This is a genomic window from Microbulbifer elongatus (assembly GCF_021165935.1).
Classification (GTDB): domain Bacteria; phylum Pseudomonadota; class Gammaproteobacteria; order Pseudomonadales; family Cellvibrionaceae; genus Microbulbifer; species Microbulbifer elongatus.
Map to the genome: position 1 here is coordinate 918,519 of NZ_CP088953.1, position 115,343 is coordinate 1,033,861.

Sequence of the window (115,343 nt, forward strand, 5' to 3'; positions counted from 1 at the left end):
TCTCGGACCTATTTTTGTGAAGTTCGGCCAGCTGCTGTCGACGCGCCCGGATCTGATGCCTCCGGATATCGTGCAGGAGCTGAATCAGCTGCAGGACAACGTACCCCCCTACCCTGCAGACCAGTGTATCGCGCGTATCGAAGCTTCGCTGGGGGCGCCGGTGGCGGAGCTGTTTGCCGAGTTCGAACGTGAGCCGCTGGCATCTGCGTCCGTAGCCCAGGTGCACGGGGCGCGCCTGAAAGGGGAGAATGGCGAGCCCGGTGCGTCGGTGGTGGTCAAGGTGCTGCGCCCGGGTATCGACAAGATCATCCAGCAGGACCTGGAGTTGCTGGGGGTGATTGCCCGCTGGATCCAGCGCTACCTGCCCGACGGTCGCCGCATGCGCCCGGTAGAGGTGGTGGAGGATTATCGCCATACCATCGAGGGGGAGCTGGATCTGGTGCGCGAGGCGTCCAACGGCTCGGAGCTGAAGCGCAATTTCGCCAATTCGCCACTGCTGTATGTTCCAGAGGTCTACTGGGACTACACGCGCGAAAATGTACTGGTGCTGGAGCGCATTAACGGTATTCCGGTCACGGATCTGCGGCAGCTGCGCGCCCAGAATACCGACATGGCGCTGTTGGCAGAGCGCGGTGTGGAAATTTTCTTCAAGCAGGTGTTTGAGCACAATTTTTTCCACGCAGACATGCACCCGGGGAATATCTTTGTGTCCCGAGAGCACCCGCAACGTCCCAAGTACATCGCCATCGACACCGCCATCGTCGGCAGCCTGACCCGCGAGGATCAGTACTATCTGGCGCGCAATTTGCTGGCTATGTTCCGACGGGATTACCGCATGGTGGCGGAGCTGCATGTGCAGAGTGGCTGGGTGCGCCGGGATACGCCGATCAATGCGTTTGAGTCGTCCATTCGCGCCGTGTGCGAGCCGATTTTCGAAAAGCCTCTGGGGGAAATTTCCTTTGCCCGGGTGCTTATCAGCCTGTTCCAGACCGCCCGACGGTTTGATATGGAAGTACAGCCTCAACTAGTACTTTTGCAGAAAACTTTACTCAATATAGAAGGATTAGGGCGACAGCTGTATCCTCAACTGGATCTGTGGAAAACTGCGCACCCATTCCTGGAGCGCTGGATGCGGGAACGAATTCACCCCAAGACCCTCGCCGGGGAAATTCGTCGATATGGGCCAGAATGGCTGGAAAAGTTCCCGCAAATGCCGCAAATGGCATTTGCCGCACTGGAGCAGGGGCAGGAGCTCGGGCCAAAGCTGCAGCAACTGAGCGAACAACTGGCCGGCAGCCGGAAACGGGGCCGCACGCGCTATGCGCGGATGATTGTGGGTGGGCTTCTCGCACTGGGCGCTGCTCTGGTGGCGTCCCCGGGACTGCTCGCGCAGGTACCGGTTGCCAGCTGGGCGCTGGGGGCGGCGGCGCTGGCACTGTTGCTCTGGCCCTGAGTGGGGTTGTGCCGCTCCGCCTTGAGGGAGCCTGCCCTGTGGGGCCAGGATAGGAGGCAGAAAGCGCCCGGTGCCCAACCGGCTCATCAGCCTACAATAACCAATGCAGTAAGGACGCACACCGTGAGCGAAACCGATTTTACCCAGGCAGTCAGCTGGAACAGCGACGGCCTGGTGCCTGCCATCGCCCAGGACTTCAAGACCGGCCGGGTATTGATGATGGCGTGGATGAATGCCGAGTCCCTGCGCCTGACGGTGGAGGAAGGTCGCGCTGTCTACTGGTCGCGCTCCCGTGGCAAGCTATGGCGCAAGGGGGAGTCCTCTGGACATGTGCAGCAGGTGCGGGAAATTCGCCTCGACTGCGATGGCGACACCATCGTGTTGATGGTGGAGCAGCTGGGCGGCATCGCCTGCCATACCGGTCGTACCAGCTGCTTTTATCAGGTGTTGGAAGAGGGGCAGTGGCAGGTCCGCCAGCCAGTGATTACCGACCCCAAAGAGATCTATTCAGGGGAGAAATAGACCGCGTCATGAGTAATATGCTGACACAACTGGACCGGGTGCTACGGATGCGCATGCAGGAGGGGGACGCGGAGTCCTCCTACGTGGCCAGCCTGCACCGCAAGGGCCTCAACAAGATTCTTGAGAAGGTGGGCGAAGAAGCCACCGAACTGGTGCTCGCCGCCAAGGACGCCGAAGGCAAACCGGCAGAGAGCGAAGAGTACCGTGCAATGATTTCGGAAACGGCGGACCTGTGGTTCCACTCATTGGTGATGCTCAATCACCTGGGGGCGGACTCCCGCGAAGTCCTGGATGAACTGGGACGCCGGTTTGGGCTTTCCGGGCTGGATGAAAAGGCGTCCCGGGGCCAGGACTGAGCACCGGGGACGGTAGTAGCCGACGCAATACGAGCGTCAGGTAACGGATTCAAGAATTTAATCAGGAGCAATTCTCATGGGTATTAGCTGGCAACAATTACTGATCCTGCTGGTCATCGTCCTGCTGATCTTCGGCACCAAACGTCTGCGCAATCTGGGCGGCGACCTTGGGGGGGCCATCAAAGGCTTCAAGAAAGCGATGAAAGAAGAAGATAAAAAGGACGAGGATTCGGAAGACAAAGAACCGGAGCTGCTGGAAAAAGACGAAACCAGCAAGCCACAACAGAAAACGTCCAGCGAAGAAAAGCAGTCCCAGGATAAATAAACCCGGCAGGCCGTTTTGGTTTCACCCGTGGTTAACTGAGCGAGTTGCCCGTGTTTGATATCGGATTTTTTGAACTGCTGTTGATCGGTGTCGTGGGCCTGGTGGTCATCGGCCCCGAGCGCCTGCCCGATGCAGTGCGGACTACCGTGCGCTGGTGGACACAGATCAAGCAGACCCTCGGCAGTGCCAAGGAAGAGCTGGAGCGGGAAGTCGGTGCCGACGATATCCGTCGCGAGCTGCACAACGAGCGTGTACTGAAAGAGCTGCGTGAGAGCCAGCAGGCCATGGAGCGCACTTTCAGTGAGGCTGAGCGCAAGTTTGAGCAGGATCTGAAAGCGGTGGAGGCACAGGCGCAGGCGTTGAAAGTCGATGGGGACGCGACCCCGGAGCCGGAACCCTCAGAGCCGGATCCCGAGGCGGATCAGCGCCGTCGCGCTGCGGACTATCTTCCTGAGGAGGACCGCAACGCGCCCACCGATGAAAAGCCCGAAGAAGATTATCTGCCGGAAGAAGACGAGGACGACGAGGATCAGGAAGACCCGGAATACCCCGAGCATTTACACGATCACGGCGACCCAGAATACAACCCACACCACCCGGATCACTTCAAGCACGAAGAAGATGAAGCCTGGGCGGAGGTCGATCGCCTGGACCCGGCAGATCCAGAATCGGCCGGCCCGGAAGCAGAGGACGCCGAGCCCGCCAAGGCGTCGCACAATGACCGTTCCACCGATCCGGAAAACAAACGTCAATGAGTGAAAAAGACCAGCCGTTTATCGAACACCTGATCGAAATGCGGGACCGCCTGCTGAAAACCCTGCTGGTGGTGGTGGCGATCTTTGCCTGTATGGTGCCCTTCGCCAACGATATCTACAATTTTGTAGCCGACCCGCTGCAGGCACGGTTGACCGAAGGCGCCGGCATGATTGCCACCGAGGTCACCTCCCCCTTCCTGACGCCATTTAAAACGTCATTTGTATTGGCATTTTTTATCGCGATTCCGTTTGTCCTGTACCAGTTCTGGGCGTTTATCGCCCCGGGGCTGTACAAGCATGAGAAGCGCCTGATTGCTCCGCTGATGATTTCCAGTATTTTTCTGTTCTATGCGGGAATGGCGTTTGCGTACTTTGTGGTGTTCCCACTGATCTTTGAGTTTTTCATCAGCTCGGCGCACGCGGACATCAAGGTTTTACCGGATATTCGTAGCTATCTGGATCTCGCGCTGAAACTGTTTTTTGCCTTTGGCTTTGCCTTCGAAATTCCCATCGCCACCCTGTTGCTGATCTGGAGTGGTGCGGTCACCGCGAAAGACCTGGCCAAGAAGCGCCCCTACGTGATCGTAGCGTGCTTCGCGATGGGAATGTTGCTGACGCCCCCGGATGTGATTTCCCAGACCCTGCTGGCGGTGCCCATGTGGATATTGTTCGAGATCGGTATTTTCTTCGGGCGCTGGGTAAAACGCGGCAAAACCGAAGAGGCTGAGGTGCAGTAGCAATCCGAATGCCCAGTGCCGGCGTATGCTGTCAATAAGGTTATCCCGTTTATTGGCCGACGCGAGGGGCATTGTGCCGTGGGTAAACAAAGCAGTCCGAGCCGTTATCCGACACCTGGTCGCGCCATCTGTGCGCTGATCGCACTGACACTGCTCATCCCGGGGCAGGCGGTCTACGCAAATAGTGCGGATCAACCGGGCGAGCCCTGCGCGATTCTGATCCACGGAATTACCAAAGATTCGCGCTCAATGGCGTCGATTGCCGCAGCCCTGAGTGAAGCCGGTTTCCACACGGTCAATCTCGACTATCCGTCCCGGCAACACCCGATCGAAACCCTTGCCGAGATGGCCATTCCCGTAGGTCTGAACGCCTGCAGGCAGGCAAACGCCGCACCGCTCTACTTTGTCACCCACTCCATGGGCGCACTGTTATTACGGCAGTACTATGAGCATCGAAAAACTTCCGATATTGCCCGCGTGGTCATGCTGGGGCCGCCGAACCAGGGCAGCCGCCTGGGAAACTTTCTCTCCTGTATTCCGATCATCAAGGATGTCAATGGACCGGCGGGAAAACAGATGGGAGTGGATGAGCGGAGTTTGCCCAGCCGATTGGGCCCGGTAAAGTTTCCACTGGGCGTCATTGCCGGCACGCGTTCATTCAATCCATTTTTTTCAGCGATTATCAGTGGTGATGACGATGGGGTCGTGGGACTTGCGAGTACCTATGTGGAGGGCATCTGTGCACGCGTGGCGTATCCGTTGACGCACAATGGGTTAGCCGGCAGTGCGCAGGTCATTGCTCAAGTGGTCGCGTTTTTGAAGTCCGGGAAATTTAGTGGCCCAGAAGTGGAAAATTACGCATGTGATAAAAATATCGATTAGAGGATGGGTTGTGTAGCGAAAACAAGAAGCGCCCTGCAGGGCGCTTCAAAGTATAATCTCGTGCCTCAGGGGGTGGGAGTGAAACGATCGATGTAACTAGAAATAAACACCTCTTCTCCCTCACCTGTACCTCGCTGCTTCGAGTAATCTATCTCCTGGTAGATACGAACAAAGTATTCACTACCCAACTGTGCCAGTGGCTCAATTTCCCGGTATCGATACTCCACGCAATCCGGGTCATCCTCAGCGCAACTGGAAGGATAGGGATCGGAATTGTCGTTGCGGTGATGAAAGTAGCGCATGTCAAGATATCCCGTGTCTTCCGACCACTGATAACCTGAAATGGCGCGTCGGTAAGTACCATTGGAGCGATACAGCTGCGAGCCAGTGCCGTCTGCAAAAAACTCAAAACCAAAACCGCTTGCACTGTACTTGGATGCTTCGTCAAGCAGTGCAAACTGCTGATCTTTAATAACCAGTGATCCCGGAACCGGTAGTCTCAACCCTTTTGTGACGGGCACAAGGTAGTCGCCGCCCACAGAGGCGATAGAACCATCGGCACGCCTGACGACCCCCAGAACCTTGAGCCCGTCCCCTTTCGTTCCTAGTGCAACATACTCCACCGTGATACCACGGTTCATCGCAAGCACAAGTCGCCCGTTTTCGTCGAGCGACATGACCCCGGTATCGGTATAGTCATTTTTGAAATCAAACCGCTGGGTGATTGTGCCGTTTGCGTTCGGTGATACGAGCACCGCTTGCCAATGGTAAGGGCCCTGATAAATCGTCTCGTCTTTATCGAGATAGCTACCGATAGCAAAAGTGCTTTGTGTGGCAGCGGAAAAATCGCCAAACTGGGCGTTGTTTAGCTGGAGGAAGTTGGGGGCTGTGGTAAAAATGGCTTTGCTTTCGTCACAACGGTACTGAGTCGTTTGTTGATAGGTTGAAAATACAGTGGTATCCAGTACCTTGCTCAATACAGTTTTGATCGGTGTGGCCGTGTAGCTGATTACTTCAGGCGCAGTACACTCTTCTCGGCCATCATAAAAATAAACAGAATCCAGCACTCCGTCCACATCAATTGAGATCGTATTGCCTGCAACACGAACTTTAACGCGATTGTCCTGATCGCTCTTTGTCGAGTGGGTCGCGTAATATCCGTATTCCGAATCCGCGGCCGGCAACTGAACATTGATTCCCGTCGCACGGGTAGCGCTAAGGTCGCCCAGATCGATAAACAGGAACTCCTGCTCCGGTGCTGTTTCAAGCGCCTTGATTTGCTTTGAGTTGCTGAGGATTTGGCTGCGATAGGTCGTGTATTTTTCAGGGTTACTCGCTTCTAACTGCTCAGCGAGAGTCACGGCTTTTGGATGATCTATCAAAAAGTCGTAGGTGTTGAGCTGAGTGAATTCACTCCATTGGTCCCCTGCTAATAGGGATTTGAGGGCAATGGCACTTTCCATCACCAATATTTGCGGCAAAGTTTGTGCGGAATTTGTCAGGACATCGAATGAATGAATTTCACCTCCCGCCACCATTTCCATATAGGCGCTTGCGCTGGTCCCTGCGGCAGAGAGATATAGGGTTGGCACGGTTTCCTCAGTGACGATGCCATCATTTGCCTGGGACTTCAGGAAGCCTAAAGTACCTAAATATGACTTCAGTGTTATCCCTTTATTAATGTCCGTATTTTGGTGTTCCGACTGGACGGCGACCAACGCACTGTCATCTTCTACAGGGAGCTCCAGCTGGAACCGGCGGCCATCGAGCTTTGCCTGGTATTCCCTGGTGCCCACGGTAACCGTGACGGTACCAATACCGCTGACTGACTCCCCGATAGTCCCGGAGAGGGTCAGCAACGAGTCAATGTTGATACTGACGGTAGCCTGCGATTCATCGGTGCCATCGCTTATGGTGTAGGAAAACCTGTCCGTACCGCGGACGTCATTTTTGAGGGTGTAGCGAATCTTATCGCCTTCAATCGTGGGATCAGTTCCGAATTCCGATGACTCGACCGCAGTCAGAGTCAGCGCGTCACCGTCGGCATCGGAGTCATTAGCCAGCACATCAATCACGATTGACGTTTCCCGGGGGGAGACGGAGACACTGTCATTGTTTGCTATCGGGGCGGTATTGGTTGGTGATGTCCCACCTGGACCGGATGGTGCATCGCTCCCGCCACCACCGCCGCCACAGGCTGCAACGGAAAGACAAAGAGTCAGAAAAAAGAGTGGTTTGAGTGTGCTAACTAGCATGCCCGAATCAGGCCTGTACATCCGATTTCCCCCTTAAGATGTGGATTGTTCAATTATTAGTCGGTTTGCCACATCCCTTGGCGCAAAATTCAACGCCGAAAAATACCCCAAAGAATTGCCGAAATACAGGTTTTCCTGTGGTTGCAGCCGGACCGTTGGTCAAAAAATTCTGTTGGTGAATGGCCGACCTCGCGTGCCTTGTTGCAGGTAGTCCAGGATTAGTCAGGGAGAGCGACTATGCTGGAAAGCAGTAAGATCGCCACAGACAATAGAGCCAGTTGTCTCCTATGCTCAGAGTTTGCGAGTAGCAGAAGCAGGGGAAGAGGTGGGAAAATCAGCGCAGAGATACCCATTACGGTAGAAACACCAAAAGAAAGCCGTATCAGATAAATCCACAACACGGCACTGAGCACCAGCACAAACACCAGTGAAACAGCGGCAACGGGCGGCATGGACGACTCCCTGATCAAATCTTTCCTCTATAGAATAAAATTAGCTGTTCGACCTTGGCACATCACCCTTCCGGAGGCGCGAAGGCGCCTCCTGCTGCGCCTTTCCGCACTGGTGGTGGCGGTGGCGATCAGTGGGTGCGAAACCGTACATTTCTATTCGCAAGCTGCCACTGGCCAGCTCAAGATTCTGGCGGGTCGCAAACCCATTGATCGCCTGGTCGCGGATGAACAGACGGACCCGAAACTGCGACGACAGTTGGCGTGGGTTCAATCGATTCGCGCCTACGCAGCCGGGGAACTACATCTACCGGTAGGGACGGCCTACAGTGACTTTACCCAGCTCGAAGACGAGTATGTTCTGTACAACGTTGTGGCGGCGCCGGAGTTCTCGCTGTCGCCCAAACACTGGTGTTACCCCATTGCCGGCTGTGCCAGTTACCGCGGTTACTTTGACAAACGGGACGCACGGGCCCAGGCGGGGCAGCTGCGGGCCCAGGGGTACGATGTGTATCTCGGGCCGGTGCCCGCCTATAGCACCCTCGGCTGGTTTGACGATCCGGTGCTGTCGAGCTTTGTGGACTGGACGCCGGACCGGCTCGCCAGCCTGCTGTTTCACGAACTTGCACATCGGCGGCTGTATATTGCCGGTGACACGCAGTTTAACGAGAGTTTTGCCACCGCGGTCTCCCGGATCGCACTGCCGGACTGGCGGCGGCGCAACGGTATCGCCGCACCGAAAGTGGCGAACGTGGAGCAGGCGCGGCGGGTCAACAGCCTGATGGTCAGTGCGCGCAGGCAGCTGCAGGCGCTGTATCAGTCCGATCTGAGCGATGATGAAAAGCGCGCGCGCAAGAACAATACACTGCGGCGGTTGCGCTACTGCTATCGCAAGGCGTCTGAGGGCTGGTCCGAAGATGAAAAATTTGCCCGGATGATCGAGAAAACCAACAACGCTACCCTGGCGCTGGTGAGCGAGTATCAGTCGCAGGTGCCCGCGTTTGTGCAGCTATACAAAGACAGTGGACGGAACTGGGAAGCCTTTTACCTGGCGGTGGAACAGCTGGGGGCACAGCCAAAAGAAGCGCGCAAGGCGCGGTTGGATGCCCTCAACAAACGGGCGCAGGCCTCCATCGAGGCTCAGGCCTCCAGCAAGAAAGTCACTGGCCCGTCATTGCAGAGCGAAACCTGCATGTCTGCGGCAAACTGACCGCCCGCCACCGGGCAGCCGTGAGCAATGTTGCTTTGCGCCTGGGTCAGAAAATATTCGTACAGGGCATTGGCATGCTGAGGGGTGGCCCCGCGGCTGAAACTGGGGCGCAACCCCCTGGCGGTATCCGCAACCAGGGTGAACTGACTGACCACCAGTAGTCCGCCACCGGCCTGCTGCACATTCAGGTTCATCTTGCCCTGGTCATCGCTAAAAATTCGATAATGTAGAACCTTGTGCAGAAGTTTGTCGGCGGTCTCTTCCGTATCGGTGGCCTCGACACCGAGCAGCAGCATGATTCCGTGCTCAATGGCACCGACGGATTCACTGCCCACTTCCACTTTTGCGTGTTTTACCCGCTGAATCAGGCCTTTCATCGATAACCTCTTCTAAAATTCTGGTGCCCGCTGGATGCTTGGCGGCGAATTTTCTAGATTAGCCCACTGATCGCCAATAAAAAACCGGAAGTCTCCATGAACAAGACCGCTTTGACCCTCATCGCCGGAGCTGCCATCCCTGTGCTGGCCGCTGTAGCGGCCATCGCCGCGCACAGCGACAAGCCCGCGCTGGAATACCCTGACACCGCGACTGTCGAGCAGAAAGACGACTACTTTGGCACCAGCGTCAGTGATCCCTACCGCTGGCTGGAGGAACAGGAGTCCGGGCCGGTCAAAGCGTGGGTAGCGGCTCAGAATGACTTCTCGTTGCCCAGACTGAAAGCGCTGCCGGGGTGGGACAGGATCAATAAGCGCCTGACAGAACTGTGGCAGTACGAACGCTACGGTGTGCCCTATAAAAAGGCCGGCCAGGTATTCTATGAATACAATGACGGCACCTGGGACCAGAACGTGTTTTACAGCACCCGGGATATCCACAAGGACGGTGTTGTAGTGCTCGACCCCCGTGCGCTGAGTGAAGATGGTACGGTTGCCGCCAAGCGCTATTCGGTGAGCCCGAATGGCCGCTATCTCGCCTACGGCACCTCCGACGGCGGTACCGACTGGACCGATTATCATGTGCGCGACCTCAAAACCCGCCGCCTGCTGCCGGATCACCTCAAGGGGATAAAATTCAGCGGTGCCAGCTGGGCCAAGGACGAGTCCGGCTTCTACTACAGCCGGTATCCATTCGACAAGGATGGCAGTGCCGACGACAGCAAACAGGTCTCTGTCTATTTTCATAAAATTGGTGAGCCGCAAAGCAAGGACCAGCTGGTTTATCAGATCACCGATCACCCAACCCGCAACCCCGGTGCAGAAGTCAGTGACGACGGCAAGTACCTGATTCTGGGTATTTTTGACGGCTACGACAGCAACGGCATTTACTACAAGGATCTCACCGACCCCAACGCAAAGGTGGTGAAGCTGCTGGACGACTGGGATGCTCTGTACACCTTTCTCGGTAATGATGGAAAAACCTTCTTTTTCGAGACCAATGCGGATGCCACCAATGGCCGCATTGTCGCGATTGATCTCGACAAACCGGAAAAAGCAAACTGGAAAACCCTGGTGCCGGAGCAGCAAAATGCCCTGCAGAGCGCCAGTCTGATTGGTGGGCACTTTGTGCTGCACTACCTCGAAGATGCCAAATCCAAGGTGCTGGTGACGGACCTGAATGGCAAGCAGCAGTACGAACTGAAGCTACCGGGTATGGGGACCGTGGAAGGTTTCTACGGTGACCCGGATGACAGAGAAACCTATTACGCGTTCAGCAATTTTCTGACGCCGCCCAGTATTTACAAGCTGGACGTAGCCAGTGGCGAAAGTGAAAAAGTCAAAGCGCCGGAGTATCCCGCAGACTTTTCCGACTACACGGTTAGCCAGCATTTCTTTACCAGCAAAGATGGCACCCGCGTGCCCCTGTTCCTGGTCAGTAAAAAAGGCCTGAAAAAAGACGGCAAAAATCCGACGCTGCTGTACGGTTACGGCGGCTTCAATGCCGCGCAGCTGCCGCGCTTCTACACACGCTTTGCCGGCTGGCTGGATATGGGCGGTACCTTTGCCATGGTGAGTCTGCGCGGTGGCAGTGAATACGGGGGTGACTGGCACAAAGCCGGCACCAAACTGCAGAAACAGAATGTATTCGATGACTTTATCGGTGCTGCGGAATGGCTGGTTGACGAACAAATCACTTCCCCGGAAAAGCTCGGCATCATGGGGCGCTCCAACGGCGGCCTTCTGGTGGGCGCCGTGGAAGTGCAGCGCCCGGAGCTGTTCAAGGTGGCCCTGCCCATCGTCGGGGTGTTGGATATGCTGCGCTATCACACTGCGTCGGCCAATGCCCGCCAGTGGTCCAGTGACTACGGTCTGTCGGAAAACAAAGACGAGTTTAAAGCGCTCTACGCCTACTCCCCGGTGCACAACACCAAAGAAGGCGCCTGCTACCCGGCCACCCTGATCACTACCGCCGACCGCGATGACCGCGTGGTCCCCTGGCACAGCTACAAATTCGCCGCCGCACTGCAGCGGGATCAGGGCTGTGACAACCCCATCTTCCTCGCGGTGGAAACCCGTGCGGGCCACGGCGCCGGCAAGCCGGTGTGGATGCAGGTGGAAGACTTTACCAATCAGTATGCGTTTCTTGCCCATGAATTGGGGCTGGAGATCAAGTAGTCTCGAGGCTGTGGGGGAGCCGCCGGCGCCCCGAAGGCGGAAGACAATATGCGCGCATTCGTAACCGGTGGCACCGGCTTTCTCGGTGCCAACCTGATTGAACAATTGGTCGATGCGGGGTGGGAGGTTACTGCCATGCACCGTCCGGGTTCTGATATCCGGCGGCTGCAGGCTGTTGGCGCCAAACCGGTACAGGCCTCGCTCGCCAGCCCCGATTCCCTGCGTGCAGCACTACCTGACCAGCTGGATGCTGTCTTTCATCTGGCGGGCAATACCAGTATGTGGCGTGGCGGGAATGCGCAGCAGTGGCAGGACAATGTGGTCGGCGCGGGCAATCTGGCCCGGGTAGCGCGACAGCACTTCGCCAGGCAGAACAGGGCCGGGCGTATGATCGTCACCAGTTCGATCTCGGCCTACGGTTACCACAATGGCGTCATCAGCGAAGCCAGCTGCAAACTCGCCACCACCCCCCGCGATCATTACCACTATTCCAAAATGCATGGGGAATTATCCGTGCAGGAAGAGATCGCGCGCGGACTCGATGCGGTCTTTCTCAACCCCTGCGCGATTGTGGGAAAATACGACGTATCGAGCTGGGCTCAGACCTTCTTTCTGCTGGCCGAAAACCGCCTGCCGGGGGTGCCGCCGGGCGCGGGTTCTTTCTGCCATGCGGGCGCGGTTGCGCGGGCCCACATTGATGCATTTTCCCGCGGCCGAACTGGCGAGAACTATATTCTTGCCGGAACCGATGCCAGCTTCCTGGAGTTTTTCCGTATTATTGCAGAGCTCGTGGGCGTACCCGCCCCGCGACGTACCACGCCGGCATTTGCGATCCATACGGTTGCCGCCTTCTCCGACCTACTCTCCCGCTTCAGCGGTCGCGAACCGGCAGTTACGCCCCAGAAAGCACGACTACTCACCAGTCGCGCGCTGGCGGACTCCACCCGTGCAGAGCGTGAACTGGGTTACCGCAACCCCTTGGCGCTTGCGGATATGCTGGCAGAATCCCGGGACTGGCTGGTGGCACAGGGCCTGCTTCAGCTGCCCTGCGCCCCGCTCCGCTGAGTACAAAACTTTCACAACGGTTATGAATCGACAAAATATTATTTTTATTCTGGTGCTGACGCTGCTGGTGTTGCAGCTGATACAGCACTATTTCTTTTCCGGGGCAGCGTAGCCCTCGAGGCACCCCCTGGCCTATGCTTCGCATTGAATTTTGAATCAGGAGGTTACTCTGTGGATGGACTGAAAGCGCAAATGGACGAGCTCTGGCCGGTACTGATCGACGTGGGCCTGAATATTTTGTGGGCGCTGCTGGCGCTACTGGTGACCTGGATCGCGGCGAAGATCGTGTCCAGAGCGGTAAACCGGCTCAGTGAGCGCGGTATCGATGAGACCCTGGTACCCGTGCTGGAAACGCTGGCGGTCTGGGGCACCTACGTGGTGGGTGGCCTGGTGGTGCTGGATATTTTCGGTGCAAATACCACATCTCTGGTTGCCCTGCTGGGTGCCGCGGGCCTGGCCATTGGCCTTGCACTGAAAGATACCCTGCAGAGCATCGCCGCGGGTTTTGTCCTGTTGGGCCTGCGCCCGTTCCGGGTGGGGGAAACCATTCAGTTTGGCGGCACCATCGGCACCGTGCGCAAGGTTGGCCTGTTCACCACCGAGTTGGACACCCCCGACGGGCTGCGTATTTCTGCGCCCAATGACAAGGTCTGGGGTGAGACTCTGACTAACTTCACCCGCAATTCCAGCCGGCGCATCGAGATTATTGCCAGTATCGCCTACGGGGATGATATCGAGACCGGCATGCGCGTACTGCGTGATCTCGTGGCCCAGGAGCCCCGCATTCTGGCGGACCCGGAGCCGGCCTATGCGGTACGTGCGCTGGCGGACAGCTCGGTGAATCTGCACCTGCGCGCCTGGGCCAAGACCGATGACTACTGGGATGTGTATTGGGACCTGATGAAGAAGCTCAAGCCGGCGCTGGAAGCGGAGGGGCTGACCATTCCGTTCCCGCAGCGGGAGCTGCACATCGTCAACAGCGATGAGAAGAAAGTGCCCAAAATCGGCTGAATTTTTGCAGTAAATCGGTATGGTTACACGCGATATCCTACCCCCGATATTGCATGTGGATTGAAGTAATTCTTAAAAAACGCTTTTACAAGAGGCTAAATTATGCGCAAAGCGCTCCTGAGTCTGGTGATTGCAGCGGCCGTGGCCGGCTGTCAGCAGAGTGAAGAACCGAAAAAACCGTCTGAGCAGGTAAACCCCGCTCAATCCGGTGAGCAGGCGACTCAACTACCGGCGAACCCGGAAGACCAGCAGCAAGACGAGACCAAGCGTCTCACCCAGTGGTTCGATGCCAAGTTCGAAGAAGAGCTGCAGTTCAGCCCGATTCAGCTCAGCTACCTGGGTCGCAAGGAGCAGTACGACAAGATCGACGATATGACCAAGGCCGCAGACGAGCGCGAACTCGCCTGGAAGAAAGCCACCGTCGAGGAAATGAAGCAGCAGTTCGATTACGACAAGCTCACCGCCGAAGGCAAAGAGTCTTACGATCTGTGGATTCAGCAGTACGAGCAGGACAAAGCCAACCAGTCCTTCGCCGACCACAGCTACTTCGCCAGTGAGCTGGGTGGACCGGAAGCCCAGTTGCCCACTTTTATGATCAACCAGCACAAGGTGGAAACCGAGCAGGATATGCGCGATTACATCGCCCGTATCGGCGGCATCAGCACCGCCCTCGGTCAACTGCTTGAGCGCGCTCAGGGCTCCGCCAAAAAAGGCATTCGTCCGCCCCAGTTTGCCTATGACCTGGCTATCGAGCGGGCAGAAAAAGTCACCACCGGCCAACCGTTCAGCGATGGTGAAGACGCGCCGCTGATGGCCGATGCAAAGAAAAAGATCGCCGCTCTGAAAGAGGCCGGCACGATCGACGATGCCACCGCGAAAGAATTGCAGACGCAGGCAGCAGAGGCGCTGACCAGCGAGATGAAACCGGCTTACGATGCGTACATTGCCTGGCTGAAAGAAGATCGGGGGAATGCCGATGAGGAGCCGAGGGGCGTTTCCAATCTGCCCGACGGCGATAACTACTACGCCAACCGTCTGGCCAATTACACCACCCTGCCGATGACGGCGGATGAGGTGCACCAGCTTGGCCTCGACGAAGTGGCGCGTATTCGTAAGGAGATGGAAGCCATCAAGGATCAGGTGGGCTTCGACGGTGACCTGCAGGAATTTTTCACTTATATCCGCACCGATGACAAGTTCTACTATCCGAACACCGATGAAGGTCGCAAGGAATACCTTGAAGAGGTCGAGGGTTACCTGGCCGATATCGAAGCCAAATTGCCGGAGTACTTCGGTATCCTGCCCAAGGCCGACCTGGTGGTGAAACGTGTCGAGCCCTTCCGTGAAGTACCCGGTGGTGCGCAGCACTACTCGTCTGCAACCCCGGACGGATCGCGCCCAGGCACCTACTATGTGCACATGTCTGATATGAGTGCACTATCCAAGGCGGATATGGAAACGGTGACCTACCACGAAGGGAACCCGGGCCACCATCTGCAGATCTCTATTGCTCAGGAACTGGACGATATCCCACAATTCCGTACCCAGGCACACTTCACACCCTACATCGAAGGTTGGGCGCTCTACTCGGAAAAACTCTCCAAGGAGATGGGACAGTTTAAAGATCCGTACCGGGATTTCGGCCGCCTGACCGCAGAAATGTGGCGTGCGATTCGCCTGGTAGTGGATACCGGTATGCACTCAAAAGGCTGGAGCCAGGATCAGGCGGTGGAGTACTTCCTGGAGAACTCTGCGATTCCGGAGGGCGCGGTACGCTCCGAGGTTCGTCGTTACCTGACTTACCCCGGACAGGCGACTTCCTACAAAATCGGTATGCTGAAAATTGAAGAGCTGCGCGCGAACGCAGAAAAAGAATTGGGCGATCAATTCGATATTCGCGCCTTCCACGACACGGTACTGGGTGGTGGTGCGCTGCCGTTGCCGCTACTGGAAAGACGTGTCAATGACTGGGTTGAAAGTGTAAAAAACTGATCTATCCGACATGCGAAAAATAGCGGGCCTGGTGCCCGCTATTTTTTTGCCTGTGAATCAGAATGCCACGCGACGGTAGCGGCGATAATTGGGCGACCAGAAATTCTTTTCGATATTCTTTTCCAGTTTTTCCGGGGTGATACCCGGAGCCACGCCGTCTTCCTGTGCCTGTAGCCCCACCGCCATGGCGATGGCTTTGCCCACTTCGCGGATATCCGATAGCGATGGCAGCAGCGCGCCACTGCCCTTCTGCACCACCGGCGCATTTTCTGCCAGCGCGTTGGATGCCGCCATCAGCATATTTTCGGTTACCCGGTTGGCGTTGGCCGCGATGACTCCGAGGCCGATACCGGGGAAGATATACACGTTGTTGCACTGGGCAATCGGATACTTCTTGCCGTTGAGCTCAACCGGCTCGAACGGGCTGCCAGTGGCCACCATTGCCGCGCCATCGGTCCATTGCAGAACCTCCTGGGGCGTCGCTTCTGCACGGGAAGTGGGGTTGGACAGGGGCATGACCAGCGGGCGCTTGCAGCCCTTGTGCAGTGCTTCGATCACCGGTTGGGTGAACAGTCCGCCCTGCCCGGAAACGCCGATCAGAATGGTCGGTTTCACCTGCTCGATCAGGGTCTGCAGATCCCACTCCGGTGCCTGTGGGTACTTGTCCGGACTCTGCGCCAGCTTCTCCTGGAAATCGTGCAGGCCCTTCATATCACTGGTGACCAGCCCGTAGCGGTCGAACATAAACAGGTGCTCGCGGGCCTTGGCGTCGCTCAGACCATCATTCACCATCGCCGCCACAACCTGTTCGGCGATGCCACAGCCGGCAGACCCGGCACCCACCACCAGCACTTTCTGTTTGGAGAGCTTCTCGTCTTTCGCCTTGCACGCCGCCAGCATGGTGCCGAGCGCGACGGAAGCGGTGCCCTGAATGCCGTCATTGAAACAGCACACCTGGTCGCGGTAGCGGTTCAGTATGGGCATGGCGTTGGTCTGGGCGAAATCCTCAAACTGGATCAGCACCTTGGGCCAGCGGCGTTTTACTGCAGCGATAAATTCATCGACAAATTCGTCGTATTCTTCCTGGGAAATACGTTCGTTGCGCCAGCCCATATACATGGGGTCATTCAGCAGGGTCCGGTTGTTGGTGCCCACATCCAGGGTGACCGGCAGTGTATAGGCCGGGCTGATGCCGCCACAGGCGGTGTACAGGGACAGTTTGCCGATGGGGATGCCCATACCGCCGATGCCCTGATCGCCGAGACCGAGGATTCTTTCGCCGTCGGTGACCACGATGACTTTCACGTTCTGCTTGGTCGCGCTGCGCAGAATATCGTCCATATGTTTGCGGTCCGGGTAGGACACAAACAGCCCGCGGTGGTTGCGGTAGATATTGGAAAATTCCTCACAGGCGGCGCCTACGGTGGGGGTATAGATGATGGGCAGCATCTCTTCGATATGCTGCTCGATCAGGCGAAAGAACAGAGTCTCATTATCGTCCTGGATTGCGCGCAGGTAGATATGGCGCTCAAGATCGGTATTGCACTGCTGGTACTGGCGGTAGGCGCGGCGCACCTGTTCACTGATGGTTTCCACGTTGGTGGGTAACAGACCGATCAGGTTGAACTCGATGCGCTCCTGCAGGGTAAACGCGCTGCCCTTGTTGAGCAGGGGAATTTCCAGCAGGGAGGGGCCGGCGTGGGGAATATACAGGGGGCGTTTGTCTTTCTGGCTCATATACGGCAGGCGGATCGCTATCAGTAGAATTCAAAGAGTAGTGGATTGTGGCCGGGGAGTTTACCGTCCATTGACGGTGTCTGCCTTAATCACTGGCGAATAATTCCAGTGGGGCGCCAGGTCGGTGGAAAATGCGGTAGGCTGCGTAAAAACCGGATAAAACTTTGCGAGGATTTGGATGTTCACAATTGAGTTGGAGCCACGATTCAGCGAAACCGATGCCCTGGGGCATATCAACAACACCGTGGTGCCAGTGTGGTTCGAGCAGGGGCGCACGCCCATTTTCGAGCTGTTTAACCCCGAGCTGAGCCTGGATAAGTGGAACCTGATCCTGAAAAAAATGGAAGTGGATTTTGTCGCGCAGATTTACCTCTACGCTCCGGTCGAGATCCGTACCAGCCTGAGCGCGGTGGGCAATACGTCCATGACCATTCACCAGGAAGTGTGGCAGAAGGGCCAGCTGGTGGCGCAGGGAGACTGTGTGATGGTGCACTTTGACTATGTGCAACAGGCGAAAGCGCCGATTCCCCAGGGGGTGAAGGAGAAGCTGTTGCAGCATCTCGCCTGACGATCGGCGGGAACCGGTGATCCAGCCCTGGGCAATATCAGGTGCTGATCACCTGGTTCCGCCCGGCATCCTTGGCCCGGTACAGTCGGGAATCCGCTTCCGCCAGCAGCTGACTCTGTCCACTGGTGAGTGCGGCACCGGCGCCACCTTCGGCGACGCTGAAGCTGATGGAGATATTCACCTCTTCCTCGTACCGGGCGCTCAGAGCCTCCACCTTGTGGCGCAGCTTTTCCGCCAGGATACCGCCGCCCTGTACATCGGTGTTGGGTAGCAGGATCAGGAATTCCTCGCCGCCCCAGCGAGCGACAATGTCGTCGGCGCGGGTGTTGCGACGCAGCACGTCCGCCACATCCTGCAACACCCGGTCGCCAAAGCCGTGGCCGTAGGTATCGTTAATCGCCTTGAAGCTGTCCAGGTCGCCAATCAAGACGGTGTAGCGTCCGGCCAGGTCGCGGTTGCGGCGTTCCAGCTCGTCAATGGCACGGTAGGCTTCGCGGCGGTTGGCCAGGCCGGTCAGGGCATCGGTACTGGCATGGCTCTCAAGCTCCGCGGTGAGCTTGTGCAGCATCTGCTGGGTCTGGTGACGGCTGCTGTCGAGGATGGCGGTAAGGGCGGTCAGCGCGCCGAATACGGCAATAAAGCGCGCCCGGTGGGCCGTGTCGTAACTCGCCAGCAGGCCGGGAAAGTCCGGGTAGAACAGGATGAGTGCGGTGGCGCCGCCGATACCGGCGAGAGTCACCGTTCCCCATCTGTAGCCGTAAAGGTTGATAAACCCGGGCACCAGCATCACCGCCCACATCAACCCGGTGTTATTCACCCCACCGGACAGCAGCAGATAGAAATACAGCACCAGCAGCAGTGCGCCCACCAGTACCGGTGTTTTGCGGCTGGGGCCGGCAATATTTACCCCGATATAGGACACCAGAATGATTCCGGCGACCGCAAACAGCGTTGCGGAGAGAATCAGGTCGGCCGCCATCAGCGCAATTACGCCCATGGCACCGGTTATGGCGAGGGCAAAAATCAGCATATAGCCGGAAGCCTGGATGCGCCGGCGCAGTTCCAGAGTGCGAGCTTGGCTGACCGGGTCTGTACTCCCGGTCGAGATTTGTGGTGTGGTGATATCCATGGAATTGTCGTTTTTCTAGGTGGCCTGGTCCTTCAGCCCTTTGTCCCGCCGGCAGCGGGGGTCAAGCGGGCTATATTAATGGCGAATGCCTTAGGCGCGGAGAGGCCCATGGGAAAGCTGCAACTAATTTGTGATGATGTTCTCACTCTGGAGGCGGATGCGCTGGTGTGCCCGGCGCATAAACACCTGACTCGAGGGCGGGGGCTGTCGGAACAGGTCTTCGAGCGGGCCGGTGAGGCGCTGGTGAGTGAGTGCTCGCAGCTGCCGGAGTGCCCGGTGGGAGAGGCCCGGATCACCATCGCCCCGGGTCTATTGGTGAACCATTTGATTCACACGGTCACGCCCCAGTGGAGCAGCGGTGACCAGTGGGGAGCCGAGGCACTGGTGCAGCTGCGCCGGTGTTACGAGAGTGTGCTGGGACTCGCCCGTGAACACGGACTGCAGCGTCTGTTGTTTCCGGCTCTGGGTGCGGGCACCAATCGCTTCCCTCATGAAATCGCTGCTCACCAGGGGCTGGATGTGCTGAACAAAGCGCGGGGGGATTTCGAATTGCTGACCGTGTGCCTGCACAGCCAAAGCGCGCTCGGTACCTGGCAGCAGGTGCGGGAGCGTTTTAGCTAACTGCATGGCGAAGTCAGGCTGGTATTCAGTCGCGGCCCAAGTTATCGCGGACTTCCAGCGCGTCGTAACTCTCGATAGCTTCCTCGCTCCCGCTGGTGCCCGCCGGTCGCACCCCGCGACCCATGCGAATTTCCAGGCTGGCCTCGGTGCTGGTGCGATGGCTGGGCTGCGCATGGCTTCCGCTGTGCAGGCTGGCGGCGTAGCTTGTGGAGGTCGGGCGTGTGCGGCTGGTGCACGTGAGCAGCCCACATTCGCGGGTAGTCACGTAGGCGGGGCCACTGCGATAGCTGGTGCTGGCACCAAATCCTCCGTGGGCACTGGGATCCATATCGCCCCGGTCCACCTGGGTATCCTCGCGCACCACCACAAACCAGTCGTAACCCTCGAGCAGTGTCAGTTCGGCGGCGCGCAGCATGGCGTAGTCCCGGGCATCGCCGCGCTTGTTGCCACGGCCCTTGTAACTCACCCGGTAACGGTCTTCGGCGATCTTGCGCTCCTGGTAGCCGTAGCCCGCGCCCTTGGCCGCCCGGTAATCCGGAGACTCTCCGGAAGACGCGCAGCCGGTGCTCAGTGACAGTGCGACCAGGATGGCGGCAACGGTGGCGACGGTTTTAGTAGTGACGAATGTTTTACGGATACTGGTCATGGTTGTTTTCCCTTTCCTTGCCGAAGCGTGAGCGTGTCATTTACCGGGTTGACGGCTCGGCTCCGGTTTTATTCCAGCCTTTTCCAATTATTTTTTGTTCCTGTGCCGGCGCCAGGGTTTCTGCGGCCATCGCATCCAGTGCGCTGTCCAGCAGCGAGCCGCCGGTGGCGGTCTGGTAACTGCCGGGGGCCTGCACCGCATCCAGCTGTACCGAGGCCGTCAGCTGCCACTGGCCGCCGTCGTTGCGACAGGCAATATTCTCCGAGCCTCCGTTTGCTTCGCGCAGCTGGAACTGGCGGCAGTAGTCCCCCTGCTGATTGCGGAAGGTCAGGCGCGGGGTGATGGCGCGGCCGTCCGGCAGTGTCAGGCTGGCGCCGCTGGGAGCCTGTTCCAGGCCGGCAGCGACGGCCTGCCACTGCCCTTCGTTGTTGGCGGTAGTCGGCAGCAGCCAGCCAGCACCGAGGCCGATGGCCAGGGCAATGGCGGCGGCCATACCCGCGTGGCGTTGCAGTTGCTGGTGTATCTGTCGCTGGGCCCGCCGCCACAGGGGAAAAGCGATGACCTGCGCGCTGCCGGCTCGCTCTTTTTCCAGCAAGCTGGTGATCCCATCGGGCATGGGTCGCTGGTCGATGGCGGAGTAGGTCTGGCGCACGGTCTGGTCTACCGCCGCCAGTTGCGCCAGGCGATCCGCGAGGGATTCGTGCTCGAGCAAAAGCGCGCGGATCTCGTCCATCTGCGGTTCCGGCAGCTCTCCATCGAGAAAGGCACTCAGCTGTTCATCGGTGACCGCCGGTGGTTGTGTTTGTCTGTGCTCGTTCATCGGGTGGTCCTCAGTGGGCGGTTCTTGCCTGTTTGTGTGGCGGCGTGTTCAGGGCATCGCAGAGGGCGGCGCGGGCCCGCGCCAGACGACTCATTACGGTGCCGATGGGTATCTCCAGGGTGGCGGCCACATCCTTGTAGGACAGCCCCTGCAGCGCCACCAGAGACAGAATCGAGCGCTGCTCATCCGGCAGCTGGTGCATGGCGCGGTTGACCCGCTCCAGTTCCATTTCCCCGGCCACCGCGCGCTCGCCGTCCACAATCTGGCCCTCACTCAGCTCCGGCTGCTCTGCTGCCTGTTGGCGCACCTTGCGCGCCCGGTATTCATCGATCCACAGGTTGCGGCATACCCGGAAGGCCCATTTCGCCAGCGCCACATCCTCCGGAACCCTGCGGTCCAGCAACCGCTCTACGGTGCTCTGCAGCAGGTCGTCGGCATCCGCCATGGATCCGGTGAGGGAAAACGCAAAGCGCCTGAGCCCGGGGAGTAGCTCTGGCAGCTGTGACGTCAACTCGTCTTGCATGATCATTATCTCGTTCCCGTTTCTCCAGTAACGGCCCGGTGCCCAGTTTATTCCCGGAAAATCGAAATAGTTTCGGGCGGCGGGAATTTTACCGCCGTTGGGCCGTGATACCGGTATGCGCCGCGCATTTTCCCAGGCGGCGGGCTAATGCGAGAATGCCACCCATGAAAACGCCACTGAAGAAACCCACCACACATCCACTGCGCACCGGTATGACTGCGCTGGCACTGCTGCTTGCCCTGCCGATGGCGGCGAGCGCGCAGCTCGTCAATCTGGATCCGGTGGTGGACGCCGTGGGACCGGCCATCTCTGACGGCATCAGCGAAAGCGAGCGGCTGACCCGGGACCTGGAGCGTCGTGCAGCGCAAGCGGCGCGGCGGGCCGAGCGCCGGGCACAACAGCAGGCTCGGCAGTTATCGGACGCCGCGCAACAGGTTACCGGCGCAGCCACAGATACCCTGCGCCGGATCCCGGTGCTGAATGGCGGAGGTGCCGTGGCGCTGGTGGAGGTCGAGGTGGCGCCGGGGGAGTGGGCGGTGGAGCGCCAGTGGCTGGCGATGCTGGATACTGGGGAACTGGCCCTGCTGCAGAAGCTGGATATCGAGATTCTGGAGCAGACCGATTACACCCGGCTGGGTCTCAGCCTGCTGCGCTTTCGCGTGCCGGCGGCCATGGACTCCCGGGGCGCCCTGTCCAGGCACCTGCCGGCGTCTCTGGTGGAGCGCTTCGACCGCAACCATATTTTCCGGCCGCAGAAGGCCCCTGAGTCCTCCGTTGGGAGTGACGTACCGGCGGCGGTTTCCAGCATCTGCGACGCGCCCGTGTCTATCGGTATGGTGGATACCGCGATTCAACTGGATCACCCTGCGTTTCGCGACCACCGTATCGAGCAACGGTCGTTTGTGGATCCCTCTTTGCCACAACCGGATGCCCACGGCACCGCAGTGGCCGGTGTACTGATCGGCGCCGCACCAGCGGGCCTGTCGCGGCTGCCCAAAGCGACCCTGTACAACGCTTCGGTATTCTACCCGCGGGACCAGTTCGCCCAGGGCGCCACCATGATGCATTTGGTCGGCGCACTCGACTGGTTGCTGTCGGTGGATGTACAGGTCATCAATATGAGCCTGAGCGGTCCCAGCAACCGGGTACTGGAAACGGCACTGAAGCGGGTACTGGCGCAGGGGAAAATCGTGGTGGCCGCCGCGGGCAATGGCGGCCCGGCGGCGCCACCGCTGTATCCCGCGGCCTACCCGGGAGTGATTTCCGCCACGGCGGTGGATGAGCAGATGAATGTATACCGCTGGGCCAACCGCGGGGACTATGTGGACTTTGCCGCGCACGGCGTGCAGGTAATGACCGCGCGCAGCGGCAGCCGCTTTGGTCGCGAGAGTGGCACTTCCATTGCCGCACCGATCGTGTCCGCCTTTGCCGCCTGTGAACAGGCGGCCAACCCGGGCCTCGCAATCGACCAGAAGGCAGCGACAAAAACAAGCAGTGCAGTAATGGAAAAGCTGGCCGCACGGGCCAGCGATCTGGGGGAGCCGGGCCGCGACCCGGTGTTTGGTTACGGCTTTCTCGATTAAAAACGCAGGTTGAGCATCAGCGAGGCAAGCGTCTCGTCGTAATCTGCACCGGCAAGTGGTGAGCTGTGATTGCCGTGGCTGAGCTTGCCGGTGACAGAGAGCGCTTCGTTAAAGGCCAGTTCCCAGCTGGCATCCAGGGTGCGGCGCAGGTCCCGGCGCGTTTCCTCATCCGTGGGCGTCACCGCCGGCTCCTGCCAGGGCAGGTTGGGGGAATCCAGCGGTGTATCCATCAGAGAAAATTCCGATACGTATTCCCGTTCGCTCAACCGACCTCCCAGCTGCAGGGTGTTTTCGGTACCGGCGAGCGCGAACTTGTGGGAGAGGCGTGCGCGCAGACTGCGCCCGTTGAAATCGAGACTTTCGGAGGCCGCGTCTTCGCGCTCCCAACCGGCACCGAGCGAGAAGTAGCTTTGCGCTCCGGCGAAAAACACAAACATATCGCCATCGAAAATATCGGCTTTTGCGTCGCGCAATGGATTGTCGGAGAAATTTCTGTCCCGCTGGCCCAGGGCGCCGCGCAGGTATACCCGGCCGCCAATCAGTTTGCCCGCGTACACACTACTCTGTACAAGCGTAAGGAATGGCTCGCTATCCAGCGCGGCATCGGCGCGGTGCGCGCTGGCACCGAGGGTCAATGCGGTGAAATCGTAGCGGGCATCCACCGACCAGGTGCCGGTGCGCTGATCGAACTCCTCGAAAGTCTGATAGTTCTTCCACTGGTGACGATAGCCGCCTTTAACGGTAAATGCTTCGTCAACGGTTATCTTCCCCTGCAGGTCGGTGTTCAGTAGAAAAGCGCTGTCCCCCGTATTCTGTGCCCGGTCCAGCTCCTGGATGGAAAGGTTGCTATCGTGTTCCATGCCTGCGCCCGCTTCAAAAGAAAAATCGGTTTTTACTTCCGCAGCCGATGCGCCGGAGAACAAGGCGCAGGAAAGTGCGAGCATGCCCGGATAAAAAATCCCGCAGTTTTTCTGAAATTTTTTTGTCGTGTTCATTTTCTGGATTCCATGTGATCTGTTGCGACTTCCCTGCGCGAGGCCGGAGCCGCATGTGCGGCCCGGCATTGGCATTATTTGAAAAGTCTGGAAAAGATGACTGCGGTTTACAGGTCGCCCAGTACCGAGGTGTCCAGTGCCTGCGCCACACTCGCCTCGACGGATTCCTCGACGGCCGCGGCGATTTCACCGTTCACCGCTGAGGCGACCTGCCCGACGATTTCTGCATCCAGGGCACTTTGCGCAGTCGCAGCCACGGTAGAGGAGATCGTCTGATCCACACTGCTGGCTACCGCCCCGGTGAAATTGGCAGTGGCTTCGGCATCCAGTTTTTCTGCGGCGTTTGCAGCGACTTGGGTTGAAAGGCTGTTGGCGGTACCGGCAGCAATATTGGTTGCGGCACCCGCGGCCACCGCAGTCGCAGCCTCCAGGCTACTGCCGGCGGTCTCGATCGATGAATCCGCACGTTGCTCGGCAGTTTGCGCCGCACCCTGCCAGTCCCCTGCTTCGGTAACGGCTGCGGTCTGCCCGGATTTACGGCTGTGAATACTGGCGCTGGTGGATGTCTGCATACCGACCTGCGCCTGTGCGCCGGCGTTGGCATTGGTGTTGATGTTGGTGTTGATGTTGGCGTTGCTGTGCATATCTGCCGATACGCTGTGCTGGGATTGGGCGTGGGCGCTGGCCACCAGTAGCAGGCTGGCTGCAGTAATCAGCTGGGTTTTAACAAACGAGCGGGAAATGGCTTTGAAATTTGGCATCGGGTTGTCCTCTTGGTGAGCCTCGGGGTTTTCGGTGCAATCTGTTGACTTGCACAGGGACAACGGCTGGGAAGGTGACTTATTCCCGAATGAAGTGAAAATTTTTAATGTGCTTTCCTGATCGACGATCGGAAATATTCATTTGCAGGGTGCGGAGCTTTTCGAGATCATCCCTGAATCAATCACGCTCACCCGAACACCGTGAAATCAAAGAAAAGGAACACCCGGAGATGAAACTATTTGGCAGCCTGACTTCCCCCTTCGTGCGCCACTGCCGCCTGGCACTGATGCAATCCGGCCTGGACTGGGAAATGGTGGAGCTGGATATCCACAGCAGCCAAAACCCGGATACCCCCACCATGCGCGTCCCCTTTCTGGAAGACGGCGAGGTAAAACTGACGGATTCCACCTCTATCGTTCAATACGTGCGTGAGAAATCCGGAGGGGCCTTTATTTCAAGTGCACAGGATATGGACCGCTACTGCCTTGCCAACACGCTATTGGATACGGCAATCAACCTGTTCCTACTTGAGCGCAGTGGACTGGATATTTCGGAGAACGTTTACACGTGCCGCCAGAAGAAACGGGTAGAGCGGATTCTGAGTGAGCTGGATTCAGCGGCACTGCCAGGGGCGGGGAAAATGAGCGATGCGGATTATCGCGTGGCCGTGGGCGTGGCCTGGGGTGTGTTCCGACAGCGTTTCTCCATAGAAAACTGTAAGAATCTGCAGCAGCTACTGACCATTGCCGGTGACGATGCTGCCTTTGTCAAGACCGCTCCCCCTGCCGCCTGAGGGGGACGGGAGATTCAGCCGTTATGTCCCAGCCACAGGGCCATTAGTGCTGCACGGCTTGTGACATTGAATTTGCGGTAGATATTCATTACGTGCTTGTGGGTGGTGTCTGGCTTCAGGTTGAGTCTGGAGGAAATCTCTTTTTCCGTCAGGTCGGTAAGGAGCCAGTGCAGCACTTTCTTTTCCGAGGGAGTCAGGGGGTTTTCTGCTACCAACAGGCCGTGGGCCAGGAGTAGCTTGCGATGGAACCAGCCGAGGGGGCGCAGTACTTCCATCGCCAGGAGCAAGTCCGCCCTGGCAAAAGGTGGCTCGCCATCCATGCGGTTGAAACAGTAATAGGATTCCGCATCCCCGCCAGAAGGCGCCACCACAAACAGCGTATCGGCCACTCGCTTGTCCCGATAAAATTCGTGGTAGTGTGCGGTGTCGTAGAAGGCTGCAGATACGTGATCACGCATCAGTGTGCCGCGAAACTGACCCGCCTGGCGAATGTGATTGAGGGTACTCTCATCCACTTCATATTTCCCCGATGTCACCTCTCTGGTGTAGTGCTTGTGCAGCTGGCGATCAGAGGGGAGCTCCCGATAGAAATACGCCGGACCCGGCCGCCAGCCGAGCATATAGTCCCGCTCGGGATTGAGATGTTCGAGGCATACGGCGCTAAGCCAATAACCGTGGTCGGCACGGATCATCTGGCTGATCGATTCCAGCAGAAACTGCAGACCATCACTGGCCAATCTCGCTGCAGGTAAAGCGGCGAGGTGATCCCAGATCCTGGATGCGTGGCCGTGGCTCTGTGGCGAAACGTGCGAGGGCAAAATGTCGACCCCTGTGGTAATGGCCCGATGAAAGCGCCTAATTTACCACAGGGACAGGTGCTGGCTTAGTGATACATGCCGTCCAGTATGCGGAAGGCGGCGTTGATGATTTCCGCACGCACCTCTTCACTGTGCTCTCCACCGGTAAATTCGCTGAGATCCTCAAAGCGTGCGTTATTGTCCTGAATAAATGCGTTATACGCCGCTTCATTTTCTCCCGCCTCAATCAGATTGGATACCGAGACCACGGTACACACAATACCGACCGTGACCAGCACCGCTGGAAGCGCGGCGACACTGGCACTGCCCGAGATAAAGGCAGACACCGTCACCCCCGCTTTGGCCGCGGTAGCCGCGGTATGCACCATGGCGGTGGAAAGCACCACACTGGAGGTCAGGGTGAAATAGGTTCCCACCCCACCGGCTACGGCGACACCGCCGAGGGCGCCCGCGGCGATCAGGTCCGCGTCGGTACTGGCGATGGCGTCTGAAAGAACCTGGGGGAACCCTTTGGATACGTAGACGCAGTGCAGGCCGAAACAATCACTTTTTTCGGCGAAATAGGCATCTACACGATCCTCTGCGTTGGTTACCAGAAGTTCGCGGCGATCATTGATGTGCGCCATGGCAATAGTCAGCAGCCAGACTTCGTCGTTGCTCAGTTCGCTTTGCTCTTTCGCGGTCAGCGACAGCAGCAGTTCATTCAGCGCGGCAAAAAGCGAGGCTCCGGCTTCCTGGTTGCCGTTGCCAGCATCCTCGACAAACGTTTCCATAATGTCGCTGACCGGTGCGCCGGAATCCACCAGCGCCAATACATAGTCGCGCCAGGGTACAACCGTGGAGTCCTCGCTGGCATCTTCAATCAGCGATGTGCGCAGGGTCTCGAGAAAATCCCCGAGAATCTGCTGGCTGGCATCGCTGCGCACAGCATCCCGAAACAGCTGCCGGCTCAGGTCGACACCATAGGCCGGGGTGGTGGGTACTTCCACCACTATCCCCGGCGTGTTGAATTCGATCTCGATGGGATCGGTCACTGGGATGGTGTCCCCCGGATCGATATCCGGGGGGTCGGAAAGTTTAATCCGCGTGCACAGATGCGGTGACGGGCAGATTTCATGGGAAAACTCACCGGTCGATACCTGGAACGCCTGGCAGCGCATGACATTTTCAAAGTAGTCGCCGTCGCGGTAGTCGCACTCGTACTTCAAATCCACCGAAGGTGCCGAGTTTACGGCGATACAGCGCTCGTCGTCGCAACCGATCTCCCAGCCGGATTCCCAGTTACACAGGTTGTAAGGTACCAGCTCAGGGTGGGGGTAATCCTCGCAATAGTGTGCGAGCCGGTTTTGCTCGGAAGTACTACTGCCCGTCAGTTCAAAATACACCGGTGCGGCCTCATCGGTATTTGCGCGAATACGCACATACAGTGTTTCGTCCCGGTGATTGGCGGCCTCGAAATAGGCTCCGTCACTGGCGGTAACCTGTGTCAGGGGGGAGCCGGAAAAATCCGCAGTGGTGAACACGTCGAAGGTGTAGTGACTTGATTGGGGCGAGCGCGTGTTTTGCATGGCGAGGAGGTAACGGACATCCTGCAGAATATCCGTATTGCCGGGCACGCTGACTTTCAGGTAGCCCTCGACCTTATCGTCGTCGCTGGTATCGTCTTCGAGCAACAGGGGCAGTGGCGCCTCCGGACTCAGCTGACTGAGGGAAACCGGCGTAGGTGCTGCCGGATTTGGGCTTACCGTTGGCGCCACGCCAATACGCACCGTGGCGGTTTGTGACGTTTTGGTGCCGTCGCTTACGGTAAACGTGAAGCTGTCTTCGCCGATAAAGTCTTCGTCGAGGATGTACTGTAGATCGGGTGCGTCGCCCTGGAGATCCCCATGTTGTGGCTCTGAGGCCAGTGTGAAGATGAGGCTGTCGCCGTCGGGGTCTTCACCGGTGAGCGTGATATCCAGTTTTTTTCGCCCCAGAAGCGGTGCAAGTGCCATGTGCTCCGGGGCAACACCAAAGTGTTGTGGTATCGCGGTCGGAGACTGATTACCACTTACCAGGCGCAGATTCAGCCCCTCGAAGGGTTCCCGCAGCACTGCCTCGCCACTGGAGAAATCCATCGCCAACGCGTACCGCCGGTCACCACCATTGGCGCTCCAGTAGGGCACACCGGCGCCACCGTTAAGGCCGGGGAAATGGCTCGCGGCAATGTGGTAAGCGCTGGCCTCAGATTCCTCGGCGACCAGAGTGATGAGCTCTTCGATACTGGGGACCCGCCAGTTGCTCAGGCCGCACAGGTTGGCGGTGCGCACGCGCTCGACGAATGCCTGTGTATTGCATGGGGCGCCGCTGGTTGGCCCTTCCTCCAGTTGGCACTGCCCAAGACCGTTGGCCTTGTTCAGTGTGGTACTGAGTGGATCGTGCCAGCTATAGCGGTTTCCCGCGTAGTGAATACCTGCCAGTGTGGGGCGTTTTACCTCCCAAATGAGTCCGCTCTCGATGTCGAGAACGCAGGACCACTGATTGCTTACCGTTTCGCTGCCCGAGTCACTCCAGGCGAGGTTCTGTACTGCCAGCGATAAACCGTCGGCGCCAAGCTTCACCAGGTGTGCCGGTCCCGGAGCTGTGGGTTCTTCTGGGTCGACGGGATCGAGGTCCTGCGGGTCTTCAGGAGGGATCAGGCAGTCATAGGGAGCCGGGCATATCTCATACAGAAATTCACCGGAGGAAGCCCGGTAGGCGCGGCAGCGCATAACCGGGCCGAGTTCTGGCGAGTCTCGATAGGCGCACTCGAACTTGAGATCTACCGACGCCGAGTAATTGACCGCGCTGCAGGACGCGTCGTCGCAACTGATTTCCCACGCCGCATCCCCATTGCACAGTACATCGGGCAAAAGCTCAGGGTGCTCGAATTCCTCGCAGTATTGTTGCAGGGTGTTTTCCTGGGGCGCCTGATCAGAACTGACCAGCCGCAGGTTCAATGCGGTGGATGGGGGTGTCGCCACGGCCTCGCCACTGGTGAAGTCCAGCGCCCAGGCGGTCTGTGCGTCGGCGCCGTCGGCGCTCCAATAGGGCGTGCCCCCTTTGGCCTCAATACTGGGGAATACCCCATTACCTGTGTGGCGGTATTGCTCTGCAGCATGCTGCTCCACCAGCGTGTGCAGTTCATCCGCACTGGGAACCCGCCAGTTACTGCGGCCACACAGACCCTCCGCGCGAACGCGATCTGCGAATGCGCGGCTGTTGCAGTCGGCACCACTGGTAAGCGCCCCGTCGAGGTAGCACTGTCCCTGGCCGTTGGCACTGCTGGTTGTATCACTTTCCGGTTCGAACCAGCTGAAACTGCTGTCGGCGGAATGCGGATGGCCGGAACCCGGGCGCTTTACCTCCCACACCAGCCCGCTTTCGCGGTCTTCAATGCAGGACCACTGGGAGCCTTCCTCTTCACTGCCGGTATCACTCCAGGTTTCGGTCTGGATTTGTAAGGGCGCGCCACTCGCCGCGAGCTTGATCAGGTTCGCAGGCTGGGAAGGCGGGGTATCCTCCTCGATCGGATCCTCTTTCTGATCTTCTCCTGGGTTTTCTTGCTGATCGCCGTCTTCGCTCTGTTCGTCTTCGTCTTCTTCACCATCGTCTGGTGTTTCCGGAGAGGAGTCGGATGTCGGTGGAGGCAGGTACCGGCGGCTATCGAGGTTCAGCCCGCGATCGCAGGCAGTGAGCGTCAGAACCAGCAGGAGTAGAACAAGGCAATTGCGAATGAACATGCGTTCCCCAAATTAGTATATCCAGCGATATTTTTCGGCGGGAAACTATCAGATGGTCGCGAAGTGTCCATTCCCTATTCAGGTACTGCGTGGGGAATTCAGTGGGATTGTGGTGATAAAAATACATTGGCGGCCAATAAAAAACGGGGCCAGTTGGCCCCGTTTTCAATCGCTTGCGCGAATTACTTCTTCGCGCGCTTGCGCATATTTTCCTGCAGGATTTTCTTGCGCAGACGAATATGGTTGGGAGTGACCTCCACCAGTTCGTCGTCTTCGATAAACTCCAGGGCCTGCTCCAGGGTGTGGCGCACCGGCGGGGTCAGGGTCAGGGCTTCGTCGGTACCGGCGGCGCGCACGTTGGTGAGCTGCTTGGCCTTGGTGGGGTTTACCACCAGGTCGTTGTCGCGGGAGTGGAGACCGACGATCTGGCCTTCGTAGATTTCTTCACCGTGGCCCAGGAACAGGCGGCCGCGGTCCTGCAGTGCATAGAGGGCGTAGGCCAGGGTTTTCCCCTTCACCATGCTCACAAGCACCCCGTTGATGCGGCTGGTGACATCGCCTTCCTTCACCGGACCGTAATGGTCGAAGATACTGGTCATGATGCCGGAACCGCTGGTCAGGGTCAGGAACTGGTTGCGGAAGCCGATCATACCGCGGGACGGCACCACGAAGGTCAGGCGCACGCGGCCCTTGCCGTCCGGTTCCATATTGGTGAGTTCGGCCTTGCGTAGGCCCAGCTCTTCCATGATGGAACCCTGGTGCTGATCTTCCACGTCGATCACCACCTGCTCGTAAGGTTCCTGGATTTCTCCGTCCACCTCTTTCTGTACCACTTCCGGGCGGGAAACACCCAGTTCGAAGCCTTCGCGACGCATGGTTTCAATCAGAACCGACAGGTGCAGTTCACCGCGGCCGGATACCTTGAATTTGTCCGGGGAATCGCCCTGCTCCACACGCAGCGCCACGTTGTGGATCAGCTCCTGATCCAGGCGCTCCTTGATATTGCGGCTGGTGACGAACTTGCCGTCCTGGCCGGCAAACGGGGAGTCGTTCACCTGAAAGGTCATGCTCACGGTGGGTTCGTCGACGGTCAGTGCCGGCAGCGTCTCGGGGTGTTCCGGGTGACACAGGGTGTCGGAAATATTCAGTTCGCCCACACCGGTAATGCATACGATGTCACCGGCGCTGGCCTGGTCCACCTCGACCCGCTCGAGACCCAGGTAACCCATGACCTGCAGCACCTTGGCCTTGCGGGAGTTACCTTCCCGGTCCAGTACCACCACCTGCTGGTTCGGTTTCAGGGTGCCGCGCTTGATGCGGCCTACGCCGATAACACCGACGTAGCTGTTGTAGTCCAGTGCGGAGATCTGCATCTGGAAGGGGCCGTCCTGGTCCACCTTGGGGGGCTCAACCTTGTCGACGATCATCTGGAACAGCGGGGTCATGTCGTCCGCCATATCGGTCTCGTCGAGACCGGCGATGCCGTTCAGGGCGGAGGCGTAGATCACCGGGAAGTCCAGCTGCTCTTCGGTGGCACCGAGGCTGTCGAACAGGTCAAATACCTGGTCCATTACCCAGTCGGGACGGGCGCCCGGGCGGTCGATCTTGTTGATCACCACGATCGGGTTCAGGCCCTGCTCGAAGGCCTTGGAGGTCACAAAGCGGGTCTGCGGCATGGGGCCGTCCACCGCGTCGACCAACAGCAGTACCGAGTCCACCATGGACAGTACCCGCTCTACCTCGCCGCCGAAGTCGGCGTGCCCGGGGGTATCCACGATGTTGATGCGGTAGTCGTTCCAGTTGATCGCCGTGTTCTTGGCGAGGATGGTGATACCGCGCTCTTTCTCCTGGTCGTTGGAGTCCATCACGCGCTCGGAGTCGGCGCTGCGGCGGTCGAGGGTGCCGGACTGCTGCAGCAGCTTGTCCACCAGGGTGGTCTTGCCGTGGTCAACGTGGGCGATGATCGCGATATTGCGAAGATTGTCTATCACTGGGGGCCTCTGGGCGTAATGCGTGATTGGGTGGGACACTGTCTGGTAGAGAGCGGTCACACCGGAAAATTGGGTAGGCGGGGAATGGGCTGAGGTTTGAAACAGCGGCTATCCGGCCAAAGCGCGCGCATTATAGAGGTGAAGTGTGGCAATTGGGAGTCGGATTGGCGGAAATTTGTGCGGATTACAGGGGGCCGGACCGTGGCCCGGCGCTGAAAGGGCGCAAAAACTCCGGGGTTTTATCCAGAACCGGCTTATAGGCGGTGCATGGCGCAGATTTTGTTGCCCGCCGGGTCACGCAGATAGGCCAGGTACAGCTTGAGATCGCCGCGCTCGCGTACCCCGGGAGGGTCTTCACATTCGGTGCCGCCATTGGCAAGACCCGTCGCGTGCCAGCGATCGCCCTGCTCCGGGCTCTCCACGGTAAAGCCGATGGTACTGCCATTGCCACAGGAGGCCGGCTCGCCGTTGATGGGTTTGGTGAGCGCGAATACCCCAGTATCAGTGAAATAAAAACAGCGGCCCTTTTGATCGATCACCCCGGGTTTGTAACCCAGCGCACCGAGAATCGCATCGTAGAACGCTTTCGACTCCTGAATGTCGTTTGCGCCGAGCATAACGTGGCTAAACATGAAATTGTCTCCGGACGTTTGAATAGTTAGGAGAGTGTATAGGGTTTTGAAGATGCTGCCGCGAACAAATTGATTCACACACCATGTACCGGCTGAGCTTTATCAGGAGACAGCGGAACAGACGAATAAGCGCTGGAAAACGCCAAGTTTGTACAGCAGTACAAAGCAGAAATGTTGATACATCACAAAACGTTCAGTGTCGTCAGACACCACATAAAACCGGGTGACAGTTAACTGTTAGCAATACTCGAGGGGTCTAGAGTCGCGGCTCTCTCTGCCCACCTGCGTACGCGGAGAGGTTTAACTCGCTGAACCAGCGAAAATTAATCTGAAACAACGGAGCCGCCATTATGCGTTCACTAACGTTTCGATCCTTGATCAGTATCGCTTCCGCGGTCTTTGCGCTCTCTGCGTTTGCGCAGGACCAGTGTGATTACACCGCTCAATGCAAAGCCCAGTATGGGAATCAGGCAACAGACTGTGCCAACAGCCGCTCACTGTTTAGTGTGTGTATGTGTGGTTCGGTTCCCTGTGAAGAGAGTGAGGACCCCGAACAGCCGGATGAAAACCTGATGATGGTGCCCGGTTATATTCAGGCGGAAGACTATCACCGCTACTGGGATACGACCGCGGATAACCTCGGGGGCGCTTATCGCGAAGATGGTGTGGATATCCAGAACACCAGCGACAACGGTGGGCAATACAACGTGGGCTGGACAGCAACCAATGAGTGGCTGGAATTTGACATTGATGTGGCGCAGGCCGGCGCCTATCGCGCCAACCTGCGTGTCGCATCCGCACCTGGCGGCGGCCAGTACACTGTGGAAATTGACGGGCAGACCCGTGGCACTGCAATGCCGGTGCCGGCAACCGGTGGCTGGCAGCAATGGGTAACCCAGAGTCTGGATCTTGGACAGCTGGCCCAGGGGCAGCACACCCTGCGCTTGCAGATTCAGGCGGGCAATTTCAATATCAACTGGCTTGAACTGCGTCTTCTGGGTGATACCGGAAATGGCGAAATGATTGGTCGCTTCGATACCGGAAAAGATCTGTTTCTGGCGAATTTCGACAGTAAACCGGACCCGGATGACATTCATTCAGTGGCCGCAGTCGCAACCGTTCTGAAAGATGCCCGTTTCAATAACGTGAATTACTTTGCCGTGGCCGGTGCCTATGGGGATCAGGGTGGCGATTTTATTGAAGCGGATTATCTATTTGATCTCGCATTTGGCACCAATGGTTGGACCAATGCGCACGTAAATTATAACGGCGCACTAAACACGGTATTTAATAAAGTGAAGTCCGCGCTCAACGCCGGCGGCGATATCTGGATTGCGGAAGCCGGACAGTCAGACTTCAGTGCGGATCTGGTGCGTCGGGTGAAGTCGCAGTTGCCCTCGGTCAACACCAATGGTCGGATCCATATTATCCAGCACAGCAACTGGAATCAGGATCATACCACCCCCGGCGATCTGAGTTACGTGCGCAATAACACCGACTACCAGAAAATAAGCGATGGCAACTCTACAGGGAATGGTACCCCCGGGTTCAACAACAAAAATACCAGCCACTGGAATCGCGTGCTCAATCACAACGAGGTGGGTGCTATCTGGACTGAAGCCAAGCGCGTTGCCGATCACAGCATCGACAACCACGTAGGGTGGAAAAACCCATCCATTGCCGCAGGAGGCATGGACTTTTCCGACACGGTGGAAACCACCTGGATCTTCGGATTCAATTCGGTGGGGAATATCGGCGGCTTCTTTGATGAGTTTTTGTAACTGATGGCGCGGGCCGGTAACTGCCGGCCCGCTTTGTATCCTCGCCGGCTCTTGCCCTTCCAGTTTCGTGCCTTTTATTGCACCGTCTTGGGCCGGTTCATGTGGGATCAGCAGTGAGCCCGGACTCGCAGTCTATTGAGGCTTTTTGTTTTCCGGCCGAAATACCCCCACATTGCGGTACCCCTCATCCAGCAGATGCGATGCATGCAGCTGGCTCATAACCCCACGTGCGCAATACAGTAAATACTGTTTTTCCTTGTCCAGTTTCTGGAAGGCGGTACTGAGGCGGTAGAAGGGAATGGTTTCCACTTCCGCTCCGTCCAGTTCCAGCGGGTTGACCTCTTCCTCCGTCGGGTGACGAATATCGATAACAATGGCGTCGCCAGGTTCGGTGACGATATCCACCGGTGGTGCGCCTTCGCCGAGGTCGTCCATCACCTGGTCGATATTCTGCATTACCCGGTTGCCCACCGCGCGGTCGAGAACGGTGAAGTCAAAGCGGGATTCCTCGTGCTCCACTTTCTCCATTTTTGCGCGGGTGGTGGGTTTTACCGAGATCACGCCGCAGTATTCCGGCATATTTGCGGCAAATTCCTCGGTGCCGATCTCGCGCGCGGTACGGATGATGTCGGTCTTGTCCGAGGTGATTAGCGGGCGAAGTACCAGGGTATCGGTGACGCTGTCGATCACCGACAGGTTTTTCAGGGTCTGGCTGGATACCTGGGCGATGGCTTCGCCGGTGACCAGCGCATCCACTTCCAGCTCCTTGGCAATGATGGAGCCCGCGCGCAACATCATGCGCTTGAGCGTCACACCCATATAGGAGTCGTCCACTTTCTCCAGTATTTCCGCGACCACTTCGTCAAACGGCACGGTGACAAAGCGCACCCGGTGGGAGGAACCGTATTTGTCCCACAGGTAGAAGGCCACTTCCTTTACCCCGAGCTCGTGCTGGCGCCCGCCCAGGTTGAAGAACAGAAAGTGGGTGCGGATGCCGCGCTTGATGGTGAGGTAGCTGGCCACGGTGGAGTCAAAGCCACCGGACACCAGAGAGATCACCGGGTCCTGGGTGCCCAGGGGGAAACCGCCGAGGCCCTGGTGCAGTTGTTCGATCACATTGAGCTTGTCGTGGCGGATCTCCAGCTTTACGGTGATATCCGGGTTTTTCAGTTTGACGCCGGCGGCGTCGGTGTTCTGGTTCAGGCCGCCGCCCACGTACTGCTCTACGTCGAGGGACTGGAAGTCGTGCTTGCCGGTGCGCTTTACCCGCACGCAGAAGGTTTTACCCGCGAGCTGTGGTCCCCAGATGGCCAGTGTCTTCTGGTAGATATCGTCCAGATCACCGAGGGGAAACTGTTGTACCCGGGCAAAGTTGGCGATGCCCGGGGTGTGCGCCAGTACCTCTTCGATACGGTCGGAAAGGTGGGATACTGCATCTGGCGCGATCACATCGATTTTCTCCCAGTCTTTCTGCACCTTGATACGGTCATCCAGCTGGCGCATCAGCTTGCGCAGGTTATCGGCGAGCTGGCGCGACATGCGCTTGCGCACCGGGTTGCTCTTGATGGTGATCTCTGGGAAAAACTTGACGACGAAGTGCATAGACGTGTGCCGGAACCGCGGTTGAATTGGAGGCCGGGAGCCCGTTTGTCGGCTTCCCGGAAAAGGTGGCGAATTATAAACTCGCTATCGGGAATTTGCTTGTGGCACCAAGTTGGTGCTTACTGTGACTTTTCGGCCCCAAAATAGTGCAAATAGAGGTTTGAGAGCACCAATATTGGGACTATCGTGATCCGAGAGGGAGTGCTGGCGCTCAAAAAGCCGTGGGGTTTGGTTGTTTTGCACCCGATTGCTCCCCCGGGTGGCCATTTCTTACGACCCGAATCACTTTGTTACCGGTTTGCCCCAATTTGGCACACTCTTTGCTTTTACTGTTGCCACAAGATAAAGCGAATCGGCGCGAACATAACTTTTCATTCTTGGAGGACTGTAATGTCAAAGACGCTCGACCTGATCAAAGAGAGCGAAGCCAAATGGGTAGACCTGCGCTTCACCGATACCAAAGGTAAGGAACAACACGTTTCCATTCCCGCCAAAGAAGTTGACGGCGAGTTCTTCGAAGAAGGCAAGATGTTCGATGGTTCTTCCATCGCTGGCTGGAAGGGCATCAATGAGTCCGACATGATCCTGATGCCGGACGACGAGACCTCCTTCCTGGATCCGTTCACCGACGAAGCCACCGTGATCATCCGCTGTAATATCGTTGATCCGATCACTGGCCAGGGCTACGAGCGCGACCCGCGTTCCATCGCACTGCGCGCCGAGGAATACCTGAAGTCCACCGGTTTCGGTGACACCGCACTGTTCGGTCCGGAGCCCGAGTTCTTCGTATTCGACGACATCACCTGGGGTGCCGAAATGGGCGGCGCCTTCTACAAAATCAATTCCGAAGAAGCGGCCTGGTCTTCCGGCGCCTCCTTCGCGGAAGGCAACATGGGCCACCGCCCGGGCGTTAAGGGCGGTTACTTCCCGGTTCCGCCGGTCGACTCCCTGCACGACGTTCGTGCCGCCATGTGTTCCGCTATGGAAGCCATGGGCCTGGATATCGAAGTACACCACCACGAAGTGGGTACCGCTGGCCAGTGTGAGATCGGCGTTGGCGCCAACACCCTGACCAAAAAGGCGGACGAAGTTCAGATCCTGAAGTACGCGGTACACAACGTTGCCCATGCTTACGGCAAGACCGCCACCTTCATGCCCAAGCCGCTGGTAGGTGATAACGGTTCTGGCATGCATATCCACATGTCCTTCAGCAAAGACGGCACCAACCAGTTCGCAGGCGACGCCTACGCTGGCCTGTCTGAAACTGCTCTGTACTATGTTGGCGGTATCATCAAGCACGCGCGCGCTCTGAACGCGTTTGCCAATGCTTCCACTAACTCTTACAAGCGTCTGGTTCCGGGCTTCGAAGCGCCGGTTATCTTGGCCTACTCTGCGCGTAACCGCTCTGCGTCCATCCGTATCCCGTTCGTGCCGAGCCCGAAGGGCAAGCGTATCGAAGCGCGCTTCCCGGATCCCACTGCCAACCCGTACCTGGTATTCGCCGCAATGCTGATGGCTGGCCTCGACGGTGTGAAGGACAAGATCCACCCGGGCGATGCTGCCGACAAAGACCTGTACGACCTGCCGGCGGAAGAGTTGGCCGAGTACCCGACCGTTGCCTCCAGCCTGGAACAGGCCCTGGACGCACTGGATCAGGACCGCGCCTTCCTGACCGAAGGTGGCGTATTCACCGACGACGCTATCGACGCTTACATCGAGCTGAAGCAAGAAGAAGTACAGCGCGTGAACATGACCACTCACCCGGTTGAGTTCGACCTTTACTACTCTTGCTAATGTAAGTCCTGCCAAATAGCAGGTATCATCTCTACGCCCCGCCGGCTTCTTCCCTGGGAAGGGCCGTTGAGAAGGTGCAAAGATGACGAGAAAGCCCGCATCGCAAGGTGTGGGCTTTTTTTGTGGCCGGGTTTTACGCAATCAGGCGCTTCAGGAGTACACTAGCCTTATATGGACAGGTAAGTTGAGAAGAGGATTGCGGGAGTGCCCATGATCAGTCTGACCACCCGGTTATTCACAGGTTTGCCCTTGCTGCTCGCTCTGCTGACGGCGCCGGCGACCGCTCAGCAGGATGAGGATGCATCCAGCGCGCGACAGGGGGATTCCTCCGGCGGCGCTGTGTACAAGATTGTCGGTCCGGACGGACGTGTGACTTTCAGCGATAACCCCCCCGCTGGGGAAAAGGCGGAGAAGGTGGAAATCGGCCCGATCAACGTCCAGCCGATTGCCCCCAAGGGGGCGCTGCCCACCCGCAAACTTTCGCCCCGCAGCGAGGAAGATCGCGGGGAGCTGGGCCCGGTGAATTTCGCAATTGTAAGTCCTGCCAACGATGCCACCATCCCCCCGGGGCAGCGCTTTATCGTACTGGAGGTCGCCATTAACCCTCTGCCGCGAGACGGCCATCAGTTTTTTGCGGTCATCGATGGGCAGCGCTGGTCCGGTACCTCTTCGGGCACCAGCCTGGATATATCGGCGCTGGAGCGCGGCACTCATACGGTTCAGGCGGTATTGCTCAGTGCCAGTGGTAAGCCGCTTGCGCAGTCCCAGACCATTCAGGTGCACGTCAAACGACCCGGCGGCCAGGTCCCGGACTTCCCCGCCGAGCAGGCCCCACAAATGCCACAGATGCCCCAGGCGCCCGGTGTGGCCAAGCCGGTCAAACCCCAGCCTCGCTGAATCGCGAACACCGTGTCCGCACCTCTTTGCGGGGTTCCACGACTGATCTGAAGTGGAGCCCCGGCTTCCCCCACCACGCACTCTGCGCCCCACTGACTCATCCCGCTGCCACCGTGCCCCGTAATGCGCGCCCGTGCTGGCTATTTTTTGCTCTGCGCACAATAATGGTGCGCCCGCTGGCAGTTATGGTCGGTGGTGGCCGGTATTTCTTCCAATCCCCCGGATTTTTTGCGCCATTTTGGTTTGCTTCTTGCACTGCCATTAGGCGAACCGGACATGTGAATTACTTCGGAACCGTGAATGCTAAATGACCGCCAGTTACGCCTGCTGTTGGACAACCTCACTTCGGCCGTTTTGGTGCTCGATGAAAACCTGTCCCTCTGCTATCTGAATTCCGCCGCTGAAGACCTGGTCGCGGTTTCCAGTGCCCGCGCCAGCGGCCAGCCACTGGAAGAGGTCGTGCGGGAGAACCCCGCTGCACTGCAGGCGCTGCGCTCTGCCCTTGCCAGTGGAGAGAAGTACACGGTGCGTCGCGCGCTGTGGCTGTTGCACAACCTGGAAGAGTGCACCGTGGACTACTCGGTAACGCCCCTGACCGAGCTTGGGCTGCTGTTGCTGGAAGTACAGTCCATGGACCGCCTGTTGCGCATCGCCCGTGAAGACGCATTGATCTCCGCGCAGGAAACCACCCGCAACCTGGTGCGCGGTATGGCGCACGAGGTGAAAAACCCCCTCGGCGGCATTCGCGGAGCGGCACAGTTACTGCAACGGGAGCTGAGTGAGCTGGATGATGACGGGTTGGGGGAATATACCCAGATCATCATTGAAGAGGCGGACCGCCTGCGCAACCTGGTGGACCGCATGCTCGGGCCGCGGGTTCCGGTAAAGCTGCAACCGGTGAATGTGCACACGATCACCGAGCGAGTGGCGCAGCTGGTGGAAGCGGAATGCAGTGGTGAGCTGATTATCCAGAGGGATTACGACCCGTCGATCCCGGATATTCCCGCCGACAGTGAGCAGCTGATTCAGGCGGTACTGAACATCGCGCGCAACGCCATGCAGGCGATCGAAGAAAATATTGGTTTTGCTGACGGCAGCCTGATTATCCGCACACGGGTGCAGCGGCAGTTCACCATCGGGCGCCGTCACTGTTCGCTGGTCTGCCGAATCGACATTGTGGATAACGGCCCGGGGATTCCGGAAGACATTCGTGAACGTATTTTTTATCCGATGATTTCCGGGCGCGCAGAAGGCTCTGGACTGGGGCTTTCGATTTCCCAGCACATCATCAATCAGCACCGGGGGCTGATCAAATGTGAAAGCCAGCCGGGGCAGACCGAGTTCCAGATTTATCTGCCGCTGGCAATGGATTCGCCGTGATGCTCAGGTTGAGCAGCAGCAGGAAAAGATCCGAAAAAAACAGTTAAATCAAAAAACGCAGGCCGGAAAACGACTATGAACAATCGCGTTTGGATTATTGATGACGACCGCTCTATCCGCTGGGTACTGGAGCGCGCACTTTCCCGCGCCGGGATTGAAACTACCTGTTACGAAAATGGCGATCGCGCACTGGATGATTTTTACAGTGAATCGCCGGATGTGGTGATCAGCGATATTCGCATGCCCGGCTCAGACGGCTTCAAGCTGCTGCAGCGGTTCCAGGCGGAGCGTCCGTCCCTGCCGATTATCATCATGACGGCACACTCGGATCTGGACAGCGCCGTCGCCGCCTACCAGGGCGGTGCCTTCGAATACCTGCCCAAGCCGTTTGATGTGGATGAAGCCGTTGCGGTTACCCGCCGCGCCCTGGCACTGGCCAACGAGCAGCAGCCGGAAGAACCGGTGGTGATCGAGAACGGCACCGGTAACAAGGAAATCATCGGCGAAGCACCGGCGATGCAGGAGGTGTTCCGCGCGATCGGCCGCCTGTCCCATTCCAATATCACCGTGCTGATCAACGGCGAATCCGGTACCGGTAAAGAGCTGGTGGCGGCGGCGCTGCACAACCACAGCCCGCGCAAAAACCAGCCGTTTATCGCACTTAATATGGCGGCGATTCCCAAGGACCTGATGGAGTCCGAACTGTTCGGCCATGAGAAAGGTGCATTTACCGGTGCCAGCGCCCAGCGCGCGGGGCGCTTTGAGCAGGCCAACGGCGGCACCTTATTTCTCGATGAGATCGGGGATATGCCCGCGGAGACGCAGACCCGTCTGCTGAGGGTGCTTGCAGACGGGGAGTTTTATCGGGTGGGCGGCCACACCCCGGTGAAAGTCGATGTCCGCATTATTGCCGCAACCCACCAGGACCTGGAACGCCTGGTCGAAGAGCACAAGTTCCGCGAAGACCTGTTCCACCGCCTCAACGTTATCCGCATTCACATCCCCCGCCTGGCAGACCGCCGCGAAGACATCCCACGCCTGGTGCGCTTCTTTTTCAATAGTGCCGCGAAAGATCTGGGTGTCGAGCCCAAAATCCTCACCAAAGAAACCGAAGAATACCTGTCTGGTCTCGACTGGCCCGGTAATGTGCGCCAGCTGGAGAATACCTGCCGTTGGATCACCGTGATGGCTTCCGGTCGCGAGGTTCACATCGATGACCTGCCGCCAGAACTGCATCAGCAGGGTGCCACCAGCGAGGCGCCCCAGGACTGGCAGAAGGCGCTGCGTCTGTGGGCGGATCAGGCCCTGGCTACCGGCCAGCGGGAGATTCTCAGCGAGGCGGTGCCGGCTTTCGAGCGCGCCCTGATTGAAATTGCCCTCAAGCATACCGCCGGGCGCAAGCGCGATGCCGCCGAGCTGCTGGGCTGGGGACGCAATACGCTGACCCGCAAGCTCAAAGAGCTGGGAATGAATGGCGTTGACGACTGAAGGCTGCGAGTAAATGGTTATAACGGGCACCATTCGGTGCCCTTTTTGGTTATACTTGGGCAACCACGCACGCTGCCGTGCACGCGTGTCCGCGCCTCTGCGCGGCCGGCAGAGTCAAATCCCTACCACCGGTGTAAAGCCATGAGTGAACTGCCCAATTGCCCCCAGTGCCAATCCGCGTATACCTATGAAGATCGCGATCTGTATGTCTGCCCCGAGTGTGGCCACGAGTGGCGGGCCGGGGATAGCGAGGAAGATGAGGGGCTGAAAATCAAGGATGCCAACGGCAACCCCCTGGCCGATGGCGATACCGTCACCGTCATCAAGGACCTGAAAGTGAAAGGTTCCTCTCTGGTGGTGAAGGTGGGCACCAAGGTCAAGAATATCCGCCTCGTGGACGGCGACCACGATATCGATTGCAAGATCGACGGTATCGGGCCCATGAAGCTCAAGTCCGAGTTCGTTAAAAAGGCCTGATAGCGGCGGGCGCCGCCCCCGGCGCCTGCCACACCGCGCCCATGCCCGGGTAATGGCTGCGTGTTGGAATCTGGACCAGACTTAGAGAAAGTTCTGGGGCCAGATAATGTTTGCCGACAATTTCTTTCACGCCGTTCCCCTGCCAGCGATCTATTTTTTCACCGTGTCCTGGGTGATTGTCACCCTCTGGTTCGGGCTGGTACTGGGGCGGCGATATATGCGCAGGCAGGGCTCTGAAAAGGAGCCCTCCATAGGCAGCGCAGTGACGGCAACACTGGGACTGCTGGCGTTTCTGCTCGCCTTCACCTTCAACATGACTGCGGACCGTTACAACAAACGCAAGGCTCTGTTGCTGGACGAGGTGAACGCGATCCACACCGCCTATCTCCACGCCGATTTTTTAAAACCGCCGGCAGCCCGTCAAGCACGGGCACTGCTGCTGGAATACGCCACCCTGCGCTACTTCGAGCCTACCAGTGAGGCGGTAACCCGGGAGGCTATTGCCAGAAGTGTGGCGATACAGGAGGGGCTGTGGGGACTGGTGGACGGGCATATTGCAGAGGGGTACCAGGGTGCCTATCTGCGTCAGTATGTGGATCCGGTGAGTGACATCATCAACTCGCACACGGCGCGGGTGGTGGTGGGAATGGAGTACCGGATACCGGGTCCCATCTGGCTGGCGCTCTACTTCATCACTGGTTTGGCGATGCTGGCGATTGGTTTCCAGTTCGGTGTGAGCCGCAGCGGCTCGGTGCAGCTGGCGGTGACGCTCGGATTGACCTTCGGCACCGTGATTTTACTGATTGCCGATCTGGATCGCGCGCTGGAGGGCGTGATCATCGTCGATCAGACGCCCATGGCGGAATTGCGGGATACCCTGCGGGCTGCGGAAGCCAGGCGTTAGCTGGCTGGTTTGTCGCCCGGTTTCTGCGGCTCGTCGAGTTCCAGTGGAGAGGTATTGCGTGGCGGTAACAGTGGCGTATCCTCGGCGATAAATTCCCGCATAAAGATCTCCCAGAATGCCATAAACAGTGCTGCCAGCAATGGCCCAATGGCGAAACCGGAGATGCCGAACATCAACAGACCACCCACCGTTGAGAACAGCACGATGTAGTCCGGCAACTTGGTGTCGCGGCCGACGAGGATCGGGCGCAGGATATTGTCTACCAGACTGATTACCATCACCCCGTAAAGCATCAAGACCGTGGCTTTCACGGTATCGCCGGTGGCATACAGATACAGGGCGGCGGGGAACCAGATAATCGCCGCGCCCACGGCGGGCAGCAGCGACAGCACCGTCATCACTACGCCCCATAACAGTGGCGCGGGCAGTCCGAGCACCCAGAAAATAATACCGCCCAGGGTTCCCTGGGTGACGGCGACCACGAGGTTGCCCTTGATGGTAGCGCGGGTGACCTCGGCAAACTTTGCCAGCAGCAGCTTTTCCCGTTCATCACCCAGTGGTAGCGCGCGGATCAGCAGTGCCACCAGTGCATTGCCATCGCGAATCAGGAAAAAGGTGAGATACAGCATCAGGCCGAGGCTGACGAAAAAGTTCAGTGTGTTCTGGCCCAGTGCCAACGCGTTTTTCGCGATGAGGCTGCCGGCAGCCATCAGCCCACCGAGCAACCGCTCTTTCAGGCCATCGAAGTTGAGGCCAAAGCGCTCCAGCGCCGCATTGATACCGGGAAAAGCCTGCCGAATCTGTTCAACCTTGGCACCCAGGTTGATTTCTCCGGACTGAACCTTGTGATACAGCGCAGCCACCTCACTGATAAACGAACTTGCCACCAGCAGCACGGGAATCACCACCACCACAATACACAGGATCAGAGTGGTGAGCGCGGTGAGGTTGGGCCACCGGGGAAAGCGGTTGAGCAGGTAGCGATACAGCGGGTGAAAAATCAGTGCCACCGCACAGGCCCAGAAAATGGCGGTAAAGAAGGGTTTCAGCAGCAGCGCAAAGGCCACGGTGACCAGTGCCAGCGTGAATATAAACGAGCGTCTTTCCAGTCTTTCCTGCACCTGGGAGTCCCTGTTTTTTTAATGGGCGGTTTATGTGGGAAAAATTCCAGGAGCAATGAAAACAGATAGGGTCGTGCTTTACCAGCGCCGGTAACCGCAGGTATCCACATGGAAGCGGATGCCGCTGTAGATACCCAACCCCATATTCCACTTGCGGCCGTACTTTTTGTGAATACGGCGCAATTTGGGCAGCAGCTGTTTGCGGGTGTATTCGTCCTCCGGGATCATGTCGAGTCCACAGAAGTGCATATGCTTACTGGTGCGTGCGCCACCGGCCTTGGCGTTGTAACTGGCGGTGCGCCAGCCGGACAATACGATCACCGGACCGATGGCGGGAATGATGTACTCCTTGAGCACCTTCAGCGTGTCCACCATGGTCTCCCAGGTGTCTTCCGGGGGAATTGCGAACGGCGGCTCGTCAATCTCCTGCCAGTCGGTACCCTGGCGCAGCAGTTCGAACGGCGGTACAACCTCCGCCACGTGGTTCAGCTCCAGAAAGCGTTCCAGCTTCTGGTACTTCGCGCGGTTGTCTCCCTCATCGAGAAACTTTTCAAAGGCTAGAGGCGTTGCCGCGGTATAGCCCTTGATGCGGTAGGTCAGCGGCACATCCGGGTCGATGGGCTCCGGTGCCGGCTCGATATGAGTAACCGGCGAGACAATGCGCTCTGCCAGCTGTTTCACCTTCTCGACCGTCAACACAACCAGTACCACGGAAGCCACCAGTACCAGCGCGACAATCCAGATGACCCGGCGGCGCTCGATATGGATGTCAATGAACTCGTGGTCTTCGCTCTCTTTGATATCCATAGGGTCGAATTACTACCAGACAAGCAACGGTTGGAAACGGTCACCAGTGGCGGAAACCACAGGTGTCCACATGAAAGCGCACGCCGCTGTATATCCCCAGTCCCATGTGACTGGCGGGACCGAGGCGGGCGTGCAGGCTGCGCAGCTCCTCGATCAGCTCCTTGCGACTGATATTCGACTGGGGCACCAGATCCACGCCGCAAAAGGATTTGTGTTTGCTTCTCTTGGAGCCGCCGGCTTTGCGGTTATACGCGTCGCTGCGAAACGCCGAGACAATATCCACCGGACCTATCGCGGGCACCAGTTCATCGCGAATCAGCTTGAGGGTGGCGACCATATTCGGCCAGTAGTCTCTGGGTGGAATGGCAAACGGGGGTTCGTCGATATCCAGCCAGTCGGAGCCCTGGCGCAGGAGGTTCCCCGGCGCGGTCGCATCGGCGACGCCGGCCTGTTTGAGAAACTGCTCGAGCTGAGCAAATTCGCGGCGGTTGCGCCCCTGGCGCAGAAACTGGTTGAGACTGGCTTCGGTGGCGATCCGGTAGCCCTTGAGGTCGTAATAGGGCTTTTCCACCGCTTTGTAGTGCAGGTAAAGCCACAGTGCCAGCAGTAGCACCAGCAGCAGACCCACCACCCCGGCGACCACCCACCAGTTGGTCTGTTGATCCGGCGGCAGATGATCGTACCGGCGCTTGGCTCTGAAAAATGGATTGCCCGATGGCATACGCGCTCACTGCCCGCCCAAAAAAACTGCTTCTCTAATGACTATAGCCGCCTGAAAACGGGCTGCAGGCACCTGTTGGGGTGAGTCGGCAGTTGCCGGGCGGGGTTCAGGGGCGGGGGCGGGCTGGAAACAAAAAAGGCGATCCGAAGATCGCCTTGGGGGTGGCGGTCGCGAGGCCGCCGGGGGGGGAACAAAGGGTTACGCTTTGGGGCCTGCGTCCTTGATATCCGCGGTTACCGAGAACTTTTCAATGTTGTCGGCAAACAGGCCGGCCAGCTTCTGCGCCGCGGCATCGTAGGCACTTTGATCTGCCCAGGCGTTGCGCGGATTCAGGTAAGACTTGTCCACACCTGGCACTTCCTTGGGGATATCCAGGTTCATGATGTCCAGGTGCTCGGTCTCGGCGTTTTCCAGCGCGCCGCTCTGAATCGCTGCCACGACCGCGCGGGTAACCGGAATCGGGAAGCGTTTGCCCCGTTCGCCAGAGCCGCCGGTCCAGCCGGTATTCACCAGATACACTTTAGAGCCGAAGTCGGCAATACGCTTCATCAGCAGGTCCGCGTACTCGCGCGGTGCGCGCGGCATAAAGGGCGCGCCGAAGCAGGTGGAGAAGGTCGGGTGGATGCCCGCTTCCGCGCCCAGCTCGGTGGAGCCCACGCGCGCGGTGTAACCGGACAGGAAGTGGTACGCCGCCGCTTCCTTGGACAGAATGGAAACCGGCGGCAGTACACCGGTGACGTCGCAGGTCAGGAAGATCACATTCTTCGGCTCGCCGGCGCGGTTTTCCAGCTGGCGCATCTCTACGTGTTCCAGGGGGTAGGAGCAGCGGCCGTTCTCGGTCAGGCTGGTGTCGTCGTAGTCCGGTACTCCGGCATCGTCGGTCACCACGTTTTCCACAATGGCGCCGAAGCGGATCGCGTCCCAGATGACCGGCTCGTTCTTCTGGCTCAGGTTGATGGTCTTGGCGTAGCAGCCGCCTTCCATATTGAATACACCGCCCTTGGCCCAGCCGTGTTCGTCGTCGCCGATCAGGTAGCGTTCCGGGTCCGCGGACAGGGTGGTCTTGCCGGTGCCGGACAGGCCGAAGAACAGGCACACATCACCTTCCTTGCCCACGTTGGCCGCGCAGTGCATGGGCATCACGTCTTTTTCCGGCAGCAGGAAATTCTGCACAGAGAACATGGCTTTTTTCATCTCACCGGCGTAGCGCATCCCCGCCAGCAGTACCTTGCGCTGAGCGAAGTTGATGATCACACAGCCCTCGGAATTGGTGCCGTCGCGGGACGGATCACACTCGAAGTTGGCCGCGTGCAGGATGCGCCACTCTTCCTTGCCCTTGGGGTTGTATTTGTCGGCGCGGATAAACATGTTGCGGCCGAACAGGTTGTGCCAGGCGGTCTGGGTGGTGACTTTCACGGGAATATAGTGATCTTCGTCCTGGCCCACGTGCAGCTGCTGCACGAAACGGTCGTGGCTGGCGACGAAGTCTTCAACGCGACTCCACAGGGCATCGAATTTGTCGCTGGGGAAGGGGCGATTCACATTGCCCCACTCGATGCTATCGGCGGTGGAGGGCTCTTCCACCACAAAGCGGTCCGCGGGAGAGCGGCCAGTGCGCGCGCCGGTTACCGCCAGAAGTGCACCGGTGTGAGTAAGGTGACCCTCGCCGCGCTGCAGCGCCTGTTCGACCAGCTGGGCCGCGGAAAGGTTGGAGAACGCCTGCACCGACTCGTTTTGCTGTGCCATTCGCTTATTACCCATGAAAGTTGTATCACTGAAATAAATAGTAGGGGGTGCCGCCCGGAGTTGCTAAACAGATGCGAGACAGAGTCTCGATAAAACTGGCGCCCCAGGGCTGCTGGCGCGCGCATTATTACAAACTTCAAATCCCGATCACAGGAAGTTGTGTATAAAGTTTGAGCAAAAATGGCCTTATCTGGGAATTTTTTCGCGTAATTTTATTCAGAATTATGATGTAGTTTTTTTACTTCATAATTTTGGGGAATATTGGCTGTTCTGTAGTTTTTACTACAGTCAGAACTGCAGAGATGGATCGCTGCTGATTGGATAGGCGGGCACAAAAAACGCGCCGGCTGGCGCGTTTTAGATGGATCGAGGGGGGCTTGGGGCGAAGCTGGCGATGCCGGGTAAAGCTTTGTGAGACCTTCCGCGAGAGGGACCTCGCGGAAGAGCCCCCATGGATGGGTTTACGGCGTGTCTCACAAAGCTTTACCTGGTAGCGCCACCGCCACTAGCGCTGAATCAGTGCAGAGTATGCGGCGGCGCGTTAAACAGCTCCTCGACCTTGTCGCGATCGAAACGGTAGGTCTGATTGCAGAACTGGCAGTCCGCAGTAATCTCGCCGTTCTGCTCTTCCAGCAGCCGGTACACATCTTCCGGGCCCATGGCGATCAGCGCCCGCGCACTGCGGTCGGCGGAGCAGCTGCACTTGAAGCGGATATTGGCGGTGCCCAGGCTCGCCGGTTCCAGCTGATGGAACAGGCGGAACAGCAGTTCTTCGTGGGGCAGGCTGTGCAGCTCCTCCGGTGTGACCGTAGACGCCAGCTGCACGCCGGTTTCCCAGGCGTCTTCATTTTCCACCGCGGAAGCCGCGTTGTTACCGGGCAATACCTGCAGCATGATGCCGCCCACGGTGTCGGCGCTGGATTCGATCCAGAAGCGGGTCTGCAATTGCTCGGACTGGGTAAAGTAGTCCTCCAGGCACTCCGCCAGGGTTTCCTTCTCCAGTGGCACTATGCCTTGATAACGTTCGCCCTCCTGCGGGTCTACGGTGATCACCAGTGCGCCGCGGTTGCCCACAAGCTCGCGCAGGGTCGCGCGCTCTTCGATCTCCGCGCCCTCTGCAACGCGCGCCAGGCCGCGTACATCGCTCTGGTGTGTACACTCCGCCACCAATAGGGGCACGTTGCCTTCGCCGCGGGCCTGCAGCATCAGGCTGCCTTCGAATTTGAGCGTCGTGGCGAGCAGGCAGGAAGCGGCGAGAAATTCGCCCAGTAGTTTCTGTACCGGCAGTGGCAGTTGGTTTTGCGTCAGCACCTCCCGGTAAGCATCGGTAAGCGTGACCAACTGACCACGTATATCGTGCTTGGAGAAGATAAAGCGTTCCAACTGATCCGACATGATGTGTGCCTCGCTGACTATCGGTGGGGGGACGTGGGGAGGCGATTTTAGGGGCAGCCCGCCAGAATTGCGATAGCCTTCAATGGTAGTGCAGGAGGCGTCTATCCACACAGGCGCCGAACCTGGGCCTCCAGTTTGCGCGCTTCGATCTGCCGCTGTCGCTCACTGATGGTGGACTCCTTTCCCTCCGCATCCACGAAATACACCGGGCCCTGCAGAATGGACAACTGTTTGCGTGCCCGCCGACAGGCAATCTGCTGTTGCCGCACCTGATTGGCCTGCTCCCGTTGCTTGCGCGCCGCGTACTCCTGCTCGATATCACTGTAGTGGCGATTGTCGGGAAAATCCTGGCGGCGGGTGGGGTCGGCGCTGTTCACCGGTTTCAGCTGCCCATCCAGGGACTCGGCGTCGGCCTCCACCGGTGGGCGATCGCCAAAATGGACCTTGCCGTCCTTGTCGACCCAACGGTACAGCTCACCGGCCAGGACCGGCTGGCCCCAGAGTGTAAGCAGCAGGGTGGCTCCCCCTGCCAGGATGGAATATGTGAACCGTCCCCGCACCGTCGTCCCTCCATTGAACTGAGATTTTTGCAATACGTCTGCGTGGTTACTGGATCTGGCCGAGTCCGGCATCGCCGGTTTTCACTTCCTCGCCGCGTTCGGCAAGAGCGCCAAACAGGCCCAGCGAATGGCGTTCTGGAATGTGGTATGTCTGCAGGATCAGCGGTTGCTGTTCCCGCGCTGCGGCGCTGTCGAGCACCATACGATAGCCAGCGCCGTCTTTCAGTTCGATATATTCGCTTTCGTTGGCTTCCATCAGCTGCGCGAATTGCTGAAAGTCCCGGATCGGCTCACCATTGACGGACTCGATGATCCAGTTTTTCCAGTCGTGATAGCCCAGATTCACCGGTGCCGGCAGTACCTTGAGTGCGACTACCAGTTCCTGCTGCTCGGGGCTGGACCACTGATTGCGCGCGTAGAGGTAATCAATGGGCGCTTTGGAGTGCCAGTTGCCGCCCCAGCGCTTGATCAGGTTCATATTCAGCGGCACAAACACCACACCACCATAGATGTAGTAGCGCGGGCGCTGGTCGAACTTTTCCCCCTGCACCAGAGAGCGCGATGGTGGTGTGGCGGCGAGAGTGATTTCCTCGTTGTAGATCTTTCCATCCCGGGCAAAGCGCACCGGCAACGGGTCGCCCACGTGGTACTGATCCACGGCAAAGTGGTAATTGGTGCGCTGGTGTTCGCGCCACTCAATGGTGCGGTCCGCGGCGATGTCGAACCCGTCTACCTGCAGCAGAACGTCGCCGGGTTGCAAAACCTGTGCGGCGGGAGCGTCCTCAAATACCCGCACCACCAGCGCGCCTTCCTGATCCGGTGCCAGGCCAGCGGCGGCTTTCATGGATGGGCTCTCCAGGCTCTGGGTGACCGCACCCAGTTCCGGGAAGCCCTGATGCACGCCGTCTTTGGCGTCTTCCAGTACGTGATCAATGACGCTCGGGGGGACAAAGTAGCCCAGGTTTTCGGCACCGTTGCTGTTGTTGGTCTGCATGGCCACGCCGACAATTTTGCCGTTGGAAATCACCGGGCCACCGCTGTTACCGGGGTTGATGGCGGCATCGATCTGACCGGCCATCAGATAGCTCTCAGCATGGGCGTAGTACTGGTGTTCGACCCTGGACAGCACGCCGCGGGTGATGGACAGGGATTTGCCGCCGATGGGGTAGCCGTAGACGGTGACTTCTTCCTGTAGCTCGGGCAGCTTGCCGAAGGTGAGTGCGCGGGTGTCGTCGAAGAAGGCTTCATCGTCGACGGTAAGCAGGGCGAGATCGGCGTCGTGGGAGACGAATTTGACCCGCGCGCGAAATTTCTGCGCATCGCCGTGGCGCTGTACCTGAATAAAGCTGCCGTTGGCGACAACGTGGGCGTTGGTGAGTATCTGCTGGCCTTTGATCACCGCGCCGGAGCCGGAGATCTGCTTGGCATTCAGCAGGGCCCAGGGGTTGAAGTAGTCTGGGGCGGCGGCGGTGGTGTAGATCTTGATGATCGAGCGCTTGAGCTGCTCCCGCTCACGGCTGTCGGCGTGGGTGAGTTGGGAGAAGCAGAGGATCAGCAGGCCCAGTTTCAGGAGGCAGGGTTTCAGCAGGTGTTTCATTACGCGTCGAGTCTTGATTATTTGTGGGTCTGGGCCAGTTTAGCACTTTGGCGGGTTTGTGCTCTGTTGTGGGGCCACGTCAGGTTATGGGGTCTGTCCTTTCGTCGTTTTGTGGCGGCCAGGCGTCGGGTACAGGTTTTCAGGACCGCTGCGAGTACATCCATGTACGCTGCGTCGCAAACGTCCCTGTTTGCGACGCTCCTGAAAACCTGTACCCGACGCCTGGCCTTAGCATTTAGCTTCTGTACTTCGTAGCATCTGGATCCCGGATCGAGTCCGGGATGACAATGTCTGTAGTGGAATCGTCATGCCGGGCTTGATCCGGCATCCAGTGGGCGTGGCAGGGAATGCGTTAGTCTTGCGACTCTCGCAGGAACCGGTGAATCTGCCGACGCTGTTTCTTGTTCGGGCGTTCGTGGGAAATATTTGCGTTGCTCGCCTTGCGATCCGCAGCAAACTGCTCGCGCTTGGCAATACTGTCTTCGGTTTCCCGATACAAAGTCTGTGCGATATCCGCACCACGGCGCTGGTCGGAAAGTACAAGTACCTCTACCACTTTTTCGTCCCAACCTTGGCGAATGGTGAGCAATGTACCGGTAGTTATTTCCTTACTGGCTTTCACCCGCTGCCCTTCCGCATGCACCTTGCCACCCTCAATGGCCTGTTTGGCAATGCTGCGGGTCTTAAAAAATCGCGCGGCCCAAAGCCACTTATCAATACGTACTTTTTCCATCAGAAATAAATTCAAAAATTACTACGAAGCAAGAATGTCGAATGCGAAGGACGGGTGCTGGGTGGCGCTTTCTAGGAGCGTCGCAAACAGGATGTTTGCGCCGCAGCGCCCAGGGATGGGTTCACAGCGGTCCTGGAAAGCGCCACCCAGTGCCCGGTCGCCACCTGGGGTAATAAAAGACTGAAAAGAACTACGGAGCCCGAAGAATCTCATCAAAATCATGAATCGCCGGAAACTCGGTAATTTCCCGAACCGGGCTTTTACTATCGGGCTGGCGGATGCAAAGCAGGTGTTCGATACCGTACTCCTGCGCCGCACCCAGCACATGCAGATTGTCATCCACAAACAGCGTGCGCGCCGGATCAAATGGCTGGCGCTCCTGCAGCGAGTGCCAGAACAGCGTGCTTTCTTTCGCGTGACCCAGATCGTGGGACGAGACAATCTCATCCAGCCACTGATCAATACCGGTAATTTCCAGCTTGTGACTCAGGCCATCCGGATGCGCATTGGTCACCAGCAGTGCACGCTTGTTCATCGTGCGCAGACTGCGCAAAAAATTGTCCGTATGCGGCCGCAGTGCAATGCGATCCTCGATCTCCCGATAGATCGCCGGCACATCCAGCTTCAACACATCCGACCAGTAGTGCAGACAATACCAGTCCAGGGTGCCGCGCAACTCATCGGTCATACGGATCACCAGCTGCTGCGCCTCCGCCACCGGAATACCGTTCGCCTCCGCATAGCGCAGGGGCAAATGCTCCATCCAGAAGTGATTGTCGTAATGCAGATCCAGCAGCGTGCCGTCCATATCCAACAGCACCGTATCGATCCGACTCCAGTCCAGCATATCCAACCTACTCCGTGAACCAGGATCCACGGTTGCACAAAAAATGGTCGACTATTATGCCCTCAAGCCCGCCGAGGCGCCAACTCCCCACGAATCAGGCCGATGATCAGCAGCGCCTGGGCCGCATAGTAGGTCAGCATGATCCAGGTGCCTGACAGCGGCACCGGATACAAAAAGCGGTTGATCGCAATCAGCGCATCCGATGCCATGAAGGCCAGGGCACCGGCAAACAGCAGAGAGGAGCGGTCCCGGTGGGCGGCTGCGGACAGTGCCATGGCGGAGATCGCCGCGATATACAGAGTGACCGGCAGAGCCAGAGGGCCCGCAGCGGGAAGAATCTGCACCGCCAGCATCGCCGCTGCTACCAGAATGGCAAAGGCACGCCCCGCCAGACACAGACTGAGCCGCGCATGGCGGGCGAAGGTTACCGTGTAGGTGAGTTGCGCCAGTAAAAACGCATCCAGGCCGAAGACGAAGTGGCTGTTGAACGGGATCGCCAGCAGCACGTCACCGGTTGCCGAAAACACCAGTGCAACAATGGCTAGCAGGCGGGTTGAGCCGGCGAGAGCGGTTGCCGCGAGCCACAGGAGTACGGCGATGGGCACAATCTTCATGGCGGCCATCCATACCGCGCTGATGCCCGCACCATCCAGAGTCATATATGCGAGTGCGCTGGCGCCAAACAGTACCATCGGAGCTGGCTGCAATCCGCCAGGTGGTTGGGTTTCCATCGCGATCGTCGACATAGGCTTCTCCGTTATTTTTCGTTTTGTTGCTATGGGGAGTATTCTTGCCCGAGTATTCGCGAATCTGCCGCGCCGTACAATCCGCTGCGGCGTGACATTTTCGACCACAGATTCCGTTTTCTGATTTCTGGTATTAACTAAGCCACCCCCTTTTGTCCATTCAAGGAGTGACAGATGAAGGTCAACAATATTCTCGAAACCATCGGCAACACGCCCCACGTACGTATCAATCACCTGTTTCGCGACGACATCGAGGTGTGGATGAAGGTGGAGCGCTTCAATCCCGGTAGCAGCATCAAAGATCGTATCGCCCTGGGGATGATCGAGGATGCGGAGAAGTCCGGCGCACTGAAACCGGGGGGTGTCATCGTGGAGCCCACCTCGGGCAATACCGGTATCGGACTGGCGATGGTGGCGGCGGTGAAGGGTTACCCGCTGATTCTGACCATGCCGGAGTCCATGTCGGTGGAGCGCCGCAAGATCATGAAAGCACTGGGGGCGGAGTTGGTGCTCACTCCCAAGGAAAATGGTATGCCCGGGGCCATCGCTATGGCGGAGGAGATTCTGGCGAAGCATGAGAACAGCTGGATGCCCCAGCAGTTCAAGAACCCGGCGAATGTGACGGCACATCGGGACACCACGGCCCGGGAAATTCTGGCGGACTTTCCGGAGGGCTTGGATTTTCTGATTACCGGTGTGGGTACCGGTGGCCACATTACCGGGTGTGCGCAGGTGTTGAAGGCGTCGATGGCGAACCTGCAGGTGCTGGCGGTGGAGCCGGAGAAGTCGCAGGTGATTGCCGGTGGTGAGAAGGGTATGCACCGTTTGCAAGGTATTGGTGCGGGTTTTGTGCCGGAGGTGCTGGATAAGGAGGCGCTGGACGGCACCATCGGGGTGAGCGAGGAGGATAGCTTTGAGATGGCGCGGCAGTGTGCGTTGAAGGAGGGGATCTTTATCGGCATTTCATCCGGGGCGTCGCTGGCGGCGTTGAAGAAGCGGGAGAAGGATCTGGATGCCGGTAGTCGGGTGCTGGTGTTCAGCTACGACACCGGTGAGCGCTACCTGTCTATCGACGACCTCTTTTCCGCGTAATCGCCCTTCTCTCTATTCCAGGTCAGGCGGGATCTATCCACAAAACCCGTCTTGGCCTGCGTATAATCCCTTTTTTCTTTTGAGTTCGGTGGCGGCGGCGCTACCGGGTGTCCCCTTGTGAGACACGACCTAGGCGGCCCCCCGTGAATCCATCCATGGGGGCTCTGCAAAAACATCCTGTTTTTGAAGGTCTCACAAGGGGACACCCGGTATCGCCGCCTTCGCATCGGGCTACAGTCGCACATATAGCATTAGATAGTTACCCGGGGGAATCATGGAAAACGTAGTAAGCAGGGAGCTGCTGGATCAGGTCATCGCCATTTCAGTGGAAGCGGGTGAGGCGATTTTAGAGGTGTACAACGCCAGTGGTGAGCTGGAGGTGGATACCAAGTCCGATGATTCTCCGGTGACCGCTGCGGACCTGGCGGCGCACAAGATTCTGGCGCCGGCGCTGGCGAAGCTGCTAGATGGGGTGCCGGTGTTGTCGGAAGAAGGTGAGATGCCTTCTTACGATGTGCGCAGTCAGTGGGACCGCTACTGGATCATTGATCCGCTGGATGGCACCAAGGAGTTTATCCGCCGCAACGGTGAGTTCACGGTGAATGTGGCGCTGATTGAGAAGGGCGAGCCGGTGCTGGGGGTGGTGCACGTGCCGGTGTTGGATATTACCTATGCGGGCGCCAAGTCCCTGGGGGCGATGAAGCGGGATGCGTCTGGTGAGACGGCAATTTCTGTGCGGGCGATGCAGCCGCGGCTGGAGGCGAAGCTGCCGATTGAGGTGGTGGCGAGCCGCAGTCATGGGGCCGGTGCGGTGGATGCGCTACTGGAGCGTATCGAGGGGGCGCTGGGTGAGACCGGGCTGAAGAATATGGGCAGCTCGCTGAAGTTGTGTCTGGTGGCCGAGGGTGCGGCGGATCTGTATCCGCGTCTGGCGCTGACCTGCGAATGGGATACGGCGGCGGCACAGGCGGTGGTGGAAGCGGCCGGTGGTATGGTGGTGGACGATAAGTTCGACCTGCTGCGCTACAACCAGAAGGACGAGCTGCTGAATCCGTTCTTCTATGTAATCGGTGATTCGTCGTTTGACTGGAAAACGCTGCTTCTGGGCTAAGGCCCGGTAGCCCCACGGATCCCGTGGCCGGGTCACGGGCCCGGTAAAGTGTCCATTTCTGGTCTAGGCTTTACGGTATTACCCGTCTGCCGCCGTAGCTTTCGACGACAGTTTTTCGTTGAAATATGTGCAAGCGGCGGTAGTCGGTTCCATCCACCTGCTCTATCCGATACCGGGATTGGGAGGTAATGCCATGGCTTGTGCCCGTGCTGCTCACGTGAATGTGAGCGAGACCGAAACCCGCCATCTGCGCCAGCGCCTGCAGGTGGAGATTACCTGGCTGTCTCGCCAGCTGCAGGATCTTCAGACGGCAGACCAGCTTCCCGACCACTCTCTGCAACAGACCTACAGGGAAATGATTTTTTCCCGTCGCGCTCTGCTTGGACGTATTCCCCGCTGAGCAGCGCCTTTTGCAGAAAACTTTTCCTGCCGGCTTGCGATTTCCGCAATTTTTACCGCGCGCGTCGCGCATTTAATTTCTTTGCTGAGAATTTTGTTCAAGTTTGAACAATTGGGTCTACGCTTGGTGGGATAAAAGTTAACTTAAAAGAGAAAGCCCATGCGTTATCCGGTTGTGGTCCACAATATTGAATTCGCCGGTTACGGTGCCATCGCGCCGGACCTGCCACACTGCCACTGCCACGGAGAAACGCTGGAAGCTGCTTTGCAGAAGATGGCGGAAACCATCGCCGGTCGGCTCGACGAAATTCAGGATGCGGGCAATACGCCGCCGGAACCTGGTGACCTGGAGATACTGCGGAAAAACCCGGCGTTCGCCGGCGGTGTCTGGGCAATTATCGATATTGAACAGAACGCCTTCAGCCCCCGTTCCTGAAACACACTCTCACACAACGGATTCTAGTAAGTATGCGCTGATGCCGCCGGCAAGTCGGTTTCGGTGCGGTTAAACAGGGAAGTCAAATAATGAAAGCATTGGTATTTCTTCTCACATTGTTCGCCTCGGCTCTGGCCTCCAACAGCGCGCTGGCACAGTGGAACAACCCGATTGATGGATACTGCAACGGTGAGTACCACATTGTGGGCACGGTTGGCCTCGGTGTGGGTGAGTTGCAGATCAACGATGAACAGGATTTCGCCGGGTATGCCAGTATCGGTGTCACGCCGGACGCGGGTGTCTGGCAGGTGGAACTGCGCTATACCGGCTTTGACGATGGCAGTGTGTCGGTGGATCAGTGGGGGATCGGTGCCAAGGTGGATTTCACCATGAGCTGCGACGTCCAGTGTCTCTACTGGATGGTGGGTTGGAACTATGGTGAGTTCGATGTGGATACCATCGAGCGCCGCGGACTGATCTATGACCTGAACGACAATGCCGACGACAATTACTGGAATGCCGGTGTCGGCTACCGCTACAACTGGACCAAAGATTTCAATACGTCCATCGAGTACAACTACAACGATGTGGATACCAAATTCTATTACTACGATGGTGTTGACGATGTGCGCTTCGACCTCGGCCATCTGCGCACACTGACCGTGAACTTCAGCTATCGCTTCTGAGCGGATTCCTCGGGGAGTGGGCCCGGTGCGGAAAAAGCCGTGCCCACTCTTTGATTTCCGGTAAGGATAGATTAGTCAAATGCGTATGACAGGCTCATATTGAGGCCGTCATCCCGACCCAGCTGATACCCGTTGTAGTGCGCGGAAACGCTGTTGGTCCACTCCAGTCCCAGTCGCACTCCCGCGAGTGGCCCCGCCTGAGCTACCAGATTGACCCCCAGAGCAGCATCTACAAATTCGCCACCGTAATTGCCCTGCAGGTCCGATGGGCTCGCGTGGTTGTGGGGTCCGTTGTAGTGGCCGTTGATGTCGTGCTGTTTGGTGTAGCCCAGACGTGTGGAAACACTCATCCAGTCTGCCACACGGTAGGCGCCCCAGGCGGTGGCACCGTAGCGTTCACCAAAGCTGAAACCGGAATCATTTTCTTCCTGCATCGGCAACCGGGCATTGGCCTGTGCTCCCCAGCTCAGTCGATTGTGGCCACTGGTATAGGTGAGCGAGGGCATCAGGTCCCAGGTGCCGGTGCCCAGCTGCATGCCGTAGTGAACAAAGGTGCCATCCGCATTTTTCAGGTCCACGTCACCGGTGGGCGCGCTGATCCCCAGCGTACCGTGAAGCTTGTAGCCGCGGTTATCCGCAATACGGAACAGACCCGCGACCACCGTGTCTCCGGTACCACTGGTTCCGTGGCTATGACTGCCGTGCATGTCCATGTCGTGGCCCATGCCATCTCCATCCATCCCGCTCATTTCACCCATGCCGCCCATATGGTGGTCGTGGCTGACACCGGTCATCGCCATCCCCATATCCATGGACATGGTCTGAGGCATGAACATCAGGGTCAGACTGTCGCTGACCGCGTACATGATGTCGAGCATGTGCATTTCCATGGTCATGGTGGTGGGGACCATAGAGTAGCCCGCATGCCCCGCCGCGGCCGCGGTGGTCTTGTGCGAACCGGAATACAACCCGGAGAAGGTCTCGCGCAGGTAGCGGTATCCGAGCATCCATTCCCCCTGCTGATGCAGATGATCCGCCATGACCCCTGCAGGTGCATGACTTTCCGGCAGGTACGCCGGTAGTGCGCTGTCATGGCTCAGTGCCGGCGTGCTGCTGATGGCAAGCGCGAGGGGCGTCAAACAGGTGAAATGTGTCCCGAAGCGATTCATTGATGATTCCTTGTCATTGAGGGAGTCAGTGTGGATCTGCCTCCCGGGGTATCCGCGATTCGTGTAAATGGTCCTTGGGGCGCTAGAGGCTACCAGCGGCATTGCCAGACGGAAGCGACTGCGACGAAATGCCCCACCTTGGCCACATCGTTGGCAGCGCGTAGGTGACCACCGTCACTTGTGGCATCATGGCTGTGCGAATGCAAAAAACAAAAGAATCGAACAAGGATTGATCAGTGAACGATAAATACGATATTGAAATTACCGGTGAAGCGGTTGGGGGGAAAAGCCAGCAGGAAGCCATTGCGGCGCTGGCCCGCTATGCCGGAATCAGCGAAGAGCGCGCCCAGCAGATGTTCGCCAGTGCGCCAACTGTGGTAAAGCGCGATATTCCTGAAGACCTTGCCGAGCGTTATGAGCGCAAGCTGGCCGATCTTGGCATCGGCGCGCGCCGCGCCGTCGCCAATGTGCACGAAGAGGCGCTGGCGCTGGAACCGGTGGAAGCTGGAGCAGACACGCCCGACGCCGCTGCCGCCGAAGTGCACTCCTCCGCCTCAGGGAGCCCCGCGGCGGACACGCCGGCAGCGCAGGCCGGTCAGGTGCCGCCTACCGGTGGCAGCAGCGGCGGTGAAACCGAAGGAAAGCGCCATATCGGTTTTGTGTTTTCCGGAAATGGTTACGAGTACTTCAAGATCTGGATTGTGAATATCCTGCTGACCATCGTCACACTGGGTCTCTACGCGCCCTGGGCGAAGGTGCGCAACGCCCAGTACTTTTACGGCAATACCAGCCTGGATAATGCCAGCTTTGCCTTTACCGCCGACCCCAAAAAAATGCTCATCGGCCGCCTGATCGCCCTTGGTTTACTGGTCGCGTTTATGGCGATCTATAACGTATCACCGGTGGCGGGCTTGTTTCTCAGCCTTGGGCTGATTTTTGTCTTCCCGTGGGTGCTGAACCGGACCTTTGCGTTCTACGCACGTAACAGTACCTACCGCAATATCCGCTTCCGGTTCGTGGGCCGCTACACCGATGCGCTGGTGAATTTTCTCGGTTGGCCAATCCTGGCTACGCTGAGCTTTGGTCTGCTGTCACCGTTTATGCTCTTCAAGCAGAAGCAGTACGTGATTGATAATCACCGCTACGGCAACAAGAGCTTTGCATTCCGTGCCAAGGTCGGAGATTTTTACGGACTGGTATTTATCGCCATCGGTATTGGTCTCGCAGGGTTGATTGCGGGATCCCTGGTGGGGGTGGTGCTGGCTCTGATCTATGCGCCGCTGGGTATTCTTTCCGGTGTTGCCGCCCTGGCTGGTTACGCGGTGGGTATCCTGTACTTCGTGACCAATATGCAGAACCTTATTTTTAACAACACCAGCCTGGCCGACAACGATTTCAAGGCGCGTTATCAGATGAAATCCTACGGTCTGCTGATGGTCACCAACTTCCTGATGACCATCGTCACTCTCGGACTTTTCATCCCCTGGGCCAAGGTGCGTGTTGCACACTACGCGGCCGAACACACTGCGCTGAATGTTACCCAGGATCTGGATAAATTCGCGGCCATCAGCCAGCCGGATGAATCCGCCTTTGGTGAAGAGTTTGGCGATGTATTTGATATGGAAGTGGGTATTTAATAGCACCAGTTACCATGCAATACATCATTCAGGGAAAATGGCAGGACGGCGCAACCAGCGCCGTGTCGCCTGCCGAGCTGCGGTGCCTCGATGGTCGGGTCTACCTGTCTGTCGCCGGCCGTGAGTTCCTGCGCGCACCGCATAGCCAGTTAACCCTCTCGCCGAAGCTCGGGCGTACACCGCGTTACCTGCATTTTGCCGAGCAGCCCGGCCAGTTTGAGAGCGATGACCACGAGCAACTGGATCGCCTGAGCCGCGACCTGGGTGGTGGTGGGTACGCGTTCATTCATCGGCTGGAAAACCACCTCGGCATGGTGGTACTCGCTACTGTGGTGGTGGCGGCACTGATCTGGGGTTACTTCACCTGGGGTGTGCCGGTGGGGAGCAAGGTGCTGGCAGAGCGGCTGCCGGCAGACCTGTTGGACAGATCCGCGCAGGAAACGCTGACGTTCCTTGAGGAGTTCCAGTTTGAGGAAACGGCACTGAGTGCCGAGCGTCAGCAGGAAATCCGGGATAGCTTCCACGACTTTGCTCCGCAATATCCGATCGAGAAACTGCGCTTTTACGGCGGGGGCAGTCAGGGTGCGAACGCCTTTGCCCTGCCCGACGGCACGATCATATTTACCGACGAGATCATCGCGTTGGCGGATACCGACGAAGAGTTACTGGCGGTCTTCGGGCATGAGCTCGGACACGTCGCACACCGGCATTCGTTGCGCCACGTGATTCAGGGGTCGGCAATTTCTCTGACCCTGGCCCTGATCACCGGGGAAGTTTCCGCGCTTGGGGACTTGCTGCTGACCGCGCCCGTGGTGTTTACCCAGTTATCCTATTCCCGGCAGTTTGAATTGGAGTCCGATGATTACGCGGTTCAGATGTTGCGTGACCGCGGGCATTCACCTCAGGCCCTGGCCGATATGCTGACCAAGTTGTATCAGAGTAAACGCTGCGAAGCGGTCAATGGCTGCGATACCGATGACGAGTCGGCCGCAGATGTTGAAAGTGCCGGTGATGGAGAGTGGCTGCACTATCTGAGTACCCATCCCCATCTCGAAGAGCGTATCTCGCTGACCCGAGACCGCGAATAACCCGCCTGTCAGAGACGTGTAAATGAACGGGAAATGGTTGCTGCGAATTGGCCTGGTTTCGCTTCTCCTGATCATGGTGTATGCCGCCCTGCCCTGGTATTCCGCTCGCCAGCTGATCGAGGCGGCACAGCACAATGATGTGGCCAAACTGGAACGCTATGTGGACTTCCCCCAGTTGCGCGGTAATATTCGCCGGCGTTTGCAGGAAGAGGTACACCGTTCCCTCGCGGGTGATCTGCCGCCAGAGCTCGGCGAATTGTTCAGTGCCGGTGCCGACCTGTTTCTCGAGCCGCTGCTGAAGCGCCTGATCAGTCCCGAGGGGATCACCCAGCTGATACAGGGGCAGCGTGACTGGCGGGAGTTCGAGCGGGAGCTAAACAGTCTCGGTACCGGTAAGCATGACCGACCGCACGCGGACAATTCCGCAGCCTCAGCAAACGCCGGTTCAGACAGTGCCAACGGCGACGACCACGGACACCACTGGCATATGGAGCACTGGTATTTCAGTGGACACAGCACCGTAGAGGTGGTATGCGGCAACCGTGAAGATGATCAGTTGGTGCAGCTGCAATTGCAGCGCAGGGGCTTGCGTTGGCTGCTGGTCGATATTCGGAAAATTGATGACCTTACCGGGGAGGACTGACTATGGCTGTTACTCTGCAGATGCACGAATCGCTGAACGTATTTGGCGACCCTCTTATCCCCTGCAGTACCGACCCGCTTACGGGATTCTTTCGCGATGGCTGTTGTAATACCAACGATCAGGACCTGGGTTCGCACACGGTGTGTGTGGAGGTAACCCGTGACTTTCTGAAATTTTCTGCACAGCGCGGTAATGATCTCAGTACACCGATTGAAGAGTTTGGCTTTCCCGGCTTGAACCCCGGAGATCGGTGGTGTCTGTGTGCCGCGCGTTGGCTGGAGGCGCAGAAGGCAGAGATGGCGCCGCGGGTCTATCTGCAGCGTACGCATAAGCGCGCGCTGGAAATCGTACCGCTGGAAGTGTTGCGGCAGTACGCGGCGGATCTGAACTGATCGGTGCCGCTGTTCTGCTCGAGCCGCGTTGGGGACGGCCCTTGCGGGCGTGGTATTCAAAGTGCCCTGCGGTAAGCCGTCCCGGCTTACCCAGAGCCGACCTCGCGGTCGCGACCAGCTCACAGGATGAAAATTTGTTGGTGAGCACGAAATCCCTGTCTCGCCGGTAACCTCGGGTGCCCGGTCTGCTCACTACCGAGAATGCGCCTCGCGGGGTTAGTGGGCAATAGCCCCTAGGGGCCTAATTCGTGGGGCTCGCGGTGCTGTCTGCTGCGACTTTTTCTCTTCGCCGTCAAATCAAACCTTCGCTGATACATCTGGACACCAGTTGACCGGTCGTCTTGCAGTCGGACTTTTTCAGAATATTTTTCCGGTGGTTTTTGACGGTGTGGGGGGATATGTTCAGTAACCGCGCCACATCCGCACTGGTTTTCCCATCGGCCAGCAGTCGCACAATTTCCATTTCCCGCTGGGTAAACAGCGATGGTGTGCCAATGCACTGCTGGGGATTATTGAATACATCGATATTGCTATAGCTCTCCCCCCCAAACAGATTCAGCAGGGACAGTTTGTAGTTACTGGCGCTGACCAGGTGCGTAATATCGGTATGAATGCCGAGGGTGCGTGCCACACCATAATGCTCATCAGTGTCGAGAATGATGGCCTGGTGATTGAACAGGCGATAACTGCCATCGGCCACTCGCATACGGCCGCTATAGGAAATCTTATAGTTCTTGGCCTGATCCATACCGATATGGTTTTTCAGGATGAAGAAGGCCGTTTCTTCTGCTTTTGCGGCAAAGGGAACATCTTCCGGGTGTCCCCGTTCGATCAGCGATTGCACGGTCGCGGCCTGCGGGTCGACCCCCAGGATGTCCTGAATCGACGGGCTGACCATCATGGGCTTGTCGAGATTCAGGAAATCGAGCACGTAGTAGTAACAGGGGCCGCTACTGAAAGTATTGGCAATAAACTGGTCCAGTTCATAGCGTTGCTGCGCAACACCCTTGCGCGCAAAAAAACCCGGAATATTATGCCAGGCCCGATAGATCGGGTTGCTGTTCGCCGCTAGCCTCTCAAGATCCATGGAAATTCCCTGTTTATTATCGTGCTGGACCATCGCCGATGGATTTTTGATCGGTATCCCGGGTGATTGTTGTTTATAGCAAATACGCGCGGGCTGGCACAGATTTCGTTGGGCGGTTGTAGAGGGAATTTGTGTCTGTAAATTCAGTTCGGTTTTTTTGGGGGAAGGTTAGACAGGTAATGCGTTAATGCATGGTTGCACGGCGGGGCTGGGGTCAAATTGACCCTTCGATGGCACAGCTTGCCAGTAGCTGGCTCATATTCTGGCAGCCCGCTTTTTTCAGAATGCGCTTGCGGTGGTTTTTTATGGTGTATTCAGAGAGAGACAGCACTTCACCGATCTGAGCGCTGGTCAAACCTTTGGAGACGAGCTGAATCACCGAGATTTCCCGCTCGGTGAAGAGTGGTTTGGTGGGATCGGGTTTCGGTGGATGGTTGTCCACTTCGATATTGAGGTAGGAGGGTTCCCCATTCATACCGATCAGTGACAGCCGGTAGTTATTCTGTGTGGTGAGGTGGGAAATATCCGTGTGTACGTTCAGTGCTTTTCCGATTCCCCCACTTTCATCGGTATCGAGCACAATGGACTGGTGGTTGAACAGGCGATATTCACCAGTTTTCACTCGGAAGCGGAAGCAATAGGAAAATTTGTAGCGGGTGATTTTATCCATGCCGATACGCTGCTGCATAACGCGGATAGCGGTTGCCTCCGCATTGGCGACAAATGTGCGATCGTCCGGGTGGATCAGCGCCAGTACATCCTGAAACGTCATGGTGGCGATGTTCAGGTCGTGAATCTGCTCGATCTGGGGGCTGACGTAGAGGAGCTCCAGGTCGAAGAGGTCGAAGATGTAGTGGTAATGGGGGCCGTTGCTGAACACCCGGCTCACCATTTCATCCACTTTCAGGTTGGTCAGCTCGGTTTTGTTTTGCGCAAAAAGTTCGTTGCGCTGGTTCCACACGCTGATCAGCATGTCGTCACTGTTCAACTTTTGTTCTTTTGATTCACTGGCCAACAGGGCGCTTCCTTTGTGATGGGTGTCACATTATTTGTGAGACTTTTGTACCAGACAAGTGGCGCTTGGCGCAAATGTATTTATCCGCGATCCGCGAAATGGCGCCCGTAGCGTCGCGGTCAGACAAAGTGACCGCTCAGTAAAGGTCTAGCGCCGGCTATCGGTGGCGTTATACGGGATCGGCTGATGTGGCCGGGGTGAGGCTGAGGGCGTACCGCAAAGGGGCCGCTGGGAGTGGAAGCCGGTCCGCTGCAGCCGCCGGCAGGACACGGCGGCGGACTGCAGCAGGTACTCTGCTCAGGAAGGCAGGAAGTCGATAGAGTAGTTTAGGGTGGATTTTTCCACATTCGCCGTACCGAAATTGATCAATCGAATTCGCGCCAGCAGCTTGCGCTCCAGATCTTCATCACCCAGCTCGCTGCTTACCAGGCTGACCGCGGAGATCACCCCATTGGGCTCAATGACCAGCTTGACGGTGACCTTGCCGGCCAGAGTCGGATCCCGACGCAGCGCGCGGTTGTAGATGGCGAAGATGGCGCCCTTGTTGGCTTCCATGACCTGGCGGATGGATTCTTCACCGCGTGTTCCGCGCTCGCGACGAGCTTCCTTACTGCTGGACTTGGCGGCCACCTGCGCTTCAGCCACTTCCACCTGAGTGGTTTCGCGACCGGACAGAGCGGAGCCTCCGGTGTTGCGGCTCAGTTGCCCGGTATTGATGCCGCCACTGGCCGCTTTGGACTTGTCGGTAATCAGCGAGCGGTCAATCTTTTGCGCATTGGCCGCGCCGCTGGCCAGGGAATTGGCATTGGCTACCTGAGACACGTCGAGGCTGTCACGCATATCCATCAGGTCGTCCTGTAGCTGCATCAGGCCACTGTTGGCTGCCTTTTCCCGCGCCTTGGCTACCTCTTGCGCGGGTGCCTTTTCCGTCAGTGGTTTGGGTTTGACGGTTTTGATGGGCTCGGGTTTGGGTTTGGGCTTCTCAACCGGCTTGGGCTTTTCTTTCTTCACCTCTTTGGGCTTTTCGATTTTTTTCTCAACCGGTTTGGGCTTGGGCTTTTCTACCGGCTTGGGTAATTCCTTTTTCTCGAGAATGACCCGTGCCAGCTGCGGCGGCAGCTGCTCTTTCTGCTCGCGGGTCAGTTCCGGCGCCGGAATGAAGGTGAATAGTGCACCGAGCACCACAAATGCGGCAAAGCCCGATTTGAGGAACTTGATAAAGCGCTGGTCTTCCTCTTCCGTGGACGCCCAGGGCAAGGTGGAGTTGTAGTAGTGCCACGGCATCAGTGCCGGGCGATGCGTCGTCTGTGTGCTACTGAGAGAGGCGCTGGTCATGGGTACCTCCCTTTATTGACCGGCGGCCGGAGCGGCCGGGTCTTGTGGTGCGGTCTGGGTTACCGCAAGATCGATATCCCGGTAGTCCGCCGCTGCGCAGGTGTTCATGATCTGCTTGAGCAGCGCGTAGGGCACCTCTTCATCGCCGAGAATGGTCACCGGGCGACCTACCGCGGCCTTCTCTTCCGGCAGGGGTTCCGCGCGGCTGGCGAGGTATTTCAGCTCATTCAGTAGTGGCTCGATCTGATCCTCATTCGTGGGAATGTCCGCTACTTTTGCGATCATGCGGTTGCCCACAATCAACTGCTCGCCGTTTACCCGCACCACCGTGGTGGTCTCCGGTTTCTGCGTGGACGTGGATTCCGGCAGAGTGATGGTTTTGTCTGCCTGCAGTACTTCCACATCGGAGGAGTTCACCAGCAGGAAAAATACCAGAATGGTGAAAATATCCATCAGCGAAACCAGATTCAGTTTGGTTTCTTTATGCCGGCGCGTCTTGCGCGCTTTCAGCTTGCCGCCGATCGTCGCTTTCATAGTCCGTTGCCTGCCAGCTGTTCATTTTGCCGCTGGCCACTCTGGGCCAGATCGTCCCCTTGTGGTGCGTCTCCCAGTGAAATCTGCGGGAACAGTTCCGCGTCCACCACCGATGCTGCCACCACCGCGCGGAAAGAGCGCGCGGTGTCCATCGCGCTCACCAGCGTACGGTAAGGGGTGCCGGGTTCCGAGAGAATGACCAGGTCTTTCTTGTCGATATCCTTGTCCCGCAGGGCGCGTTTGATCTCCTGCAGTACATCCGACACCAGCTTCAAGTCCGGCTTCCCGTCCCGGTTGGGAATGCGTTTTACACGAATTCCCGCCGGATAGTTGATGTCGATGTACTCGGCGCGCAGCACCATTTCCAATTGCCGGTTTTCTTTCTGCTCTTCCACACTGGCATCGCTCAAGCCCGGCAGGTTGAGGTTCAGTACGGATATATGGGAAAACACCATATTCAGAAGCAATACCGGGACCAGAACGGTCATCAGGCTCATAAATGAGGTGATGTCCAGATCCGGATCGGTTTCCAGCCTGCGTCGGATAGCCATGGCTCTCTCTTGTTCTCGTTCTTAACGTTTACGGTTTTTGCGTGATGGACGCTCAGGCGGTTGCGCCGGCCTTGGCGGCGGGACGCGCGCCAGCGGCTTCCGCTTTCTGACCGCGGGTCAGGGTAATCAGGTTAAGAAACTTCACGCCGGCCATTTCCAGGCTGTCGATAATCTCGTTGGTCTTGTTCTGCAGCATGGAATAGGCCAGCAGTAGAGGAATGGCGGAGATCAGACCGAAGGCGGTGGTGTTCATGGCCACGGAAATACTGGAAGACAGCATGCTGGCTTTTTCCGATGGGTCCGCATTGGCAACCGCGGTAAACGCCGCAATCAGACCGATAATGGTCCCCAGCAGCCCCAGCAGAGTGGCGATGTTGGCCAGTGTCGCCAGATAGTTGGTGCGCTTCTCCAGGCGCGGCACGGCTTCGAGGATACTCTCCTCGATGGCCATGGCAATATTCTCGTCTTTGCGCGCGTGCTGAGCGGTACTGATGCCAGCGGCAACAATCTGGCCCATGGGGGCCGGTTCGTTCTGAGCAAACTTGAGCGCTGCGGCAAAATTACGCTGCTGCATCATAGGCAGAATCTGCCCATAGGCGCGGCGATTGGCGAGCTTGGCGCGGGACAGGAATACCCAGCGCTCGATCACCAGTACCACACCGATCACCAGTACCAGCGCGATGGGATACATGAAAGTGCCGCCGTTCTGAAAGAAGCGCAGCAGTGTATTGAAAAACTCCATGGTCAAATCTCCGGGACGTAAAGATTTTTGTTGTGATTAAACGTTGTTGTGATGAAAAAATCGGTCTGCGGCACAGCGGAAAACTGGCGGCCGGCACGGTACAAACGGGTTGATGGGCTACTCTTCGGTATCTTCCGTTTTGAGCAGTTTTATTTCCCGATGCAGCTCCGAGTACTCCTGATGCTGAAAACTGTGGCTGATTGCGTTGGGCAAGGTGCTTTCAATCTTTTCCAGACTGGCAGCCTGTTTCCACGGAATGATGTACAGCACCCGGGGCTGTTCCTGGCTGCCCACAATGGTGGATTCCAGAGTGATTACGTCGCCGCTCTGTTCCTGCCCGCAGGCAATGCTACTGAACAGAAGTGACAGTAGTAACGCAGAAAATACTGGCAGTCGCATGGTTACAGTCTCCGCTCAAGATCCATGATCCAGCCCGCCAGCACCCGGTCGGGTTCCGGCTCCAGTGCCCGGGCCTCACGATAATGATGCAAGGCCTGTTCCGGCTGGTGCAGATACAGGTCGAATAAAATACCCAGGTTGCGATGGCCCACGGCAAAATCCGGCCACTGTTTCAGGGCGCTTTCATAGGCTTGCTGCGCTTCATCAAAGCGCCCCTGGTCGCGCAGTAATACGCCGAGGGAATTCCACGCAAAAACATTTTTCGGGTTTGCGGCTACCGCCTGCTGCAGACTCTTTTCTGCCTGCTCCGGCTGGTCGAGTTTCAACTGCACCTTTGCCAGATTCAGCCAGGCACCGGACAGCACCGGCCATTGGGCTACCACCTGCTGCAGCTCGGTTTCCGCAGCATCAAACTGCTGCTGCTCGAAATAGGCGCGGGCGTTCGCCATGGCCTGCTGCGCCGCTGCGGGCACGCTGGCCGTATCCGCCAGGTAGGGATTGGGGGTGGCGACGCGCTGAACTATCTCGCCTTCGGCGAGCGGCTCTGCATCCGCGGGCGGCGTGTCCGGGTCCGTGGGGTTACCGGCACAGGCGCTGAGCAGCAGGGCGGCGGTCGCCAGTAACGCAAAGCGGTTGAAAGGTTGCCGGTTAATAGGCCGCATCGCTCCACTCCACTGTAGATTCTGGTTTGCGGTAACGGGCGGGCAGCAGGTGCTCCAGTGAGGAAAAACTGCTTTTTATCCACTCGTCGTAGACGCCGTCGACGGTACGTTTCACATTGGCCTCATGCAGCTCGATGGCCTTTTCCTCGAAGGGGTAAGCCTGCTCTTCCAGTAGAATCTCGTACTGCTCCAGCTCCAGAGGACTGAGGCCGTTGGGGCGCTGGGAGTCCATCAGATCGCGGCTCAGTTGGCGGTAGATCTCCGCCAGCCGGAAATTAGCCGCAGTGGTGAATTCGGCTATGCCGAAGTCGAGCACTTTCCGGTACTCCGTCACGGTGGTTTCCATTGCCTGTTTCTTGTTGCGCAGACTCTGCTTGAGCGGCAGGGTCAGAGCCAGGCGCTCGAAGCGGGCGAAACTCTGGTCGGCCAGATCGTTCTGGGCAAAGGCCGCAAGGTACCGGCCGCGGGGCTCCGATACCTTGTTGTCGGCAAGGCTTTTCAGCCACTGATTGCGCGCGCGCTGGTCGCCGGCTTCTTTATACAGGGCGACCAGCTGATACTGGGCCTCCAGGTTTTGCAGAGCAGGCTCACGCCAGTCCCGCGCATACTGGCGATAGGCATCGATTGCGCGGGCGCGGTTGCCCGACTGCTCGAACTGTTCCGCAGCGAGGTACAGAGAGTCCCGTCGCACATTGGGGTCGGGATCGTTCTGGGCCAGTGCCATCAGCTCGCTGGCTGCGGCCTCCGGCATATCCATACCCTGATAAATCACTACCGCTTTTGCGGTGAGGGTTGGCGTCAGCTCGTGCTGTGGGTAGTGAGTCCGGAAATCCTGTAGCTCCGCCTGCGCCTGCGGCCAGCGCTGCAGGCGGATCAGCTGGTTGATGGCATCGTACTGGGCGGTGGCGGCGATGGATGAGCGCCCGCTTTCGCGCACCCGCAGCAAGAGTGCAATGGCTTCCTCTGTGGGGGCCACGAATTCCATGCTGTCGGTGGTCAGATGCACCTGTTTGAGGATCACCTCAGCCTGCTTGTAGATGGAAGACTGCAGGCGGTCGCGGGTGTTCAGGTACTCCGGATCGTTGGATGCCATACCAGCGAGCAGCTGTTCATAGGCCAGCTCGGCGGCGGGGTAGTTTTCCGTTTCAAACTGGCTGTGGCCCAACAGCAGCAGAATGCTGCGGCGCTGCTCCGGGTTGGGTGGTGGCTGCCAGGCCGCGGCTTTGACGGCGGCCTCGATGGTTTCCTGGTGGCGATACTGGGCAAACAGGTTGTGTGCGGCATCCAGCTGCACGGCTAGTGCGCGCGGGTCCTGCGGCCAGCTGTCGGCGAATCTGAGGCTCGTCTCCGTCTTCAGGTCCAGCCACAGATTGGCCTGTTCCTCGTTGTTCTGTACCTGTTTCTCGGCATCGTGTACGCGCCCGGCCATCAGAATGGCGGCATAGCCTGCCTCCGTAGCCTGATCTGGCTGTGGTTGCGGTGCCGCTTCGCCCTCGCTGGCGAAGCCCCAGGCCACTCTGCGATATGCGTTGAACGCCTGTGCATACTGAGCGGATTCGTTGAGGCTTTCCGCCATCAGGAAGGTCAGCTCCGGCGTTTTGGTGTCACCGGGGAAGGTATCGATAAACTCGCCGTACAGTGCGGCGGCGGCGATAAACGCTTCGCGGGACTGCCGTTGTGCCTGCGCAGCCACCTTGCCCCGGTTGCGCGGGTCTGAAGCTTCCTTGGCCAGAGCCTGGGCGCGGGCATGATCGAAGCGCGCCAGCTCCTCCAGCCACGGTTTCAATTGAACTTTCAGCAGGTGGCGCTGCTGGTCGTCGGCTTTTTCCCAGTAGGCGCTGCGGCTGCCATAGCGGGTGACGAAGGTGCGCTTGGCCGGAATCACTTCGCTTGGGAAGTTGCCCGCCTGCAGAATTTCCACCGCGCGCGCGTGCATACCCGGCGCTTTGAAACTTTGCGGGTACTGCTCGGTAAAGGCGAGGAAGGTTTCCGCTCCGTCGCGGTAGCGCTCGCTCTCTGCGTACCAGTCGCCCAGTGCGCGATACAGCAGGTGGTGATAGGTGCGCGGGCGCTCATCCACAACAAACGACTCGATGACCTCGGCGCCGCCCAGGTAATTGAAGCCCAGTGCCAACACCCGCAAGGTGTCATCGGCCAGGCGGCGTTCGCCTTTTTCCAGCTCTCCGAGGAAGCGCTGTTGCCCGTTGGTCTCGCCGAGCAGGTCGTCCATCAGTGAGAGGAAGGTTTCACTGGCGGCTTTGTAGCGGGCGTCCTTGAACTGGCTCCAGCCAAGCATATAGCGGGCATTGCGTGCAAAGGGCGTATCGCCCTGCGCCAGAACCTCGCTGAAGTCCCGCTCGGCCGCGCGATACTGCTTGCGGCTGAACGCCGCTTCACCGCGGCGGAACAGGGCTTCGGCGATAAATGGGGAATCCGGGTTCCGTTGTACGATGGCCTCCAGTGCCTCGAGTGCACCGGGGTTGTTACCGTCCAGCGAACGGGCGCGGGCCAGTCGATAGGCCAGGTAATCGTCGTCTGCGGAGGTCTGCAACAGCGCTTCGTAGTGGCGTACTGCTTCTGCATAGGCCACCGCCATTTCCGGGTGGTCGGCCTGCATTTGCTCCAGTCGTTCCATTTCCAGATCCGCCAGGCGCAGCTGTATCTGGCGGCGGGTCTGTGGGTTCTGTTGCGCAGCCAGGGCGCGCTCGTAGCTGTCGATCAGTGCCGGCAGCTCAAGCCTGGGCATCTCCACCAGTGGCTCTGGGGGCAGCGCAGCGGGGGGGAGATCCGCCAGGGTCTTGCTGTTGTCCACATATCCGGCACAGCCGCCCAGTGCGATGCTGGCGCTTACCGCGAGAGTCAGCAGGCGTCTGCGGGGTGGGCGTGAAAAAGAAACACTCACGATTCCGGCTCTCCCTGCTCGGCGGTTTGCGCTGGTGGGGCAAGATCTTGCGACGGGTCGCTGGGGGATTCCTCCGCGAGCGCATCGGTGGGCGCTCCCTCGGGTTCGCCCTGGTCAAGGTCGGCCACCGGATCAGTCGCCTGAGCGGCTTCTGGATCTCCAGTGACATCAAGGGTTGTTTCTTGTGCTGGCGCCTCGGGGGGATCGTAGTGGCCCTGCATGGCCGCATCCTGGATACGCGCGATGGCCAGGCGGGTGTGGGCCATATACTGTTCGACTCGTACGCGGGCCTCGCTCAGCGCGCTCTGCAGGTCGCTGCGGATCTGATGTTCGATCACCGCGCTGGCGCGGTCGATGGCGCTGCGCTGCTGGTTAATGCGCAGGCCGGCATCTTCGACACTGCCCGCCAGCAGATTGAGTTGCGGTGCTTCTGCGGAAATGCGAGCTACCTTGCGCTGATTGCGCGCTGCGTCGATCAGCTGTTCCTCCAGCGTATCCAGCGCCTTGCGCTTCCGCCACAGATTCTGGTGGTACTCTTCGGCGGCATACCATTGCAGGATACCGCGGGCGCGGGCCAGGGTTTGCTGCTGGTAGTTACTGGTCTTGCCCGCGGCACTCAGCTTTTGGTAGCGGGTTTCCGCTTCCCGTAGCATTTCCAGGTATTCCGCATTGGCGTTGTCGGAATCGGCAAACATGGCGAGCCCATCTTTATCCGCTTCCACCCGCGCCAGTGAAGCCTGCAGTTGTTCCAGTTGCTGTTCGGCAATCTGCACCTGTTGATCGTACTGGGCGCTGTCGTGCTCACGCACAATGGCAACACGACGCTGCTCCCGTTCTTCGATCAGAGTGTGGAATTCCGGTAGCCGCTGTTGCCATCGATCCAGTACCCGCCGCAACTGTTGCAGGTCGCGCAGTTCCGACAACTGCAATTGCAGGCGGTCGCTTTGCATCATCTGTAACAGATAATGCTGATTCATACGGATCAGTGCCGGCGTTTCGGCGTCTTCGAGCCAGCCGTAGCGCTGCAGATCGATGTGCTCATCGCCATCGATTTCCACAAACTGCAGTTGCCCGGCGGCGCCGGCCAGTCGGTTGAGGTCGTCGAGGGCCCGTTGATATTGCTGCTCAGCGCTCTGGTAACTGCGCAGTGCCAGTTTGGGCCGGTCCAGTGCTTCGTAGGTATATGGCAGTGCCAGCAGCGCTTCCTGCACCTGGGGCAGTAGCGGGTTCTCGCGGATCAGGTAGCCCAGGGCATCCACGGCCTGGGTGTGTGCCGCGCCGTTGACCGAAGCCCAGCCGAGGCCGAGCAGGGCATCCGGAGACCAGGGGGTATCGAGCCTGACGCGACGAAATTCTTCTGCAGCGGTGGTGTAATCGCCCTGCAGGGTCAGTGCGTAACCGGCGCCAATGCGCGCCTTGTCGCGCAGGACGTAGAGCTCTTCCCGCAGATCGCCTGCCAGATCTTTGTCGAGAGTGACCTTGTCCACCAGCTCTGCCGCACGCCGGTATTCCTCTGCGGCAGCCGGGAAGTATTCATCGCGGGCAAAGGCCGCGGCCAGGTTATTGTGGCCGAGTACCCGTTCCGCCACGGGCAGATCGGCCAGGCGCAACAGCTGCGCCGCCTGGCTCAGATCGCCATTGCGAATGGCCAGGTTCAGGGTAAGGGTGGTCTGGTGGATTGCCCCGGATTTTTCCAGCTGCAGGGCGGCGGTGTCCCAATTCTGGTGGCGGTAGTTCAGTTCCGCTAGTTTCAGCCAGGCGATTTCTCGAAAGCGCTCGATACGCTGCTGATTTTCAGGGGCCGGGGCTTTCTGCAGCTGCTGTTCGAACAGATCTGCCGCCTGGCGCTCCAGGCCGAAGGCGAGGCTGATGCCGCCGCGAATCAGTTCGGCATTGTCCGCATGGTACGAAATGCCACCGCGCAGGTCGGAGACCATCAGGGTACTCAGTGCATCGAAAGTATTGCCCTGAAAGTAGTGGTACAGGGCGGCGCCGTAACGCATATCCTGTGCCTGCTGGAACTTCTCCGTGGATTTTTCCCGGGAGATCTCGGAAACCGGTGCTTCCTCACCCTGCGACGCTTCTGCCGCGCAGGGCAGAATGCCGGCGATCAGGCCGGTCAGTGCAAGTGTCAGAGCAGTTTTCGTGAACACAACAGACCCCATGGGAAACTCAGGGAGCCGGCCACTGGACGACAGTAAATTCCGGCTGCTGTTTGCCGCCGGCATCGGAAATACGCAGTTCAATTACTGCGGGCTCATCGGTCTTGTCCAGTTCCAGCGTGGCGGCGCGTTTGAACTCGCGCTGCTCGGGGCCAATGCCGTTGAAGAATGCGGTAATTGTATGCTCGCCGGATTTCAGGTTGCCTTTGAACAGGGGCTGGATGCCGCCGCGAAACAGGGCGTCTTTCTGGTGCTCGGTGTACAGGTGGGTTTCCACCAGTTTGTTGTCGATATGCAACTTTACCGAGTCGAGGTCGAAAAAGTGACCCACATCCATGGAAACGTAGACAGCGATCTGGCTCTGGGCGGGGAACAGCAGGTCTTCTTCCAGCACCAGCAGATCGCGGTTCAGTTTGAGCACTTCTTTTTTTCAGGGATTCGAGATCGTCCGCGGGGAAGTCAGCGGACTGCGCCCCCGCCGGCGCGGTAACCGTCAGTGAAAAAGCAGCGGTCAGCGCGTAAAAATAGGCTTTGAGGCTGTTGCGGTCAGTAAAAGCGGAGCACAGGGAAAACATGCTGAAACCTGAAATATAGTGTGATCGGTTGTCGTTTAATTATTCGCGCAAATGGACGGGTGATTATGCCCGGGCATCACATTTTAATTGTGATGCGTTTCACATTTGCGCCTCGGCGCGCAGGGTATTTCACAGCGGTGACAGAATTGGGCAGCCGCTAAGGCTGCGGGCCTGCCAGGCCCCGGGAAAAAAACATCTGGCGGTCAGCATCGATGACGATCGCCTCATATCCATCCATCTGGTCGATCAATGCGAGTCCCTTGCTCTTACCCAGTACGAAGACACTAGTGGATAACGGGTCGGTATCAAACCCGGCGGGGCCAATCACGCTGACACTGATCAGCGTTTCTTCCACGGAGTCGCGGTCTGCCGCTTCGCCATCTTTGCTATCGGTATCTGCAGGCTTACCGGTGGCCGGGTCGAAGATATGGTGCACCCGGTGATCGTCGTCATCGATAAAAAAACGCTCATAATCTCCGGAGGTGGAGATCGCGGTATTCTCCAGTGGAATTACCGCGGCATTTTTGCTTTTGTCCCTGGGGTGGCGGATGCCGACCAGCCAGGGTTTACCCCGTTTGTCACCCAGTAGACGCGCGTCGCCGCCGGCGCTGACATTGGCGTTGGTGACACCGTATTGTTTCAGAATATCCACCGCGCGGTCTACCGCGTAACCCTTGGCGATACCACCGAGATCAATTTTGGTGCGACTGTCACCATAGCGCAGTGTGCCTTTGCTCCGGTCCAACTGCAGGTGGTGATAGCCGATGGCATCGCGCAGGTTCTCGGTGGTGTCACTGTCCACCTGCTTGCCGTCGCGAAAGTTGTACAGACTGCCCAGGGTGGCAAAAGTGATATCGAAGGCCCCGTGGGTCTGCCTGCTGTAAAACAGGGATTTATCCACGATCCGTGCCAGCTCGTCGGAGATCTGAACCGGCCCCTGCCCTGCTTCCCGGTTTACCCGCGATAGTTCACTGTCTTCTTTGTAGGGTGACAGAGCCGCGTCCAGGCGGCGGAATTCATCCATGACCGCGCGGTTGATCTGCCGGGCTTTTTGCTCGTCCTGGTACCAGAATTGCAGATGGACCTCAGTGCCCATGATTGCCTGCTTGTCATAGTGCCACTCGGCGTGCGCAGTGGCGGCCGCGAGCAGTGTGCAGGCAATCAGAAAAAGGCGCTTTGGGTACATCGTTGTGTCTGTCGTGTGCTTAGGTTTAAGGCAAAATTACCGAATCGGAGCAAACGCGGTGAGGCTGTCCATCAGGCTGGCATTGCCGAGGCCGTGATTGGGGAACAGGCTGGCAAAACCGCCCTGTTCACCGTGCAGGGCCATGTAATTGAGCACCACGGTCTGCACCAGCTGGTTGACGTTATTGGCGGCCGGGCTGCCTGCGGTTTCCACATCGCCGGAGGGGCGCATATAGCCGAGTTGCTGGTGCCGTGCCTGTTCGTCGGCACTGCCGCCGAGCAATTGTGGGCGGCCCGCGGGATTGTAAACCAGGAAGTAGGATGCCGCGGTCTGCTGGTTATCGCCGGTCCACACGCCTTTGCCGCGGCCTTCCACGGAATCGTCGATCATGCCGTTACTGAATACAGAGCCATCGCTGAAGACATACACCATCAGCGGCTGTCCGACCCGCGCCGCATATTCCAGGCAGGCACCGATACAGCGGCCGGCGCGCAGGTCGCGGATTTCGCCGGTCGCGCGGTCGCCGGTGTGATAGTCGTAGCCGCCCATGGTGATGGTGCCTGCGCCGGCGTAGCCGTTGACCACCAGTTTCATGGTGGAGGCGGCCTTCTGGAATTCGCGATCGCCGAAGAATTCGTCGGACGAGAAAATACCGCCGGGCCCGACAATATCCGGATCCAGGGCGGGGTCGAGTGCACTGGGGTCGCCGAAGCGGTCGGCGAGATCGGCACTCTTCATGTAACCGCATTTCACCAGATCTTTGATGGCCGCATCATTACTGACCCGGGTATCTACCTTGCCCAGTTTGGCATTGGAGATACGGTACATGGATTCCATGACTGCGACGGTATCTTCCTGGCTGAGCAGGCCCACCAGGTCGCCGACGTCGACCAGCCCGGTTACATCGGAAGGGCGGTCGATTTTGGTCGGGCGCACTTCCGGGTCGATCAGGTCCATGGGCGCCATGGAGTTGCCGCCGGATTCGCTGGTCTGGGAGCCGATCAGGGCGAGCAGAGAGCCATTGGCGCCGGCGCGGTTGATGCCGTACATGGGGTTGTGGGGATTGTTGCCGGTATCGTTTTCCGAGCGCGCTGGTATCACGGCGCCGTTGATGGCGCTGGAGGTGCCGGGAGCGACCTTTTCCAGGATGCCGCGCAGCATCTGGCTGTCGCTGTGGAACGCGAGACCCAGGTCGGTATTGTACAGCGGGTTGCCCAGTCCATCGGTCAGCGACGGCACCATGTCCCCGGGGAGTCCCTGTTTGCTGTAGCCGGCGGTGCTCAGAAAGTCGAGCTGTCCGCCCTGCTTGCCTACGAGCACGTTGGAGCCGGCAATGTTGGCGCCGCCCGCAAGGTCGAAACAGATAAAGGGGATTTTACCCGCGCCGTTTGCGCTGACACCGCAGGTTGCGCGCATGGCTTCGAGGTCTGAAGACAGTGCCGCCTGGGCCGAACGCGGATTGGCAAACAGGCTGAAGACCGAACCGCCCAGCACCGTGGCCATACCGGCGCGAAAGCCCTGGCCGAGAAAATCCCGTCGGCTCACCGGCCGGTGGTGGTCCGGGTGGCGCAGTGGTTGGTCCAGTTCAAAATGTTTTTTCTTGCTCATGGCTCTTCCGGGGTCCTCGTACTATCGAGGTATTCCGCTTTATCAAACTTGAGTGGCGGTACCGCTGCCGGTGGCCGCTCGCGAGACACGCCGTGAACCCATCCCTGGGGGCTCTTCTAAAACATCCCTGTTTTAGAAGGTCTCGCGAGCGGCCACCGGCAGCAGCCCTTCGCGTCATATTCCTGCACTTCGTAAGAAGTAATAAATTCACCGATTTCGCAATAGGGGCGAGGGGTGCTACCCCGGCAAACGATTGCCGCTAGGTTGTTTACCGGGGTAGTACCCCTCGCCCCGCCCCGCTTACGAAGTTCCCAAAAACTACGAAGCGAGAAACCAAAAATCAGTGAATCAAAATCATCGCACTACCCATAGCTGCCGCACAGGTAGCCTTTACAGTGGTAGTGGTACGATCCGCGCCGCAGCTTCCACTGCAGTTTGTCATTGTGTCGATCAGGCTGTTCAGCTCCGCGCGAACCGCGCTCTCATCCGGAGCGCTGGCAAGCTGTGCGGTGTGCCCGCCCATGGCCGCCGGCCAGGTGATTGGACGGCCCAGCAGGTTTTCCAGCAGCGGATCGATGATCTGGGCGCGCTTGGCGTCATCGTCGAACGCGCTGTTTGCCCCGGCAGAGAAATCGAAGCCCGGGAAGTAGCTGGCGCGAGCGGTGGTGTCATCCACCAGTGTGCTGCAGTACTTCACGGCCAACTGGGTAATGCCCATCTGCTGGGCGGCGAGGAAGCCGCGGATGTCGGATTCTACCGGCAGCTGCTGTTTCACTTTTTCCCAGGTATCCATCACCGCAGGGTGGGCGCTGGAGATGCCAGTGGCCGCGGACAGGGCCGCGTGGATCTGTTCGAAGCGGCGGATACCGATGCGCGGCTGCGGCGTCAGATCGGCGGGCACAGCCGGGGCCGCGGGGGTGGCTTCCACACGAACGAATTCTTCGTTGCCGAGGCGTTCGAAGGTCAGGAAAAATTCGTCGGAAGTCGGACCTTTTTCCAGCGTGATGATCGTGCCGAGCGGCGACAGTTTCTGGCCGCTCGCCGGGTCGTACTCCGCTGCGGTCACGGTGGTGTCGAGGTTGGCCCAGGCCTGGCCCACCACCGCTTCGCGGCCGTTGATGCCAATGCGCATCCCTTCAATTTCGATACCGTCCGGTGTGACACCGTCTTCCAGGGTAATGAACTTGGGTTCGCTGAACAGGTAGCCGTGGTTGTCGTACTGCTGTACTTCGAACATCACGTAACCCTGAGGCACACCGGTTTCCTCTTCCACCTTGAACAGCAGCAGATATTTTTGACCCACGCCGGCTTCGTAGTTGGTGAGAATGTCGTCCTGGTTCAGGGCGCGGGAATGGATCGCCAGTAAGCGGATCGAGCCCTGCCATTGGTGTTCGTTGGAGACTTCGCTGCCCAGCGCCAGGGCGAAGGTGTCATCCCAGGTAGACAGCAGGCCCGGCTCCGCAGGGTCCGCGTCACCGGTGAACTCGCCATTGACATACAGGCGGCGGCCATTGATCGGGTCAAAGGTCGCGACCACATGCTGCAGGGTGGCCTGTACCCGTTCCGCCATGTCATCGGTGATCAGCGCCGGCATGCCATTGGCATCGGTGCTGGCATCGTTGCGGTTCTGGAAGGTGTAGTTGTACATCGCCTGGCCGAGGGTGAAGTTGCGGATGTCGTTACCGCCGGAGTAGCTGACGATCCGCGCCGGGCCTTCCTGCACCACATTGGCGGGCGCGACCCAGGCTTCGATGGTGTACTCACCGGTGCCGCTCAGGGTGTCGAACAGGCGCTTGCTGGTCGCGGTGGCCGCCTGGGCCTTGCCGCCGGCCAGTTGAATACCCCAGGAGCCCAGCCACTCCACATCGCCGGACAGTGTCAGGTCGATGGCGGGGTTGATTCCGGAGGTGTCGTAGGCGGTAGTGCCGCTGCCAGATTTGAATTCATATAGGGCAATCGCATTGTTTTCGATGCGCCCGCCACCGCTGCTCACCACACCGTCGGTGAGATACAGCGCTTTACTGATCACCCAGTTGGGATCCACTTCGGTGAGAGAGATGCCGTCGGCGAAATTCTGAATGGCGGCGGTCATGGTGTCGGCATTTTCCGAACAGTCGCCCCAGCAGTTGTGGAAGTCGCTGCCGAGACGTACCACGAAGCGGGAGTTTTCCGGATTATCCAGGTCCATCCGCGCTTTCGATGCCTCGTAGGCCTGGTCGATATCGCTGCTGGCAAAGTACGGTTGCTGCGCGGTTTCCGCGTCCTCGCTGTGACAGCTCGCGCAGTACTGTTCCAGTAACGGGTACACCGTGGTGGCGAAGTTACCACTGGAAGCGGGGAAACTTTTGCTCGCGCCCACTTCGCGCTCGGGAGGCGGGGTCAGGGTAATGGTGCTGGCTTCGGAGCCGGCCGCAGATGCCCAGTCTTCGATGTAATTGGTAATGATTTCCGCACAGGCGTCGGCACTGGCAAGCCAGCAGTTGTGGCCACTGGCCACTTTGCTGACGAGGCGGGACTCTTCCGGTGCGCTCAGATTTACCAGCTCGCGACCCTCGCCGTGCGCCAGATTGATATCGTCACCGCGCACAAACCGAGGGCTCTGATTACCCTCCACGTGACAGCTACCACAGCGGTTTTCTGCCGCCAGGTTGTCCCAGATGTAGCGCTTGTAATTCTGTACGTCTTCACTCTCCGGCGCCGGGCCGGAATAGCTGGTATCACCGGAATCCGGATTTGTATTTGGCTGCTCTTCGGTGGCCTGACCGCTGCCGCCGGAACAGGCGACGAGCACAGCGGAGCTGAACACGGTCGCCAGCAGCGTGGCGCGGCGCACCCGTGGCGGTGTCATCACCTGGCAAAGATTCAGTACTGCCTGCACGGGATTTTTAGTTACTAACGATTGCTTGAGTGCGGTCTGCTGTTTCATGGTTTCATTCTCCCGCACAGTAAGCAGCGGTTTCAGCGTATACCTGCTTCAGCCGGTAACCATTGCTGGTAAAACTGTCGGTGATACTGTCGATACGATTGCGATCGCTACTGTCTTCCGGTGCGCGCAGGCACACCTGTTTGAAAACTTTGGTGACCTGGCACTGGGCGAATGCCTCACTGTTGGCCAGTTCTTCGCCCATGGACTTGGCGCCATTGCCGGAACCGGGTAGCACTTCGCTCCAGCCAAGGTGCATGTTGGGCCCTTCACGCCAGTAGTTGTCCCATTTGTCGTCGGGAATGACGAAGCCGTAAGGAAAGGTCGCGCTGTTGATGTGGTTTTTGGCCTGCACGCGGCTGCCGGTTGCCGGGTCGATATCACCGGCGCCGTTGTAGTCCAGACGGCCGTTTTCGCCGGTGGGGTCATTGTCCACATCGTATTCGAAGTTGTAGTAGGCGAACGCCTGGGCCATGGGATCCATGCCGCTGTGACAACCAACGCAGTTGTTCTGGAATACGCGGCTGTCGCCGCCGGGGCTGCGGCTTACATCCTGGCGGATACGATCCGGTGGCCGCGAAGTATCGTGTACCTGCTCCAGATCGCGGCACAGATGGTTCATCAGGGTGAAGCGGAACATGGCGCGGTTGGTGCCGGCATAGAAAAAAGCCTTGGCGCCGCCGCGGGTGGTCATCACACCGGCGGTGGCTTCACTGGGAAGGCCGGTAACCGAGGACTGGGTTCTGCGCTCCAGCGCGGTCTGCAGCGGGTAGCCTGCCGCTTCCAGTGCCTCGTAGTGGTCGTTGTTGGCGTTGTTGTAGGCCGGCAGGCCCAGACCGGAAGCGCCGGTGTACAGGATGTCGCCGGAGAGTATCTGACGGAAATCCACATCGTCGCGCACCATGCCAATGACCGTCGCAGTGTAATCGTTCAGCGGAGCAAAGTTGTCGCCGTCACGATTGGTCCAGGGCGTCACCAGGTTTTTCAGGGTGACATCGTAGAACGCGTCATTCTCCATCGCCCGTTCAGCCGCAGCGCCGGCATCGCCACTGGCGATGTCCTGGGCCATGGCGGTGAGCACTTCAATGCTGGGTTTTACCCCGGTCAGCCGACTGTGCATTTGCGCCGCCTGTTCCTCCGGGCCGGCGAAGGCAGACAGTGGAAGTGCGGCACTGAGACAGGCGGTCGTCGCGAGCAGTGCGCGCGCGACGGGCGAAATTATTTTCATGGTTGGATTTGTTCGCGTCTGGTTTTCGTGCCCGGGCCTTACCAGCGGACAGTGGAAGTTTTCCGTCTGGATGGGTACCGGGGACTGTATACGTTGTAACCGGAACAGATAGTAAAGAATGCGGAGGGATACGCCAGCGGCAAAAATTTAAAGCGTGTTCTGGTTGGCAAATTGCTTGTGCATGACTTGAGATTACCCAGACCAAACGGGAGAATCAGAAATTATTCTGGCGTCATTGCCTGGCGAATATCCAGCTATTCTGCGGCTGCTGCGGTGAGTGAGTACTACGTGGCACGGGTGAGCTGTCGCTAAAAATTCACAAAAATTGTTGAAAAATACAACGCCGCGCACAGGGGTGGCGATAAAAGAGGTGGACTCTTGAACATTTTTTGCACGCGGGCTGCGGCGGTTGGCCGGAAATTGTCACTACTGTCGATTTTTTCCGCAGTCGCCCTGGTAGGGTGCGGTGGCGGGTCTGGTGACGGTTCCAGTCTCGGCGGTGGCGACCAGGCGGAAGACCCGGTGGTGGTGGATTACCCCGTGGTGTACGTGCGTCGCGCACTCAATCGTGATGAAGATGACGCGCTGATGGGTGACAGCATCTATATGCCCTCCGCCTTCAATCCCGGTGCCGAACTGCTGATGCGCGACCGCGCCACTGCCAGCGCGCCAGAGCGTTCGCTGACCGAAAATCTGTTTGTCAGTGATGAAGAAGCCGGCATCGTTTTTGAGGGTGGCTACGACGTAAAGGATCTGGCGGTTTCTGCCGATGGCCGTCAGTTGGCCTTTGCCATGCGCGCGCCCAATATCGAGGGCCTGGACGACGACGAGCAGCCCAGCTGGAATATCTGGCTGTACGATTTCGACACTGCGGAACTTCGTCGGATAATCCAGTCCGACCTGATCGCCGAAGAAGGGGACGATATTTCCCCGGCATTTCTCCCCGATGGCCGCCTGGTCTTTACCTCTACCCGCCAGCGCCGCTCCCGCGCCCTGCTGCTCGATGACAACAAGCCCCAGTTTTCCGCCCAGGCGGAAAATCTCGATGAGGCTGCGTTCGTACTGCACGTGATGGAGACGGATGGCAGTGATATCCAGCAGATCTCCTACAACCAGAGTCACGATCTCTCGCCCACCGTGTTGGCGAATGGCCGCATCCTGTTTAACCGCTGGGACAATATGGGTGGGGTAGATCGCCTCAGCCTGTATACCGTAAAGCCCGATGGCACGGATCTGCAGTTCTATTACGGCTACCACAGCCAGGGTACCGGCACCGGTAGCGGTGAAGATCCCATAGCGGCCACATTCAGCAAACCCCAGCAAATGCCGGATGGTCGGATTCTCGTCACCCTGCGGGCCCCGGAAGGGATCACCTACGGCGGCGATATGGTGGTCATCGACGGAGCCAATTACACCGAGGCCTACAGTGAGCCGGAACAGGCCGGCGTTTTGCAGGGGCAGGAATCCCTGTCCGTGGAGCAGGTGATAACCGATGGTGGCTTGTCCCCCCACGGGCTGTTTGCCAGTGCCTGGGCGTTCCACGACGGTACCAGCCGCCTGCTGGTGAGCTGGAGCGAGTGCCGGGTGATCGATCCGGAGACAGAGCTGCCGCAGCCGTGTACCGACGAGTGGCTGGCGACACCGGATATCGTGCCCGCCGACCCACTGTATGGCCTGTGGATTTACGACTACGGGGAGGGCACACAGCGCCCGATCATCCAGCCGGAGGAAGGCATGATGATCAGCGAAGCGGTCACCGCCGATACCCGCCCGGTACCGGAGTTCATTCCCCAGCCGATTCCCGGTATCGATATCGACCGCGACCTGTATGAAGAAGGCATGGCGGTACTGGATATTCGCAGCGTGTACGATTTTGACGGCAGCGCAATCCTGGATATCGATGCTCTGGCGGACCCGTTGCAAACCAGCGCAGCAGAGCGCCCCGCACGCTTTTTACGGGTGGTGAAAGCGGTGGGCATTCCGGATCGGGATACCCTGGATTTTGACCGCTCTGCATTTGGTCGTAATCGCAGCCAGCTGATGCGTGAAATTATCGGTTACACCCCGATCCAGCCGGATGGCTCGGTGCGGGTCAAAGTGCCGGCGGATATGCCCCTGGCGATTTCTGTAGTGGATGCGTCCGGACGCCGCATTGTCGGTCGTCACAATAACTGGCTGCAATTCCGCGCCGGCGAGGTACGCAAGTGCCAGGGCTGCCATACCCGCGACAGTGAAGTGCCCCACGGGCGTACGGATAAAGCGCCGGCAGCGGCCTGGGCCGGGGCTGCCACCAGCGCCGCGCCTTTCCCCAACACCGAGCCTGCACTGACCGCAGATATGGGCGAGACCATGGCGCAGGTGCTCGCGCGGATCGCTGGTCACCCGGAGTTGGATGGCGACCTGAAATATGTCGACCACTGGACAGATCCGTCCCTGCGGGAAAAGGATGCCACCACCGAAATCGTCATGAGTGATCTGCTCACGCCGGCGCCAACCACCGTGGCCTGCCAGAGTAGCTGGGGTGCGGAGTGCCGTACCGTGATCCATTATCCGGAGCATATCCAGCCGATCTGGGACCTGCCGCGACTGATCACCGATGAAATGGGTAACGTGCTGGAAGACCGTACCTGCACCGCCTGTCACAGTAATCGCGATGCGGACGGTATGGCTCAGGTGCCTCCGGGGCAGCTGGATCTGCGCGGAGATCAGTCCGGTGTGAACACCAATTTCAGTACTTCCTATGTTGAACTGATCTTCGACAACCCGGTTCAGGAGCTGCGCGACGGAGCTGTACAGAACGTGCTGGTACAGGATACCGATGACAATGGCAATCCGCTGTTTGAGACCGATGAAGACGGTGAGCTGATACTCGATGCCGATGGCAACCCGATTCCTGTTATGGTTACCGTCGATATCGAGCGGATCATGAATACCAATGGCGCCAACGCCAGTCGCTTCTTCAATGTGTTTGAAGCCGGGGGCGTACATGAGGGAGAATTGTCCGCTGCAGAGTTGCGTTTGATTTCCGAATGGCTGGATATCGGTGCGCAGTATTACAACAATCCATTTGAAGCGCCGGTTAACTGAAAATGAACAGGCAGCTCGGTTTCAGAGCACACAGGGGCGCGGTAGCTACTGCCGCCCTTCTTATCCTGGGGGTGTTGGGGAGTCTTTCCTCTTCCGTTTACGCACAGTCGGAAACGGCAGAGGATGAACCGGTCAGCGACAGCTTTACCGCCCGCCAGTTCGGCGAGCGTCAACCGCAGACTCTGTCATTCGACAGCGAGCGGGTGATTGTCGGGGCGGAGTTTCTCAATCTCTACACCGGCCCGGGCCGCGGTTATGTTATTGACCACGTGGTTGAATACGGCGAGCCCCTGTGGCTGTTGAAGCGTCGTACCGACTGGGTCAAGGTCATGACCCGCACCGGCAAGACCGGCTGGGCCAAAATTGCCGAGCTCGATGAGATCTACACCGCAGAGGGTGAACAGGTCGCCATACCTACTCCCGGTATTGATGATTTTTACGAGCAGAGTTTCCGCATGGGGTTCACCTATGGTGACTTTGCCGGTGCCAACTCGATGGGGATTTCCCTGGGTTACCGCTTCACCGGAAATATTTCCGCTGAGTTGCGCGCAGCGCAGACCATTGGCGCTTACTCTGACAGCCAGACCTACCAGGTGGCACTGATGCACCAGCCGTTTCCGCGCTGGCGCCTGTCCCCGTATTTTCTGTTGGGTACCGGAATCAATATCACCTCTCCCAACGCCACCATTGTTGCCACCGAAGACCGCAAGGATACCGCCATGCTGGCGGGCCTCGGTGTGACCACCTATTTATCCCGTCGCTTTGCCCTGCGCGCGGAAGTTGCCAATCACTACCTGCTTACCTCGCGGGAAGAAAACCAGGAGATAGTCGAATGGAAACTCGGATTCGACGTATTTATGTAAGACTGGCCGGCCTGCTGCTGGCAGGTGCTGTGGCGGCCCCCTTTTCTTCCGCCGCAATCGCGCAATCGGATCAGGAACTGGACGATATTATTTCTCCGGACCTGGAGCGTCGGGAAATTCGCGAAGCCAAGATCGATAGCGAAGATTTTGAATTTACCCTCTATCTGGGCGGCATTCTCAGCGTGGAGGATTTCGGTACCGACCGCATGATTGGTGGCAGTCTCGCCTACCACATCAATGAAGATTTCTTTATGGAGGCGGCGTACGCCCAGTCCACGCTCGGGGAGTCCAGCTACGAGCGCCTGAGTGGCTCGGCACCGCTGCTGACCGAAGACGAGCGTGATCTCAGTATGTATAACCTGTCCCTGGCCTGGAATTTTCTGCCCGGGGAAATTTTTATCGGCAGTAAGTTCGCGCTAAACAGCAATCTTTACCTGATTGGTGGTGCTGGTAATACCAACTTTGCCGGGGAAGAGCATTTTACCTACAACGTCGGTGCCGGAGTGCGTCTGCTGGCCCAGGATTGGCTCGCCCTGCGTCTGGACGTGCGGGACCACATTTTCGAGCACGAGATTTTTGGCGAGCCATTGAATACCAATAACCTGTCCGCCCAGCTGGGCGTGTCGATTTACTTCTAATCACAACAAAGAAAACCATTGGAGTTATTCCATGCGTAAACTGATAGCCGCACTCTGCACCAGCGCTGCCCTTCTCGTCGGTGCCCCTGCCATTGCCAAGGTGCCCGCCAGTGATTTCACTCTGGCCTCCCTCAAAGATGGCAACCTCAAGCTGAGCGAACAGCGCGGTGAGGTCATCATGCTGAACTTCTGGGCGTCCTGGTGCGGTCCCTGCCGCGAGGAAATGCCACTGCTGAACGACCTGCACGCCCGTTACGAACCTGTGGGTTTTCAGGTGTGGGGTGTGAATGTGGATGCAAATCCGCAGGATGCCCAGGCGATGCTGAACAAGATTCCGGTGGATTTCCCGGTGCTGTTCGATTCCAAGAGTGATGTGAGCAAGCTGTTTGGTGTGGAAGCCATGCCCAGTTCCGTGTTTATCGATCGCGATGGCAACGTACGCTATGTGCACAAGGGATATCGCACAGGCGATGAAGCCGAATACAAAAAGATCATCAAGGAACTGATCCGGGAATAAACCATGATCAAACGCGCGCTTTTATTGTTGCCGGCTCTGTTATTGCTGGGAGGGTGTGAATCCATCATGCCCGAGCCCTGGGTGAAGCCCTACGAGCGACACTACCTCGCCGACCCGATTATGAGTTTTGAGCGGGATCCGGTGGCGGCCGGTTTTATGAATCACGTTTATGAAGCGCGTGAAGCGGCTCGCGGCGCCGAAGGTGGGTCAGGAGGCGGTTGTGGCTGCAACTAAAAAATCACTTGAGAGCTACTGCGCTCCGCGCTTTGGCGGTCGGCGGTGCTGGAGCGCCAGCCCGGGCGTCTCCTCACGCACTATAAGTGCGCTGCGGGCGCTGTGCTCCGGCGCTCACCAAATCGCGTTCGCTCGCGACGCTCTCAAGCGATTTTTATTCGGTTTAGTGTTCGTGGTATCGCCAGTGGCTAACGCCGCGGTTTTACCCGAAGAGCGCGCAGACACGCTGTATCACAGCTACAGCGGTGGCGGGGTCACCATTGATGGCCCCTCCGTCCTGGTGCGTAAAAATGTTGGCAACGCGGTTTCCCTGTCCGCCAATTATTACGTGGATATGATTTCCGGAGCGTCCATTGACGTGCAGGCCACGGCCAGTCGCTATACCGAGCAGCGGGATGAATTTTCTCTGGGGGCCGATTACCTGGTGGATAAAACCACCATGAGCCTGAGTTACACCAATTCCAGTGAAAATGACTATCAGGCGGAAACTGTTGGTTTTGGTATATCCCAGGACTTCTTTGGTGATCTCAGCACCCTGTCCATGCGCGCCACCTATGGCAGTGACGACGTGATGCGGAATGGCGACGAGAATTTTCTCGAGCATGCGGAGCACCGCCGCTACTCCCTGGGCTGGAGCCAGATTCTGACGACCAAACTGATCGCCGAACTGAGTGTGGAAACTGTAGCGGATGAGGGCTTTCTGAATAACCCCTACCGCAGTGTGCGGTATCTTGACCCGAATTCCGGCACCGGTTTCAGTTACCAGGCGGAACTGTACCCCACGACCCGCAATAGCGACGCGGTGGCCCTGCGCGCAAAATATATGTTGCCCTATCGCGCCGCGGTCAAAACCGAATACCGCCGTTATGCCGACAGCTGGGGTATCGAGGCCGATAACCTGGAGTTTCGCTACACCCATCCACTGGAAAGTGAGAACCTGATCCTCGAAGGCAAACTGCGGTATTACAAGCAGGACGGTGCGGACTTTTACAGTGACATCTTCCCCTACCTGAACGCGACCAATTTCCGCGCGCGGGATAAAGAACTGAGCGATTTCAGTAGCACCGCGATTGGCTTTGGCATCTCCTATCAGGTGCCCGAACGCTGGGCACTGCTCAATCGTAAAAACACACTGAACCTCTACTGGGACTACATCCTGTTCGATTACGAGAACTTCCACGATGTTCGTGTGCACGATGGCGATGGCAGCTATCTGCCCGGTGAAGAGCCTGCCTATAGTTTCAATGCCCACGTAGTACGTGCGTTCTGGTCCATGTGGTTTTAATTGTTCGAAATCAGACGAGGTCCGCAGATTGGGGGATTGGTTCTCCCGCTACGGCGCGTCTTATCTTGTCACCCCGCTGATTATTGTTGTATGTTTTCCACACAACAGAATAAGTGATCGGGCGTGAGCCGAAAGCCGTGGTGGTTGTGATCTAGTACCGCCAGCAAGCTGCCGTCGCACGCCCGACCCCGCACCCCGCGGGCATCAGCGATGACGAACTGCCTATGCTCAAGACCTACCTCAGGTCAATGTGCGCCCGGATCCTGGCGACGCAGCTGAGTGCCATTCCGGCCGGCATCGCTGTTGCCGAATCGAAAGTCCAGGATCCGACGCTTTCTGGATCCGCACTCTACAGTTTCCAGCTCCCTGCCCAGTCTCTGGAGCAGTCACTGCTGGCGTTCTCCCGCGAAACCGGCCTCGCAGTTATGGTTGGCGCGCAAGGGCACGCCCACCTCGATGCGCCGCCACTGACCGGAATGTTCAGTATCGACGAGGCGATGCGCCTGCTGCTTGCCGAGTCCGGGTTACAGTATCGTCGGGTGGACGGGCAGGGCATCGTGATACTGCCTTCCCCTGAGGAGTCTGCCGAACCGGAAATAGAAACCCGAATTCCCGAAGACGTCCGCCCGCTGCTGGAAGAAATCGAGGTGGTCGCCAGTAAGCGTCGTACAAACCTGCAGCGCACACCGATGACGGTGACCGCGCTGCACGGTGGTCTGTTGCAGGAGCGCAACATCGACAGTCTCGAGGCGCTGGCTGCGGAGGTGCCGAGTCTGCAGGTCACCCGCAATGGGGACCACACCGCGTCCATGCTGTATCTGCGGGGTGTCGGCTCTGACAACCACACCGAGGCGGGAGACTCCGGCGTGGCGACCCATGTGGACGGCATCTTTAGCAGCCGGGTGCAGGGCTCTGCGGTACTGCTGTATGACCTGGATCGGATCGAAGTCTTGCGCGGCCCCCAGGGTACCCTGTTCGGGCGCAACTCCACGGGCGGTGTCATCAACTATCACACAGCGCGCCCGGAGCGCGAGTGGTCGGCGGAACTGAGCACGTCCATGGGCAGTTTTCAGGAGCAGAAGCTGGCCGCGGTCGCCAACGCACCGCTGAACGAGGACTGGTCACTGCGCTGGGCTGCGGTCAGGCACCTGGCGGACAGTCCCATCGAATACAGCGATGACTCCGTCTATGCCAGAGCCGGTGACCGCTATAACAATACCGACCTGTACAGTTATCGCCTCAGCTCCGCCTGGCAGCGTGAAGGCCTGTTCAATTGGTGGCTGAGCTACGAGCGCTTTGAAGACCGCGGTGCGGGCAGTCTGCCCATAGTGGATTACGACACGCCGGTAGTCATCGACACCCCCGGGCGCACCGAGCTGGATCAGGATGCCTGGCGCAGCCGCTTGGAGCTGCAGCTGCCATCGGCGCACACTCTCACCTATATCAGCGGTTACGGGTTTACCCGTCGCAGCCAGGACTGGGATGCGGACCGCACTGGCCCGGTGGGCAGTGAGACCGATCCCGCGCTGTATCACCAGAGTAATCGCACCATCTGGTCGCGGTATCGCGCGCGCCAGCACGAAGTGCAGTTGAAAAACAGCGATGACCAGCGGTTGCGTTGGTTGCTGGCGTATTTTCACTTCGCGGAAAAGAATGCAATCCGCTTCGATCTTGAGCACCAGCTGGCCAATGGCAGTGGCTGGGGGGGAGCACCGGCGCACAGTTTTCAACAGCCGGATCGCGGCACACGCATGAGCGCGGTGTACGGGCAGCTGGATTACGATATTACCGACAACTGGCAGGTCAGTGCCGGCGCCCGCAGCGGACGCGATCAGCGTTACGATCGGGGTGGGCGCAATATTGCCTGCCCTGACCTGATACGCACCGATCGCGGTGGTGTACTTGGCGACATTGCGGTAAACGATGCCTCTGCAGCCGCCGATCAGTGCTATGTGGCCAACTACAACGATGTGGATCGCGCCTGGCGCAGCACGACCGCGATGACACGGGTCAGCTACCAGCCCAGCGATGACCTGCTGCTGTATCTGCTTTACGCCGAAGGGTTCAAACCCGGAATCGTGCAGGATGGTGCGAGCCTGCAAGGGGAGTACGACGGCGTGGGAGATCCGGCCTATCAATCTGCACTGGCGGCACTGATTCGCAGCAATAACCGTGGCGCCGCCTACGTCGGACCGGAGGCCAGTGCCAATGTGGAGCTGGGGTTCAAGCTGGGTCTGCTGGATGGCGCCATGACCCTGAATGGCGCTTTGTTCGATACCCGTTATCGCGACCTGCAGGTGTCGGGGATTGCGGTAGAGGAGGACGGCACCGAACTGATTCGCAGTACCAATGCCCCCAGTGCCACCATCCGCGGCCTCGAGCTGGAGCTGAACTGGGCTTCCGGTCGCAATGGGCGGGCCAGTGGGTTCCTTTCCTGGCTGGATGCGCGCTATTACCATTTTCTGGCCGTGGATAACGAGTATCCGGACCATGGTCGAACCTGGAATCCGGGTATCGACAGCCCGGAAATCACCAACCTGGTGGATTTCAGCGGCAATCGCCTGAAGCAGGTACCCGGTCTCAGTCTCGGGCTCAACTACCGGCACGGCTTCACCCTCACCGACCGCCTGCGGGCCACCGCCCGCGGGGGCCTGCGCTACACAACCAGCATGTACTTTGACGAGGCCAATCGGGGTAACCGCACCGGTTGGCTCCTGGAGAACGACAGCGGCCACTGGGTAGAGGATCCCGCCGGTGCCACCCGCAATATTGACCGCCGCGATGCAGCCACCCTGCTGAACGCCGGGTTGAAGCTACAGCCTGTAGATGGCAACTGGTGGTTAGACCTCTACGGGGACAATCTCACAAACACGCTGCTGGCGAGCGATGTGCACGAAGCCGATGTGGCCACTCCCGCCTACTACTACAATCCGCCGCGCACCTTTGGCGTGCGCCTGGGACTACATTTTGACTGAGTCGCAAAAAAATCTCCCCGCAGGGGGGGACGTTCTTTCCCGCCCACCCGTTCTAACGACGAGAGTAGTATCCGATAACAAAAACAATGGTGAAGAGAATCCATGGCGACAGCGTTGGCGAGCCCGATGACGCCCGATAGTGACGACCGGAGGGTGCCTGAGATCGAAAGGGACCTGGATTTCTACTACCGCGAGTATCAGCAGGAACTGTGTCGATATGCGGTGAGTAAGTTCGGTTTGTCCTACAGCGAGGCCGAGGATCTGGTGCAAGAGGCATTTGCCCGGATGGCACCGCAACTGCAACAGGGCGATATCGAGCATGTACGCGCCTTTCTTTATCGCTCCGTCCACAATGCAACCATCGATGCGTTGCGCAAAGGGCAGGTGCGGGAAAGTTACGCGCAATCCGTGCAGGACGACCCCGACCGTGAACAGGATAGTCGCAGCCCCGAGCGGGTAGCGGCCGGCCGGCAGTTTCTCGGCCTGATCAGTCGCGCCCTGTGGAACATGCCCCACAAGCGCCGGCGGCTGTTATTGATGAACCGTGTCGACGGGCTCTCCTACGCGGAAATCGCGCGTCGAGAAGGGCTCTCCGCGACGGTAGTGAAAAAACACGTGGCCAAAGCCCTCGCAGGATGTCAGGAAGCCCTGCGGGTCAATGGTGGTAAGTACGGTGGAGAAATATGATGGCGACTGGTAACAGTCATCCGCAAACCGATATCCGGCGGATCGAAGCGGAAGCCCGCGAGTGGTTCATGCTGCGGGCTGAACGTCCGTTATACGCCGCTGAGCAGGACGCATTCGACACCTGGATGCAACAGGGGGGCAACCGAGACGCCTACCAGCAGCTGGAGCAGATTGACCGCGGTCTCGCTGCCCTCGCCGCCAGCGAAGAAGGTTCTCGACTGCGCCAGCCCGGCGCTTTTATCAGCCTGTTACAGAACCTCAGAAGCTACTTGGGCGTCAGCCCCCTGAGTGGCCTCGCGTTTGCCTGTACCCTGATGCTCGCCGTCGGCATTGTGTATCTGGCGCCCTGGCAGAGCGAGAGCCATTCTGCACAAGGCTATACATCGGAGCTCGCGCAAACCCGCCAAGTCACCCTGTTAGACGGTACCCTGGTCACCCTTGGGGGTGACTCCGCCATTGAAACGGAATTTGGAACCGCCGCGCGCAAGGTCAAACTGCTGCGCGGTCAGGCATTTTTCGCGGTGCGCAAAGATTCCAGTCGCCCGTTTATTGTGCGCGCCCAGGGCGCTGAGGTACGCGTGGTCGGTACCCGCTTTGACGTCAACGCCGGCAATAAAATGAACCCGACGGTGAAAGTGACGGTGGAAGAGGGGATCGTCGATGTGGCAGCCAGGCCGCAGGGCCAGTTCGGCGCAACCGCAAGCAGCAAAGTGCGGCTGACCGCGGGTCAGCAGGTCAAGGTGCGCGAGGATCAGGTGAGTCGCATCAGTAAAATTGACGCCGCACAGGTCGCCGGTTGGCGCCAAGGCAAATTCAGCTACCGGGATGCCCCCCTTGCGGAAATCGTCGCCGATGCCAATCGCTACCGCAAACAGCGTATCGTGATCGGTACCCCGGAACTCGAAGATTTACGCGTGACCACCGCATTTACCGCCGATCAGGCCGAAACCCTGGTGGCCATGCTCGAGCAGTCGCTGCCGGTGCGGGTATTCCGGGAGCCGGACGGACGAGTGATTATCTGGCCCGGTAGTGTGGAGCACTGAACTTACCGTATTGAAAAGCTTCGTATAAGCGCCCGGGGTGATCCCCGGGCATTGTGCTTTCCGGTACATACAAAAAAAGGCCGCACCCTTTCGGGAGCGGCCTTTTTTGTATGGTGCCCAGAGGCGGAATCGAACCACCGACACGGGGATTTTCAATCCCCTGCTCTACCGACTGAGCTATCTGGGCATTGCTGATTCGGGGTTGTCCCCGGCAGCGAGGCGCGTATTAAACCTGCTCTGTTGGGGGGAGTCAACCCTTTGATTGATAAATAGTTTTTAGGCTTGGTAAGCGCTGGCTTACTTGTCGCCGTCTTGCTCGGGGACGAAGCCTTCGGCGTCGTCGTAGTCTTCGCCACTGAAGAACTTGCCCATCTGTTCGGCCAGGTAGGCGCGGGACGAGGGTTCCATCATGTTGAGGCGCTTTTCGTTGATCAGCATGGTCTGATGGGCCATCCACTCCTGCCAGGCTTTGGCGGAGACATTGTCGTAGATGTCCTGACCCTTGGGCCCCGGGAACGGCGGGTTGGGAAGGCCTTCGAGTTCTTCCTGGTATTTGCGACAGAAGACGGTACGGGACATGGTTTCTCCTAGCAGGGTGCCAATAGTGGGGCCCGCAACGCTATCAGCTGTTTGACCAGCCTGGCGATGGGCGCGGGCAGGCCCAGATCCTGGCCGGATCTGGGGCGGTCGAGCTGGCGCAGTTTATACCAGCCACCGGCCCCTTCCGCCACCTGGGTGGGCCTGCTGGGCAGACTTATCCACACTGGGTGAATATCCAGATGGAAATGGCTGAAGGTGTGGCGCATGGCTGGCAGGGCCTGAATCTCGCTGGCATCCAGGTCCTGTGCGGCCAGCCATTCCTGGGCGCTGGCCTCACCGCCGTCGTCTCCTTCCAGCTGTGGCGGTATCCACAGGCCACCCCAGATACCACTGGCTGGCCGTTGCTCCAGATACAGCTCGCCGTCGTGTTCGATCAGCAACAGGGTAGTCTGGCGCTCGGGCTTTTCCTTTTTCGGCTTTCTGCCGGGGTAGTCCGTGGAGTTACCCTGGGCGCGGGCGATGCAGTGATTCTCAAACGGGCAGCGCTCGCAGGCGGGCTTTGACCGGGTGCACAGGGTGGCACCGAGATCCATCATCGCCTGGGTGTAGTCGCCGGTGCGCTCTGCTGGCGTATAGCGTTCGGCGATCTCCCACATCTGTTTCGCGACCGCAGTCTGCCCGGGCCAGCCCTCAACGGCGTGAATGCGGGCCAGCACCCGTTTTACGTTGCCATCCAGAATGGGTGCCTGCAGCCCCATGCTGATACTGGCGATGGCGCCGGCGGTAGAGCGGCCGATACCTGACAGCGCACTGAGTGCCTCGACATCTCTTGGGAATTCCCCGCCGTGATTGTTCACTACGGTCTGCGCACACTTGTGCAGATTGCGCGCGCGGGCGTAATAGCCGAGACCGCTCCAGTGGGCGAGTACCTGATCCTGACTGGCGGCGGCGAGGGCCTGCACTGTGGGAAAAGATTCCATGAATCGCTGGTAGTAGGGAATAACCGCTGCAACCTGGGTCTGCTGCAGCATGATTTCTGACACCCAAACCCGGTAGGGGTTGATGTCGTTCTGCCAGGGGAGGTCGTGGCGGCCGTGCTGGTCGAACCATTTGAGCAGGGCCGACTGAAAACGCTTTGGTGTTTTGGGCTTGATGGTGGGCTTGGGCATGAATTGCAATCAAAAATGGGCACCGCGAAGGGTGCCCATGCTACTGCGTTATGCGTTTGCGTCATACCGGCGAATGCCGGTATCCATTGCGTGTGGGGAATTCAGTGGAGCTGGACCCCGGCCTTCGCCGGGGTGACAGGGTGAGTGGCCGGGGTGACGAGTTGAGGAGCCGGAGTGACGCGATGATAGACCGGGGTGACTGGGGGTGCAGGTAAGGATTAGTCACCCCGGTTGAACAGGCCTTTGAACTTGTCTTTCAGCTTGTCCTTCAACTCATCGGTCTTTTCTTCCACCTTATCCCCGTACTTTTTCTCCGCCTGATATTTGAGTTCTTCGCGGATCAGGTCGTCGATACGGCGGCTATCGGGTTTGCAGGTGGTGGCGCCGGCTTCGTTGAACTTGGCGTTGCAACGCAGGGGTAGCGGGCGGTTGCGCCAGCGGGAGTTCTGGACGGAGCAGCCGTTACCAGAGGTGCGTTCACCCACCAGTGCCAGGCCCAGGGCAAAGTCGAAGTCCTGCTGTTCCAGGTTGACGGTACCGTCACCGGTGAGCGCTATATTCTCGATACCGGCGTTGATGTCTTCAACCTTCGCCACGTCACCATCCAGATTGACGCTGGCACGCAGGTCCTGCAGGCGGGTCTGGGCGGGCCACTCCACTTCCGGCATGGGTGATTTTTCCGCGTAGCTCACCAGCTGGCACATACCTTTTTCCAGGTTGAACGGTGCCAGCGCCAGTTCCTCGGCGTTGAGCTGCACTGCGGCACGCAGATTTTTCTGCAGGGCCAGGGTGTCGGCTCCACGGGTCTGACCTACCCAGGTGAGGTCGGTCTTGCCGGACAGGGTGACCTTTTTCTGGTCTGCGGGCTCCGGCTCATCACTGGCGAACAGGGCCTCCTGCACTTTGGAAATTTCCACTCCCGTCAGGCCGCCGCTCAGTTCGCCGCGGGCGGAATCGCCCCGGGCATTGAAGACACCGGTGCTGTTGAGAGTGCCGCCGTAGAGACCGGCGGCCAGTTTGTTCAACTGGTACAGGCCATTGTTGACGTTGACGGCGAGCTGCGGATTGTCGATCTCGAAATCCAGCGCGTGCAGTTTTTCCAGGGTCAGGTCCAGTTTGGCGTTGAAGCCGCGCATGGCTTCCAGGGGCAGTTCCACCGGCTGTGCAGCGGCGATATCGGCACTCAGCTCATCCTGTTCCGGCGTGGTGGCGGGCGGCGGCAGATAGTCGTCCACGTTCAGGTCTCCGCCCTTCAGGTCCAGGGAGACACTGGGGACCGCTTTTGCGTTGCTGGCGGCCTGAAAGCTGGCGCTGCCAGTGAAGGTGTTGTCATCCAGCACCAGTTCCAGTGGCTGCAGGTTCATTTGCTTGTCGGTACCGCTGATATCGGTGTCGATACGCAGGCTTTGCAGCGCATTGCTGCTCTGGGGTTTGTACTCACTGCCCACAGCGGCCAGCCAGCCGGAAATTGGCTCCACATCCACCTTCAGGTTGAGCTGAATCTGCCAGGGTGCGTCGGCCTCGACGCGACGGATATTACCGCGCAGGTTGACCTCTGCCTTGGCACCTTCGGCACCGGTCAGCTGGATGTTGGCCGGCTGCAGGCGCAGGCCATTCAGGCCCTCGTCAATGGCGAGACTGCTGTGGATATCCAGGTTTACCGGCTCGGGGAAGTCACTGCCCGCCAGCTCCGCCTGCAGGTGCACATCACCGGGCTTTCCGCCGGGAACCAGATTGTCCGCGGCAATACGCAGTTTGCTGATGGCGTACTCGGTGCCGGTCTGTTTGTCGGTGTAGCGCAGTACGCCGTCCTCCAGGCGCAGTTGTTCCAGTGCCAGCTCCAGGCCGCCCTCGGCAGTTGCTTCCTGCTCTTTGGGGATATCCAGCGTGGGGGGCGTCTCCCGTCGGGTTTTGGCGTCCTGCTCCGCCTTGGCTTCCATGGCGTCGGTGATCAGCTCCCAGTTGCCCTTGCCGTTTTTGTCCACGGTGAGGGCCACCTGCGGGCCGAGCAATACGATTTCCTTGGCTTCGATGCGCTTGTCCAGCAGCGGCATCAGCGCCACGCCAACGGCGACCTTGTCCGCTTCCAGCAGGGATTCACTGGGCAGCGCGAGGGGGGCCAATTTTACCCCTTCGAGTTTGAGCGCGATGTTCGGCCAGATCTGCCAGCCGATATCGCCATCGAGGGTCAGAGCGATTCCCTGATCGGCAGCGAGCTTTACGATCTTTGGTTTGTACTGGTTGGCGTCGACACCGGAGAGGAACCAGGCAATGATTCCGGCGAAAAGAACGATGAGAACAACGAGGGTAATAAGACCGCGTTTGATCCAGGCCATACAGAGCGCATCCTTAATCTGATTTTGGCGAGAGGGTAGCGGTACCCGGAACACAGGTCCCGGGTACCGCGGATGCGACTATTGAAGCAGCTGCGGGTCAGAATTGGAACCGGATACCCGCTTCTACACTGCGGCCCGCTTCCGGTGCGAAGTCGCGCAGCAATGAAGTGGAGTTGCGGATCTCTTCATCCAGCAGGTTGCGTGCGCTGGCGAAGACAACTGCGTCGGTGCCACCCAGATTCAGGTTGTAACGGGCGGTCAGGTCCATGCGGGTGTAACCCTCGGTGGTTTCCTCGAAGGCGCCGGCGCGCTCCTGAGCCGCGGCTTTGGTGGTGCGCAGTTCCCAGTTCAGCTGGTCGTAGTTACCGCCCAGTGCCAGGCCTACACGCAGCGGCGGCATGCGCGGAACGGCGCGGTGGTAGTCAGCGACTTCCTCGTGCTCATGTTCGTGCTCATCGTGGTCCGCTTCTTCTTCGTGCTCGTGCTCGTCGTGATGCAGCGCGAGATCACTGGTGAAGCTGGCGCGTACGCTGTCGCCGAACAGTTCCACATAGTGACCGCCGGCGAAGGGGAAGCGTGCGGAAGCTTCGGCACCGTAGAAAACGGCGTCGCGGTTGGTGTAGCCGTAAATCGCCAGCTCTTCCTCGTGGTTTTCTTCGCCGGTGTTGGCGGCGTAGATATAGTCGGTCACCCGGTTGTAGAACAGGTTGGTCTCGACCTGTACCGCGTGCCAGCCTGAGGCATCCTGATTGTGGTGGTGGTAACCCAGCTCCAGATTGAAGGACTTCTCTTTGTCGAGATCCTCTTCACCTTCCAGGTAGCGGGCTTCCGCCAGGTGGGCGCCATCGGCAAACAGTTCTTCCGCGACCGGCGCGCGCTCGGCGTGGGTGAGTCCAAGGCTCAGGTGCTGATGCTCGGCGAGGAAGTACTGAACCGCGCCGGACAGACCCAGCAGATTGAAATCCTGGGTTTCACCCTGCTCTGGATCAACGGTGACCTGCTCGACACGGCCGCCCAGATCCAGGTGCCAGTCGCCCCAGGCGCGCTCTTTCATGGTGAACAGGCCGACACTCTGGGTGTTGCTCGGTTGCACAAAGGCTTCATCGCCGATTGCGGCAAAGTCTTTATTGCTGAGCTGCAGGCCGTAGGCGCCGCGCCACAGGCCGCCGTCGTCGTGGGTCAGTTCCACGCGGCTTTCCCAGGCTTCATTGGTGAAGCGGGTGCCTTCGTGGAAGTGGTCGTCGTGGGATTCCAGCTCGACGTGTTCGTAATCGTTGTAGCCCAGGCGCACGCTCAGCTTGTCCCAGTACTCGCTGTTGAAGCGGTGCTCGCCCTTGATGTCGTAGCGGGTCTGGGTCATGGCAATGCGCACGCGCTCCTCACCATGCTCCTCATGTTCTTCTTCGTGCTCGTGCTCTTCCTCGAGGGCGTGATCCTCGTCCTCGTGGTGCTCCTCTTCGCCATGCGCATCTTCGTGACTGTGCTCGTGGGTACCCAGAGGAATGCCGTAGTTGTTTTCCAGGCGGTTTACAGAGAAGCCCACAAAGCCGGTATCGGTTACCCAGGACAGGCCGGCGCTGGCGCTCTTGGCGCGGGCATTGGTGTTGCCGACGAAGCCGTCTGTGTTGAACTCTTCCTCGTGATGCTCTTCACCTTCGTGCTCTTCATGTTCGCCGTGTTCACGGATGGCGAGGCCGGGGATCTCGGTATCGTCGTTGTCGCGGTAGACTCCGTCCAGGTACCAGGCCACATTGCCGGCACCACCGGTCAGGCGGAAGACGCCAGCATCCTGGCTGTTGGCGGTGTCGTGGCGCATTTCCACCGCGCCTTCCATTTCTTCCGGCACTTCCGTGGGAATGCGGCCGTCGAGGACGTTCACCACACCGCCGATGGCGCCGCTGCCGTAGCGCAGGGTGGCGGGGCCGCGCAGGATTTCGATGCGCTCTGCCAGCAGGGGCTCAACGCTTACCGCGTGGTCAGAGCTGGTGTTGGAGGCGTCAGCCACATCCAGGTTGTCATTGAGTACTTTTACCCGGTTGGCGCTCTGGCCGCGGACGACGGGCAGGCCTACGCCGCGACCAAAAGAAGCGTTGTGGACACCCAACTGGTTGCTCAGGGTCTGTCCCAGAGTGCCGGCGGCCTCCTGGCGCAGGGCTTCACCGGACAGCACCGACACGGGCGCGGCGACCACATCGGCCGGCTTGGCCAGAGGTGATACGGTGACATTCACCTCTTCGATAGATTCTTTGGTGTCGACAGCCTGGGCGGAAACAGCAGAAGACAGCGCGCAGGCAACGGCCAGCGCCAGAGTGTTTACTCGGTACATTGTTGATTATTCCTGTAAATCACAGGCAACGGCCACCCAAAAGGCCGACGCCAGAATACATAAGCGTTATTGGGCCACTAGCGCAAACGGCAGGCCATAGCAGCCGAGCCGGGACGAGCAGCGAGAGAGATCAGTTAACAGGGAGGAGTGCGGGGGGACCGCGGGCGGACTGGCTTTCCGGCTGGCAATCGAGAGCGACGGGAGCCTGCTGCTCGATATAGCGGGGGCCCATATCCGCGAAAACGTAAAGGAACACACTGCCTGCGGGCGCAGGGGTGTGATTGTTGGACAGGTCACACATGGCGTGGGCCTGGTCATCGATATGAATATGCTCCGCCAGCGCCGGCTGCGCGAGCACCAGCGCGAACAGCAGCACAAAGCTGACCCAGACAGGGGTCTTGTGGCGGGAGCGTATATTCATGGGGCGTATGATATTTGATCTCTGCGGTGAATCAAGTTTCATCTGACACTAACATCCAAAATTCACCGCGTTTGAGCGTATAATTCGCGCCTTCTGTCTCAGGGGCCGGTTCAGAGCCTGTCCCGCTCTCCAATCAAGGATGTAGACCTCATGCGCACCGCCAGCGTCAACCGCGACACCCTGGAAACCAAAATCCAGGTCAGCCTCAACCTCGACGGCAAAGGCACCGGCAAATTCAACACCGGCGTCCCCTTCCTCGAGCACATGATGGACCAGATCGCCCGCCACGGCATGATCGACCTGGACATCACCTGTGACGGCGACGTGCATATCGACGACCACCACACGGTGGAAGATATTGGCATCACCCTCGGCAAGGCCATCAACCAGGCCATCGGCGACAAGAAAGGCATGACCCGCTACGGCCACGCCTATGTACCCCTGGACGAGGCCCTGTCCCGGGTGGTGATCGACTTCTCCGGGCGCCCCGGTCTCACCATGAACGTGCCCTTCACCCAGAAGCGCATCGGCAACTTCGATACCGAGCTGTTCTACGAATTTTTCCAGGGCTTCGTAAACCACGCCCTGGTCACCCTGCATATCGACTGCATCCGCGGCTTCAATGCCCACCACCAGATCGAAACCGTGTTCAAGGCCTTCGGTCGCGCTCTGCGCATGGCCCTGACGCCGGACCCGCGCATGGAAGGCGCCATGCCCTCCACCAAGGGCGTACTGTAAGGCGGCAATGAGCATGCAAAAGATCGTCGTCCTCGATTACGGTATGGGCAACCTCCACTCCGTCGCCAGCGCCCTGCAAAAGGTCGCTCCTGGTGACGAAGTCGTCCTCGCCACCACTCCGCAGGAAGCCGAAGGCGCAGACCGCCTGATCGTCCCCGGCGTCGGTGCCATCCGCGACTGTGTGGAGGGGTTCATTCGCCCGGGCTTTGTGCCGCTGCTGAATCAGTGCATCGAATCCGGAATGCCCATTCTCGGCATCTGCGTGGGCATGCAGATCATGATGGCCAGCAGCGAAGAAAACGGCGGCGTCGACTGCCTGGGTATCTTCCCGCAGCCGGTGAGATTCTTCGGCACAGACCTGCATGAAAATGGCGAAAGGCTGAAAGTCCCGCATATGGGCTGGAACCGTGTGCAGCAGAAAATCGACCACCCCATGTGGGAAGGTATCGAAAGCGGTAGCCGCTTCTATTTCGTGCACAGCTACTATGTGCCTTCTGAAGGCAATGAAGCCGTCGCCGGCGAGACCGACTACGGTGTGTCATTCGCCGCGGCTGTCACCCGCAACAATATCTTCGCCACCCAGTTCCACCCGGAAAAGAGTGCGGATGCGGGTATGCTGTTATTGAAGAATTTTGTCGGTTGGAGCGGAGCGGCTTAAGAAAGTCAGCTGACGAAGTAAATAACTAGATGCGAAGGCGGAGCGTCTGGTGCGGGATTTCAAAAGCGTCGGCAACAGGGATGTTGCCGACGCAGCGTACAGGGATGTATTCGCAGGGGGGCGCCTAGCCCGGTTTTGAAATCCCGCACCAGATGATCCGCCGCCACCGAGCCTGAACAAAGCGGGCCCGAGAAACAGGAAGTTAACCAAAATGATCGTAATCCCAGCCATTGATCTGAAAGACGGCGAGTGCGTACGCCTGCGCCAAGGTGAAATGGAAGACGCCACTGTCTTCTCCGATGACCCGGTCGCCACCGCTGAACACTGGCTCAGTCAGGGCGCCAAGCGCCTGCATATCGTCGACCTGAATGGCGCCTTTGCCGGCAACCCGGTCAACGGCGACGCCGTCAACGCCATCGCTCGCCAGTTCCCCCAGTTTCCGATCCAGATCGGTGGCGGTATCCGCGACCTGAAAACCATCGAGTGGTATCTGGAAGCTGGTGTCAGCTGGACTATCATCGGCACCGCCGCGGTAAAGAACCCCAAACTGGTCAAAGAGGCCTGCCGCGAATTCGAAGGCCACATCATCGTCGGTCTCGATGCCAAAGACGGCCTCGTCGCCACCGAGGGCTGGGCCGAAGTGTCTGACGTGCAGGCCACCGAACTCGCCAAACAGTTCCAGGACTGCGGCGTGAGTGCCATCGTCTACACCGACATCGCCCGCGACGGCATGATGCAGGGGGTGAATCTGGAGTCCACCATGGACCTGGCCCGCGCCGTGCAGATCCCCATCATCGCCTCCGGCGGTGTCAGTTGTATCGAGGATATCGAGAAGCTGCTCGAAGCCGGCGACGACGATACCGAAATCTTCGGTGCCATTACCGGCCGCGCTATCTACGAAGACAAGCTCGACCTGCGCAAGGCGCAGGAACTGTGTGACAACTGGACCAAGTAATTAATTCAGGTAAGCGGAAGTATTCCATGGGCCTCGCCAAACGCATTATTCCCTGTCTCGACGTCGACGCCGGCCGCGTGGTCAAGGGCGTCAACTTCGTCGATATCCGCGATGCCGGTGATCCGGTGGAAATCGCCCGCCGTTACAACGAAGCCGGCGCCGACGAGGTTACCTTCCTCGATATCACCGCCACCCACGAAGGTCGTGACACCACCCTGCACACCGTGGAGAAAATGGCCTCCCAGGTCTTTATCCCGCTCACCGTGGGCGGCGGCGTGCGCGAGCTGCAGGATATCCGGAATCTGCTGAACGCGGGCGCAGATAAAACCGCGATCAACTCCGCGGCGGTATTCAATCCCGACTTTGTGCGCGAAGCCGCCGACCGCTTCGGCAGCCAGTGTATTGTGGTGGCCATCGATGCAAAGCAGGTCGCAGACGGCAAGTGGGAAATCTTCACCCACGGCGGGCGCAAACCCACCGGTATCGACGCGGTGGAGTGGGCGAAAAAAATGGACAGCTATGGCGCCGGGGAAATTCTGCTTACCAGCATGGACCGCGACGGCACCAAGAACGGCTTTGATCTGGCCCTGACCCGTGCCATATCGGACGCGGTCTCCGTACCGGTGATTGCCTCCGGTGGGGTGGGCAACCTGCAGCACCTGGCCGACGGTGTGTTGCAGGGCGGTGCCGATGCGGTCCTCGCCGCGAGCATTTTCCACTTCGGAGAATACACCGTGGACGAGGCCAAGCAGTTTATGCAGGATGCGGGGATCGAAATGCGGCTATGACTGCTAGCGCGGTAATGTGACCGGTTCCTCGGATTTCGTATTCTTCTGGCGGTTAATCCGTTATCCGAAAAATTGGTGCTATAAATGTAGAGACATAATAAAGGCGGTTTCTACATGCACTATCTCCGATTCAGCTCACGGGAATTCTCTCAGGGGGACCGGCGCACAGCTCTGGTGGAGACCTATGCGCCCCTGTGCGGTATGGATGTGGACGTGTACTCGGATGATCTGGATGTCGATGTGCGAGTGCGTTCCCTGTCCCGTATCGTAGTCAGTGATTCCTACCTGGTTGACCACAAAGCCCACAGAACCCATGCCCATATTGCCGATGGCGACGATGCCATGCTGCTGGTCATGCCCCGTCAGGGAGTCATGGGGATAGCGTCGGCCGGGGGCGATGAGTGGATGTGCGCCCCGGGGCAGTTACACCTGCTGCCCCTGGAGGACCCGTTCAAAAGCCAGAGTGACGGGGCGTTTACCGTCACCAGCGTCAGCCTGCCGCGCAAGTTCCTGGAAGCCCGTCTGTCCAGCCCGGATAAGGTGATCGGCAAAAGCTTTCAGCCCGCCGACAACAATGCATATTCTTTACTGCTGGGATATCTGGAAAATCTGAACCGCATGGGAGAGATTCTCTCGGGTCCGGTGGCCAATCTGGCGGAGCTGCAGATTATGGACCTGGCATCGCTGGTGCTGGGCGTGGACCGGGAAACCAGTGTGGTGGCAGGAAACCGCGGCGTCCGCCATGCGCGGTATCAGGCTATGCGGAATTATATAAAATTGCGCATGTTTGATGCAGAGCTGAACGCGGATCTGGTTGCGCAGCACTTCAATATCTCACCGCAGTACCTGCGTAAAATCTTCAGTGAGTTCAACCTCACCTTTACCGACTATCTGAATGCGATTCGCCTGGACTGGGTATATAAAAACCTGGCGAACCCCGCAAACTCGCGCAACTATATTTCGACACTCGCGTATCGCGCAGGCTTCAGTAATCTGGCCTGGTTCAATCGTGCATTCAAGCGGCGATTTGGTATTTCACCATCGGATGTGCGAGAGAAAGTCACTGAGCCTGCACCTGAATGAGCTGTCGCAGATAGCACTTGTCGGTGTCGCGGATAGTATTGGCGCGGAAATACCTTTTTCGATTGAATCAAGCGTGCCCCGAGGTCACGGGCCGTCATCGGTGTCAGGTTTGACGAAGTGCCAAAGGATTGGCACGGGCAGTGGGCTTGAGTGGTGAAGCGCGCTGAATCGGCGGCGGTGTGTGGCCCCGGGGTTTCTTGGCGCGATTGTGGTGGTGTGTGGATTACGCAAAATACGTGCGATTTGTATCGGTTCGGGTAGCAGATAGTATCAGGGTAACCGGCGGTGCTGGGCTTTACTTAATGAGCAGCTTGATTTGCTTCTTTGCATTGACGGTAGCACTACCTGCCCCGGCGCTTCAACGGAATTGGAGTGAGATGTTCGGCAAAAGGATTTGCTGAGTCCGGGCTTGTCAGGCTGCATCCCAGCAGTACCTTCGAGATTCTCCAATGCCAGGTTCCCTCCCTGGCATTTTTTTTAGCAGCGATTTGCGCTGCGCCAGCGCTTCGCGCGCAAACTGCCAAAGGGGCGCACGTTACCGGTGTAATGCTGCGGAGGATTCAGGAACTGCCTCGCCGCTTTCTCTGCTTCTGCCTTGCAGGGGTAAGGTCCGAAAGTTTTGCCCCCGCGAGCATTGAAATACCAGTCATCCCCCAGCTTGTAATAGCGGTCTGAACGAGGCGGAATATTTGATCCTTCTTCGCCACGACGATACTGCTGCATGACACCCTCGCTACATCGTTACCACAATTTACTGCAAACAAAGCGCGCTGCCGCGCTCATAAAATAAAACCGGCGCTCCTGCTTCAAGTCTGGCTATCAGGTAGCCTACTCAAATTATCAGGGCGCCGGTTGTTATTTTTCTGGTGCTGTCGAAAAACGGCTAGAGGTCTTCCGGACGCACGCGGGCGACCTTGTCCTTGGTTTCCTCTGTTTCCGCCGAGGGTTTCTCACTGCTGTGAGCGGGAACACGGCGAACGTACAGATTCAGCCCCTTGAGCACATTAAGTGCCTCAAATACCTGATTGTCGCGGCTGTACCAGTCTTCCTGTCCTGCCTTGGCGCGCTTGCGGTCTTCCGAGCCGCTTTCTTCACCGCCGTTGCCGTTGCCCAGGTGTCCGGCAAGGTCTGCTTCGGTAGTGCGTGTGCGTCCGTCCATACGTTTCACCTGCACCCGCTCTACAGTAATGTCCGGCTTGATGCCCTGGGCCTGAATGGAGCGGCCCTTGGGGGTGAAATACAGTGCGGTGGTCAACTTGATCGCGCGATCGTCGTTGATCGGGATAACGGTCTGAACCGAACCCTTGCCGAAGCTGTCGGTACCCATCACCACAGCGCGACGGTGGTCCTGCAGGGCGCCGGCAACAATTTCTGCCGCCGAAGCGGAGCCATCGTTAATCAGTACCACCAGCGGCGCGCCCTTGCTGAGGTCACCAGGGCTGGCAGAGTAGCGCAGGTTGGAGGATTCGTTGCGACCCTCGGTGTAGACCACCAGGCCCTCTTCAAGGAAGGCGTCGACCACTTCCACGGACGACTGCAATACGCCGCCGGGATTGTTGCGCAGATCGATCACCAGTCCTTTCAGTTCACCCTGTTTCTTGAGCTTATTCATTGCCCGCACCAGGTCGTTGCCGGTATCCAGCTGGAACTGGCTGATGCGCAGATAGCCGTAACCATCCTCGAGCATTTCACCGCGCACACTGTAGACCCGCACCTTGTCGCGTTTAAGAGTGACATCGAAGGGTTCTTTGTGCCCCTTGCGGCCGATGGTCAGTGTCACCGGGGACCCTACCGGACCGCGCATTTTTTCCACCGCATCGTCCAGGCTGACACCGCGCATGGATTTGCCGGACATCCGCAGAATGACATCACCGGCGCGCAGTCCGGCGCGCTCGGCGGGGGTGTCGTCCATAGGGGTGATGATGGTGATGTAATCGTCTTCAATGCCGACTTCGATCCCCAGCCCGGCGAACTCACCGGTAGTGTTGGCCTGCAGGTCCGTGAAGGAGCGGCTGTCGAGATAGGAGGAGTGCGGGTCTAGCCCCTGCAGCATGCCCTTGATGGCAAATTCCAGTAGGGTGCTGTCGTCGACTTCTTCGACATAGCCCCGGCGGATCTGTTCGAAAACCTTGGCGAAACTGCGCAGGTCTTCCAATGGCAGGCGGGATTCGGCTTCCAGCGAAACACGATCGTCGCTGGTGTCGAGCTGACCGGCCTGGCTGAGTCCCATCAGCGGCAGAGCGGTGAGTGCCGCGACGCCAATCAGGCGAGCGAGCATTTTGGGGGTGAACATAATCTGCACGTCCTTGGCATTTATCGTTACTTTCCAACAGAAATTGTAGACCCGGCACTGACGCAGGGCGCTGAACTTGGCGGCGTTTCAAACTGGCGTGCTGACCGGAGGGTAAAACTGCAAGCAGAATTATGTTAGGGATGGCGCATCGGGGAACGGCGGGCTATTGGCTGTGTAGCTAACCCCGGCACCAGACGGTGGGGTCCTGTGGCTTGCCATTGCGGCGGATTTCGAAATACAGACCGGGCTGGCTCATGCCGCCGGTGTTACCGACCTTGGCAATGGTATCGCCGCGCTCTACCCATTCGCCGATGGCGCGGGTGAGCGACTGGTTGTGGCCGTAGAGGCTCATATAGCCATCACCGTGGTCGAGGATGATCAGCATGCCCTGACCGCGCAGATAGTCGGAAAACACTACGCGGCCACGGTGGATGGCCTTCACCGGTGCGCCTTCGCTGGCGCGCAGGGTGACTCCGGTCCAGGTGATGCCGTTGGCGCGGCGCTGCCCAAAGGCATTGGCGCGGCGGCCGCTGGTGGGCCAGTGCATGCGCCCGCGCTGTTTGGCAAAGGGGGTGTCATCACTGGGGCTGATCAGGCTGGCAATGGCCCGCCCGACTTCATCCACCAGCCGTTGCAGGCGGCTGCGATCGCTGTTGAGCTGGTCCAGTTCGCCGCTTTTGCTGGCGAGCTGACGGGCGAGCTTGTCCAGGGTGCGCTGGCGGGTATTCTGGGCGCTCACCAGGGCGCGGCGCTTTTCTTCCAGCTGGTCGCGCTCGCGGGCGAGGGTGTCCTGCTCCCGTTCAATTCCGCTACTGACGGTGGCGAGCTGATCGAGGGTGGAAACGTAGTCTTCGATAACGCGGCTGCGTTGCTTGAGGAAGTAGTCGTGGTAGCGGAGTTGGCGGGCGATGTGCTGAGGATCTTGCTGATTGAGGAGCAGCTTGATCTGCTCCTGGCGTCCGAGTCGGTAAGCGGCGGCGACTTCCTGCTCGACCCGCCGCTGCATACTTCGCCGGGATTCCTGCAGCTGCTGCTGCTCCTGCTTCAGTTCCTGCAGTTTTTCCCCGCGGGACTGCATGTCGGATTTGATCTTGTCGATGCGCTGCAACAGCTCCGAGATGTCCTTCTCGTTGGCCTCGAGGTCCTTGAGCAGCTGGTCGCGCTCGCCTTTGACCTGATTCAGCTCCTGCTGCAGGGTCTCGATCCGCTGTTTGATTTCCGCCAGCCGCGCCTGCTGCTGTTCATCGCTGGACTGTGCCAAGCAAGCGGGTGCCAGGGCCAGCGACAGCAGTGCGGCGAGGAGAACCCCGGAGAACTTCATGCTCGAAAGTTTCATCGTGTCAGCTTGATCTCGCTTGGGGAGAGCGCCCGCAGCGCGGGCGCGTCCCGGTTAGTTGATTTTGACCAGCGGCTCGCCGTTCATTTCCACCGGCTGTGGCAGGCCCATCAGGGCCAGCATCGTCGGCGCCACATCTGCCAGGCTGCCGCCGTCGCGCATGGTCACGTCGCGCTCGCCCACGTACACAAAGGGTACCGGCAGGGTGGAATGCTGGGTACTCACCTGGCCGGAACCGGCGTCGAACATTTCTTCCACATTACCGTGGTCGGCGGTGATCAGCACCTCGCCACCGGCAGCCAGAGCGGCTTTGGTCACGCGGTCCACGCAGCCATCCAGGGCTTCCACCGCTTTAACCGCGGCTTCGAATACGCCCGTGTGTCCCACCATGTCGCCGTTGGCGTAGTTGCAGATGATCGCATCGAACTTACCGCTTTCGATGGCGGCGACCAGTTTGTCGGTCACTTCCGGTGCGCTCATTTCCGGCTGCAGATCGTAGGTGGCCACATCCGGTGATTTGATCAGGATGCGCTCCTCGCCATTGTAGGGCTCTTCGCGTCCGCCGCTAAAGAAGAAGGTCACATGGGCGTACTTTTCTGTCTCGGCGATGCGCAGCTGGGTCTTGTTCTGGTTCTGCAGGTATTCGCCGAACGAGTTCACCATCGCTTCCGGTGGGAAGGCGCAGGTGGCGTCGATGGAGCTGGCGTATTCGGTGGTCATCACAAAATCCGCCAGCTTCGGTGTGGCGGCGCGCTCGAAACCGTCGAAGTCCGCTTCGGTAAAGGCGCGGGCCAGCTGGCGCGCGCGGTCCGGGCGGAAATTCATGAAGATCAGCGCGTCGCCATCGCTGAGCGGCGCGGGTTCGCCGATCAGGGTGGGGGCGACGAATTCGTCGTTCTCGTCGCGGGCGTAGGCCGCCTCAAGAGCGGCCAGGGCGGAATCGGCCTGCTGCTCGGCTTTGCCCTGGGTGATCAGATCGTAGACCGGCTGCACACGCTCCCAGCGGTTGTCCCGGTCCATGGCGAAGTAGCGGCCGGCAATACTGGCGATACGTGCGGTGCCGAGGGCGTCGCACACCTGGGTCAGGCGTGCCAGTGGGGTTTCCGCACTGCGCGGCGGCGTGTCGCGACCGTCGGTGAAGGCGTGGATATACACCGCCTTGGCGCCGCGCTGGGCGGCCAGGGTGGCCATGGCAACGATGTGGTCGTCGTGGCTGTGCACGCCGCCTTCGGAAGCCAGGCCCATAATGTGCACGGCGCCGTCGTTGGCGATGGCCTTGTCCACCGCGGCGGTATAGGCCGGGTTCTTGAAGAAATCGCCGTCCTCGATCGCCTTGTTGATGCGGGTAAAGTTCTGGTACACGACGCGGCCGGCGCCGAGGGTCATGTGACCGACTTCTGAATTGCCCATCTGCCCTTCCGGCAGGCCCACGGCCATACCAGAGGTATCGATCAGGGTTTTCGGGCGGCTGGCCCAGATCTGGTCCCACACCGGGCTCTTGGCCGCGGCGATGGCGTTGTGTTCGCTGTGCTCACTGTGGCCGAAGCCGTCCAGAATCAGCAGTACCAGGGGGCGCTTGGGCGAAGACTCGGATGCCATGGGATCGGAATTCCTGTGTTGGATATCGGTGAAAACTGTGTGAATCGCTGGTGTGTCTGGTCGCGCTATCGGCGATCGACCTGCGCGTCGCAGCGGGGTCGCCGGAATATCCTCCGGCATCATTGCCGGAACGCGAAAACTTTGGGGGTGCACTACCGCAGGTGGCGGATTTTAACCTGTTTGTACCCTCGAGGTCAGTAATTGCCCAGCGATTGCCTCTAACTGGCGGCCAAACAGCAGCCCCAATTGGCTGATTAAGAAGTGGCCATCATCGTGTATACTGCGCGGCCTTCAGACCGTTGCCTTGGGAAGTTTTACACTCGGCGGCGGTAAACTGGTTGACCGCATAGTCGGCGGTGCGGCCGTATCAAAACAACAAATTGTGAAATTTCGGGGGCGAAGTGGACTTTTTCGTCTTTATCAGCGAGCAGTGGCTGCTGGTGAGTGTGTTGGTGGCATTGATCTATACATTGGCCATCACCGAGCGTATCAAGGCGGGTAAACCCGCATCGGCCCACGCGGCGACCCAGCTGATCAACAGCGATGGTGCCAGGGTGGTGGATCTGCGTGATCGCTCGGACTTTACCGCCGGGCACATTGTGGATGCCATTCACATTCCCCACGGCGAGATCGAAGGCCGCATGGGCGAGCTGGCACCCTATAAAGAGAAGACCATTATCCTCGCGGACAAAATGGGTCAGCATGCCGGCCCCGCCGGGCGCCTGCTGAAGAAGGCCGGCTACAACGTGCGTCGCCTGGAGGGTGGCATGTCCGAGTGGGCCAACCAGAAGCTGCCGCTGGTAAAAGGCAAGGGCTAACAGGGGCTGCTGTTCCCGCAGCAGCGATATTGAACCTATTGGATTCCAGTGACGCAAAGAGGTTATCCGGTCGTGAAAGACGTCGTTATCTACACCACCCGCTACTGCCCCTTCTGCATTCGTGCCAAGTATCTTCTGGACAACAAAAACGTCCCCTATACGGAGATTTCTGTCGACGGCGATCGCGCGCTGCGCGCCGAGATGACCGCCAAGGCCGGGCGCCACACTGTACCGCAGATCTGGATCGGCGATCACCACGTGGGTGGGTGCGACGAGCTGATGGCCATCGAGCGCAGTGGCGAGCTGGATTCACTGCTGGCGTAAAAGCGTCCCTGTGATCCGGGAAATTTCCGAATAGTGCCTTGAAAGGGCTTTTCGAGGCCCCCATTAGTAGATTCCATACAGGGAGTCTTCTTCTCAGGGAAGGCAGTTAATAAACATTATTGAGTGAACAGGCTTGTAACATGGCTGAAGAACAAAACGGCGCTGCGGTAAACGGCGAAGATCAACAACAAGTACAATTCGCGATGCAGCGCATCTACCTGAAAGACCTGTCCTTCGAGACTCCGATGGGCGCCGAGGTTTTCAAGAAGCAGTGGAAACCCGAAGTCTCCCAGGAACTGAATACCAAAACCGCCAAGATCGACGAAGATCTGTACGAAGTGGCCCTGACCCTGACCATTACCGTCAAAGTTGAAGGCGAGACTGCTTTCCTGGTGGAAGTGCAGCAGGCTGGCCTGTTCGGCATCAAGGGGCTGGAGGGGCAGCAGCTGGCCCAGGCACTGAACACCGCCTGCCCGAACATCCTGTTCCCCTACGCGCGGGAAGTGGTCGACAATGTAGTGACCAAGGGCTCTTTCCCCGCCCTGATGCTGCCGCCGATCAATTTCGACGCCCTGTTCGCCGCTGCTCTGCAGCAGGCACAGCAGCAGGCCGCCGAACAAGGTGGCGAGAAAGCCGACGCTTGAGAGGCACAGCGATCGTGAAAAAAGGCTCCCTTGGTTTCGACTAGGGGAGCCTTTTTGTTTCTATCCTACTGATTGAAACTTCAATTTCGGGAGCGCCGCCATGTCTGATCCAACGACCCTGACCAAAAACACCGGCGCCCTCCGCGGCAAAACCATCTTTATTACCGGTGCCAGCCGCGGTATCGGCCGCGCAATCGCACTCAAATGTGCCGCCGACGGCGCGAATATCGCCATCGCTGCCAAATCTGCCGAACCCCACCCGAAATTGCCCGGAACCATATACTCCGTGGCCGAAGAGATCGAAGCTGCCGGCGGCAAGGCACTGCCCATGCAGGTCGATGTGCGGGAAGAGGAGCAGGTGGCAGATGCCCTCAAGAAAACCGCCGATACCTTCGGCGGCATCGATGCCGTGATCAACAACGCCGGTGCCATCAACCTCACCAATGTCGAGGCCACCCCGCCCAAGCGTTACGATCTGATGATGGATATCAATGCCCGCGGGGTTTATCTGACTGCGCATCTGGCCATCCCCTACCTCAAACAGTCCCAGTGCGGGCACATTCTCAGCCTGTCGCCACCGCTCAATCTGGAACCTCGCTGGCTTGGCCCCTTCGCCCCTTACGCCCTGTCCAAGTTCGGCATGACCATTCTCAGCATGGGGCTGGCGGAAGAGTTGGGCAAAACCGGCATCAGCGTGGCGACCCTCTGGCCCCGGACCCTGGTCGCCACAGCGGCCATCGAATTTGCCGTGGGCAACCGGGAGATGTTTCAGCAGAGTCGCAAACCCATGGTCATGGCGGACGCCGCCTACGAGGTGCTGATTACCGACAACCAGGGTCTGAATGGTGCCCAGCTGATAGACGAGACCCTGCTACACGAACGGGGGGTGGAAGATTTCACCCAATATGCGCACAATCCCGCCAAGGCTGGCGAACTGGCAGTGGATCTGTTCCTCGATCCCTGACCCAGCCGGTATCAGTGGTAATTGGGGGATTGTGGAGATGACCGATTTGGACGATTTTCGCGGTGCCATGGGCGCCCTGGGCGATGTAAAGCCTCTGTCCCCCAGGCAGCGTCACAGTGCCCCGAAGAAATCCACCAAAGACCCTCTCAACCAGCGCGCTCGGCGCGAGGCCGCGACCGCACAGACCTACCGTGAGTTGAATCCCCTCGGTGGTGAGTATGTGGAACCGGTGGAACCCTTCGACCCCATCGAGTTCAAGCGCGACGGGGTGCAGAATGGTGTCTATCGCAATCTGCGCCTGGGGAAATACACCGTGGACGCACGGCTCGATCTGCACAACCACACCGTGGAAATGGCGCGCAGTGCGCTCTACCAGTTTGTGCGGGATTGTGTGGAGGCCGATGTGCGCTGCGCTCTGGTCACCCACGGCAAGGGTGAGGGGCGCAAGACACCGGCGATGCTGAAAAGCTGCGTCAATGCGTGGCTACCGCAACTGGATGAGGTGCTCGCGTTTCACAGCGCGCAGAAGCAGCACGGTGGGCTGGGGGCGACGTACCTGCTGCTGGGAAAAAGCGAGCGCAAGCGTCAGCAGAACCTGGAACAGCATCAGCGTCGCTCCCGCCCGTAACCGTGCCTCGCCCCTGCCCCGGTCGCTGTGTAAAAAAATTACCGGGTAATGGGAAAAATTCCTGTTACGTAATCAGTTTGTCACGTTAGGCAACTACATTACTCCCACAACGAAATTTTGCTTGTCCGGTTGTTTCATCGCGCAACTGACTTGTTTTCGTTGTTCTTCTCTCTTTGCATCGCACCAATGATTATTGGTGATTTTTGCTTCCGAGTTTGGAAGTACCTCCACTTGGAGGATTGGACTCGCGTTCGCAGTTGCGAACCGGGCCCCTTCTTGAATGGTTCTTCAGGCGGCCCTATGGCCGCCTTTTTTCGTTGTGTCAGCTGAAATCTACTGTTCGTACATAACGAGCGAGGCTAACGGGAAGGGCGGGGTAATTCACCGGTCTGTTTGAATTCTATTCGCGTGCCTTCGCCGCCCTGCAGCGTCAATATGTCGCCCGCGACGCTGGCGCGATTGATACGCGGTAGCGCTTTCAGAAAGTCCTTTTCCAGTTCGCTGCTGTCTTTGCGGCCCACCATGCGGGAAATTTTCGGGGCCTTGATCCACTCGATCGAGCCATCGTCGGCCAGGTCGAACTTGCCGAGGTAGGGGTTGGAACCGGCGCTGCCCCTGACAAAGCCCAGTTTGTCACAGGTCAGGTAGGGCCGGTCACGAACCATTTTCTGCCAGAACAGGCGGGATTTCTGTTCGCGGCCATCCACGCTGATCCCGTGCAGTATCCACTGATAATTACAGATCTCACCGGGTGCCATGGGTTGGTTGGCCAAAGCCCGCTGGGAGGAAGAGGAACAGCCGGAATGGAACACTGCGCTCAACAGGACCCCGGCCAGCAGCGCACCGAGTGCGCGACCCGACCGGTAGGCGGACGTTGATGGCGGGGGTGAGCGGTGCGAGAAGTACATCGGATCTATCCGGTAGCCGTTTGCGGTATTAAACCGCAAAGCGCGGGTGAGATCTGTGACTCAGGCGGGAAATTGCCGGCCCTCAGTTACCTGCCTTGATGTATTCGATATAGCGGTCGCCGGAAGCGTCCCGCAGGATCAGGCGGCCACCACCACTTTTCACGAAGGCTTGCGTGGTACCGGCCAGCGCGCTCAGATACTGGGTTTCCTGCTCCATCAGTTGTGGCGGGCCGGCCATTTTGGTGGAGGCAAAGCTGCCGGTATCCCACAGAATCTGGCCGTTGGCGGTGATCTGCATGGCGCCGCGATAGGTGTTGATACCGCTCTTGCCCATGGCTTCCCCACCGCTGTTGCACAGGAAGGTGAACTCCTGTGGCTGGTCCACGGGGATGGCCTGTCCATTGATGCGCAGCAGGCGCATCTGCCATTTTTCACCGCAAACACTGGAGACACTGCCCGGGGTCTGGGCGGGGCCAGAGTCTTTACCGCCCATATTCATACACCCGGCAACCACCAGGGCGAGCCCGAAAAGCCATACCGGTAGCAGTTTTTTCATTCGTGTGTCTCCTTCCCACGTCCGTGTAGATAGACCAAGCTTAGTCACCTGCTGTCCATTCGAGTGGATTCAGGCGACAGCTTGTGGCGGAAATCGTCACAGGATGAGGAGAGCGCGCGCGCCGGGGCCCGCCAGTGAGGCGGGTCGGTGTCAGGGCTTGCGCACACAGCGCACCACAACCTTGGAGTCGAGCTCCTGTTCAAAGCAACGGAAGCGAGTGCCGTTGACATTTAGGGTGCGAGGGGCCTCGCGACTGCTGCTGCGGGGCCTTCGGTCAGAGGACCGCACGGAAAAATGTGCGGCGTTCATGTGTGGTGGAACGGCGCTGCTGAAGGCGCGATTTGTGTGATTCTCCGTGGGCGCGGTTGTAGTACAACCGGCAACAACTCCTGTCGCTATGGCCGCCGTTAGCAGAATACTACGCAATTTCTGCACGCGGATACCTCAATGGCTGGTTCGAGAGGCGGCGTCACTGCCGCCCTCACTTTCAGATTAGAAGACGTTGCCGCCAAAGTGTGAAATTGCGCGCCAATTTAATAATTCCCGCGCCGGGAACAGAAAAAGCGCGTCAAGCGGGGTAGAAATTGTCGTCACCGGAAACAAAAAAGGGGCCCAGAGGGCCCCAAGTGGAACATGCGATGACTTAGCATGAATCATGCAATGTACCTGTCTGTGATGATGACTGTGACGGTACTCAGAAGTTGTAGTTACCTGTGAGGGCGATAGTGCGGGGCGCGCCGTAGAATGCTGTTTGCAAGCTCGGCCCAAAGTCATAGCCAGCAATCCGATATTCGGTGTCTGTCAGGTTTTTGCCCTGAAGCCCCAGGTTCCAGCTACCGTCCGCACTGTAATAGGTTGCGGTCATATCGACGAGGGTGTAGCCCTCTTGGTCGAGAATGCTCGGGGTCTCGAAAATCTGAGTATCGGAGCGGTAGGACACAGAAGGCACGACCACCATTTCGCCGCCAGCAACCGGCAGGGACCAATTCAGTTGAACCATGGCAGTAGTGTCGGGAGTGTTCTGCATGTCGCGAGTATCAGCAATATTTTCTCCGCCGGAAATGAACTCAACGAATTCAGCATCTACCCAGCCCAGATTCGCGTTGGCAGACAGGCTGTCAGTTAACGCGAGAGAAGCTTCCAGTTCGATACCCTGAATGCGGGATTTACCTGCGTTCAGTACGTCGCCTGCTGTCGTGCCGTCTTCAAGCAGACGTTGAGTCGTCAGCTGCATATCTGTGTAATCTGCGCGGAATACCGCACCGTTCAGGCGCAGGCGGTTGGCAAGAAGATCGAGTTTCCAGCCAAGCTCAACTGTATCAACGGTTTCGGGAGCATACCCTTCGGTGGTTTGTGGATTTGCTGTTGCTACGCCTCGCATATCAAAGCCGCCGCTCTTAAAGCCGGTGCTGTAAGTTGCATAGACCATCGCATCTTCACTGACTTGATAGTCTAGGCCTACTCGAGGAGTAAACTCGCCCCAGGAATCACTGTTGGTGTAGTCGGTTCGTACCGCGGCGACAATCGGGTCTGGAGAGTCCGCGTAGTATTTATCATGAGAAAGGTCGCTACCGAGACCGCCAACTACCGCATTGTAGACATCCGCTTCTTTATCGTCCTTGGTGTAGCGACCACCGAGGTTCAGGTTCCACTGATCGGCGAACTGCCAATTGTAGTGTGCGTAAGCGGACAGGCTTTGAGTGTCTACGCTACCATTAACGGCTACGGTGATCGGATCCAGAACAGCGTCGTATCCGCCTGCAGCGGTC

102 protein-coding genes, 1 tRNA gene and 1 pseudogene (2 of these 104 cut by a window edge) are annotated in these 115,343 nt (G+C 58.7%); 51 read left to right on the plus strand and 53 right to left on the minus strand.

The genetic code is table 11. The features are described from left to right. The 7 genes from ubiB to LRR79_RS03830 all read left to right on the plus strand — a co-directional run. Positions 1–1,453, plus strand: partial view of a ubiquinone biosynthesis regulatory protein kinase UbiB gene (ubiB, locus tag LRR79_RS03800; RefSeq protein ID WP_231759082.1) — the 3' portion only. Its footprint begins 182 nt before the window's first position; the window shows 1,453 of its 1,635 coding nt (coding positions 183–1,635); its start codon lies beyond the left edge, outside the window; its stop codon occupies positions 1,451–1,453. 123 nt (positions 1,454–1,576) lie between these two features. After that, a complete protein-coding gene (hisI, locus tag LRR79_RS03805) occupies positions 1,577–1,975 on the plus strand; it encodes a phosphoribosyl-AMP cyclohydrolase (protein ID WP_231759083.1) in 399 nt (132 codons plus the stop codon). A gap of 8 nt (positions 1,976–1,983) precedes the next feature. Then, positions 1,984–2,331 (plus strand): phosphoribosyl-ATP diphosphatase, encoded by a 348-nt coding sequence (locus tag LRR79_RS03810; protein ID WP_231759084.1) that lies wholly within the window; start codon positions 1,984–1,986, stop codon positions 2,329–2,331. A 76-nt stretch (positions 2,332–2,407) separates the two neighbouring features. Further along, on the plus strand, positions 2,408–2,656 hold the full coding sequence (gene tatA, locus LRR79_RS03815) for a twin-arginine translocase TatA/TatE family subunit (protein WP_231759085.1): 249 nt from the start codon (positions 2,408–2,410) through the stop codon (positions 2,654–2,656). A 50-nt stretch (positions 2,657–2,706) separates the two neighbouring features. Then, entirely contained in the window at positions 2,707–3,411 is a 705-nt protein-coding gene (tatB, locus tag LRR79_RS03820) for a Sec-independent protein translocase protein TatB (protein ID WP_231759086.1), read from the plus strand. Next, positions 3,408–4,148, plus strand: coding sequence for a twin-arginine translocase subunit TatC (gene tatC / locus LRR79_RS03825; RefSeq protein WP_231759087.1), 741 nt, complete (start codon positions 3,408–3,410; stop codon positions 4,146–4,148). The genes tatB and tatC overlap by 4 nt, the downstream gene beginning before the upstream one ends. Positions 4,149–4,226: 78 nt before the next feature. Beyond that, on the plus strand, positions 4,227–5,030 hold the full coding sequence (locus LRR79_RS03830; RefSeq protein ID WP_231759088.1) for an alpha/beta fold hydrolase: 804 nt from the start codon (positions 4,227–4,229) through the stop codon (positions 5,028–5,030). A 65-nt stretch (positions 5,031–5,095) separates the two neighbouring features. Here LRR79_RS03830 and LRR79_RS03835 read toward each other — a convergent pair whose 3' ends face one another. Further along, positions 5,096–7,306 (minus strand): Ig-like domain-containing protein, encoded by a 2,211-nt coding sequence (locus tag LRR79_RS03835; protein WP_322790439.1) that lies wholly within the window; start codon positions 7,304–7,306, stop codon positions 5,096–5,098. A 552-nt stretch (positions 7,307–7,858) separates the two neighbouring features. Between LRR79_RS03835 and LRR79_RS03840 the strand changes: the two genes are divergently transcribed. Beyond that, positions 7,859–8,944 carry an aminopeptidase gene (locus LRR79_RS03840; RefSeq protein ID WP_231759089.1) on the plus strand — a complete coding sequence of 362 codons (1,086 nt, stop codon included), beginning with the start codon at positions 7,859–7,861 and terminating at the stop codon, positions 8,942–8,944. Here the strand turns inward: LRR79_RS03840 and dtd are convergent. Continuing rightward, on the minus strand, positions 8,875–9,321 hold the full coding sequence (gene dtd, locus LRR79_RS03845) for a D-aminoacyl-tRNA deacylase (RefSeq protein WP_231759090.1): 447 nt from the start codon (positions 9,319–9,321) through the stop codon (positions 8,875–8,877). The two genes, LRR79_RS03840 and dtd, sit on opposite strands and share 70 nt — an antisense overlap. Positions 9,322–9,417: 96 nt before the next feature. On the opposite strand from dtd, the gene LRR79_RS03850 reads away from it, so the two are divergent. The 4 genes from LRR79_RS03850 to LRR79_RS03865 all read left to right on the plus strand — a co-directional run bounded on the left by LRR79_RS03850 (position 9,418) and on the right by LRR79_RS03865 (position 15,624). After that, positions 9,418–11,556, plus strand: a complete 2,139-nt coding sequence (locus tag LRR79_RS03850; protein ID WP_231759091.1) for a prolyl oligopeptidase family serine peptidase — start codon at positions 9,418–9,420, stop codon at positions 11,554–11,556. Positions 11,557–11,604: 48 nt separating this feature from the next. Next, positions 11,605–12,621, plus strand: coding sequence for an NAD-dependent epimerase/dehydratase family protein (locus tag LRR79_RS03855; protein WP_231759092.1), 1,017 nt, complete (start codon positions 11,605–11,607; stop codon positions 12,619–12,621). 171 nt (positions 12,622–12,792) lie between these two features. Further along, on the plus strand, positions 12,793–13,632 hold the full coding sequence (locus LRR79_RS03860; protein WP_231759093.1) for a mechanosensitive ion channel family protein: 840 nt from the start codon (positions 12,793–12,795) through the stop codon (positions 13,630–13,632). A gap of 102 nt (positions 13,633–13,734) precedes the next feature. After that, the gene (locus tag LRR79_RS03865) at positions 13,735–15,624 is read left to right on the plus strand and encodes a DUF885 domain-containing protein (protein ID WP_231759094.1); all 1,890 of its coding nucleotides are present in this window, start codon (positions 13,735–13,737) and stop codon (positions 15,622–15,624) included. 57 nt (positions 15,625–15,681) lie between these two features. Here the strand turns inward: LRR79_RS03865 and LRR79_RS03870 are convergent, their stop codons facing one another. After that, a complete protein-coding gene (locus LRR79_RS03870) occupies positions 15,682–17,361 on the minus strand; it encodes an NAD-dependent malic enzyme (RefSeq protein WP_231759095.1) in 1,680 nt (559 codons plus the stop codon). Positions 17,362–17,539: 178 nt separating this feature from the next. On the opposite strand from LRR79_RS03870, the gene LRR79_RS03875 reads away from it, so the two are divergent. Further along, positions 17,540–17,929 (plus strand): acyl-CoA thioesterase, encoded by a 390-nt coding sequence (locus tag LRR79_RS03875; RefSeq protein ID WP_231759096.1) that lies wholly within the window; start codon positions 17,540–17,542, stop codon positions 17,927–17,929. A 37-nt stretch (positions 17,930–17,966) separates the two neighbouring features. Here the strand turns inward: LRR79_RS03875 and LRR79_RS03880 are convergent, their stop codons facing one another. Continuing rightward, positions 17,967–19,058, minus strand: coding sequence for a GGDEF domain-containing protein (locus LRR79_RS03880; RefSeq protein ID WP_231759097.1), 1,092 nt, complete (start codon positions 19,056–19,058; stop codon positions 17,967–17,969). Positions 19,059–19,166: 108 nt separating this feature from the next. Here LRR79_RS03880 and LRR79_RS03885 point away from each other — a divergent pair, with 108 nt between their 5' ends. Then, the gene (locus tag LRR79_RS03885) at positions 19,167–19,679 is read left to right on the plus strand and encodes a macro domain-containing protein (protein ID WP_231759098.1); all 513 of its coding nucleotides are present in this window, start codon (positions 19,167–19,169) and stop codon (positions 19,677–19,679) included. Between the two features lie 25 nt (positions 19,680–19,704). Here the strand turns inward: LRR79_RS03885 and LRR79_RS03890 are convergent, their stop codons facing one another. The 3 genes from LRR79_RS03890 to LRR79_RS03900 are packed head-to-tail and all read right to left on the minus strand — an operon-like array spanning position 19,705 to position 21,674. Further along, a complete protein-coding gene (locus LRR79_RS03890; RefSeq protein ID WP_231759099.1) occupies positions 19,705–20,325 on the minus strand; it encodes a CC0125/CC1285 family lipoprotein in 621 nt (206 codons plus the stop codon). Positions 20,326–20,365: 40 nt separating this feature from the next. Next, positions 20,366–21,145: an anti-sigma factor gene (locus LRR79_RS03895; protein WP_231759100.1), complete on the minus strand. Its 780-nt coding sequence runs from the start codon at positions 21,143–21,145 to the stop codon at positions 20,366–20,368. A gap of 10 nt (positions 21,146–21,155) precedes the next feature. After that, positions 21,156–21,674 (minus strand): RNA polymerase sigma factor, encoded by a 519-nt coding sequence (locus tag LRR79_RS03900; RefSeq protein WP_231759101.1) that lies wholly within the window; start codon positions 21,672–21,674, stop codon positions 21,156–21,158. Between the two features lie 158 nt (positions 21,675–21,832). Here LRR79_RS03900 and LRR79_RS03905 point away from each other — a divergent pair, with 158 nt between their 5' ends. After that, positions 21,833–23,251, plus strand: a complete 1,419-nt coding sequence (locus tag LRR79_RS03905) for a S8 family serine peptidase (RefSeq protein WP_231759102.1) — start codon at positions 21,833–21,835, stop codon at positions 23,249–23,251. On the opposite strand, the gene LRR79_RS03910 is transcribed toward LRR79_RS03905, so the two are convergent. Both LRR79_RS03910 and LRR79_RS03915 read right to left on the minus strand, forming a co-directional pair. Continuing rightward, positions 23,248–24,246 carry a hypothetical protein gene (locus LRR79_RS03910; protein ID WP_231759103.1) on the minus strand — a complete coding sequence of 333 codons (999 nt, stop codon included), beginning with the start codon at positions 24,244–24,246 and terminating at the stop codon, positions 23,248–23,250. The two genes, LRR79_RS03905 and LRR79_RS03910, sit on opposite strands and share 4 nt — an antisense overlap. Before the next feature lie 107 nt (positions 24,247–24,353). Next, positions 24,354–25,007 carry a hypothetical protein gene (locus LRR79_RS03915; protein ID WP_231759104.1) on the minus strand — a complete coding sequence of 218 codons (654 nt, stop codon included), beginning with the start codon at positions 25,005–25,007 and terminating at the stop codon, positions 24,354–24,356. A 230-nt stretch (positions 25,008–25,237) separates the two neighbouring features. On the opposite strand from LRR79_RS03915, the gene LRR79_RS03920 reads away from it, so the two are divergent. Next, a complete protein-coding gene (locus LRR79_RS03920; RefSeq protein ID WP_231759105.1) occupies positions 25,238–25,801 on the plus strand; it encodes a glutathione S-transferase family protein in 564 nt (187 codons plus the stop codon). A 14-nt stretch (positions 25,802–25,815) separates the two neighbouring features. Here the strand turns inward: LRR79_RS03920 and LRR79_RS03925 are convergent, their stop codons facing one another. The 4 genes from LRR79_RS03925 to LRR79_RS03940 form a co-directional block, all read right to left on the minus strand. Then, positions 25,816–26,538 carry a helix-turn-helix transcriptional regulator gene (locus LRR79_RS03925; RefSeq protein WP_231759106.1) on the minus strand — a complete coding sequence of 241 codons (723 nt, stop codon included), beginning with the start codon at positions 26,536–26,538 and terminating at the stop codon, positions 25,816–25,818. Positions 26,539–26,684: 146 nt separating this feature from the next. Then, positions 26,685–30,380 carry an Lcl domain-containing protein gene (locus LRR79_RS03930; RefSeq protein WP_231759107.1) on the minus strand — a complete coding sequence of 1,232 codons (3,696 nt, stop codon included), beginning with the start codon at positions 30,378–30,380 and terminating at the stop codon, positions 26,685–26,687. A 182-nt stretch (positions 30,381–30,562) separates the two neighbouring features. Then, positions 30,563–32,371 carry a translational GTPase TypA gene (gene typA, locus LRR79_RS03935; protein ID WP_231759108.1) on the minus strand — a complete coding sequence of 603 codons (1,809 nt, stop codon included), beginning with the start codon at positions 32,369–32,371 and terminating at the stop codon, positions 30,563–30,565. Positions 32,372–32,625: 254 nt separating this feature from the next. Then, positions 32,626–33,003 (minus strand): VOC family protein, encoded by a 378-nt coding sequence (locus tag LRR79_RS03940; RefSeq protein WP_231759109.1) that lies wholly within the window; start codon positions 33,001–33,003, stop codon positions 32,626–32,628. A gap of 350 nt (positions 33,004–33,353) precedes the next feature. Between LRR79_RS03940 and LRR79_RS03945 the strand changes: the two genes are divergently transcribed. Further along, a complete protein-coding gene (locus LRR79_RS03945) occupies positions 33,354–34,784 on the plus strand; it encodes a carbohydrate-binding protein (protein ID WP_231759110.1) in 1,431 nt (476 codons plus the stop codon). 132 nt (positions 34,785–34,916) lie between these two features. Here the strand turns inward: LRR79_RS03945 and thiI are convergent, their stop codons facing one another. Further along, positions 34,917–36,386, minus strand: coding sequence for a tRNA uracil 4-sulfurtransferase ThiI (thiI, locus tag LRR79_RS03950; RefSeq protein ID WP_231759111.1), 1,470 nt, complete (start codon positions 36,384–36,386; stop codon positions 34,917–34,919). Positions 36,387–36,776: 390 nt separating this feature from the next. On the opposite strand from thiI, the gene glnA reads away from it, so the two are divergent. The 6 genes from glnA (at position 36,777) to LRR79_RS03980 (ending at position 43,326) form a co-directional block, all read left to right on the plus strand. Continuing rightward, positions 36,777–38,180 (plus strand): glutamate--ammonia ligase, encoded by a 1,404-nt coding sequence (gene glnA / locus LRR79_RS03955; RefSeq protein ID WP_231759112.1) that lies wholly within the window; start codon positions 36,777–36,779, stop codon positions 38,178–38,180. A gap of 210 nt (positions 38,181–38,390) precedes the next feature. Then, positions 38,391–39,077, plus strand: a complete 687-nt coding sequence (locus LRR79_RS03960; protein WP_231759113.1) for a DUF4124 domain-containing protein — start codon at positions 38,391–38,393, stop codon at positions 39,075–39,077. Positions 39,078–39,377: 300 nt separating this feature from the next. Further along, positions 39,378–40,457 (plus strand): nitrogen regulation protein NR(II), encoded by a 1,080-nt coding sequence (gene glnL / locus LRR79_RS03965; RefSeq protein ID WP_231759114.1) that lies wholly within the window; start codon positions 39,378–39,380, stop codon positions 40,455–40,457. 75 nt (positions 40,458–40,532) lie between these two features. Then, positions 40,533–41,945, plus strand: coding sequence for a nitrogen regulation protein NR(I) (gene glnG, locus LRR79_RS03970; protein ID WP_231759115.1), 1,413 nt, complete (start codon positions 40,533–40,535; stop codon positions 41,943–41,945). A gap of 141 nt (positions 41,946–42,086) precedes the next feature. Continuing rightward, positions 42,087–42,422, plus strand: a complete 336-nt coding sequence (locus LRR79_RS03975; RefSeq protein WP_231759116.1) for a zinc ribbon domain-containing protein YjdM — start codon at positions 42,087–42,089, stop codon at positions 42,420–42,422. 106 nt (positions 42,423–42,528) lie between these two features. Beyond that, positions 42,529–43,326 carry a bestrophin-like domain gene (locus LRR79_RS03980; RefSeq protein WP_231759117.1) on the plus strand — a complete coding sequence of 266 codons (798 nt, stop codon included), beginning with the start codon at positions 42,529–42,531 and terminating at the stop codon, positions 43,324–43,326. Here LRR79_RS03980 and LRR79_RS03985 read toward each other — a convergent pair. The 10 genes from LRR79_RS03985 to LRR79_RS04030 form a co-directional block, all read right to left on the minus strand. Further along, positions 43,323–44,447: an AI-2E family transporter gene (locus LRR79_RS03985; protein ID WP_231759118.1), complete on the minus strand. Its 1,125-nt coding sequence runs from the start codon at positions 44,445–44,447 to the stop codon at positions 43,323–43,325. The two genes, LRR79_RS03980 and LRR79_RS03985, sit on opposite strands and share 4 nt — an antisense overlap. A gap of 78 nt (positions 44,448–44,525) precedes the next feature. After that, positions 44,526–45,254, minus strand: coding sequence for a D-Ala-D-Ala carboxypeptidase family metallohydrolase (locus tag LRR79_RS03990; protein ID WP_231759119.1), 729 nt, complete (start codon positions 45,252–45,254; stop codon positions 44,526–44,528). A 40-nt stretch (positions 45,255–45,294) separates the two neighbouring features. Next, the gene (locus tag LRR79_RS03995) at positions 45,295–45,975 is read right to left on the minus strand and encodes a D-Ala-D-Ala carboxypeptidase family metallohydrolase (protein ID WP_231759120.1); all 681 of its coding nucleotides are present in this window, start codon (positions 45,973–45,975) and stop codon (positions 45,295–45,297) included. A gap of 198 nt (positions 45,976–46,173) precedes the next feature. Continuing rightward, positions 46,174–47,721 (minus strand): phosphoenolpyruvate carboxykinase, encoded by a 1,548-nt coding sequence (locus LRR79_RS04000; protein WP_231759121.1) that lies wholly within the window; start codon positions 47,719–47,721, stop codon positions 46,174–46,176. A gap of 516 nt (positions 47,722–48,237) precedes the next feature. Continuing rightward, the gene (gene hslO / locus LRR79_RS04005; RefSeq protein ID WP_231759122.1) at positions 48,238–49,116 is read right to left on the minus strand and encodes an Hsp33 family molecular chaperone HslO; all 879 of its coding nucleotides are present in this window, start codon (positions 49,114–49,116) and stop codon (positions 48,238–48,240) included. Between the two features lie 101 nt (positions 49,117–49,217). Beyond that, positions 49,218–49,676, minus strand: coding sequence for a DUF4124 domain-containing protein (locus LRR79_RS04010; RefSeq protein WP_231759123.1), 459 nt, complete (start codon positions 49,674–49,676; stop codon positions 49,218–49,220). 46 nt (positions 49,677–49,722) lie between these two features. Beyond that, entirely contained in the window at positions 49,723–51,273 is a 1,551-nt protein-coding gene (locus tag LRR79_RS04015) for a S1C family serine protease (RefSeq protein WP_231759124.1), read from the minus strand. A gap of 352 nt (positions 51,274–51,625) precedes the next feature. Beyond that, on the minus strand, positions 51,626–52,006 hold the full coding sequence (locus LRR79_RS04020; RefSeq protein ID WP_231759125.1) for an RNA-binding S4 domain-containing protein: 381 nt from the start codon (positions 52,004–52,006) through the stop codon (positions 51,626–51,628). Between the two features lie 190 nt (positions 52,007–52,196). Beyond that, positions 52,197–52,853 carry a GMP/IMP nucleotidase gene (gene yrfG, locus LRR79_RS04025; RefSeq protein ID WP_231759126.1) on the minus strand — a complete coding sequence of 219 codons (657 nt, stop codon included), beginning with the start codon at positions 52,851–52,853 and terminating at the stop codon, positions 52,197–52,199. A 62-nt stretch (positions 52,854–52,915) separates the two neighbouring features. Then, entirely contained in the window at positions 52,916–53,599 is a 684-nt protein-coding gene (locus LRR79_RS04030; RefSeq protein WP_231759127.1) for a lysoplasmalogenase, read from the minus strand. Positions 53,600–53,773: 174 nt separating this feature from the next. On the opposite strand from LRR79_RS04030, the gene cysK reads away from it, so the two are divergent. The 5 genes from cysK (at position 53,774) to LRR79_RS04055 (ending at position 57,323) form a co-directional block, all read left to right on the plus strand. Next, positions 53,774–54,691 carry a cysteine synthase A gene (gene cysK / locus LRR79_RS04035; RefSeq protein ID WP_231759128.1) on the plus strand — a complete coding sequence of 306 codons (918 nt, stop codon included), beginning with the start codon at positions 53,774–53,776 and terminating at the stop codon, positions 54,689–54,691. A gap of 274 nt (positions 54,692–54,965) precedes the next feature. Beyond that, positions 54,966–55,802, plus strand: coding sequence for a 3'(2'),5'-bisphosphate nucleotidase CysQ (gene cysQ / locus LRR79_RS04040; protein WP_231759129.1), 837 nt, complete (start codon positions 54,966–54,968; stop codon positions 55,800–55,802). A gap of 118 nt (positions 55,803–55,920) precedes the next feature. Next, complete coding sequence (locus LRR79_RS04045; RefSeq protein ID WP_231759130.1) at positions 55,921–56,202, plus strand: hypothetical protein; 282 nt, start codon at positions 55,921–55,923, stop codon at positions 56,200–56,202. Positions 56,203–56,361: 159 nt separating this feature from the next. Next, positions 56,362–56,637: a type II toxin-antitoxin system HicB family antitoxin gene (locus LRR79_RS04050; RefSeq protein WP_231759131.1), complete on the plus strand. Its 276-nt coding sequence runs from the start codon at positions 56,362–56,364 to the stop codon at positions 56,635–56,637. Positions 56,638–56,726: 89 nt separating this feature from the next. Then, entirely contained in the window at positions 56,727–57,323 is a 597-nt protein-coding gene (locus LRR79_RS04055) for an outer membrane protein (protein WP_231759132.1), read from the plus strand. A 71-nt stretch (positions 57,324–57,394) separates the two neighbouring features. On the opposite strand, the gene LRR79_RS04060 is transcribed toward LRR79_RS04055, so the two are convergent. Continuing rightward, positions 57,395–58,492, minus strand: coding sequence for a hypothetical protein (locus tag LRR79_RS04060; protein ID WP_231759133.1), 1,098 nt, complete (start codon positions 58,490–58,492; stop codon positions 57,395–57,397). Between the two features lie 236 nt (positions 58,493–58,728). Between LRR79_RS04060 and LRR79_RS04065 the strand changes: the two genes are divergently transcribed. Genes LRR79_RS04065 through LRR79_RS04080 form a run of 4 tightly spaced genes read left to right on the plus strand, consistent with a single transcriptional unit; the run spans position 58,729 to position 62,252 of the window. Next, positions 58,729–60,129 (plus strand): YjgN family protein, encoded by a 1,401-nt coding sequence (locus LRR79_RS04065; RefSeq protein ID WP_231759134.1) that lies wholly within the window; start codon positions 58,729–58,731, stop codon positions 60,127–60,129. A 14-nt stretch (positions 60,130–60,143) separates the two neighbouring features. After that, positions 60,144–61,217, plus strand: a complete 1,074-nt coding sequence (locus tag LRR79_RS04070) for a M48 family metallopeptidase (protein WP_231759135.1) — start codon at positions 60,144–60,146, stop codon at positions 61,215–61,217. Positions 61,218–61,239: 22 nt separating this feature from the next. Next, positions 61,240–61,860 (plus strand): DUF2939 domain-containing protein, encoded by a 621-nt coding sequence (locus LRR79_RS04075; protein WP_231759136.1) that lies wholly within the window; start codon positions 61,240–61,242, stop codon positions 61,858–61,860. Positions 61,861–61,862: 2 nt separating this feature from the next. Then, positions 61,863–62,252 carry a DUF2237 family protein gene (locus LRR79_RS04080; protein WP_231759137.1) on the plus strand — a complete coding sequence of 130 codons (390 nt, stop codon included), beginning with the start codon at positions 61,863–61,865 and terminating at the stop codon, positions 62,250–62,252. Positions 62,253–62,544: 292 nt separating this feature from the next. Here the strand turns inward: LRR79_RS04080 and LRR79_RS04085 are convergent, their stop codons facing one another. The 15 genes and pseudogenes from LRR79_RS04085 to LRR79_RS04155 all read right to left on the minus strand — a co-directional run bounded on the left by LRR79_RS04085 (position 62,545) and on the right by LRR79_RS04155 (position 81,161). Beyond that, positions 62,545–63,339 carry a LuxR C-terminal-related transcriptional regulator gene (locus LRR79_RS04085; protein ID WP_231759138.1) on the minus strand — a complete coding sequence of 265 codons (795 nt, stop codon included), beginning with the start codon at positions 63,337–63,339 and terminating at the stop codon, positions 62,545–62,547. A 214-nt stretch (positions 63,340–63,553) separates the two neighbouring features. Then, positions 63,554–64,354, minus strand: a complete 801-nt coding sequence (locus LRR79_RS04090; RefSeq protein WP_231759139.1) for a LuxR C-terminal-related transcriptional regulator — start codon at positions 64,352–64,354, stop codon at positions 63,554–63,556. 297 nt (positions 64,355–64,651) lie between these two features. Further along, positions 64,652–65,689: an AgmX/PglI C-terminal domain-containing protein gene (locus LRR79_RS04095; RefSeq protein WP_231759140.1), complete on the minus strand. Its 1,038-nt coding sequence runs from the start codon at positions 65,687–65,689 to the stop codon at positions 64,652–64,654. Between the two features lie 12 nt (positions 65,690–65,701). Then, positions 65,702–66,223 (minus strand): ExbD/TolR family protein, encoded by a 522-nt coding sequence (locus LRR79_RS04100; protein ID WP_231759141.1) that lies wholly within the window; start codon positions 66,221–66,223, stop codon positions 65,702–65,704. Next, a complete protein-coding gene (locus tag LRR79_RS04105) occupies positions 66,220–66,774 on the minus strand; it encodes an ExbD/TolR family protein (RefSeq protein ID WP_231759142.1) in 555 nt (184 codons plus the stop codon). Before LRR79_RS04105 ends, LRR79_RS04100 begins: the two co-directional genes overlap by 4 nt. A gap of 52 nt (positions 66,775–66,826) precedes the next feature. Continuing rightward, positions 66,827–67,516: a MotA/TolQ/ExbB proton channel family protein gene (locus tag LRR79_RS04110; RefSeq protein WP_231759143.1), complete on the minus strand. Its 690-nt coding sequence runs from the start codon at positions 67,514–67,516 to the stop codon at positions 66,827–66,829. 117 nt (positions 67,517–67,633) lie between these two features. Next, a complete protein-coding gene (locus tag LRR79_RS04115; RefSeq protein ID WP_231759144.1) occupies positions 67,634–67,915 on the minus strand; it encodes a hypothetical protein in 282 nt (93 codons plus the stop codon). 2 nt (positions 67,916–67,917) lie between these two features. Beyond that, complete coding sequence (locus LRR79_RS04120) at positions 67,918–68,577, minus strand: tetratricopeptide repeat protein (RefSeq protein WP_231759145.1); 660 nt, start codon at positions 68,575–68,577, stop codon at positions 67,918–67,920. Then, positions 68,564–71,479: a tetratricopeptide repeat protein gene (locus LRR79_RS04125; protein WP_231759146.1), complete on the minus strand. Its 2,916-nt coding sequence runs from the start codon at positions 71,477–71,479 to the stop codon at positions 68,564–68,566. The genes LRR79_RS04120 and LRR79_RS04125 overlap by 14 nt, the downstream gene beginning before the upstream one ends. Next, the gene (locus tag LRR79_RS04130; protein WP_231759147.1) at positions 71,476–73,632 is read right to left on the minus strand and encodes a tetratricopeptide repeat protein; all 2,157 of its coding nucleotides are present in this window, start codon (positions 73,630–73,632) and stop codon (positions 71,476–71,478) included. Before LRR79_RS04130 ends, LRR79_RS04125 begins: the two co-directional genes overlap by 4 nt. A gap of 19 nt (positions 73,633–73,651) precedes the next feature. Further along, a pseudogene (locus LRR79_RS04135) lies at positions 73,652–74,216 on the minus strand (AraC family transcriptional regulator). Positions 74,217–74,373: 157 nt separating this feature from the next. Continuing rightward, positions 74,374–75,402, minus strand: coding sequence for an FAD:protein FMN transferase (locus tag LRR79_RS04140; RefSeq protein WP_231759149.1), 1,029 nt, complete (start codon positions 75,400–75,402; stop codon positions 74,374–74,376). Between the two features lie 36 nt (positions 75,403–75,438). Then, complete coding sequence (locus tag LRR79_RS04145; RefSeq protein ID WP_231759150.1) at positions 75,439–77,010, minus strand: general secretion pathway protein GspF; 1,572 nt, start codon at positions 77,008–77,010, stop codon at positions 75,439–75,441. Between the two features lie 340 nt (positions 77,011–77,350). Continuing rightward, positions 77,351–79,858: a LamG domain-containing protein gene (locus tag LRR79_RS04150; RefSeq protein WP_231759972.1), complete on the minus strand. Its 2,508-nt coding sequence runs from the start codon at positions 79,856–79,858 to the stop codon at positions 77,351–77,353. A gap of 82 nt (positions 79,859–79,940) precedes the next feature. Next, positions 79,941–81,161 carry a hypothetical protein gene (locus LRR79_RS04155; protein ID WP_231759151.1) on the minus strand — a complete coding sequence of 407 codons (1,221 nt, stop codon included), beginning with the start codon at positions 81,159–81,161 and terminating at the stop codon, positions 79,941–79,943. Between the two features lie 420 nt (positions 81,162–81,581). Between LRR79_RS04155 and LRR79_RS04160 the strand changes: the two genes are divergently transcribed. The 9 genes from LRR79_RS04160 (at position 81,582) to LRR79_RS04200 (ending at position 92,490) form a co-directional block, all read left to right on the plus strand. Then, complete coding sequence (locus LRR79_RS04160) at positions 81,582–84,248, plus strand: HzsA-related protein (RefSeq protein WP_231759152.1); 2,667 nt, start codon at positions 81,582–81,584, stop codon at positions 84,246–84,248. A 2-nt stretch (positions 84,249–84,250) separates the two neighbouring features. Continuing rightward, the gene (locus tag LRR79_RS04165; RefSeq protein ID WP_231759153.1) at positions 84,251–85,111 is read left to right on the plus strand and encodes an SH3 domain-containing protein; all 861 of its coding nucleotides are present in this window, start codon (positions 84,251–84,253) and stop codon (positions 85,109–85,111) included. Then, on the plus strand, positions 85,081–85,749 hold the full coding sequence (locus LRR79_RS04170) for an outer membrane beta-barrel domain-containing protein (protein ID WP_231759154.1): 669 nt from the start codon (positions 85,081–85,083) through the stop codon (positions 85,747–85,749). The genes LRR79_RS04165 and LRR79_RS04170 overlap by 31 nt, the downstream gene beginning before the upstream one ends. A 31-nt stretch (positions 85,750–85,780) precedes the next feature. Beyond that, the gene (locus LRR79_RS04175; RefSeq protein ID WP_231759155.1) at positions 85,781–86,266 is read left to right on the plus strand and encodes a TlpA family protein disulfide reductase; all 486 of its coding nucleotides are present in this window, start codon (positions 85,781–85,783) and stop codon (positions 86,264–86,266) included. A 3-nt stretch (positions 86,267–86,269) separates the two neighbouring features. After that, a complete protein-coding gene (locus tag LRR79_RS04180; RefSeq protein ID WP_231759156.1) occupies positions 86,270–86,500 on the plus strand; it encodes a DUF4266 domain-containing protein in 231 nt (76 codons plus the stop codon). Positions 86,501–86,684: 184 nt separating this feature from the next. Beyond that, complete coding sequence (locus tag LRR79_RS04185; protein ID WP_231759157.1) at positions 86,685–87,785, plus strand: DUF3570 domain-containing protein; 1,101 nt, start codon at positions 86,685–86,687, stop codon at positions 87,783–87,785. Positions 87,786–88,009: 224 nt separating this feature from the next. Beyond that, positions 88,010–90,760: a TonB-dependent receptor domain-containing protein gene (locus tag LRR79_RS04190; RefSeq protein ID WP_231759158.1), complete on the plus strand. Its 2,751-nt coding sequence runs from the start codon at positions 88,010–88,012 to the stop codon at positions 90,758–90,760. A 102-nt stretch (positions 90,761–90,862) separates the two neighbouring features. Beyond that, positions 90,863–91,447 carry an RNA polymerase sigma factor gene (locus LRR79_RS04195; RefSeq protein ID WP_231759159.1) on the plus strand — a complete coding sequence of 195 codons (585 nt, stop codon included), beginning with the start codon at positions 90,863–90,865 and terminating at the stop codon, positions 91,445–91,447. Next, complete coding sequence (locus LRR79_RS04200) at positions 91,444–92,490, plus strand: FecR family protein (protein WP_231759160.1); 1,047 nt, start codon at positions 91,444–91,446, stop codon at positions 92,488–92,490. The genes LRR79_RS04195 and LRR79_RS04200 overlap by 4 nt, the downstream gene beginning before the upstream one ends. A gap of 111 nt (positions 92,491–92,601) precedes the next feature. Here the strand turns inward: LRR79_RS04200 and LRR79_RS04205 are convergent. The 6 genes from LRR79_RS04205 to LRR79_RS04230 form a co-directional block, all read right to left on the minus strand. Beyond that, positions 92,602–92,677: transfer RNA gene (locus LRR79_RS04205), tRNA-Phe, on the minus strand. A gap of 110 nt (positions 92,678–92,787) precedes the next feature. Continuing rightward, entirely contained in the window at positions 92,788–93,069 is a 282-nt protein-coding gene (locus LRR79_RS04210; protein ID WP_231759161.1) for an oxidative damage protection protein, read from the minus strand. An 8-nt stretch (positions 93,070–93,077) separates the two neighbouring features. Then, the gene (gene mutY, locus LRR79_RS04215; protein ID WP_231759162.1) at positions 93,078–94,199 is read right to left on the minus strand and encodes an A/G-specific adenine glycosylase; all 1,122 of its coding nucleotides are present in this window, start codon (positions 94,197–94,199) and stop codon (positions 93,078–93,080) included. Positions 94,200–94,417: 218 nt separating this feature from the next. Then, positions 94,418–96,535 (minus strand): AsmA family protein, encoded by a 2,118-nt coding sequence (locus tag LRR79_RS04220; RefSeq protein WP_231759163.1) that lies wholly within the window; start codon positions 96,533–96,535, stop codon positions 94,418–94,420. A 97-nt stretch (positions 96,536–96,632) separates the two neighbouring features. After that, on the minus strand, positions 96,633–98,861 hold the full coding sequence (locus tag LRR79_RS04225; RefSeq protein WP_231759164.1) for a TonB-dependent receptor: 2,229 nt from the start codon (positions 98,859–98,861) through the stop codon (positions 96,633–96,635). A gap of 130 nt (positions 98,862–98,991) precedes the next feature. Continuing rightward, on the minus strand, positions 98,992–99,282 hold the full coding sequence (locus LRR79_RS04230) for a hypothetical protein (protein ID WP_231759165.1): 291 nt from the start codon (positions 99,280–99,282) through the stop codon (positions 98,992–98,994). A gap of 150 nt (positions 99,283–99,432) precedes the next feature. Here LRR79_RS04230 and hisB point away from each other — a divergent pair, with 150 nt between their 5' ends. From hisB to LRR79_RS04255, 5 genes are all read left to right on the plus strand, one after another. Next, a complete protein-coding gene (gene hisB, locus LRR79_RS04235; RefSeq protein WP_066960431.1) occupies positions 99,433–100,020 on the plus strand; it encodes an imidazoleglycerol-phosphate dehydratase HisB in 588 nt (195 codons plus the stop codon). 13 nt (positions 100,021–100,033) lie between these two features. Next, complete coding sequence (hisH, locus tag LRR79_RS04240; protein ID WP_231759166.1) at positions 100,034–100,678, plus strand: imidazole glycerol phosphate synthase subunit HisH; 645 nt, start codon at positions 100,034–100,036, stop codon at positions 100,676–100,678. Between the two features lie 211 nt (positions 100,679–100,889). Beyond that, entirely contained in the window at positions 100,890–101,633 is a 744-nt protein-coding gene (gene hisA, locus LRR79_RS04245) for a 1-(5-phosphoribosyl)-5-[(5-phosphoribosylamino)methylideneamino]imidazole-4-carboxamide isomerase (RefSeq protein ID WP_231759167.1), read from the plus strand. A gap of 26 nt (positions 101,634–101,659) precedes the next feature. Further along, positions 101,660–102,421 (plus strand): imidazole glycerol phosphate synthase subunit HisF, encoded by a 762-nt coding sequence (hisF, locus tag LRR79_RS04250; RefSeq protein ID WP_231759168.1) that lies wholly within the window; start codon positions 101,660–101,662, stop codon positions 102,419–102,421. Between the two features lie 114 nt (positions 102,422–102,535). After that, complete coding sequence (locus LRR79_RS04255; protein ID WP_231759169.1) at positions 102,536–103,504, plus strand: AraC family transcriptional regulator; 969 nt, start codon at positions 102,536–102,538, stop codon at positions 103,502–103,504. Positions 103,505–103,981: 477 nt separating this feature from the next. On the opposite strand, the gene LRR79_RS17360 is transcribed toward LRR79_RS04255, so the two are convergent. From LRR79_RS17360 to gpmI, 4 genes are all read right to left on the minus strand, one after another. Further along, positions 103,982–104,227: a DUF6316 family protein gene (locus LRR79_RS17360; protein ID WP_407665226.1), complete on the minus strand. Its 246-nt coding sequence runs from the start codon at positions 104,225–104,227 to the stop codon at positions 103,982–103,984. 160 nt (positions 104,228–104,387) lie between these two features. After that, positions 104,388–105,797, minus strand: a complete 1,410-nt coding sequence (locus LRR79_RS04260; protein ID WP_231759170.1) for a S41 family peptidase — start codon at positions 105,795–105,797, stop codon at positions 104,388–104,390. A 178-nt stretch (positions 105,798–105,975) separates the two neighbouring features. Continuing rightward, a complete protein-coding gene (locus LRR79_RS04265) occupies positions 105,976–107,133 on the minus strand; it encodes a murein hydrolase activator EnvC family protein (RefSeq protein ID WP_231759171.1) in 1,158 nt (385 codons plus the stop codon). A gap of 54 nt (positions 107,134–107,187) precedes the next feature. Next, positions 107,188–108,732: a 2,3-bisphosphoglycerate-independent phosphoglycerate mutase gene (gpmI, locus tag LRR79_RS04270; protein ID WP_231759172.1), complete on the minus strand. Its 1,545-nt coding sequence runs from the start codon at positions 108,730–108,732 to the stop codon at positions 107,188–107,190. Between the two features lie 401 nt (positions 108,733–109,133). Between gpmI and LRR79_RS04275 the strand changes: the two genes are divergently transcribed. The 5 genes from LRR79_RS04275 to smrA all read left to right on the plus strand — a co-directional run bounded on the left by LRR79_RS04275 (position 109,134) and on the right by smrA (position 112,110). Further along, complete coding sequence (locus LRR79_RS04275) at positions 109,134–109,550, plus strand: rhodanese-like domain-containing protein (RefSeq protein ID WP_231759173.1); 417 nt, start codon at positions 109,134–109,136, stop codon at positions 109,548–109,550. Positions 109,551–109,622: 72 nt separating this feature from the next. Then, positions 109,623–109,874: a glutaredoxin 3 gene (grxC, locus tag LRR79_RS04280; RefSeq protein ID WP_231759174.1), complete on the plus strand. Its 252-nt coding sequence runs from the start codon at positions 109,623–109,625 to the stop codon at positions 109,872–109,874. Positions 109,875–110,014: 140 nt separating this feature from the next. Beyond that, complete coding sequence (secB, locus tag LRR79_RS04285) at positions 110,015–110,518, plus strand: protein-export chaperone SecB (RefSeq protein WP_043320077.1); 504 nt, start codon at positions 110,015–110,017, stop codon at positions 110,516–110,518. A 100-nt stretch (positions 110,519–110,618) separates the two neighbouring features. Further along, the gene (locus tag LRR79_RS04290) at positions 110,619–111,482 is read left to right on the plus strand and encodes an SDR family oxidoreductase (protein WP_231759175.1); all 864 of its coding nucleotides are present in this window, start codon (positions 110,619–110,621) and stop codon (positions 111,480–111,482) included. A 37-nt stretch (positions 111,483–111,519) separates the two neighbouring features. Beyond that, positions 111,520–112,110: a DNA endonuclease SmrA gene (gene smrA, locus LRR79_RS04295; RefSeq protein WP_231759176.1), complete on the plus strand. Its 591-nt coding sequence runs from the start codon at positions 111,520–111,522 to the stop codon at positions 112,108–112,110. A gap of 359 nt (positions 112,111–112,469) precedes the next feature. On the opposite strand, the gene LRR79_RS04300 is transcribed toward smrA, so the two are convergent. From LRR79_RS04300 to LRR79_RS04310, 3 genes are all read right to left on the minus strand, one after another. After that, the gene (locus LRR79_RS04300) at positions 112,470–112,922 is read right to left on the minus strand and encodes an META domain-containing protein (RefSeq protein WP_231759973.1); all 453 of its coding nucleotides are present in this window, start codon (positions 112,920–112,922) and stop codon (positions 112,470–112,472) included. A gap of 178 nt (positions 112,923–113,100) precedes the next feature. Next, positions 113,101–113,574, minus strand: coding sequence for an META domain-containing protein (locus LRR79_RS04305; protein WP_231759177.1), 474 nt, complete (start codon positions 113,572–113,574; stop codon positions 113,101–113,103). A 694-nt stretch (positions 113,575–114,268) separates the two neighbouring features. Beyond that, on the minus strand, positions 114,269–115,343 hold the 3' end of the coding sequence (locus tag LRR79_RS04310) for a TonB-dependent receptor (protein ID WP_231759178.1). 1,085 nt of this gene lie beyond the right edge of the window; the window shows 1,075 of its 2,160 coding nt (coding positions 1,086–2,160); the start codon falls outside the window, past its right edge; it ends in the stop codon at positions 114,269–114,271.

Bases quoted from the DNA above. Each gene is read 5' to 3' on its own strand.
- LRR79_RS04150 (WP_231759972.1), bottom strand. From the start codon at position 79,858: ATGACACCGCCACGGGTGCGCCGCGCCACGCTGCTGGCGACCGTGTTC.
- mutY (WP_231759162.1), bottom strand. From the start codon at position 94,199: ATGCCCAAGCCCACCATCAAGCCCAAAACACCAAAGCGTTTTCAGTCG.
- LRR79_RS04180 (WP_231759156.1), top strand. From the start codon at position 86,270: ATGATCAAACGCGCGCTTTTATTGTTGCCGGCTCTGTTATTGCTGGGA.
- LRR79_RS04170 (WP_231759154.1), top strand. From the start codon at position 85,081: ATGGAAACTCGGATTCGACGTATTTATGTAAGACTGGCCGGCCTGCTG.
- LRR79_RS04265 (WP_231759171.1), bottom strand. From the start codon at position 107,133: ATGAAACTTTCGAGCATGAAGTTCTCCGGGGTTCTCCTCGCCGCACTG.
- glnL (WP_231759114.1), top strand. From the start codon at position 39,378: ATGCTAAATGACCGCCAGTTACGCCTGCTGTTGGACAACCTCACTTCG.
- LRR79_RS03920 (WP_231759105.1), top strand. From the start codon at position 25,238: ATGAAACTATTTGGCAGCCTGACTTCCCCCTTCGTGCGCCACTGCCGC.
- hslO (WP_231759122.1), bottom strand. From the start codon at position 49,116: ATGTCGGATCAGTTGGAACGCTTTATCTTCTCCAAGCACGATATACGT.
- LRR79_RS03895 (WP_231759100.1), bottom strand. From the start codon at position 21,145: ATGAACGAGCACAGACAAACACAACCACCGGCGGTCACCGATGAACAG.
- hisH (WP_231759166.1), top strand. From the start codon at position 100,034: ATGCAAAAGATCGTCGTCCTCGATTACGGTATGGGCAACCTCCACTCC.
- LRR79_RS04290 (WP_231759175.1), top strand. From the start codon at position 110,619: ATGTCTGATCCAACGACCCTGACCAAAAACACCGGCGCCCTCCGCGGC.
- LRR79_RS03940 (WP_231759109.1), bottom strand. From the start codon at position 33,003: ATGTTTAGCCACGTTATGCTCGGCGCAAACGACATTCAGGAGTCGAAA.
- LRR79_RS04050 (WP_231759131.1), top strand. From the start codon at position 56,362: ATGCGTTATCCGGTTGTGGTCCACAATATTGAATTCGCCGGTTACGGT.
- LRR79_RS03810 (WP_231759084.1), top strand. From the start codon at position 1,984: ATGAGTAATATGCTGACACAACTGGACCGGGTGCTACGGATGCGCATG.
- LRR79_RS04020 (WP_231759125.1), bottom strand. From the start codon at position 52,006: ATGGAAAAAGTACGTATTGATAAGTGGCTTTGGGCCGCGCGATTTTTT.
- glnG (WP_231759115.1), top strand. From the start codon at position 40,533: ATGAACAATCGCGTTTGGATTATTGATGACGACCGCTCTATCCGCTGG.
- LRR79_RS03990 (WP_231759119.1), bottom strand. From the start codon at position 45,254: ATGGATATCAAAGAGAGCGAAGACCACGAGTTCATTGACATCCATATC.
- LRR79_RS04225 (WP_231759164.1), bottom strand. From the start codon at position 98,861: ATGTACCGAGTAAACACTCTGGCGCTGGCCGTTGCCTGCGCGCTGTCT.
- LRR79_RS03945 (WP_231759110.1), top strand. From the start codon at position 33,354: ATGCGTTCACTAACGTTTCGATCCTTGATCAGTATCGCTTCCGCGGTC.
- LRR79_RS03890 (WP_231759099.1), bottom strand. From the start codon at position 20,325: ATGACCAGTATCCGTAAAACATTCGTCACTACTAAAACCGTCGCCACC.
- hisA (WP_231759167.1), top strand. From the start codon at position 100,890: ATGATCGTAATCCCAGCCATTGATCTGAAAGACGGCGAGTGCGTACGC.
- yrfG (WP_231759126.1), bottom strand. From the start codon at position 52,853: ATGCTGGACTGGAGTCGGATCGATACGGTGCTGTTGGATATGGACGGC.
- gpmI (WP_231759172.1), bottom strand. From the start codon at position 108,732: ATGGCATCCGAGTCTTCGCCCAAGCGCCCCCTGGTACTGCTGATTCTG.
- LRR79_RS03930 (WP_231759107.1), bottom strand. From the start codon at position 30,380: ATGTTCATTCGCAATTGCCTTGTTCTACTCCTGCTGGTTCTGACGCTC.
- LRR79_RS04210 (WP_231759161.1), bottom strand. From the start codon at position 93,069: ATGTCCCGTACCGTCTTCTGTCGCAAATACCAGGAAGAACTCGAAGGC.
- LRR79_RS03915 (WP_231759104.1), bottom strand. From the start codon at position 25,007: ATGCCAAATTTCAAAGCCATTTCCCGCTCGTTTGTTAAAACCCAGCTG.
- LRR79_RS04075 (WP_231759136.1), top strand. From the start codon at position 61,240: ATGAACGGGAAATGGTTGCTGCGAATTGGCCTGGTTTCGCTTCTCCTG.
- thiI (WP_231759111.1), bottom strand. From the start codon at position 36,386: ATGCACTTCGTCGTCAAGTTTTTCCCAGAGATCACCATCAAGAGCAAC.
- LRR79_RS04120 (WP_231759145.1), bottom strand. From the start codon at position 68,577: ATGCGGCCTATTAACCGGCAACCTTTCAACCGCTTTGCGTTACTGGCG.
- LRR79_RS04200 (WP_231759160.1), top strand. From the start codon at position 91,444: ATGATGGCGACTGGTAACAGTCATCCGCAAACCGATATCCGGCGGATC.
- LRR79_RS04195 (WP_231759159.1), top strand. From the start codon at position 90,863: ATGGCGACAGCGTTGGCGAGCCCGATGACGCCCGATAGTGACGACCGG.
- LRR79_RS04105 (WP_231759142.1), bottom strand. From the start codon at position 66,774: ATGGCTATCCGACGCAGGCTGGAAACCGATCCGGATCTGGACATCACC.
- LRR79_RS04255 (WP_231759169.1), top strand. From the start codon at position 102,536: ATGCACTATCTCCGATTCAGCTCACGGGAATTCTCTCAGGGGGACCGG.
- LRR79_RS04085 (WP_231759138.1), bottom strand. From the start codon at position 63,339: ATGGATCTTGAGAGGCTAGCGGCGAACAGCAACCCGATCTATCGGGCC.
- LRR79_RS04110 (WP_231759143.1), bottom strand. From the start codon at position 67,516: ATGGAGTTTTTCAATACACTGCTGCGCTTCTTTCAGAACGGCGGCACT.
- cysQ (WP_231759129.1), top strand. From the start codon at position 54,966: ATGGAAAACGTAGTAAGCAGGGAGCTGCTGGATCAGGTCATCGCCATT.
- LRR79_RS03880 (WP_231759097.1), bottom strand. From the start codon at position 19,058: ATGGATATCACCACACCACAAATCTCGACCGGGAGTACAGACCCGGTC.
- LRR79_RS04100 (WP_231759141.1), bottom strand. From the start codon at position 66,223: ATGAAAGCGACGATCGGCGGCAAGCTGAAAGCGCGCAAGACGCGCCGG.
- LRR79_RS03900 (WP_231759101.1), bottom strand. From the start codon at position 21,674: ATGATCATGCAAGACGAGTTGACGTCACAGCTGCCAGAGCTACTCCCC.
- LRR79_RS04115 (WP_231759144.1), bottom strand. From the start codon at position 67,915: ATGCGACTGCCAGTATTTTCTGCGTTACTACTGTCACTTCTGTTCAGT.
- LRR79_RS04165 (WP_231759153.1), top strand. From the start codon at position 84,251: ATGAACAGGCAGCTCGGTTTCAGAGCACACAGGGGCGCGGTAGCTACT.
- tatA (WP_231759085.1), top strand. From the start codon at position 2,408: ATGGGTATTAGCTGGCAACAATTACTGATCCTGCTGGTCATCGTCCTG.
- LRR79_RS03960 (WP_231759113.1), top strand. From the start codon at position 38,391: ATGATCAGTCTGACCACCCGGTTATTCACAGGTTTGCCCTTGCTGCTC.
- LRR79_RS04175 (WP_231759155.1), top strand. From the start codon at position 85,781: ATGCGTAAACTGATAGCCGCACTCTGCACCAGCGCTGCCCTTCTCGTC.
- LRR79_RS04190 (WP_231759158.1), top strand. From the start codon at position 88,010: ATGCTCAAGACCTACCTCAGGTCAATGTGCGCCCGGATCCTGGCGACG.
- LRR79_RS04080 (WP_231759137.1), top strand. From the start codon at position 61,863: ATGGCTGTTACTCTGCAGATGCACGAATCGCTGAACGTATTTGGCGAC.
- LRR79_RS03875 (WP_231759096.1), top strand. From the start codon at position 17,540: ATGTTCACAATTGAGTTGGAGCCACGATTCAGCGAAACCGATGCCCTG.
- LRR79_RS03995 (WP_231759120.1), bottom strand. From the start codon at position 45,975: ATGCCATCGGGCAATCCATTTTTCAGAGCCAAGCGCCGGTACGATCAT.
- LRR79_RS03885 (WP_231759098.1), top strand. From the start codon at position 19,167: ATGGGAAAGCTGCAACTAATTTGTGATGATGTTCTCACTCTGGAGGCG.
- LRR79_RS03905 (WP_231759102.1), top strand. From the start codon at position 21,833: ATGAAAACGCCACTGAAGAAACCCACCACACATCCACTGCGCACCGGT.
- tatC (WP_231759087.1), top strand. From the start codon at position 3,408: ATGAGTGAAAAAGACCAGCCGTTTATCGAACACCTGATCGAAATGCGG.
- LRR79_RS17360 (WP_407665226.1), bottom strand. From the start codon at position 104,227: ATGCAGCAGTATCGTCGTGGCGAAGAAGGATCAAATATTCCGCCTCGT.
- LRR79_RS04030 (WP_231759127.1), bottom strand. From the start codon at position 53,599: ATGTCGACGATCGCGATGGAAACCCAACCACCTGGCGGATTGCAGCCA.
- cysK (WP_231759128.1), top strand. From the start codon at position 53,774: ATGAAGGTCAACAATATTCTCGAAACCATCGGCAACACGCCCCACGTA.
- LRR79_RS04145 (WP_231759150.1), bottom strand. From the start codon at position 77,010: ATGAGCAAGAAAAAACATTTTGAACTGGACCAACCACTGCGCCACCCG.
- LRR79_RS03975 (WP_231759116.1), top strand. From the start codon at position 42,087: ATGAGTGAACTGCCCAATTGCCCCCAGTGCCAATCCGCGTATACCTAT.
- LRR79_RS04000 (WP_231759121.1), bottom strand. From the start codon at position 47,721: ATGGCACAGCAAAACGAGTCGGTGCAGGCGTTCTCCAACCTTTCCGCG.
- hisB (WP_066960431.1), top strand. From the start codon at position 99,433: ATGCGCACCGCCAGCGTCAACCGCGACACCCTGGAAACCAAAATCCAG.
- LRR79_RS04305 (WP_231759177.1), bottom strand. From the start codon at position 113,574: ATGAAAAAACTGCTACCGGTATGGCTTTTCGGGCTCGCCCTGGTGGTT.
- LRR79_RS04060 (WP_231759133.1), bottom strand. From the start codon at position 58,492: ATGAATCGCTTCGGGACACATTTCACCTGTTTGACGCCCCTCGCGCTT.
- secB (WP_043320077.1), top strand. From the start codon at position 110,015: ATGGCTGAAGAACAAAACGGCGCTGCGGTAAACGGCGAAGATCAACAA.
- LRR79_RS04095 (WP_231759140.1), bottom strand. From the start codon at position 65,689: ATGACCAGCGCCTCTCTCAGTAGCACACAGACGACGCATCGCCCGGCA.
- LRR79_RS04070 (WP_231759135.1), top strand. From the start codon at position 60,144: ATGCAATACATCATTCAGGGAAAATGGCAGGACGGCGCAACCAGCGCC.
- LRR79_RS04015 (WP_231759124.1), bottom strand. From the start codon at position 51,273: ATGAAACACCTGCTGAAACCCTGCCTCCTGAAACTGGGCCTGCTGATC.
- LRR79_RS03855 (WP_231759092.1), top strand. From the start codon at position 11,605: ATGCGCGCATTCGTAACCGGTGGCACCGGCTTTCTCGGTGCCAACCTG.
- LRR79_RS03865 (WP_231759094.1), top strand. From the start codon at position 13,735: ATGCGCAAAGCGCTCCTGAGTCTGGTGATTGCAGCGGCCGTGGCCGGC.
- smrA (WP_231759176.1), top strand. From the start codon at position 111,520: ATGACCGATTTGGACGATTTTCGCGGTGCCATGGGCGCCCTGGGCGAT.
- LRR79_RS03870 (WP_231759095.1), bottom strand. From the start codon at position 17,361: ATGAGCCAGAAAGACAAACGCCCCCTGTATATTCCCCACGCCGGCCCC.
- LRR79_RS04155 (WP_231759151.1), bottom strand. From the start codon at position 81,161: ATGAAAATAATTTCGCCCGTCGCGCGCGCACTGCTCGCGACGACCGCC.
- LRR79_RS04140 (WP_231759149.1), bottom strand. From the start codon at position 75,402: ATGTACCCAAAGCGCCTTTTTCTGATTGCCTGCACACTGCTCGCGGCC.
- LRR79_RS03835 (WP_322790439.1), bottom strand. From the start codon at position 7,306: ATGTACAGGCCTGATTCGGGCATGCTAGTTAGCACACTCAAACCACTC.
- dtd (WP_231759090.1), bottom strand. From the start codon at position 9,321: ATGAAAGGCCTGATTCAGCGGGTAAAACACGCAAAAGTGGAAGTGGGC.
- LRR79_RS04055 (WP_231759132.1), top strand. From the start codon at position 56,727: ATGAAAGCATTGGTATTTCTTCTCACATTGTTCGCCTCGGCTCTGGCC.
- LRR79_RS04230 (WP_231759165.1), bottom strand. From the start codon at position 99,282: ATGAATATACGCTCCCGCCACAAGACCCCTGTCTGGGTCAGCTTTGTG.
- glnA (WP_231759112.1), top strand. From the start codon at position 36,777: ATGTCAAAGACGCTCGACCTGATCAAAGAGAGCGAAGCCAAATGGGTA.
- LRR79_RS04220 (WP_231759163.1), bottom strand. From the start codon at position 96,535: ATGGCCTGGATCAAACGCGGTCTTATTACCCTCGTTGTTCTCATCGTT.
- LRR79_RS03980 (WP_231759117.1), top strand. From the start codon at position 42,529: ATGTTTGCCGACAATTTCTTTCACGCCGTTCCCCTGCCAGCGATCTAT.
- hisF (WP_231759168.1), top strand. From the start codon at position 101,660: ATGGGCCTCGCCAAACGCATTATTCCCTGTCTCGACGTCGACGCCGGC.
- LRR79_RS03850 (WP_231759091.1), top strand. From the start codon at position 9,418: ATGAACAAGACCGCTTTGACCCTCATCGCCGGAGCTGCCATCCCTGTG.
- LRR79_RS04260 (WP_231759170.1), bottom strand. From the start codon at position 105,797: ATGTTCACCCCCAAAATGCTCGCTCGCCTGATTGGCGTCGCGGCACTC.
- LRR79_RS03910 (WP_231759103.1), bottom strand. From the start codon at position 24,246: ATGAACACGACAAAAAAATTTCAGAAAAACTGCGGGATTTTTTATCCG.